The organism is Aeromonas sp. V90_14, from assembly GCF_029967615.1.
Taxonomy (GTDB): domain Bacteria; phylum Pseudomonadota; class Gammaproteobacteria; order Enterobacterales; family Aeromonadaceae; genus Aeromonas; species Aeromonas hydrophila.
The window spans coordinates 403701-519043 of the sequence record NZ_JASCAS010000001.1; the positions used below are offsets into that span (position 1 = coordinate 403701).

Sequence of the window (115343 nt, forward strand, 5' to 3'; positions counted from 1 at the left end):
TATCGCCCCCGACGACGGCCTGAAGGGCACCATCAAGGAGCTGCACGAGACGCTGGCCAACATTGGCTATGCCCTGATTGCCCTGCACGCGGCGGCAGCCATCTACCACCACCATGTGCTCAAGGACAACACCCTGACCAATATGCTGCCCGAACGGCGCAGTTGATCCCTTGCCAGCAAAGAGGGGCGTACTCGCCCCTCTTTTGATCAGGCCTGTTTGGCCACAACCTCGGCAGCATCGACAGCCTTGTTTTTACCTTCAGGCTGCAGTTGCTTGACGTTGCCCTTGCTCTCGCCCTTCTGCTCCTCCTGAGATTGGGACTGGCCGACAAACTGGCCTCCTTTGCGGATGGAGAGGCTCCCGCCCTTGAACAACCCCTTCATCTTGCCGTTTTCGAGGATCTCTACCTCGCTCGAGGCACAAGTGCCATCCAGAGTGCCATTGATGATCACGTGAGCCGCGCTGACATCCCCTTCAATCCGGCCACCTTCCATGATGCGTACCGTCCCGCCGTTCAGCAGCAGCGTCCCGACGAACTGGCCATACACATCCAGATTGCCCTCCACCTGCAACTCGCCCTTGAAACGGGCCCCCTTGGCGATCACCGTGGTCGTGCTCCCCACCCCGACCACCTCAGACTCATTGCGCTTTCGTCCAAACATCTTGGTTTTCTCCACCATCAACAACAGCACCATCAGTAGCAACGGCACTATGGGTAATTTGTAATATGCAGATCCCGCCACATAGAGCAGCAACGCCAGGCCCCAGCAGAACCAGATGAGATACAGCGCGTCACTGCGTGGCCGCATCGCGATGCGAGCCAGGATCCTTTCAGGCATCAATGTCATTGACCATTCCCTCTTGCGGGCAGATGGATGCAAGACCGGGGTCAACCCCTCACTCTCGTTTCCCGCGATACGCGGGCATGGACCTAGCTCAAGCGACCAGATTGCCGAAACACTGAAACAAAAAGCCCCGCCAGAAGGCGGGGCCGCGATTCATCCGCAAACCGAAGCAGGATTCAGGGCAACACCACCCGGCTTTCGCCGCCGCCGAGGGCCTCCACCCGCACCTGCACGCCGATCCGCTCCACCAGGGTCTGCACGTGGGAGATGACCCCGATCTGGCGGCCGGCCGCCTGCAGGGAGTCCAGGCTTGAGAGCGCCAGATCCAGGCTGTCGGGATCGAGGGTGCCGAAGCCCTCATCGATGAACAGCGATTCGACCTGGGTCTGACGCGACGACAGGCTGGAGAGGGCCAGCGCCAGCGCCAGCGACACCAAGAAGCTTTCGCCACCGGAGAGAGAGTCCACCGAGCGCACCTCATCCCCCATGTCGAGATCCACCACCTGCAGCGCCAGATCGGTGCCGGGCACCCGCTCCAGTCGATAGCGGGGGGAGAGCTCGGCGAGCTGGGCGTTGGCCTCCAGCAGCAGCCGCTCCAGCGTGAGGCTCTGGGCGAAGGTGCGCAGCTTGGCGCCGCTGGCCGAGCCGATGAGATCACAGAGCCGCTGCCAGTGATCCGCCACCGCCTGCTGGGCGGCCAGTTCCTCCTGCAAAGAGCCCGCCTTGAGGGCCGCCGCCTCGGCCTGAGCCAGCGTGCTCTTGCACTGGAACAGCTGCTCGTCGAGGGCGCGGCAGTGCGCCTCCAGCGCCGTCAGCCGGCTGGCGAGCTCCTGTGGCGCCAACGCGGCCAGCTCGGGGTGATGCTCGCGGTAACGATCCCGCTTGCTCTCCTCCAGCGCCAGCGCCCGCTGCCGCTCGGTCAAACGGGTACGCGCCTCGGCGCGGGCATCCTCCAGTGCCTGCAAGGCGGTACGGCGCGCCTTGAGCTCATCCGGGCTCATGGCCAGCAGGCGGCGCAGGTCATATTCGGCGATGCCGAGGCTGCTGGCGTGGGCAGCCCAGCGCCCCAGCACCTCCCGCCGCCGCCGACTGCTCACCTGCTTCTCCTGCTCCAGATGGCTGAGACGGGTCTTGAGCTCGGTCTGGCGCTCGTGCAAGACGCGGGCTGTCCCCTGCATCGTCTCCAGCTCGCTCACCAGTTGCTGCAGCCGCTGCTGCCAGCGGCTTTCGACCAGGGCAATCTCCTCGCCCCCCAGACAGGTAGCACGACTGGTGACCAGCCCCTGCCGTTGCTGTTCATGCTCCTTGTAGTCGCGCTCGAGCTTGTGCAGCAGCTCACGCTGGGTCTGCAGGCGCGCCTCCTGGGCGCTCAGGGCCGGGGTGAGGCTGGCAATCTCGCCAGCCAGCCGCTCCCACTCGCTCTGGCCGTGCAGCCAGGCCTCGCAGGCCCGCTGCCACTCGCGCCACTGCTGGCTGCCGAGCCACTGGCGCCAGGGCTGGCCTCCCATCTGCTCGTCGAGCCGGCTACCTCCCTGCTCAAGGCGCTGGCGCAGGGTCGTTTCCTGCTCGCCCATCGCCTTCACCTCCCCTTCCAGGGCGATGCGCTGGCGGTCGGCCTCCTGCCACTGCTGCTCGAACTGCTGGTGCTGGCTGGCCAGCTGGCTCAGCTGCTGGCGCACGGCCTGCAACTGCTGCTGGCCGAGCTGGGCCTCGCGCAGTTGCTGCTGGCTGCGGGCCAGCCCCTGCTCCAGGCTCTGGCCGCGGCCAAGCAGGGTACTCATCAGTTCGTTCCACTCGATCGGGCTCTGACGCAGCGGCAACGGATGGCCCAGCAGCTCGGCACCGCCGAGCTGCTGCCAGCGCTGGGTCAGCTGCTCGGCGCGCGTCTCCAGCTCAGGTAGATGCTGTTGGCGCACCGCCAGCTGACGGGCCAGCTCCTGGCGCTCGCTCTCGCACTGAATGTATTGGTGATTGAGCCGCTCCCACTCGAGCTCCAGGCTGCGGACGCGCTCCGCCAGCTGCCCCAGAATGCCCGCCACCTGTGGCTGGCTCTGGTGATAGGGGTGCTCCTCGGCGCCGCAGAGCGGGCAAGGTTCACCGTCGCGCAGGATGTGGCGATGCTGCTCGAAACTGGCGATGGCACGGGACTGCTCCAGCGCGTGGCGCGCCTCGTCCCGTTGCAGGGCGAGCCGCTCGCGGGCCGGCGTCAGCTCGTCGCCGAGGATGGCCAGCTTGCCGAGCGCCTGCTCCAGCTGGGCGATCTCCTGCTGCAGGCGACCATGCTGCTCGCCGTGATTGCGGCCATAGTCCGCCAGCTCCAGCAGCTGGCGCAGCTGGCCCAGCTGCTCGGTCTGCCCTTGCCACTGCTCCTGCGCCTTGGCCAGACGCCCCTCCCACTGCTGCTCCTGCAGCTCGTGCTGTTGCTGCTGCAGCCGCTCCTGCTCGCGCTGCCAGTAGTCGCGCTCCTGCTGCCCCTGCTCCAGCTGGTGTTGCAACTGCCTGAGGGCACGCAGCTTGTGTTCGCGCAGGGTGAGCAGTTGCTGCAGCCTGTCGGCATCCTCGGCCCAATCCTGCATGGCGGTGAGCAGGGGCTGCCACTGGCGGGCCACCGGCGCCAGCTCCTTGTGCTCCTCAAGCCAGGCGCCCCACTGCAGGTGCTGGGCCTTGAGCTGTTCCACCTGCTGGCGCTGCTGGCGCCAGCCCTGTTCCAGGGTGAGCTGCACCTCCCGCTCCTGCGCCCCCTCCTGCTGGATCTTCTGCAGTTGCTGCTGCTTTTCCCGAATGCGGGTGTCGAGCTCCTGCGCCCGTTTGAGCTCGGGCTGCAAGGCGCCCCACTCGCGCTCGGCGGCGATCTTCTCCGCCAGCAGTTGCTGTTCGGTGAGGGCGCTCTGCTGGGTCTGCTCCTCCAGCCTGCCAAGTTCGGGGCCAAGCTCGGCCAGCGCCTTCTCCTGCTGCTGCACCTCCAGGGTGAGGCGAGCCAGCTCGTCGTGATCGGCGCGGGCCACCTGGGCCTGCTCGGCGCGGGCGAACTCCTCCCGCTCGGGGGCGGCCGCAGCGTGGGCCGCCTCGGCCGCGGCAAGGGCCGCCTCTCCCTCCTGACAGGCCTGCAACTGGGCGGCGATGCGGCCATTGAGATCGCGCAAATCCTGCATCAGCTGCTGTTGCTGCTGCTCGTGCTTGAGGCTGGTGGCGAGGCTGACCTGCTGGCTCACCCACTGCTCGCGGGTCGCCTCGTCCATCAGTGCCACGTCGCCGAGCCGCTGGCGGATGGCGGCGAGCTTCTGCTGCTCCTCCCGCGCCCGTTCATGGGTCTGAATCGAGATGGCGGAGTAGAGCTCGGTGCCAGTCATCCGTTCGAGCAGGGCCGAACGCTCGTCGGCGCTCGATTTGAGGAAGGCGGCAAACTCCCCCTGCGGCAGGATGACGGCGCGGCGAAACTGCTCCCAGGAGAGCCCCACCAGCTCGTCGATGCGATCCTGCAGCTCCCGCTTGCTGCCACTGAACACCTGGCCCGACGCCACGTCGGTCAGGCTGCGCTCCTGGGCCTGAAAGCGCCCCTCGGCGCGGTTGCGGGCCCGGCGCACCGCCCAGCGGGCCAGCCAGATGCGGCCGTCACAGCCGCGAAACTGCACCTCGGCAAAACCGCTGGCGTGGCCGCGGCTGAGGATGCCGCGCACGTCGTTGGCCTTGAGCTTCTCCTCGTCATCCATGCGGCCCACTTCGGCCACGTTCTTGCGGTTGGCGATAAAGCGCGGCATCTCGTCGTAGAGCGCCAGACAGATGGCATCGAGCAGGGTGCTCTTGCCGGCGCCGGTATTGCCGGTGATGGCAAACAGGCCGGCGGCCCCCAGAGCGCCACCGGCAAAATCGATGGTGAATTGACCGGTCAGGCTGGCGAGGTTCTCACCACTCAAAGAGAGGATCTTCATACGCCACACGCCTCCATCCATACCGACCCGATATCGCGCGTGCTCTTGCCCCCATCAGTCCGGGTATTGCCGGTGATGGCAAACAGACCGGCGGCCCCCAGGGCGCCACCGGCAAAATCGATGGTAAAGGGGCCGGTCAGGCTGGCCAGATTCTCCCCTGACAGCGACAAGATTTTCATGCGTTGCACTCCTTCATCCGTGCCGCTTGCTGCGCTGACAGGTTGGCTCTGACCAGATTCTCATCGGATGGGGTCAAGATTTTCATTGGCTGGACTCCTTCACCTGCTCCAGGATCTCTTCAAACGACGCCACCAGCTCGGCCTCCGGCTCCCCGTCAAACTGACGCTGATAGCAGAGGCGAAACACCTCGGTGGGGGAGAGCTCATCCAACCGGCGCTGGCCGGCACCATCCGCCAGCCCCTGGCCCGAGCCCTGATAACTGGTCGTGATGCGGGCAAGGCGCACCGGCTTGTCGCCGATGGCGGCCAGCACGCGCTCGCGGATGCGGGCCTCGGGTTTGGGCAACAGCAGCCGCACTTCGAGGAAGGGCTGCGCCTGCTGCGGGCAAGCGGGCAGGTCCAACGCCTCGATGGCCTTGAGCGCCTCGTCGAGACCGCTCTGGGGCAGCCGGATCATCTCCACCGCGCGGGGCACCGGGATCCGCTCAAGCCGGGCCAGCTTGCCCCCCTCAAACGTCACCTCCAGCACCTGATGGTTGTAGTTCGCCTCGGCCAGTGAGAGCGGCAGCGGCGAGCCGCTGTAGTGCACCCCCTCGGCCGGGCTCTGAGCCAGGTGCAAATGACCCAGCGCCGTGTAGTCGGCGGCGGCAAACAGCTCGGCGGGCAGGGCATGCTGATTGCCGCCGAGCACCCGCCGCTCGGAGAGCTCGGAGAGCTGGCCCGCCGCCAGATAGGCGTGGCCCATGGCGATGAGGGCCTGATCCGGATGGCAGCGCGCACGCCCCTCGCTCAGCACCGCCTCATAGACCTGACGTACCCCTTCGATCAGTCTGTCCTGCCCCTCGCTGAGCCCCTCCGGGCGCAGATCGCTGCTGCGCAGAAACGGCACGGCGGCGCACCAGGCGGCCACTTCGCCGTCCTTGCCTCGCAGCGGCACCAGCAGACGCTCGGTCTCGAGCCGCCCCTCGTCGTCCCGGCTGATGCTGCCCACCAGATGCAGGTCGAAGGCGCGCAGCAGCTCGTGGGGGGCATCCAGCTTGGAGGGAGAGTCGTGGTTGCCGCCGATCAGCACCATCTCCAGTGCCGGGTGCTCGGCGCGCAGCCGCGCCAGAAAACGGTAGAGCTGCTGCCAGGCGCTGGCGGGAGGGTTGGCGGTATCGAACAGGTCGCCCGCCACCAGCAGGGCGTCGATGTCGCGGCGCTTGATGATGTCGGCCAGCCAGTCGAGAAAGGCATCGTGTTCAAAACGGCGATCGTGGCCATGGAGTTGATGGCCAAGATGCCAGTCGGCGGTATGCAGGATCTTCATGAAAAACGGCTCGTATGGAGGAGGTGTCAGCGGCACCCGATGCAGACAAGATGAGGATACGCCTCCCCTTTTTCAAGCCATACTCGGCGCGGCCGGCAGATTCAGGCGGGCTCGCAGCACATCTGGTACTGGGGATGACCGGTGAGGGGATCGGCCACCTCCCCCTCGATCACGAAACCGTGGCGACGATAGAAGCGCACCGCCAGATCGTTTTCCACGAACACCCGCGCATGCAGCCGGGCCCCCTTGGATTTGGCCTCCTGCAGCAGGGCATGGCCCACTCCCCGCCCCTGGCGGTCGGGGCGCACGAACAGGGCCGCCAGGTAGTCATCCACCAGCGCCATGAAACCGAGCAGCTCGCCGCGCTCCTCGAACACCCAGATGCGGGCGTGATCAAGATAGCGGGTGCGCAGATCTTCCTGGGCCTGCCACCAGCAGGAAGCATCGACAAAGTCGTGGGCCTGCAGGGAGGCCAACAACCAGATTTCGACGATCTCGTCCATGTCGTCGGACCGACTCGCCCTCAGCATATTGGTATCCTTGTTAACAACCTGAACATCCGCAGTCTAGGGGAGTTTGATGACGGCTTTGGGGACGAATATGACTCCCTGTGAAGTCGATCGCCCTTTATTTAACAAGAATGATTGGCTGATCACAAAGCGCCTCTCTAGTACAATGCCCGCCGGACAATCTATGAGACCGAGGACGCCATGTGGTTTAAAAACCTGCAGATTTATCGCTTTACCCGCCCCTTCGAGCTGACCGTCGAGCAGCTGGAAACCCAGCTGGAAGCCTGTGCCTTCACCCCGTGCGGCAGCCAGGACATCTCCCGGTTCGGGTGGGTCAAGCCCCTTGGCAAATTCGGCTCCACCCTGACCCACTCCGCCGCCGGCCACATCCTCATCTGTGCCCGCAAGGAAGAGAAGATGCTGCCCGGCACCGTGGTCAAGGAGATGCTGGCGGAGAAGGTAGAAGCGATCGAGTTCGAGCAGGGCCGTGCCCTCAAGAAGAAAGAGAAGGAAGCGCTCAAGGAGGAGATCCTCCACACCTTGCTGCCACGCGCCTTCAGCCGCACCAGCCAGACCTTCGCCTGGATCAATCCGGCCGACAACCTGATGGTGGTGGACGCGGGCTCTGCCAAGAAGGCGGATGACCTGCTGGCCCTGCTGCGCAAATCCATCGGCACCCTGCCGGTGGTGCCGGTGGCCCTCAAGAACCCGCCCGAGATCACCATGACCGAGTGGCTGAACGAGGGCAACCTGCCCGCCAGCTTCACGCTGGAGGACGAGGCCGAGCTGCGCAGCGCCATGGAGCACGGCGGCATCATCCGCTGCAAGCAGCAGGATCTGATGACGGACGAGATCAAGAACCACCTGGCCAACGACAAGCTGGTCACCAAGCTGGCCCTCAACTGGGGCGAAACCCTGAGTTTCGTGCTGGGGGACGATCTCTCCATCAAGCGCCTGAAATTCAGCGAAGAGCTGCGCGAGCAGAACGATGACGTCACCAGCGAAGATCCGGCCGCCCGTCTGGATGCCGACTTCGCCCTGGTCACCGCCGAGCTGGCCCAGTTCATCCCTGCCCTGTTTGCCGCCCTGGGCGGTGAAGAGCAGTCCATCTAAGCGAATTGGCTCAGCCTGATTGCAAAAAACCGCCTCCGGGCGGTTTTTTTATGGACGGGCGCCTGGCGTGACTTGTTGATATATGAGTAACTTGTTGATCTGATTCAACAACTTGAGTCATTAGCGCCAATCGTGACATAGTCGCCCCTCATGCTCATAAAACAGACAAGGAGAGTGTCATGTTGCGCAAACCACTGGGGCTGGCCATCGCCCTCGCACTGCTGGCCGGCTGCGCCGCTCAGCAGAGCCTGCAAGCGCCCCCCGCCCACACCCTGATCGCACCGGAGGCCGCCAGCGGCTGGCAGGACAAACAAGGCTGGCAAGGCCGCGACTTCATGGTGGCCGCCGCCAACCCGCTGGCGGTGGAGGCGGGCTACCAGATGATCCAGGCCGGTGGCAGCGCGGTGGACGCCGCCATCGCGGTGCAGCTGGTGTTGACCCTGGTGGAGCCGCAATCTTCCGGCATCGGCGGCGGCTCCCTGCTGCTGGTGTGGGATGGTCAGAAAGTCGCGGCAGTGGATGGCCGCGAGACGGCCCCCGCCGCCGCCACCGATCAGCTGTTCATGAAGGATGGCAAGCCGATGGCCTTCTACGACGGCGTGGTGGGCGGCCGCTCGGTGGGTGCCCCCGGCACGGTGCGGGCACTGGCACTGGCCCACCAGCGTTACGGCAAGCTGCCCTGGGCTGCGCTGTTCGAGCCCGCCATCACCCTCGCGGAGCAGGGATTCGTGATAAGCCCGCGGCTGGCCGCGCTGCTGGCCAAGGACCCCTACCTTGCCAAGGACCCGGACGCGCGGGCCTACTTCTATCAGGCCGACGGCAGGCCCAAAGCGGCGGGCAGCCGACTGACCAACCCGGCCCTGGCCAAGGTACTGCGTACCCTGGCAAGCGAGGGACCGGACGCCTTCTATCGCGGCCCGCTGGCCGAGGCCATGGTGGCCAAGGTGCACGCCCACCCGACCAACCCCGGGGTGCTGAGCGCGGTCGATCTCGCCAGCTACCGCGCCAGGCTGCGCGACGGCCTCTGCTTTGACTATCGCCAGAGCCGGGTGTGCGGCTTCCCGGCCCCTTCGTCCGGCACCATCGCACTCGGCCAGATCTTCGGCATGCTGGAGAGCCGCGACATGGCGGCCCTCAAACCGGTGCCAGGGGAGCAGGGCCAGCCGGCCGCTTCCGCCGAGGCGATCCACCTCTACAGCGAGGCGGCGCGGCTCGCCTTTGCGGATCGCAACCAGTACGTGGCGGACAGCGATTATGTGGCGGTCCCCGTCAGCGGCCTGCTCGACAAGCACTATCTGGCCCGCCGCGGCGCCCTCATCGGCGAGCGCTCCATGGGCCTGGCCAAAGCGGGCACCCCACCGCTGGCGCCGGCTCGCGGCCTGGATGCCACCCCTGAGCTCCCCTCCACCAGCCACGTCTCCATCGTCGACAAGGCGGGGATGGCGGTCTCCATGACCAGCTCCATCGAAGACGGCTTCGGCTCGCGGCTGATGGTCAACGGCTACCTGCTCAACAACCAGCTCACCGACTTCTCCTTCACCTCGCTGGACGCCGCCGGGCTGCCGGTGGCCAACCGGGTGGAGCCGGGCAAGCGGCCGCGCTCCTCCATGTCCCCCCTGCTGGTGTTTGACAAGGACAGCGGCGAGCTGGAGATGAGCCTGGGCTCGCCGGGGGGCTCCGCTATCATCAACTACGTGGGCAAGACGTTGCTGGGCACCCAGGATTGGGGGCTCAACCTGCAGCAGGCGATCAATCTGCCCAACTTCGGCAGTCGCAACGGCCCCACCGAGCTGGAAGCGGGTCGCACCCCGGCTGCGGTGATCGAGGCGCTCAAGGCGAAGGGACACGAGGTGGTGCTGAGCGAGCAGACCTCGGGCCTGCAAGGCGTGCAGCGCAACGTAAGCGGCTGGCTTGGCGCCGCCGATCCGCGCCGGGAGGGGATCGCCAAGGGCCAGTGAGCGCGGCTACATCTGCACTCAGACCCCGCACAGCGAAGCGGCCGACCGGCCGCTTTTTTGTGTTCCTCCCTCCTCCAGCTGCGACCAGAAAAACCATCACCGATTGATTACTGTTGCCAGCCTGACCGCCAGAGAAGCGCGCTTTCACCTCAAAACAGCCACTTATACAGTTTTAATCGCAAATTAAGTCTTAAATGTGGATAAATATTGTTTTTCTACCAAAAACGTATTATTTTTCAACAGAAACGGCAACTGTTGTCCCCCAGACACACCCTCTGTGCATGCGGCCAGCATCTGTCTCTTTCGCCCCCTGCTCATTGACAGCTGCCCTCTTCGCCCGCGCGGTGATCTGGTAGCCCCCTGACTGCCATTAGCGAGGTGACGACATGGACCACTCCCTTCCCCTGATTACCACTCTGGTCGGCGGCTTCGTGCTGGCCTACATCCTCGGCATGTTTGCCCAGCGCCTCAAGATCTCCCCCATGGTGGGTTATCTGGCGGCTGGCGTCATCTCGGGCCCCTTCACCCCGGGTTATGTGGCCGACATGAAGCTGGTGCCCGAGCTGGCGGAGCTGGGGGTGATCCTGCTGATGTTCGGGGTGGGGCTGCACTTCTCCTTCCGCGATCTGATGTCGGTGAAACGGATCGCCATCCCTGGCGCCATTGCCCAGATCGCGGTCGCCACCCTGCTCGGCATGGGGCTCTCCTCCCTGCTGGGCTGGGATCCGGTCGCCGGCCTGATGTTCGGCCTCGCCCTCTCCACCGCCAGTACCGTGGTGCTGCTGCGGGCGCTGGAGAGCCGCCAGAATCTGGAAACCCTGCAGGGACGCATCGCCATCGGCTGGCTCATCGTCGAGGATCTGGTGATGGTGCTGGCGCTGGTGATGCTGCCGATCATCGCCGACATTCAGTTCGGCGAGCAGACCCTGAGCTGGCAGAGCATAGCGCTGGATCTGGGCTGGACCCTCGGCAAGGTGAGCCTGTTCGTGGCGCTGATGATGGTGGTGGGCAGCCGCTTCATTCCCTGGCTGCTGGCCCACACCGCCAGCACCGGCTCGCGCGAGCTGTTCACCCTGGCGGTGCTGACCTGCTCGCTCGGCATCGCCTTTGGCGCGGTCAAGCTGTTTGGCGTCTCCTTCGCCCTCGGCGCCTTCTTCACCGGCATCGTCATGAACCGCTCCGAGCTGAGCCACCGCGCCGCCAACAACACCCTGCCGCTGCAGGACGCCTTCGCCGTGCTGTTCTTCGTCTCGGTGGGCATGCTGTTCAACCCGGCGGTGCTGCTGACCGAGCCGCTGGCGGTGCTGGCCACCCTGTTCATCATCATGTTCGGCAAATCGGCGGCGGCCTACGCCATCGTGCGACTGTTCCGCTACAGCCGGCGCACCGCCCTCACCATCTCCGCCAGTCTGGCCCAGATCGGCGAGTTCTCCTTCATCCTCATCGGGCTGGCCATCGTGCTCAAGCTGGTGCCGGAAGGGGCCCGTGACCTGATCTTGGTGGGGGCCAGCCTCTCCATCATGCTCAACCCGCTGGTGTTCAACGCCGTCGAGCGCTACCTGGAGAAACACCCGGACGCCGACAACGCCAAGGTGCTGGCCGAGTGCAAGTGCCCGGCGGTGGAGATGAAGGCCCACACCATACTGGTGGGCTATGGCCGGGTCGGCCGCCTGCTGGTGAACGGCCTGCAGCAGGCCGGGCGCGAGCTGGTGGTGATCGAGCAGGATCCGCACCGGCTGGAGAGCCTGCGCCAGGCCGACATTCCCCACGTCAACGGCAACGTGGCCGATGACGAGGTGCTGTGCCGCGCCGCCATCACCGACGCCAGCTGGCTGCTGGTGGCCATCCCCAACAGCTTCGAGGCCGGCGAGGCCATCGCCCAGGCCAAGCTCATCAACCCGGCGATCAGGGTGATCGCCCGCGCTCACAGCGACGACGAGGTGAGCTTCCTCACCAAGCAGGGGGCGGACAAGGTGATCATGGGCGAGCGGGAGATAGCCCTCGGCATGCTGGCCCAGGCCACCGCATAAACCGCCATCCAGTGAACCAGAGGGGCCTTGGCCCCTCTTTTTTATGCCTCTTTGTCCACCTGCTCTTCTGGGTACCCAGGCCCCTCCCCACCCATGCCCACCAGCGTCTCGCGCCGACATGGCACAATTTGACTCCCTTTGTCAGCCCCCCAGGTCAGGGCTGCGCGCCGCCTCTGCGGCGGGCACGCTGCGCAGCTTCCCCTCGCCAGCACAAAGCACCAGCGGTTACCCCCAGCGGGGCGCAGTAGACAGCAGATCCTGCAGCGGCCCCCACCGGACGGGGGTAGGGTCGCGCCAGATGGGCAAATTCGCCGTTTTCTCCCTTTGGCTAGACTGGGCCAGTCGTCTTATGACACCCACTTGGCACACATGCCTGCAACTCACTCTGGAAGGATCCGCTATGAAACCCTTGTTGACCGCCCTCTTGCTTCCCCTGCTACCCCTCGCCGTACAGGCCGCCGAACCCGTCTGGATCACGGTCGGTGCCGACAGCGGCGTCGAACTCAAGCAGGTCAAGGCCAAGCTGGCCCCCCTGTTCAGCGCCAGCGGCGCCCCGGTCCAGCTGGCCCAGGTCGAGGCGAGCGAGCTCGGCACCCTCTCCCACCTGATGCACGAAGGGCACCAGCGCTGCGGCGGCTATGTGGTGCACAGCACCCTGGCCGACGCCCTGCAGAGCATGGCCCAGCCCATCAGCCAGAACCTGTTCAGCGCCCCGCCGCTGACCCAGGGGGCCAGTGTCAACCGGCTGCTGCCCTATCTGGATCAGGGCAACATAGTCGGCACCATCAGCCAGCTCGCCAGCTGGCGCAACCGCTACTACACCACCACCACAGGGGTGCAGTCGGCGGACTGGGTGGCCGGCCAGTGGCAGACCCTGAGCGCCACCCTGCCCTGGGCCAGCGTCAGCCGGGTCAAGCACAGCGGCTATCCGCAACAATCCGTGGTGCTGACCCTCAAGGGCAGCCGCTACCCGGACGAAGTGGTGGTGCTCGGCGGTCACCTCGACTCCACCGCGGGCTCGGCCCCCAACAGCCGTACCCTGGCCCCCGGCGCCGATGACGATGCCTCCGGCATCGCTACCCTGACCGAGGTGCTGCGGGTCATCGCCGAGCAGGGCCGCCAGCCGGAGCGCACCCTGCAGTTCATCGGCTATGCGGCGGAAGAGGTGGGGCTGCGCGGCTCCAAGGACATCGCCACCCGCTACAAGGCGGCCAATACCAAGGTGCTGGCGGCGCTGCAGCTGGACATGACCAACTACCAGGGGTCGGCGGAAGATATCGTCTTCATGACCGACTACACCGACAAGGGGCTGACCGGCTATCTGGCCCAGCTGCTCGACGCCTATCTGCCCCAGATCCGCTACGGCTATGACAGCTGCGGTTACGGCTGCTCGGATCACGCCTCCTGGCATAATCAGGGCTACCCGGCCGCCATGCCGTTCGAGTCGCGCTTCAACGACTACAACCCCAACATCCACACCGCCCAGGACACCTTGCAAAACTCTGACCCCTCGGCTGCCCACGCCCTCAAGTTCGCCCAGCTGGCCACCAGCTTCGCCATCGAGATGGGCAAGATAAACTGAGCCGCCAAGGCGAGGTGACGCACCTAAAACAAGAGGGAGGCCAGGCCTCCCTCTTTCGTCTCTGCGTCTGCCACTCAGGACTGTCGATGTATCCCGTCAAGCGGGGTACTGGGGTGCGGCAAGCCTTGCTGTGCGCGGGCCGTGGCGGCCTGGGCCTGGTGCATTTCAAGGCGCTCGAACGCGCGCAGCACGCCATCGCGGGGAGCGGGATCCACCGGCCAGCAGCTGGCGGGCAGCGCCTGCACGCCCAGCAGGGCAACGGACAACAGCAACAGATAAGGGGCCATCTTGCAGCACTCTTTGCGGCACTACGGTGGCAGCAGAGTGTCTATTCTTGTCGAGGACCGATGACGGCTTGATGACGGGATGGGATCGTCATTTTACAACATCTGACGAGGCGGGCCGGCGCCGAGATACATATGGCGACATTTATGCCAAATCTGCGCGGACCAGTTAATTTATGCCCTAAAAAGTAGCCAAGAGGAAAACGTTATCCCTGAAAAGAAAACGTTATCTGGTCAAAACGTTGTTTCTGGATCATAAAAAGTATCCAAAAACTGGTGTATATTGCACGGCGGAAACTCCTTAACCATGAAGACTGACATGAAAAAGACCAAAATCGTCTGCACCATCGGTCCCAAGACCGAATCCAAAGAAATGCTGGCCAAGATGCTGGACGCCGGCATGAACGTCATGCGCCTGAACTTCTCCCACGGCGACTACGCCGAGCACGGTGGTCGCATCAGCAACCTGCGCGCTGTCATGGCCGAAACCGGCAAGCACGCAGCCATTCTGCTGGACACCAAGGGTCCGGAAATCCGTACCATCAAGCTGGAAGGCGGCAACGACGTTGCCCTGGTCGCTGGCCAGACCTTCACCTTCACCACCGACCAGACCGTGGTTGGCAACAAAGACAAAGTAGCCGTGACCTATGCCGGTTTCGCCAACGACCTGCGCGTCGGCAACCGCATCCTGGTTGACGATGGCCTGATCGGTCTGGACGTCATCGAGCTCACCGAGCGCGAAGTCATCTGTAAAGTACTGAACAACGGCGATCTGGGCGAGAACAAGGGCATCAACCTGCCGGGCGTCTCCATCAAGCTGCCGGCCCTGGCCGAGAAAGACAAGCGCGACCTGATCTTCGGTTGCGAGCAAGGCGTTGATTTCGTTGCCGCCTCCTTCATTCGCAAGAAAGAAGACGTGCTGGAAATCCGTGAGCACCTGAAAGCCCACGGTGGCGAGAACATCCAGATCATCTCCAAGATCGAAAACCAGGAAGGCCTGGACAACTTCGACGAGATCCTGGCTGTTTCCGACGGCATCATGGTTGCTCGTGGCGACATGGGTGTCGAAATCCCGGTTGAAGAAGTTATCTTCGCCCAGAAGATGATCATCGAGAAGTGCAACAAAGCCCGCAAAGTGGTCATCACCGCCACCCAGATGCTGGACTCCATGATCAAGAACCCGCGTCCGACCCGCGCCGAAGCCGGCGACGTGGCCAACGCCATCCTGGACGGTACCGACGCAGTGATGCTGTCCGGTGAGTCCGCCAAGGGCAAATACCCGCTGGAAGCCGTGACCATCATGGCCACTATCTGCGAGCGTACCGATGCCGTGATGCCGTCCAACCTGTCTGCTGCCAACGACAGCAACAAGCTGCGCATCACCGAAGCAGTCTGCAAAGGCGCGGTAGAGACCTCCGAGAAGCTGGACGCCCCGCTGATCGTGGTTGCCACCGAAGGCGGCAAGTCTGCCAAGGCCATCCGCAAGTACTTCCCGAAAGCCTGGATCCTGGCCATCACCACCAACAAGAAGACCGCTGCCCAGCTGGTACTGACCAAGGGTGTGGTTGCTCACGTGGTTGACAGCATCGCCTCCACCGACGATTTCTATCGCATCGGTAAAGAAGCGGCGCTGGCCAGCGGCATGGGTCTGAAGGGTGACGTGGTTGTCATGGTCTCCGGTGCCCTGGTACCGAGCGGCACCACCAACACCGCTTCTGTTCACGTTCTTTAATCGGAACTGAACAAGCTGAAAACGGCGCCTGCGGGCGCCGTTTTTTTTATCTGCCCCCCTGCTGCCCATTCCTGCCCGGTGTTAGAATCCACGCGGATTTAATCCAAGTGGGAAATCTCCCAAATATCGCGTAATAACCCGGAAGTTTTATGCTCTCAACACGTTTCAAAAGAGCCTCGGCGACCCTGTTGCCGCTGCTCTGCTTACTCGTCAGCCTCTGCGCCCCGCAAGCCATGGCGCAGGATGTGCCCTCACGTGCCAGTGTGCAGCGGGCGCTCGATGCCCTTGGCAAGTCTGATACCCTCACCGTCAGCCAGCAGGCCGACCAGAAATTCCTGACCGACACCCTCACCCTGCTCGACAGCATCGAGAAGGAGAAGAGCAAGGCCAAGAGCCAGAGCGAGCGTATCCGCTCCCTGCCGGCCGAGCTCAGGGACATCAGCGCCAAGCTCGATGCCCTGACCCAGAACAAGAGTGCCGAGCAGATCAAGAGTGAATACGCCAGCATGAGCCTGAGCGAGCTGGAGAGTCGCCAGCCCGACGTCATGGCCAACATGCAGGATGCCCAGGAAGCCCTCGGCACCATCGGCAGCCAGATCACCAGCCTGCAAACCCTGCCGGAGCGGGCCCAGGCCCTGATGAGCCGCGCCTATCAGCGCAGCCAGGAGATCCGTACCCGCCTCAATGCCGGTGACGGGGTGAGCGGTGCCGAGAAAATGAAGCTGGGCGCCGAGCTGGCCCTCCAGGAGCTGCAACTGGCCAACCTGCAACAGCAGCTGGACAACCGCACCAGCATGCAGGATCTGGCGGTCAAGCAGCGCGATTACCAGAGCGCCCGCCTCGCGAGCGAAGAGCAGAAACTGCAACTACTGCAAGAGCAGAGCAGTGCCAAGCGCCTCGGTGACACCGAAAAGACCGCCGAACAGACCGGCGAGCTGGTCGCCGCGGATGACAATCCGCTGGTACAAAAAGAGCAGGAGCTCAACCATCAGCTCAGCCAGCAACTGGTCAGCGCCACCACCAACCTCAACTCGCTGGTACAGAAGAACCTGCAGGCCAAGAGCTGGCTGGAGCGCGGCACCCAGACCGAGCGCAACCTCAACGAACAGGTGCAGATGCTCAAGGGCAACCTGCTGCTGTCACGCATTCTCTACCAGCTCTATCAACAGCTGGAGTCGTCGCCCTCCACGCTGGTGAAGAACCTGGAAGAGCAGATCGCCGACCTGCACCTGGCCCAGTTCGAGCTGAGCCAGCAGCGCGACCAGCTGTTCCAGAAGACCCAGTATCTGGACAACCTGATCGCCAACAGCAGCGAGCCGGTGAGCGAGGAGGACAGAGCCAGCCTCTCCAAGCTGCTCGACACCCGCATCAGCCTGCTCGACCAGCTCAACCGCCAGCTGGATGCCCAGCTGACCAACGCCATCAGCCTGCAGCTGACCCAGCAGCAGCTGGCGCGGATCTACTCCTCCATCGAATTTACCCTGCAGCAGCACATCTTCTGGGTGAGCAGCAACAAGCCCATCGACGGCAAGTGGTTCATCAGCTGGCCGGCCCAGGCCTACAAGCAGGCCTCCGACTGGGTGCTGAAACCGGACTGGAGCGGCTGGGGTGAAACCTTGTTGCCGATCACCCTGCTGGCCCTGCCGCTGCTGCTGGTGGGCGGTCTGCTGATCTGGAAGCGCCCGGCGCTGGTGGAGCGGCAGAAGAAGATCACCAAGGATCTGGGGCGTTTTCGCCAGGACAGCCAGTGGCACACCCCGCGCGCCCTGCTGTTTACCGTGCTGCAGCGCCTGCCGGGCAGCCTGTTCATCCTGGCTGCCGGCCTGCTGCTGACTGACTGCGGTCTGCTCAGCTCCAAGCTCATTTTCCAGATCACCCTCAATCTGGCACTCGGTTACCTGGTGTTCAGCGTCTATCTGACGGTGATGCGGCCGGGCGGCATTGCCGAGACCCATTTCCGCATTGCCAGAGCCGAGCTGCAGGCCAAGCGCACCAGCATGCGCTACCTGTGGGTGCCCTTGCTGCCGCTCATCATGTTGTCGACCAAGGCGGTGGTAGAACCATCGTCGCTGGGCAACGACGTGGTGGGGCAGGCGCTGACCCTGGCCCTGCTGGGGCTGGCCGCCTACCTGGTGTTCCCCATCTCCCGCGCCCGCATCAAGGGCGAGGCGAGCATGCAGCAGTCCATCACCGCCATCGCCCTGGCGCTGGCACCGGTAGCGCTGATGGTGCTGGTCGGGCTGGGCTACTACTACACCGCCCTCAAGCTGACCGGCCGGCTGATCGAATCCTTCTACCTCATCATCATCTGGAGCCTGGTCTACCGCACTGCCCTGCGCGGCCTCGAGCTGGCGGCCCGTCGTCTGGCCTATCGCCGTGCGGTGGCCAAGCGCGAGCACAAGTCCTCGGAAGATGCGGAAGGGGGTGAATCCATCGAAGAGCAGCCCATGGATCTGGAGGATGTCAGCCAGCAGTCCCTGCGCCTGACCCGCACCGTGCTGCTGCTGGTGTTCGGCGTGGCCTTCTACTGGCTCTGGTCCGATCTGGTGGCGGTCTTCTCCTACCTCGACAGCATGGTGCTGTGGCACAAGAGCGTGGGCTCCGGCGCCAATGCGGTGCTCTACCCCGTCAGCCTGAGCGATGTGCTGACCGCCATCTTCATGCTGGGGGCGGCCTGGTCGCTGGCCCGCAACCTGCCGGGTCTGCTGGAGGTGCTGGTGCTCTCCAAGCTGCGCCTGGCCCAGGGCACGGCCTACGCCATCACCACCATGCTCAACTACGTGCTGATCGGGGTCGGTACCCTCACCGCCCTCTCCCTGATGGGCATGCAGTGGGACAAGCTGCAGTGGCTCGCCGCCGGTCTGACGGTCGGTATCGGTTTCGGTCTGCAGGAGGTGGTCGGCAACTTCGTCTCCGGCATCATCATCCTGTTCGAGCGTCCGGTGCGGATCGGTGACACCGTCACCATCGGTACCTTCTCCGGCACCGTCTCCAAGATCCGCATCCGCGCCACCACCATCACCGACTTCGATCGCAAGGAGGTGATCATCCCCAACAAGGTGCTGATGACCGAGCGGCTGATCAACTGGTCGCTGAGCGACACCGTCACCCGGGTCATCGTGCGGGTGGGGGTGGCCTACGGTTCGGATCTGGAGCTGACCCGTACCCTGCTGAAACAGGCGGCGGACGACAACAGCCGCGTCTTGAAAGACCCGGCCCCCATCGTCTACTTCCTCACCTTCGGCCCCAGCACCCTGGATCACGAGCTGCGCTTCTTCGTGAGCGAGCTCGGCGATCGCAACCCGGCGGTGGACGAGCTGAACCGCAAGATCGACGCCCTGTTCAAGGCCAACGGCATCGAGATCGCGTTCAACCAGATGGACGTCTACATCAAGAACATGAAGGGCGAAGAGCAGAAGGTGGAGTCCGACTCCGCCCAGCCTCCCGCACTGCCGGGTGCCCAGCCCGGCTAAGGCAGCACGCCATGCCACTCGAAGGCCCCGCAAGGGGCCTTTTTTATGGTCGGCGGCCGGCCGCCCACGCTGGTTTTGTGACGTGCCGGCCAGAATGGGACGCCGTTTGCCGCTAGCCTGAAGCGCTTACCTCCCCCAGTGAGGGGGTCTGCCAATCCGGGCCGGCCGCGATACACTGAGGGGCCAACCCCCACATTTGCCAAGGTGCGCCAATGAGTTCCCAACCCTCTCTGCTCTCTTTTCTCGGCTCTCCCCTGCTCGGGGTGGCCGCCACCTATGTCGACCCCGCCAGCAAGGAGACCGGCGTCTACATCTGCGGGGTCGAGATCCAGGCCGGCGACGAGCTGCTGCTGAACTTTCCCAAGGGGCACCAGCTGGCGGTGGGAGAAAAAATCACCCTGCATCTGGACAACCGCACCGGGGTCGACGAGTACGATGCCTCCTTGAGCGTCTACCGCGTCTCCTACAAGGGGGTGATAACACGCACCGCCCCGGACAAGGTGCAGGTCACCCCGCTGCAGTTCGAGCTCTGGTACGGCAACCGGGTGGTCTATGGCTTCGCCCGGCCGGACTATCAGCATCCGGCCGATGAACGCTCCGCTCGCGAGCTGCCGGTCACCCCGCTCACCGGCCTGCCGGTGCCTGACCTGCGCGAAGTGGAGAACAAGATCGGGGTACTGGTGACCCGGGCCCAGTCCCAGCCACACACCACTGTGCTGGCGTTTCTCTCCTCCGATGAGGACGACATCTTCTTCATCACCTTCCCCGAGACCTTCAAGTCGCAGCTGCTCAAGCGCGACGGCCGCTGCCACTTCGCCATCGACTCGCGGGCGGTGTTCACCTACACCCGCGCCATCGAGTGGAACTACACCATCATCGCCGCCGATGCCTACCAGATCCCGCAGGATCATCCGCTGTTCGAGCCCATCCGCGCCGCCTTCGTGCAGAAGAATCCGTGGGAAGTGGGCTTCTTCAGCCACCCGCAGGTGGAGCTCTACCACCTCAAGGCCCGTCAGGTGGTCTGCCCGGGGCGGGCAAAAGAGTAGGCCAGAACGGGCCCGAAAGAGGATAAGATGACCGCCGTTGCCCATGACAAGGAGTAGAGAGCAGATGCAGCAGGTCGTTTATGTGGCGAGCCCCGCCAGCCAGCAGATCCACGTGTTCGCCCTGGCCGGGAGCGGAGAGCTCGCGCCATTGCAGGTGGTCGACACCCCGGGCCAGGTCCAGCCGCTGGTGATCAGCCCGGACAGGCACTGGCTCCATGCCGCCGTGCGGCCCGATTTTGCGCTCATCAGCTACCGGATTGACGTGGATGGCCGGCTCAGCGAGCCGAGCTCGGCGCCGCTGGCGGGCAGCGCCTCCCACACCGCCATCTCGGCCGACGGCCGCTTCCTGCTGGCGGCCTCCTATGCCTTCAATCATGTCACCGTCTCCGCCATCGGAAGCGCCGGTCGGGCAGAGTCGCCCCACCAGCAGCTCGACGGCTTGCAGGCCGCCCACTCGGTCACCCTGCTGGCCGCCGATGGCCAGGGCGAGCAGGAGGTGCTGGTCGCCTGCCTCAAGGAGGACCGTATCCGCCGCTTTGTGCTCTGCCGGGAGGGTCGGCTGCGCCCCCATCCACGGGGGGATCTGCAGACTGCCAGCGGCGCCGGCCCGCGCCATCTGGCGCTGCATCCAAGCAATGGCGACCTCTATTGCCTGAACGAGCTCGACTGCACCATCAACCGCTACCGGCGCAGCGCCGACGGCGACATCACACTGTGCCAGAGCCTGGAGATGCTGCCCGCCGGTTATCAGGGGGAGTACTGGGGCGCGGATCTGCACGTGACGCCGGATGGGCGCTTTCTCTACAGCAGCGAGCGGGCCAGCAGCCTGCTGACCCAGTTCGCCATTGCGCCGGATGGCGAACTCGGGGTGGTCGGCCACTTCCCCACCGAAACCATGCCGCGCGGCTTTGCCATCGACGGGCAGGGCCGCTGGCTGCTGGCGGCAGGGCAGGCCTCCCACCAGCTGGCGCTGCACCGCATCGATCCGGCCAGCGGCGCCCTGACCCTGCAGGCACGTCAGCCAGTGGGCGAAGGGGCCATGTGGGTGCGGGTATTGACGCTGGCACCCTGAGCTCTCAGCACTTAGCCCAAGCCTGGCGCACCGACAAAACAGAGAGGCCACCCTGGGGTGGCCTCATTTTCATCATCTCAATGCAAGTCAACGCAGGGATTTAATCCTTGGCGCTCTCCATGGCACCCTCTTCGGAGTGCTGGGGCAGGATGAGGTTGAGCAGGATGGCGGCCACCGAGGCCAGACCCACGCCAGCCAGGGCGAAGTCACCGATCTTCATCTCCAACGCACCGACACCCACGGTCAGGGTCACGGCCACGATGGCGATGTTGCGCGACAGCCCCAGATCCACCTTGGACTCCACCAGGGTCTTGAGACCGATGGCGGCGATGGATCCGAACAGCAGCAGCATGATGCCGCCCATCACCGGCATCGGGATGGAGGTGAGCAGGGCGTTGAACTTGCCGAAGAAGGCCAGAATGATGGCGAACACCGCGGCCCAGGTCATGGTAACCGGGTTGAAGTTGCGAGTGATCATCACGGCGCCGGTCACTTCGGCATAGGTGGTGACGGGGGGGCCACCGATGAACCCGGCGAAGCAGACGCCGATGCCGTCACCGGCCAGGGTACGGTGCAGACCCGGGTTCTTGGTGTAATCCTTGCCCGTCACGCCACCGATGGCCAGCACGCCGCCGATGTGTTCGATACAGGGGGCGATGGCCACCGGCAGCATGAACAGCGCCGCAGCCCAGTTGATCTCGGGGGTCACGAAGTGGGGCAGCGCCAACCAGGGGGCGTTCACCATGCCATCGAAGCTCACCTGACCCATCAGCACGGCGGCCACATAACCGGCGATGACGCCGGAGAGGATGGGGATGAGCTTGATCCAGCCCTTGCAGAACACCGCCGCAATCAGGGTCACCGCCAGCGAGATGCCGGCCAGGGTCAGCGCAACCGAGGCTGGCACGACCTGCTCACCGCCGGCGCGGCCCATCGCCATGTTGCAGGCCACCTGGGCGACCGACAGACCGATCACCATGATCACCGGACCAATCACCACCGGCGGCAGCAGCTTGTGCACGAAGCCCATCCCACGCACGCGAATGAGCGCGGCCAGGATGAAGTACATGAAACCGGCGGCAAACAGACCGAACATGGTGGAGGGCAGGCCCCAGGTCTGGGTGGCGTAAATGATGGGGGCGATGAAGGCAAAGCTGGAACCGAGGAAAATCGGGACCTGGCGGCGGGTGCAGAGCTGGAACAGCAGGGTGCCCACACCGGCGCCAAGCAGGGCCATGGAGGGGTTCAGTCCGGTGAGCAGGGGCACCAGAACCATGGCACCGAAGGCGACAAACAGGATTTGCAGCCCGGCGACACTTTGCTTGACTAAGGAAAACATGGATGTCCTTAATTTTTTGATAACTGACGGGGATATTTGACACTTTTCAGTTATCACAAGACTTTTTCAAGGCACTGAATGAGCCATTCGGCGTCATTTGTTGCCTCTTACTGCTTGGGGAGGGCATGAAACTGGCTTTTTAGGCGGGATTCGTTGCTACAAGCATCGAGGAAGCGATTTTACGCACTTTTATGGCCGACGCCAATCGTTTTTCTGCCTGGTTTATTGATCGCCAGTTCAACAGGGTTATGTTTTATACGCCGAGTGAGGGAAAAGCAGGGGATTGAACTTGCAATGATGCGGATTCACTGTTTGACGGCCGAGCTTGGCTACCAGGGCAAAAGATCTGCAAAAAAGAGAGGGGGGCAATGTCCCCCCTCTACTATCAATGAGTCAATAACACCGGTAAGTAGTCTATACCCGGCGATAGGGCAGATAGACCGGCTCCCACATGTGGTTGAGGATGTGCTGCTGCAGATCCTGACCGATCAGCGGGTGGGAAGGATCCCGCCGCACTATGTCTTTCAGCACCGCCGTCGCCACGTGCACCGAGATGTTGCGCAGCTCGCGAATGCGCGGATAGACGGCCCCCTTGGCCAGGTCCACCTCGCTCACGCACTCCGCCAGCGCAAAGGCGGCGGTGGTGAAGATGTCCGGCGTGATCTCGCGGATCTGGCTGACGATGGCCGCCAGACCCACCCCCGGGAAGATGAAGACGTTGTTGCCCTGACCGACCCGGAACTCCTGCCCCTCGTAGTGCACATCCTTGAACGGGCTGCCGGTGGCGACGATGGCCTTGCCCTTGCTCCAGCGATAGATGTCGTCCGGCAACGCCTCGCAGTTGGCGGTCGGGTTGGAGAGCGGGAACACCATGGGGCGCGCGCAGTGTTTTTGCATCAGCTGCACGTGCTCCTCCTTGAAGGCGCCGCCCGAGCCGCTGGTGCCGAGCAGCACAGTGATCGGCACGTGACGCAGCACGTCGGTCAGGTTGGCCTTGCCGGGCACCTCGGTGTCCCAGCCGGCCAGCAGCAGGCCAGGCTTGGCGTAGCGGCGCTTGTACTCGTCGAGCCCCTCGCGGTTGTCACACACCAGCCCCTGGGTATCCAGGATGTAGATGCGATCGCGGGCCGCCTGCGGATCCAGCCCTTCGCGGATCATGCCCGCGCAGATCTGATCCGCCACCCCGACCCCGCCGGCACCGGCGCCATAGACCAGGTAGTTCTGCTGGCCCAGGGTCTCGCCCTTGACCTTGACCGCCCCTATGATGCCCGCCAGCACCACGGCACCTGTGCCCTGGATGTCGTCGTTGAAGGACGGCAGCGACTGCTGATAGCGGGAGAGATTGTTGAAGGCGTTGGACTTGCTGAAATCCTCCCACTGCAGCACTGCGTTCGGGAAGTGGCGCTTGACCCCGGCCACGAACTTGTCGATGAAGTCGTCGTACTCCTTGCCGCGAATGCGCTTGTGGGGCTGACCCAGGTACATGGGATCATCCAGCAGCGCCTGATTGTCGGTGCCCACATCGAGCGCGATGGGCAGGCAGCAGGCGGGGTGAATGCCGGCAGCCAGGGTATAGAGGGAGAGCTTGCCAATGGGAATGCCCATGCCACCCACCCCCTGGTCACCGATCCCCAGGATCCCCTGGCTGTCGGTCACGACGATGATGCGCACCGATTTGGCATCCAGCTGACGGGCCAGGGAGCCCATGTCATCGACGTTCTTCGGGGTGATGTAGAGGCCGCGCGCCTTCTGGTAGCGGTGGCTGAACTCCTGACACGCCTTGCCCACGGTCGGGGTATAGATGATGGGGGTCATCTCCTCCACGTGGCGCGCCAGCAGGGCGTAGAACAGGGTCTCGTTGCGATCCTGCAATGCCCGCAGGTTCTGATACTTCTCGATGTCGCTGCAGGCGCTCAGAAAGCCCTGATAGACCCGATCCAGCTGGGCTTCGAAGGTTTGCACCTGGGGAGGCAACAGGCCGTCGAGCTCGAAGTCGGCGCGCTCCTGTTCGGTAAAGGCGGTGCCCTTGTTGAGATTGCGATCGTTGAGCAGATCGGTGCCAGTCAGTGCAACGGGGCGAAAATCTTGTCCCTGTGCATCTTTCCACAGCAGATATTGTCCGGTAGCCATAGTCATTCTCTTTGATTTACGTGAAATTGCCGTTCGGCAGGAGAGCAAGACTCATAATGAAATCAATCATATGACGTTTGCCTGTTTAGTTTTGTGAGCTTGGGCATACCCTGCGGCCAAAATCCGCACCGAGGTGGATGATGGTCTCATACCGGCCACGCGCCACAGAGAGTGGCCAACTATGCTCAACAGCAGGCCACCGGCAGGGAGAGGTTCCCGGGGACAGGAGAGAGCAAACAGATGAGTGAAATCCTGATCGTCGATGACATGGCATCCAACCGCTACATCTTGCGCAGTCTGCTGGAAGAGGCGGGTTACCGGGTGCGGGAGGCCACCGACGGCCTGCAGGCGGTGGATGCCGCCACCGAGTTCCCCCCCGATCTGGTGCTGATGGACATCAACATGCCGGTGATGGACGGTTACGAGGCGTGCCGCCGCATCAAGCTGCTGCCGGGCCAGTGGTGCCTGCCGGTGCTCTTCATCAGTACCAACAGCGGGATCGGGGCGCTCGAACAAGCCTTTCAGGCCGGCGGCTGCGACTATGTCTCCAAGCCGTTCCACCAGCTCGAGGTGCTGGCCCGGGTGCAAAACCAGCTGCGACTCAAGGAGCTGGGACGCCAACAGGCCAAGGTGCAGCTCTACCAGAGCCTGTTTCAGCTCACCGCCGGCATCGCCCACGAGATCAACACCCCCATCGGCATCGGCATCACCGCCTCCAGCCTCATTCACGGCGCCGGCGATCTGCTGGCCAGCGCGGTGCAAAACGGCATGCTGGGGCAGCGCCTGCTCCAGCAGCAGCTCACCGACATCAAGGAGGGCACCGAGCTGGTGGAGTCCAGCCTACGTCGGGTCGCCCTGCTGGTGACCCGCTTCAAGGAGCTGACCCGGGATCAGACCGAGCTGCCCGCCACCCCCTTTGCCGTACAGAAGAGCCTGCGCAAGCTGCTGCAGGCCTTCACCCCCGAGTTTCTCATCGCCAGGGTCAACGCCGAGCTGGGCGGCGAGGAGGTCACCCTGACCGCCCCCGAGTCGCTGTTTCTCGACCTGGTGCAGGAGCTCATCAAGAACAGCATGGAGCACGCCTTCAAGGGGCCGGGGGAGCACCGCCTCTCCCTGCAGGTGGAGCGGGCCGGCAGCGAGCTGCTGCTGATCTACCGGGACAACGGCCCCGGCATGGCGGCCGAGCAGCTGACCCACCTGTTCGAGCCCTTCTTCACCACCCTGCGCGGCGACCCCCGCCACTGCGGGCTGAGCGCCTGTCGCATCCACAACCTGGTGGAGAACAACCTGCACGGTCAGCTCGCCGTCACCAGCCCGCCCGGCGAGGGGCTCTGCTACCGCATCCGGCTGCCGCTGCAGCCGCCGCTCTGAGCGGCAGACACAACAAAGGGGCGCCGCAGCGCCCCTTCTCTTTCATCCTGATGTCGCGGTCAGCGCCCGCCTGACTTGCCCGTGTCAGGCTTGTCGAGCTGGTGCTTCACCTCTTCATACCAGAGGTCGTGGTGCTCCTTGGCCCAGGTCTCGTCCACCTCGCCGCTGATCATCCCCTCCAGCGCCCCTTCCAGCTGGAACAGGCCCATGTAGATATGGAAGATGAAGCCACAGATGAGGATCAAGGCCCCGACGATGTGGATGAAACTGGCCCACTCCATCTGGCGGCGCAGCTGGCCGAAGATGGGAAAGTCCAGAAACAGCCCGGTCGCCACCACGATGCCGCCAAACCAGATCAGCAGCCAGAAGATCGCCTTCTCGCCGCCGTTGGAGAAGCCCGCCGAGGGGTGACTCCCCTTGTGGGGCCCCAGCATGCCGCCCGCCTTCATGAACCACTGCACATCCACCATGTTGACGATGTTGTGGCGAAACCACTTGATGAGCACTCCCATCAGGCAGAGGAAGAAGAGCGGCCCCACGTAGTTGTGGAACACCTTGGCGAACCAGATCCAGTTCTCCCACACCCCGATGCTCACCACCAGCTTGATGAAGTGCTTGCCGTAGATGATGGCCAGCCCGGACCCGGACAGGGTCAGGAACATGCCCGCCGTGGTCCAGTGCAGCGCCCGATCGAGCCGGCTCCAGCGCTTGAGCTTGCGCCCGGTGCGCGGCTTGGAGAGCTTGGTCGGCCCCACCGCCCAGTACATCAGGCCGCACATGGCCAAGGAGCCGAAGATGGCGATGGCACCGAGCGGCGACACCCACTTGGTCTTCACCTCGAACCAGAGCTGGCCCGGCACCGAGATGAGCACCCCGTGCTCCGGCGAGCGGGAGGTGGTCACCCCCTCCTGCCCGTCCTTCACCGCCCGCCAGTAGTCGGCGCCGGCAAAGCCGACCGCCTCTTTCTCGGCGTCGGCGAAGCTGGCGGTACTCACCAGCAGCAGGGCGGCAAACAGGGCCATTAGCCAGGTTTTCATGCCGCCCCTCCCTTGCCCGCCTTGCTGGCGTCATGGAACAGCTCTTCACCGCTGCCCCAGCCCGCTTCCTTGGCGCCGCGATAGGCGACCCGCTCGCGGAAGATGTCGGAGATGACCTGCGCATCCCCCGCCAGCAGCGCCTTGGTGGAGCAGAGCTCGGCACACATGGGCAGCTTGCCCTCGGCGATGCGGTTGGCTCCGTACTTCTGGCGCTCCGCCTCGCTGTGATCCTCTTCCGGGCCGCCGGCACAGAAGGTGCACTTGTCCATCTTGCCCCGATCGCCGAAGGCGGCGGTCTTCGGGAACTGGGGCGCCCCGAACGGGCAGGCAAACAGGCAGTAACCGCAACCGATGCAGAGATCCTTGTTGTGCAGCACTATGCCGTCGTCGGTGTGATAGAAGCAGTCGGCCGGGCAGACCGCCATGCAGGGGGCGTCGGTGCAGTGCATGCAGGCGACCGAGATGGAGGTCTCCCCCGGCAGACCGTCGTTGAGGGTCACCACCCGGCGGCGCTGGATGCCCCACTCGAGGGCATCGTCGTTCTCGTTCTTGCACGCCGTCACACAGCCGTTGCACTCGATGCAGCGCTTGGTGTCACACATGAATTTCATTCTGGCCATGAGATCAGGCTCCTACTTGGCGAAAACGGCACAGGGTGACCTTGGTCTCCTGCATCTGGGTAACCGGGTCATAGCCATAGGTGGTGACTATGTTGACCGACTCCCCCAGCACATAGGGGTCTGACCCTTCCGGATATTTGGCGCGCAGATCCTGGCCCTCGAAGTGGCCGCCGAAGTGGAACGGCATAAAGGCGAGCCCAGGTTTGACCCGCGGGGTCACCAGCGCCTTCACCTTGACCCGGCCCCCTTCCGGCCCCTCCACCCACACATCCTGACCGTCGCGCACGCCGACGTCGTTGGCATCCGCCGGGTTCATCTCGACGAACATCTCCTGCTGCAGCTCGGCCAGCCAGGGGTTGGAACGGGTCTCGTCACCGCCTCCCTCGTACTCCACCAGACGGCCGGAGGTGAGGATGATCGGGAACTCCTTGCTGACATCCTTCTCCTGCACCGAGGCGTACTGGGTCGGCAGGCGCCACAGGCTCTTGGCGTCCGGCCAGGTGGCGTAGTCGGCCAAGAGATCACGGCGCGGGGTGTAGAGCGGCTCGCGGTGCTTGGGCACCTGATCCGGGAAGGTCCACACCACGCAGCGCGCCTTGGCGTTGCCGTAGGGCACGAAGCCGTGTTTGATGGCCACCCGCTGGATGCCGCCGGAGAGATCGGTCTTCCAGTTCTTGCCCTCGGCCTCTTTCTTCTCGGCTTCGGTCAGCTCATCCCACCAGCCGAGCTGTTTCAGCAGGTCGGCAGTGATCTCGGGATAGCCGTCTTCCACTTCGCTTCCCTTCGGCCAGGAGTCTTCGGCCAGCAGCGAGACGCCCTGATACTCGATGCCGAAGCGGGCGCGGAAACCGCCGCCCCCTTCGGAGACCGGAATGCTGGTGTCGTAGAGGATATGGCTGCCGGGGTGCTTCATCTCCGGAGTGCCCCAGCAGGGCCAGGGCAGACCGTACACTTCGCCGCTGACCGGGCCGCCCTCGGCCTTGAGGTTGGTCTTGTGGAAGGTGTGCCAGTTCTGCTGGTGCGCCTTGAGCCGCTCCGGGCTCTGGCCGGTGTAGCCCACGCTCCACATGCCGCGGTTGTACTCGCGGGTGATGTCTTCCAAGAGCGGCTCGTTGTTCTCCACCTTGATGTGCTTGAACAGCTCATCGGCAAAGCCGAGCTTCTTGCTCAGCAGATACATGATCTCGTGGTCGACCTTGGATTCGAACAGGGGTTCTATCACCTTGTCGCGCCACTGCATGGAGCGGTTGGTAGCGGTGACGGAACCATAGGTTTCGAACTGGGTGGTGGCCGGCAGCAGGTAGACGCCGTCAGTACGATCGTTCATGACGGCAGCGACTGTGGGATACGGGTCGACAATCACCATCATGTCGAGCTTTTGCATCGCCTTCTTCATCTCGGGGCCGCGGGTCTGGGAGTTGACCGCATGGCCCCAGTAGAACATGGCGCGGATGTTGGAGCCCTGCTCGATGAGATCGGCGTTCTCCAGCACCCCGTCCACCCAGCGGGAGACCGGGATGCCGTTGTTGTTCATCGGCAGCTTGCCGTTGTAGGCCTTGTTGTCAAAACGCGCCTTGATCCACTCGTAATCGACATCCCACACCCGGGCCCAGTGCTTCCAGGAGCCCTCTTCCAGCCCGTAGTAACCGGGCAGAGAGTCTGAGGTGACGCCAAAGTCGGTGGCACCCTGCACGTTGTCGTGACCACGGAAGATGTTGGTGCCCGCCCCGCTCTTGCCCACGTTGCCGAGGGCCAGTTCGAGGATGCAGTAGGCGCGGGTGTTGTTGTTACCTGTGGTGTGCTGGGTGCCGCCCATGCACCAGACCACGCAGCCGGGGCGGTTGTCGGCCAGCAGCTTGGCAGCGCCATGGACCTGCTGCTCGTTGAGGCCGGTCACCCGCTCCACTTCCGCCGGCGTCCAGCGCGCCACCTCTTTTTGCACCTCGTCCATGCCATAGACGCGGGTGCGGATGAACTCTTTGTCTTCCCAGCTGTTCTTGAAGATGTGCCAGAGCATGCCCCAGATAAAGGCGACGTCGGTGCCCGGACGCAGGGAGAGGTACATGTCCGCCTTGGCGGCGGTGCGGGTGCGGCGCGGGTCGACCACCAGGATCTTGCAGCCGTTGCGCTCTTTCGCCAGCAGGATGTGCTGCATGGCGACCGGGTGGGCCTCCGCCGGGTTGGAGCCGATGAACATGATCGACTTGCTGTTGTGCATGTCGTTCAGGCTGTTGGTCATGGCGCCGTAGCCCCAGGTGTTGGCGACCCCGGCGACCGTGGTGGAGTGGCAGATGCGCGCTTGGTGATCCACGTTGTTGGTGCCCCACAGGGACGCCATCTTGCGAAACAGGTAGGCCTGCTCGTTGGAGTGCTTGGCGGAGCCGAGCCAGTAGACGCTGTCGGGGCCGGACTCCTTGCGAAGGCGCAGCACTTCATTGCCCACCTCTTCGATGGCCTGTACCCAGCTCAGGCGCTGCCACTTGCCGCCCACCAGCTTCATCGGGTACTTGAGGCGACGCTCGCCGTGGCCGTGCTCGCGCAGGGCAGCTCCCTTGGCGCAGTGACCGCCGAGGTTGAAGGGGTGATCGAAGGCCGGCTCCTGACCGGTCCAGACGCCGTTTTGCACCTCGGCATAGACGCCGCAGCCCACCGAGCAGTGGGAGCAGATGGTGCGCTTCACCTCGACCGGCACGTCGGCCGCCACGCTCTTGGCCTCGGCCCGCTGCATCATGGCCGGCGCCAGCCAGCCGGCCGCCACGGCGCCACCGGCCACCAGACCTGAGTTGACCATAAAGGCGCGACGGGTCAGCCCTTGACCGCGAGCGGCCCCATTGCTTTGCAAGCTGCCCTGCTCGCCCGCCTGGGGCTGCTCGGCACGTTTCGTCAGTTTCATGAGTTCTCCTTCACTGAGTCGGCTCAGTCGGTGCCGCGCAGGGTGCGATAAAAGTCGTGAACGTGGGGGGTCTCCCGATAGCCCTTGTCGGGCTCGGTGTCGTGGGTCAGCACCTCTTTGCCCACCACCCGGCCAGTGGCACCGGCCAGCACGCCTATGGTGGCAACCACCCCCACCCCCTTGATCAGATTGCGGCGGGACGGGTCTTTCAGCTGTTCATCGCTCATCTTTCTGTGACCTCTGTTGTTATGGTCGGCTGCGGTGAGCCGGTTTTGCTATGAGTGGGTGGCGCAGCGTCATGGCTGCGTCCCCACCGGGCTGCCAAAGGGCAGGCGCAGTTCTTGTTCCAGTTTGAAAAAGTCTTCGGCAAGCGCACCGACCGCCCGATAGAAGCTGCCCCCTTTCGCCTGTTGCTGATCGCGGCAGCAGGCGAGTACCCAGGGGGCAAGGTGGCGTTCATAGAAGCGGTTGCGATCCGGGTGCTGCTCGGCAATCAACACCGCCATCACCTCGCAGAGGGCGGCCAGGTGATCTTCCGGCTCGCACACCCCGCTCTGGCGCTCGAAACCGAGCGACTGGAGATCGGCGCGCAGCACCGCCAGTGGCAGCTCCATCAGGGAGCCGGTGAGATACCAGGAGGCAAACGGCACTATCTCCCCGCGCCCCAGTCCGATAAAGAGATCCTGATACTCCTCGGCAAGCTCATGCTCGTGGTGGCTGCTGGCCGCCAGCTGCACCAGCCCCAGCCCTCTGGCAAAGGGGCCCGGCATGGCCTGCAGGCCTTGCAGCCAGGCGAGCTGCTCGCCACGGGGAGCGGCGCGCCAGAGGCTTGCCAGCAGGGCGTACATGTCGGCGCTATTGCGATCCAGGTCGGTCATTGCCGGCGCCTCCGGGTAGTCATTGCGTTGTTCAGTCATCAGAGCCCCCTCACACCTTGAGCTGGGAGACGGGATCCGCCGCCAGCGCCGCAAACACATCCTTGACCCGACAGTCCTCGCACATCAGCAGCCGCTGGGCGGCCTCGTTCTGGAAGTGGGAGTGACCGGCCAGTTTTTGCTGGATGCGGCGGATAAGGGAGGCCGGCGCGAACGGCTTGGCGCAGCGAATGCAGCAGGCCGCCTCTTCGGCTTTGAGGCTCTGCACGGCGCGGCGTGCCTCGGGCACGGGTTGCAGGCGGGGCGTGAGCACGATGGCCTGCTCGGGGCACGCCTTTTCGCACATGCCGCACTGGATGCAATCCTGCTCGATAAAGTTGAGGCCGGGCGCATGGCCCACCGCATGCAGGGCGCGGCTCGGGCAGACCGCCACGCAGCCCATGCAGAGGGTGCAGTCAGCGTCTTTGAGCTCCACGCTGCCGTAAGGGGCGCCATGGGGCACAACCAGCGGCTCGCGGCCGCCATTGTTGGCCTGCCAGAGCGCATCGAAGGCGACAAACAGGTTTTCCCGTTTGTCTCCTTTGAGCGGCTTGTCCAGCAGGGCAAGGGCCGGCTGGCCGGAAATCGGCTTATCTAGTTCGGCATCCGGGTTAAACAGGGCGATGCGATCGGCAGAGAGACCGGCACCCGCCAAGAGCACAGCGGCGCTCGCCAGCTCCCGCTCGACCAATGCCCGCACGCTTTCGGGGGCATCGTCACCCAGCGCAATGCGTACCGCGCTGGCGCCATAGGAGAGTGCGGCGAACCAGCTCTCGATGCCTAAACTCGCGCTCTCCTCCACCCAGACCGGCAGCCAGTTGGCGGGCAAGCGGGTGAGTTCCGTTTCCACCCATTCGCGCTCGTTTTCACCGGCGATCAGCAGCTGGGGTGCGTCGCCGCCCGCCTCCCGATAATGCTTGAGCAATCGCAGCAGGTAGTCGCCGCTGGTGTTGGCGTCGGGCTGGTGATAGGCAATCGCCCCGGTCGGACAGGCAGAGGCGCAGCTGCCAAAGCCCTGACAGAGATGGGGATCGATCTGGATGCGACCATTGATGGGCTTGAGCGCATCGGTCGGGCAGACATCGAGACAGCGGCTGCAACCGGGCACGCCGCGGGCGGTAAAGGCGCAGGCCTCGGGGTCGAGGCGAAAATAGCGCGGCTTGTCGAAGATGCCGGTCAGCGCACAGAGCTCGGCAAGCCGTTCGGCCAGCCCTTGGTCATCAAAGAGATGCAGATAACCGACCGGCGGACGCTCCAGCGCAAAGAGCGGGGCGCGGCCCAGATCGGCCACCAGATCAAAGCGCGGTTCGTTCCCCACCGTCGCTTGTTGTGGAAAACAGAGCGCCGCCAGAGAGATACGCTCACCCTGCCCGTTAAGGCCGGTGAGCTGGAACTGGCCGAGATACCCGGTCAGGCTCGGCTCGCGCAGCGTCAGAGCATCCAGGGCGGCGGTAGCCTCGAAGATGGCCTCGAGATCCGCCGCCTCGGCGTCATGCACCGACTCGGTCACCAGCAGGGTCGGCATCACGCTTTGGGGCAGCAGACTGGCGGCGCGGCGAATGCGGTCTTCCGGGCCGACCAGCAGCAGGCGCCCCTGACTCTGGTAGGAGACGGTGGCCGGGATCAGGTTGTCGGTCTTGACCGTATGCTGCAGGGCATGGGCGCGGGCACGTTCGTTGCACGCGGCCACGCCATCGGCGGTCAGAGTTGTGACGGATGTTGTTATGGGTTGTTCGATGCTCACATGCACTCCTGTGCGCGCCACCTCGTGGGATGGCGTGCTTGTTGGTCAGCTGGGAGAGCAAGAGCCGAGCCAACTCCCCCAGGAAAAAAGTGACTGGCAGGGAGTCAGGATCCCAAATGCTCCATTCCCCCATCCTTGGTTGGGACATTTTGTCCATCATGGTCAACCAAAATGTCCCGATCGTCGGTGTGGGTTTGAGAATGGTTATCAGCCAACCCTTGCGGTTCGCTGGTTATGGCCGTGGCGGCCACCGTCGCCGGTTCGGATGCGGCTGCGGTTAAGTGAGGCGCTTCGTCATCCGGTGCCGTCGCCTGCTCCACCAGCCAGTTGCGCAGCCCGGCGCTCAGGGCTGTGGGCAGCAATTCGGGCTGGCTGAAATCCTGGGTGTAGTCGTCGAGCCCATCCGGCTTGTGAGTGCGAAACATGGCCCGCAACGCCTCCTTGTCGGGGAGTTTGGCCTTGCCCGGCTGAGCCGTTGTTAGCGGTGTTTTGCCACTCTCTGCCCCCTCAACAGCAAGGGGTTCACATCTCCCCTTGTCAGTGCTGACTACGGGGCTATCCAGCGCAGTATCTGGAGTTTCAGCTTCGCCACAGCCATCGATAGGGGTCGCAAGCGCCTCAGGGGTGGCCTCTTCTCGTGGCTGCAATGGCTGATGCTTGCGCGCCTCACTCTTGCGAGACGACCAGCGCTTGAGGAACTCACTCATGGGCGCTGTTTCCGGCCTTGTTTACGGCACAGGTTCCGGCGTCGCTGCCACGCTCGCGGCCATCGGGGCCGGTGGCCTTGACGGCGCCACAGCTGGCTTGATCCTGACTATCGACCCCCAGCTGATCCTGCGCCCGTCCCTTGCCCTTCTTGCCCTTGCGACGGGCCTCCAGCAGCTCGCCGTGGCGGCCGATAAAGGCCTCCACCCAGGCTTGCAGCGCTTCGGGCAGCGGGCAGGAGAGTACCTGCCGCTCGCCATCCATATAGGCGGCGGCCACGGTCTGGCTCAGGGTCAGGCCATCGGCCACAAAGCCATTGTCCACGCGGCTTCCGGTGACAAAGAGGCGGGGCGAGCCGGAGCTCAGATTGAAGCGATAATCCCCCCGCTCATCGCGAAACAGGGTAAGAGGCAGCGCACCGGCCGCCTCAGGCTCGGCGGGATGGAGCGCCGCAATCTCGAAACGGCGGCTCTGCCAGCGGCCAACCTGGCTGTCGATGGCGCTTAACTCCAGCTGCAGCCAGCGCTGCGGGGAGAGAATATTGGTTGTGTCTTGCACTTGTCGCGGCTCCCATCAGAAGGTCTCTGCCGGGCTGCCCTCCCCCGTGAACCACCCAGTTCGGGGCGGATCACGGCAGGAAATTCAGGGTGGCCACGGCCATCAATGGGATAAGACATAGCAAGAGTGGGGCCAAGGCAGGGTTGGTGGTTGATGGGGCATTGTGCGAGATGTAGGTTGACGCTGAGCGCAGCGAAGCCCAACATGTAAAGAAAACCAATTTCCCCACATCCCAATCCAGCTTGATGTTGGCAATAACCGAGTGACCATATAATTGCCTACATCAACAACATCATGCGGTAAAAATTAGGCTTTGCTTCGTTCCACCCATGTAATTAAATTCAATTGCCACGTACTTTTGGCCCAAAAAACTCCTCTATGAGCCTTACAGACATAGATATTTTCAAGCTAAACTCATCATCATCTGAAATATAATATACTGTCTTATCATTTTTCATTCTTCGCTCAAGATTATTGTCTACTGTAGCTCCAGGTCCCGCATAAGCGCCCTTCATCCAAAAATGTAACCAAATTGCACCTCGCATATCCCCGATTCGCTGGTGAATCTCATCAAAAACCTTATGGGCCCCATCGTGCCAAATAACTTTTGCTTCAAGACGAATCGTTTGTAATTCAGCCCATCTATCATATAAATGAGCCATTCTTTCATTATAAATTCTTTGTTCTTCTTCAAGTCTACGGCCAGCTTCGACTTCCTCCTTGCTGAGATAAAGCATAGGATTTCTAACAGACTGAAGTGCCTGTTGAACTTCGTAGGTTTTCAATATAGCTTTTTTAGCCAACTCATACTCACTTGTCCCCCTAAGTTGCAGTCTCCAAGTAAATAGCCCTAAAACTCCGATTACAATGGCGCCCACTGTACCGACAATAGAGAATACATCTTTAGTTATTGACCAATCAATATCTGTAACTGTCAAACAATAATTCAATTCACCCTCCTAGTTTAGGATTTAAAAAATTCATTATTATAGTTATAAACTATCTTGATTTTGTCGAGATAAGTTGTTCTATCTCATTAATCATAATGAATTAATTCGCTAGGTTTACGCAATTATATCAACCATTATTGCCCTCACCGAAATCTGGAACAAAACTTGCTGTACCCCTCCCCTTAGATCCCGGCAACCGGTCGTGAGGGGCCCATGACACCGACCTTTATCAAAAGCAATGCCGCAGCCCAGCTCACCATGGCCGTCGAGGTGATGGATGAGCAGGGCACGCTGCAAACCCGACAAATCGCCTGTGAGCGGCCACTGACGGTCTACCTCAACTGGAAGGAGATCGTAACCCTGATGACGCTGGGGGCCCGCCCCGAGGCGCTAGTGCTGGGTTACCTTAAAAATCAGGGCTTTATCGAGGATATTGCGGCCATTGAGTCAGTCATCGTCGACTGGAAGAGCGAGGCCGCCGCCGTGGTGAGCCGCCAGCAGGCCGCCGATCTCGACAAATCCTTGGAGAAGAAGACGGTCACCTCCGGCTGCGGTCAGGGCACCATGTATGGCAGCGTGATGAAAAAGCTCGAAGGGGTGGTCTTGGCCGCGCCCGAGCTTAAACAGAGCACCCTCTACGCCCTGCTCAAGGCGCTGTCGGCCCATAACGAAACCTACAAGATGGCGGGTGCCGTGCATGGCTGCGCCATCTGCCGCGGCGCGGAGATCCTCTCCTTTGTCGAGGATGTGGGGCGCCACAATGCGGTGGATACCCTGGCGGGCGAGCTCTGGATGCGCGGCGAGGCTGGCCACGACAAGATCTTCTACACCACCGGGCGGCTCACCTCGGAGATGGTGATCAAGGTGGCGCAGATGGGCATTCCGGTGCTGCTGTCGCGCTCCGGCGTCACCCAGATGGGGCTGGATCTGGCCCGCCAGCTCGGCATCACCATGATTGCCCGCGCCAAAGGGCGCCACTTCGAGGTATTCAGCGGCCACGACCATCTCGTGCTGGACGAGAAGCCGCCGGTGCTGGCGCCTGGTTCGGCCGGTCGCGGGATGCGGGATTAAGCCATGAACGAGTTGATGAGTGCCAAGCAGATCGCCCTGTATCTCGACCACGCCAGCCAGAGGGCCAAACGCAAGCCATGAACGAGTTTATGAACGTGAAGCAGGTGGCCGAATACCTCGATCTCAACGAGAAGAAGGTCTACCAGCTCGCCAACGAGGCGCGCATCCCCGCCACCAAGGCGACCGGCAAGTGGCTGTTTCCCCGCTCCCTGCTCGATCGCTGGCTGCTCGGCAGCTGCCACGAGGGGGTGATGAACGACCGGCTGCTGCTGGCGGGCTCGGACGATGTGCTGCTGCACTACGCCAGCAGTCGTTTGGCCCAGCAGCTAGGCACCCAGGCACTGGTGGGTTACACCCCGTGCGGCACCCGGCAGGGGCTGGCGATGCTGGCGCGCGGCCACGTGGACTTGTGCGCCATCCACTGGGGCCAGGCCGAGGAGGCCCACCTGCGCCACCCGGCGCTGGTACAGCAGTATCAGGGCCACCGGCAATGGGTGATCGTTCATGGATTTCGGCGGGTGCAGGGGCTGGTGCTGCGCCGGGGCTTGCAACCGAAAGAGGCGAGACAGGCGCTCGACTGGCGCTGGGCCATGCGCCAGGAGGGGGCCGGCAGCCAGCGCGCCCTGCAGGAGTGGCTGCAAACGCAAGGGGAGTCGCTGGCCCGGCTGGAACGCACTATCGAGGTCAACAGCGAGCGGGAGCTGGCCGCCGCCATCAGCCGCGGCGATGCCGATGTGGGGCCCGGCGCCCAGAGCACCGCCACCGAGTTCGGCCTCGACTTCATGCCGCTCTCTCAGGAGTGCTTCGATCTGGTGATGCCGCAGGGGGTCTTCTTTCGTACCCTGCTGCAGCAGCTGATCGGCTGGCTGCAATCCCCCGAGGGGCGCGAGCTGGCGGCCCGCCTCGGTGGCTATGACCTGACCCAGAGCGGCAAGCTGGTGTGGAGCCCGCAGTAAGTATCCCCTCACCTACCTGTAAAAAGCCCGCCAATATTGGCGGGCTTTTTTGTGCCTGAAGTGGTTAAGACAGCTTGTCGTCACCGGCCTCACGCCCCTCCTCATTGAGGGCAATGCACGCCCTTCAAATCAATTGGATTGGCAGGCTTTTTTGTGGCTGGCGTGGTTAAGACGGGTGGTCGCCACCGGCCTCACGCCCCTCGGCGTTGAGGGCGATGCGCCACCCCTCCAGCCGGGCGCGCTCGCCGCCGCTGGCCAGCCGGGCGTGGCTGCGCAGGCGGATGGTAAAGCAGCTGCCCTGCCCCGGGGTGGAGTCTACCAACAGCTCCCCGCCCCAGCGGCTGATGATGCGGTGGCTCAGGGCCAGTCCCAGCCCGGTACCGGTGGCGCGGGTGGTGAAGAAGGGGTCGAAGATCTTGTCGATGATGGCCGCCTCGATGCCGCTGCCGTTGTCGATGACCCGCACCTCGGCCCCTTGCAGAGCCCCGGCGTCATCCAGCCAGTCGCGGCTCTCGACCCGGATCTCCCCCTGCTCCCCCAGCGCATGGCTGGCGTTGACCAGCAAGTTGATCAGCACCTGCAGCAGCTGCTGGCGATCCGCCTCGATGGGCTGCTGGGCCCTGAGATCGGCCACCAGGTTCACCTGTTGCTGGCGCAGGGCGGAGCGCACCAGGGTCAGGCTCTCCTCGATGATGGGGGTGAGGTGCTGCCACACCGGCGCCGTCTCGTAGTCGCCGGGACGGGAATATTGCAGCAGGCTGCGGGTGATGGCGCGAATGCGCTCGATCTGGGCCAGCACCAGCGCCAGCTCCTCGCTCACCGGCGCGGCCGCCTCCCCCAGCTCCAGCTTCATCAGCTCCACGTTGCCGAGGATCACCGCCAGCGGGTTATTGATCTCGTGGGCCACCCCGGCGCAGAGCTCGCCGAGGGCCGCCAGCTTCTCGCTGATGAGCAACTGCTGGCGGGCCTGGGTCAGCATGTGGATGTGGTGCTCGAGCTCGGCGGTCTTCTGCTCAAGGCTCCGGGTGCGCTCGGCCACCTTCTGCTCCAGCTCATCGGCGCTGCGGGCCAACTGCTGCTGGTGAGCCGCCTGCTGGTCCAGCATGGCGTCGAACTGGCGACCGAGCTGGGCCAGCTCGTGATCGGGATCGAGGGCCAGCACGCCGATGCGGGCCGGCTGACCCGCCTGCACCTGGCGCACCACCTTGTGCATCCGCTCGATGGGGGTGAACAAGTCCCGCGCGCCGCGATAGACCAGCAGGCCGGAGAGCAGCAGCAGCAACACCACGCCGGAGCCCAGCTCCAGCAGGTTGGTGAGGTAGGTACGGATGATGGGCCACTCGAGAAAACCGACGTAGAGCATGCCGATGCGCTCGCCATTGGCGCCGAGCAGCGGCTCGTAGCCCGACACATACCAGGCGTCGTGCACGAAGGCGCGATCAATCCAGGGCTCACCGCGTCCCAGCACCTGCTCGCGCACCGGCGCCGAGACCCGGGTGCCCACCGCCCGCCCCAGCTGGCGACTGCTGCTGACGGGCACGTTAGTGCTCACCCGCAGATCGCCGAGAAACAGGGTGACGGTGCCGATGCTGCCGGCCGGCAGGGTGTTCTTGGCAAACACCTGCCCCTTGAGCTCGTCCACCAGCCGGGTGCTGCCGTTGATGAGCTCGCCCCCCTCCAGCACACCCCAGAGGCTGCCGTTCCGCCCCATCACCGGGGTCAGCGAGAGGCTGACCAGGCCACGGGTCTCCTGCCCGGCCACCGGATCATACTCCCGCTCCAGCACGGCGCGGCTGGCCAGTGCCGGCGAGAGCGCCAGCAGTTGCTCCCGCGACCAGACCACGAAGTGGCTGATGCTGCGCCCGGCGGCGAGGGCCGCGCGATCCTGCGCTGGCAGCAGATCCAGCTCGCTGCCGCTGCGCAGGCGCAAAAAATCGAGGCCGTAGTTGGCGGCAAGCGGCATCACCCATTGGCGCAAACGGGCGGGGGATTCACGCAGCTGCAACTGGAAGGCCCAGGCATCGCGCAGGTGCTCGAGGTGTTCGGCCTGACGCTGCTGCTGCACGCTCACCGCGTGGTGGGCAACGCCAAGGTCGCTGCGCACCGTGGTGAGCAGGTTCTGCCAGCTGTAGGTGAGGGTCCAGTAGAGGGTGAGCCCGATCATGCCGGCCAGGGTCAGCATGATGGGCACCGAGGTGAGCAGCAGCAGACGCCAGCGTACCTTGGTTCTGAGCAACCCCGGGATCTGCGCCAGCCTCATGACTCACTCCGGCGGCAAGGGGCGAGCCGGCTCATTCGATGGCCCACTCCTTGAACTTGCGCTCCAGGGTCTTGCGCGCCACCCCGAGCACCCGGGAGGCGGCCGACTTGTTGCCATCATGGCTCGCCACCACCTGCAGGATGTGGGCTTTCTCCACCTCGGCCAGCGCCCACTCCAGCGGATAGCCCTCCTCGCCCCGCACCGACTCGGCCGGCTTGGCGCTCTGCCAGTATTCGGCGGGCGGCTTGCCCAGCAGCAGGCAGCGCTCGATCAGGTTGCGCAGCTCGCGCACATTGCCGGGCCAGGGGTAGGCCTGCATGGCCACCACGTCCTCGTGGGTCCAGTGCAGGGCGCCCATCCCCATCTCGGCGGTGAGCTGGCGGGTGAAGTGGTGCACCAAGGCGGGGATGTCGTCGATGCGCTCGCGCAGGGGGGCCACCGGCAGCGCCACCACGTTGAGGCGATAGAAGAGGTCTTCACGAAAACGGCCCGCCTCCACCTCCACCTTCAGGTTGCGGTTGGTGGCGGCGACGATGCGCACGTCCACCGAAAGCTCCCGCTCGGCCCCCACCGGGCGGATGGCTTTCTGCTCCAGCGCCCGCAGCAGGGAGGCCTGCATGGCGAGCGGCATCTCGCCGATCTCGTCCAGAAACAGCGTCCCCTGATGAGCGACCCGGAACAGGCCGTCGCGCCCCTTGCGGGCGCCGGTAAAGGCCCCCTGCACGTGGCCGAACAGCTCGCTTTCCAGCAGCTCGGGGGCGATGGAGGCGCAGTTGAGCGGCACGAAGGCCCCCATCCGGCCGGAGAGCTGGTGCAGGGCGCGGGCCACCAGCTCCTTGCCGGTACCGGACTCCCCCTCCACCAGCACGGCGGCGTTGGAGGGGGCGACCCGGGCGATCAGCGTCTTGAGCTCGCGGGTCTTGGCGCTGTCGCCGATCAGGGTGGGCGGGAACAGCTTGCTCACCTCCCGGCGCAGCAGCAGGTTCTCCCGCTCCATCTGGCGGCGCTCGATGACCCGGTCCACCGCCTGCACCATCTGATCCAGGTTGAAAGGCTTGAGAATGAAGTCGCTGGCGCCGAGCCGCAGCGCCTTGAGGGCGGTCTCCATGTCGCCGAAACCGGTCATGAAGATGATGTCGCTGCGCCGGGTAGCGGGGTCGATGGCCTCGTGCCACTCGATGCCGGAGCGCCCCGGCAGGCGGATGTCGGCGATGATGAGATCAAAATGCAGGCGGCAGCGCAGGGCTTCGGCCTCTTCCACGCTGGCGGCCGTCTCTATCTGGGCGAAGCGGCGGGCCAGCGCCTTGGCGAGGAAGCTGCGCATGCCGGGTTCGTCGTCGACGATGAGCAAGGAGAGGGCGGACCAGCGGCTGGCGGGTGCAGTCATGAAAAAAGTACCTCAGATTCGACAAGGTTCCGGGATTGTCCCACCGACCTTATAAACTGTGGGACATTTTGTCGCTAACCGGCCCCAAGTGCCAACTCCGTTTATTAAAAGCGACGGTGCCATCACGCAATTAATGCGCTTAACCGACTGTTTTCACATTAAAAACTGGGCCGAACAAGGCACGCGGCCAGCTTGGCACCCTGCTTGCTTAGTCCTGCCCTCTCTCCATCACCGGGTACCCTGACATCATGATCACAGCCACAGTGCGCAAACGCCTCGCCCTTGCCCTCTCCTCCGCCCTGCTGCTCAGCCTGCCGCTCTGGAGCGCTGCCAGCCATGCCGAGACCAAGGCGCCCATCCGCCTCGCCACCACCACCAGCACCGAACAGTCCGGCCTGCTGGGCTGGCTGCTGCCCCAGTTCACCAAGGAGACCGGCTACCCGGTGCAGGTGATGGCGGCCGGTACCGGCCAGAGCCTGAAAATGGGCGAGAACGGCGACGCGGATCTGGTGATGACCCACGCCCCCTCTGCCGAGAAGGCCTTCGTCGAGGCGGGCTTTGGCATCGAGCCTGAGCACCTGATGTACAACGACTTCGTCATCGTCGGCCCGGCGAAAGATCCGGCCGGTCTTGGCAAGCTGCACGATGCCGCCAAGGCGCTGCAAACCATCAAGGACAAGGGGCAGACCTTTATCTCCCGCGGGGACGAGTCCGGCACCCACATCAAGGAGAAGACCCTGTGGCAGGCGGCCGACGTCAAGCCTGAGTTCGCCGGCTACAAGTCCATCGGCCAGGGCATGGGGCCGACCCTGACCATGGCTTCGGAGCTGGGTGCCTACACCCTGACCGACCGCGGCACCTGGCTCGCCTACCAGAGCAAGCTGGATCTCGCCGTGCTGCTGGAGGGGGACAAGCGGTTGTTCAACCCCTACCAGGTGATCCTGGTCAACCTCAAGCGCTACCCGGATCTCAACACCGAAGGGGCCCGCACCCTGAAGAACTGGCTGGTCTCCCAGCATGGCCAGCAGCTTATCGGTGACTTCAAGGTGGCCGGCCAGGCGCTGTTCGTGGCCGACGCCAAGCCGCAGTGATGCCACGGCCGACCCTGCTCGACCTGCCCCTGGCGCCCCTCGCCACCTTGAGTGACGGAGGCGCCCGGTGCCAACCCTGATCGAAACCACACTGGCGGCCCTGGCGCTGCTGTTCAGTGGCGACGCCGAGCTGTGGCAAGTGGTGGGGGTCTCCTTCTCGGTGTCGGGCCTCGCGCTCGGGCTGGTGCTGCTGCCGGCCCTGCTGCTCGGCTTCGCGCTGGCCTACCTGCCGATCCCGGCGCGCTGGCTCTGGCTCTCCTGCATCAATACCCTGCAGTCGGTGCCGACCGTGGTGATCGGTCTCTTGCTCTACATGCTGCTGTCGCGAGCCGGCCCCTTCGGCGACTGGAAGATGCTGTTCACCCAGCAGGCCATGGTGGTGGGGCAGATGCTGATCGCCTTTCCGGTGATCGCCACCATGGCTCACGCCGCGTTCGTGCAGAGCGATCGGCGCGCCTGGGAGACCGCCCGCACCCTGGGACTCTCCTGGCCGAGGGCGCTGCTCGGGCTGATGCGCGAGTGCCGCTTCGGCCTGTTGGCGGCGGTGATCGGCGCCTTCAGCCGCATCGTCACCGAGGTGGGCTGCTCCATGATGGTGGGGGGCAACATTTTGCACTTCACCCGCAACATTCCCACCGCCATCGCGCTGGAGACCCAGAAAGGGGCCTTCACCCAGGGGGTGGCGCTCGGCATCGTGCTGTTGGCCCTGGCCCTGCTGCTCAACCTGTTGCTGACCGCGTGCCGTGGTCACAGCTACCTGAAGAACTGACCATGGCGCAGCGCACGATTATCCATAACCAAATGCTGCGGACCCCACCGCTGTCGCGGTCACGGTTATGTGAAGAAGTGACCATGCCCCCACCGTCTATCCACCGGAGTACGCCATGGCCCTGACCGCCCACCAGCTGATGATGCGCTTTGGCGAGCGCGACCTGTTCCAGATTGAGCAGCTCTCCATCGCGGCCGGCGACGCCATCTGGCTGCGCGGCGCGAATGGGGTGGGCAAAACCACCTTGCTCAAGATCCTGGCCGGCCTGCTCACCCCGACCCGGGGCCACACCAACCTCCCCTCTGGCTGGCGCGGCAAGCTCGGTCAGTGGCTCAAGCGCGATCCGGGGCCGGGCCGGGTCACCTACCTGCACCAGACCCCCTACCTGTTTGATCGCAGCGTGCACGACAACGTCGCCTGGGCCCTCGGCCACCGCGCCGCCGACGAGGTGCGGGTGTTCGAGGCGCTGCGCCGGGTCGAGCTGGAGGGGCTGGCACGGGAGCACATCAGCATTTTGTCTGGCGGCGAGCGCCAGCGGCTGGCCATGGCCCGCGCCTGGGCGCTGCAGCCCGCCTTTTTGCTGATGGACGAGCCCACCGCCAATCTGGATGCACATTCGGTTGCCCTGATGGCCGCCATGGCGCAAGATCTGCGGGAACAGGGCAGCGGCCTGGTCATCATCAGCCACCAGAGCAACGATCTGACCGACCTGTGCGAGCGGCAATGGACCCTCGCCCGGGGCCGGCTGCACGAACCCACTCCTTTGAAAATCATCGAGCGACATGACCTCAAACAGCGAACCTCGTACTGACCGCTTTCCCGTCTCCGCCGTGGTGCTGGCCGGCGGCCGCGCCACCCGCATGGGGGGCGCCGACAAGGGCTGGGTCGAGTTGGCGGGCCGCCCGCTCATCGACCACGTGCTTGACCGGCTAAGGCCCCAGGTGGACGAGATCCTGATCAACGCCAACCGCAGCCAGGCCCGCTACCAGGCGCTGGCCCCGGTCATCGGCGACGACAACCCCGACTATCTCGGCCCACTGGCCGGCATGCAGGCAGGCCTTGCCGCCGCCCGCCACGACTGGGTGCTGTTCGTGCCCTGCGACGGCCCCGCCCTGCCCCGCGATCTGATGGCGCGCTTTCGCGCCGCCCTGACCCCGGCGACCGAGCTGGTGGTGGCCCATGATGGTGACTGGCTGCAACCCGTGGTGGCCCTGCTGCACAAGTCCCTGCTCCCCTCCCTGTCCGCCGCGCTGGCCGAGGGAGAGCGCAAAATCGATATCTGGTTTGCCCACCACCAGATGGCGGTGGTGAGCTTTGCCGACCAGCCGGATGCCTTCATCAATCTCAACAGCCCGGACGAGCTGGCCGCCTACGAGACGCGCCTGCCAGACTCCGCGACCGGACAAGGAGCCACCTCATGACCCCGGCCCCCACCCTGCCCCTGCTCGGCTTTGCCGCCTGGAGCGGCACCGGCAAGACCACCTTGCTCGAGCAGCTCATCCCCCTGCTGGTGAGCCGCGGCCTGCGCCTCGGGGTGCTCAAGCACGCCCACCACGACTTTGATATCGACCAGCCGGGCAAAGACAGCCACCGCCTGCGCCAGGCCGGCGCCAGCCAGATGATGGTGGCCTCCCGCCGCCGTCACGCCCGCATCATCGAGACCGATCTGGGTGAGGCCGATTTTCGCGAGCTGCTGGCCAGCTTCGATCAGCGCAGCCTCGACCTGCTGCTGGTGGAAGGGTTCAAGCATGAGCACTTCCCGAAAATCGAGCTGCACCGCGCCGCCATCGGCAAGCCGCTGCTGTTCCCGATGGATCGCGACATCATAGCCCTGGCCAGCGATCAGCCCACAGAGACCACCCTGCCCCGGCTCGACATCAACGATCTGGACGCCATCGCCAACTTCGTCTGCGCCTACCTGGTGCAGAGTCGGCAGCAAGAGCAGGCGCCGGGGGCAGGTTTCCTGTCGGTCGAGGGGGCGCGCCAGGCCATTCTTGACGTACTCGCCCCCTCGACCCGCAGCATCGACCTGCCGCTCGCCCGCTGCCACGGCGCCGTGCTGGTGGGGGATCTCGTCAGCCCCATCAATGTGCCGCCCCACACCAACTCGGCGATGGACGGCATTGGCCTGCGCAGCGACGATCTCGCCGCCGGCCGCTGGCAGCTGGTGGGGGAAGTGCTGGCGGGCCAGCCGCGCAGCGAGCCGGTACTGGCCGGACAGGCGGTGCAGATCATGACCGGCGCCCCGCTGCCCCCCGGCGTCGATACCGTGGTGATGCGCGAAGAGACTGAGCTTGAGGGTGAATGGGTCAGCGTCAGCGCCCCCGTCAAGGCGGGGCAGAACGTGCGTCAGGCCGGCGAAGATCTGGCGCTGGGCGCGGTCGCCATCGCGGCCGGCACCCGCCTCGGCGCCCCTCAGCTCGGGCTGGCGGCTTCTCTGGGGCAGGCAACTCTGACGGTGCGCGCACCGCTCAAGGTGGCGCTGTTCAGTACCGGCGACGAGGTGCAGGCACCGGGCGAGACGCTCGCCCCCGGCCACATCTTCGACAGCAACCGCTTCACCCTGATGGCGCTCATCGCCGGGGCCGGCTGCGAGGTGATGGACCTTGGCATCATCCCCGATGATCCCGCCATCCTGCGCCAGCAGCTGGCACAGGCCGCGGCCGACGCCGACCTGGTGCTGAGCTCGGGCGGGGTGTCGGTGGGCAATGCCGACTTCATCAAGCAGGTGCTCGCCGAGCTTGGCCAGATCGCCTTCTGGCGCATCCAGATGCGGCCGGGCCGTCCGCTCGCCTTCGGCAAGCTGGGGCAGACCCCCTTCTTCGGCCTGCCCGGCAACCCGGTGGCGGCCATGATCTGCTTCCTGCAATTCGTCGAGCCCGCCATCGCCCGCCTGCAGGGCCGGGTGTGGCAGCCGCTGCGCCTGTCGGCGCTGGCCGAGCAGCAGATGAAGAGCCGGCCGGGACGCACCGAGTTCCTGCGCGGCATCTTCCATCAGGATGCCAGTGGCGTGCTGCGGGTTCGCACCACCGGGCCGCAGGGCTCCGGCATCCTCAGCTCCATGAGCGATGCCAACTGCCTGATTGAAATCGTCCCCGCCCAGCCAGCCATCGCGGTCGGCGAGCGGGTCTGGATCCACCCACTCCAGGGACGAGTGGCCTGATACCGGTGTCCACCCCGCCGGGCGTGGCGGGGTGGCTGCCCCCATGAAATCCGAGGCTTGTCCCTTGCGCCTGAATGCCCCCCTCTCCCGACTCGATCTGTTGATCTACGGTCACTACCGCATCGTCCACGGCCTGCGCATCGCGCTCGCCTTCATGCTCACCTTTCTGCTGACCCGCGAGCTCAAGCTGCCGGAAAGCACCTGGCCCCTCATCACCCTGGTGGTGGTGATGGGCCCCATCTCGTTCTGGGGCAATGTGCTGTCGCGCGCCCTGCAGCGGGTGGTCGGCACCATCTTCGGCGCCAGCTGCGGGGTAGTGGCGCTCTATCTCGAGCTCTACTCCCTGCCGCTGATGCTGCTGTGGTGCGGCTGCATCATGTTTCTGTGCGGCTATCTGGCGCTCGGCAAGCGCCCCTACGTGGGGCTGCTCATCGGCATCACCCTCGGCGTCACCATGGGGGCCATGCCCGGCGACATCGAAACCGCCCTGTGGCGCAGTGCCGACGTGATCCTGGGTTCCCTGCTGGCGCTGCTGTTTTGCAGCATCTATCCCCAGCGCGCCTACAGCCACTGGCGGCTGCAGATGCACGACACCCTGCAGCAGGCTCAGCGGCTCTACCACACCCACCTCTCCCCCAACGTGCTGGAGCGGCCACGCCTCGCCCACAGCCACGCCAGACTGCTCTCCAAGATGGTGAGCCTGCGCCCCCTGCTGACCCCGGCGGTCAAGGAGACCCGCCTTGGCAGCGCCCTGTTCGAAGCGATCCAGACCACCATGCGCAACACCCTCTGCACCCTGGAGATGCTGGCCAACACCTACTGGCGCGATCGCCAGAGCCACTTTCTGATGCAGAGCACCCCGGAGCTGCGCGCCTGTCAGCAGGCGACCGAGGCGCTGATGAGCGAGCTGGCGCTGATGCTCAAAAGCGGCGAGCTGCAGGGCTCGGAGCTGGCCATCAGCCGTTTGCAGGAGGCGGCCGGAAGAGTGCGGATCGACGCCGGCGGCGAGGCCGCCATCAGCGGCTATCTGTGGCTCAATCTGCAGCTCACCGAACAGCTCATCCACCTGCACCGGCTGCTGGGCCTGGTGATGCACCCGCCCCGCAGTCAGAGCCACCCATAGCAAAACGCCCCGCAAAGCGGGGCGTTGTCGTTAAAAGGCCAATGACTTGAGGCCCAATATGGCGCCAACATTAACTGGCGTTTGCCAGCGGCTGCTCGAGCGGGAGGTAGAGGGAAAAATCCTGGATCCCCGCCTGCAGGGCAGCAAAGCAGTCCGGATCAATCGCTGACCCCAACGTCTCGGCCATCATTTCCAGCGCCTGGGGCACCGGGATGGCACCGCGATAGGGCCGTTTGGCAGTGATGGCATCAAAAATGTCGGCCGTGGTGATGATGCGGGTCTCCAAGGCTATCTCGTCCCCTTTCAATCCTTTGGGGTAACCCTTGCCATCGAGGCGCTCATGGTGGGCCCCCGCCACTTGCGCCAGCTCCTCGAACGCCCCGATGCGACTCAGGATCTCCTCGGTATAGGCGGCATGCATCTGCACGGCGGCCCACTCCTGCGGATCCAGCTTGCCCGGCTTGTCGAGAATGGCGTTGCTCACCCCCAGCTTGCCCACGTCATGGAGCAGGGCGCCGCGCTTGAGCCAGCGTCGTCGCTGCTCGGACAGGCCCATCTGGGTGGCGAGGATGTCGGTATAGAGAGCCACCCGGCCACTATGACCGGCGGTGTAGGGACTTTTGGAGTCCACCACCTGGCCGAACGCCGCCGCGATCTCGTCCAGATAATCTTCATCCAGAGCGACTTCACCCTGCCCGGCCGGGTGAACAAACACCCACTCAGCCAACCTGGGATCCGCCAGTCCTTGCCAGAAGTCGTCATCCGCCAACGCCTCAAACTCGCTAACCAATTGAGGATCAAACCAGCTGCCACTGCGCTCACGCAGCTCTTTGAGGGCTGCATCTGGGCCAGCTGCGGCGTGAAACACATCCACCACCTGGCAGAGCAGGGCAATGCGGGAGAAGAGCGGAATCGCGTCACCGGCCAGTTGCAACGGTCGACCTTTGCCGTTCCAGTGCTCGTCCAGAGAGAGGATGCCGGCGGCGACCTCTTCACTGAACCGCAGCTGGCGAGCAATGTCCGCCCCCCGATGACAACGGGTCTGGATCAGTTCATTGGCTATCTGATCGCCGTTGCGAAAGATGTGAAACAGGCTGCGAAAACGCCCCAGCAGGTCCGCCTGCAGGCCGGTGTGGCCCAGCACGAAGTTGACCACCTCGGAGAGGGAGCCATCCACCAGCTTGAAGTCGCGTTTGAAGTGAAGATCGTCGGTGAGATAGAGCTCGCAGATACGGGCCGCATTGCTGCTGCACCCCAGATCCTTGAGCAGCAGCATGTAATAGAGATCATGGCGCTGCCGGGCATCCAGCGCCAACCGCTCGGCCAGCCGGGAACCTATCCAGCAACAGCGAATGCAGTGCCCTCTTGGTTGTCCCTCGGTCATGTCGAGTGCATGACTGAGGGAACCAATCAACTCTGCCAACCGCAATCCATTCACCGTCATAGCCTGCTCCCTTGGACATCATGGCGATCTTGCCTGCTGACTAGATATACCTTATCCAGAGAGGAATAGATCTGGATTCAGATGAATTTACGCCTCAGCGCTGCCAGTCCGGGCTTTTTCCTCCAGCTGGGCCGGCGTCAGGGTCGACACCAGCCGGCCGTCGAAGTAGATGTCCAGCAACTCGCCGCGCTTCTCGCCACGCATCAGGCTGCTGCGCCCGTCCAGATAGTGCACCTCCATCTGGGCGGTGCGCTCATCCGGGTAGCTCACCTCCACCTGGCGCACACCTTGCGGCAGCATGGCCAGCGGTACCTTGTTGAGGGACGGATCCAGGTGCTGGTTGACCTTGATCAGGGCATCCAGCTTCTGATCCACCAGCGCCGGCGACTTGCCGGTGATGGGGTTCTTGCCAGACCAGAATTCGATGGTGTTGAACACGAACAGATCGGCGGTGGCCGCCAGGCCGTAGACCGGCGAGAGCAGGACGAAGACCCCGGCCCGGCCGTAACGGTTGTCCACCACGCTGAGGTTGCCCTTGGTCACCATGGAGGAGAGCCCCATCTGCCCCATGCAGCCGCTCAACCCCACGCTTGCCACCATGCCCGCCAGCAGCGCCAGTGCCCTGCCTTTTCTTCTCGTTGCCATCGTCTTTGCTTGCTCCAGAAATAATGAGGCGGCAAGCCTAAACAGGCCGCCGCCGGCGGGCAATTCACAAGCAGGGAGCGATACAGCGGGGGTTCAGACTGGGATATCGACTGCTCACCATTCATACAGCCTGTCGAAATAACGGCCAGGATGACAGCCTGCCTCTGGCGAGACAGGCCCCCTGACCGGCATCAGATGGAGAGGCTGGAGACGGTCGCCGAGACGTTGTTGGCCTCCTCCCGGATCTCCGCCATCACCTCGTTGACCTTGTCGATCTGCTGCTTGCCGAGCTCGGCGCTGCCGGCCACCCTGGCCATGTCGTCGGTCACCCTGGCGGTCAGCTCGCGGTTCTTCTGCACCACCTTGGCAATCTCGTCGGTGGAGAGGGACGTGCGTGCCGCCAGCTGGCGCACCTCGTCGGCCACGACCGCAAAACCACGCCCCTGATCCCCGGCCCGGGCCGCCTCGATGGCCGCATTGAGGGCCAGCAGATTGGTCTGATCGGCAATGCTGCTGATGGTGGAGACGATGGCCTCGATGTTTTTGGACTGCTCGTTGAGTTGGTTGATGAGCAGGATGGTCTTGTCCACCTGCTCGCTGATGAGCGACGAGGTGTCCACCACCGAGCGCAGCAGATCCGCCCCCTGCTCGGCACTGCGCAGGGTCTCCTGCGCCGTGGCATGGGCCACCTGAGCGGCATCGCGCACTGCGTGGCTCTTGGTGACCCGCTCGGTGATGTCGCTGGCAAACTTGATGACCCGGCTCACCTTGCCGCTTTCGTCGCGGATCGGGTTGTAGGTGGCCTCCAGCCAGATCGCCTCGCCGTGGCTGTTGCGCCGCAAGAAGAGTCCGGACTTGAACTGGCCCTGTGCCAGCTCCTCCCAGAAGCGGGGGTGCTCTTCATAGAAGGCGTCATCGCAGAACATGCGGTGATTGCGTCCCTTTATCTCGGCCAGGGTGTAGCCGACACAGCTCAGGAAGTTGGGATTGGCCGAGATGATGTCGCCATTGGGGGTGAACTCGATCATCGCCAGCGAACGTTCCAGTGCCTTGGTGATCGCTTCCTGACGCAGCAATTGCTGATGCTTGGCGGTGACGTCGCTGGCGATCTTGATCACCTGAGTCACCCGCCCCTGCGACTTGACCGGGAAGTAGCTCGCCTCCAGCCAGACCACCTCGCCCCGCTTGTTGAGGCGCGAGAAGATGCCGGACTTGACCCGGCCCTGCTTGAGCTGGGCCCAGAACTGCTGGTAATCGGCAGAGCGAGCCAACTCCGGGCTGCAAAACATTCGGTGATGCTGCCCCTGCAACTCCATCGCGCTGTAACCCATCAGGTTCAAGAATGGCTGGTTGGCCTCCAGGATCTCGCCATCCGGGGTGAACATGATGGTCGCGATTCCTTCCTTGACCGCCTCCACGAAGCCCTGGGATTCGGCCAGCTGTGCCTGGCAGGCCTGCAACTGCGCCTTCAGCTTGTTGTTGAACATGGATGTCATACCTCTGTACTGACAAGGTGGATACGGGCACAAGACTCGGCGCTAGGGTGAACTGGCACAAGCCTGTTGAGGCTGATCTTAGTAGAGCACCGTGGTGCGATCAGAATTCGGCCGATATTTTGCCACAGCCGACGAGGGGCTCGCAGTGCAGCCTGCGCCTGATACGTGCAAGGTCCGGCGAGGGATCACCCGGGCTGCCACTCCAGATAAGCGGGATTGGCCACAAAACCGATCCGCTCATAGAGCGGGCGCCCCTCGTCGCTGGCATGCAGCCAGACCCGGCCCAGTTGCTGCGCTCTGGCATAATCCGCCATCTGATCCAGCAGGGCGCCCGCCAACCCCTGCCGGCGGTGGGCCGGCAGGGTATACATGTTGAGCAGATAGCCCTCCTTCCCCGCCAGGTTGCCGGGATAGGGCGGGCGCACGAAGAGGGCCAGGGTCGCACTCGCCACCACCTCGCCATCCACTTCCGCCACCCAGGAGCGGGCGCTCTCCTCGGCCTGCGCCGTGCTGAAGTAGCGGCTGGTTGCCTGCCAGAGATCGAGGTCAGCCAGCGGTTCGCTCAGCTCCCCCACCTCGCAAAACAGTGCCATGCGCAGGGTCACCAGCGCGGGAATGTCTGCCTGCGTTGCCTGACGGATGATCATCGGCGCTTCTCCTTGTGATGCTCGTTGAGGTGAACAGGCCCCCCGCGGGCGCCTGAGCAAGGCGCCAGTGTGGAGACTTCACGCCCGCCTGGCAAGGCGCCACTGGTCCCAGGCCAGCGGCCCCGCGCCCCAGACGACCAGGGTCAGCAGCATCCAGCCCCACAGTTGGTGATCGTAAAAACCGCCGGCCCAGAGGGTGGGATAGGAGATCACCGCCACCATGTTGAAGGCAAACAACAGGGCGGCGACCGGCCGGGTAAAGAGCCCGACCAGCAGCAACACCGGCAGCAGCAGTTCGGTGGCCGTGCCAAGCCAGGCCGCCCACTGCCAGGGCAGCAGGGGTACCTGATACTCGAATTCGAACAGATAGAGGGTGCTGTCCCAGGCGCTCAGCTTGAGCCAGCCGGAACGAAAGAAGGCCGCCGCCACCCAGCACCTGGCCAGCAGCAACAGGGCGCCGCTCAGCCACCAGGGAACAGCGGGGCCCACCGGTTGCATCAGTGTCCACTTGTGATTTGTCATCGAATTTACTCCAGCGTTGAAGTCACATCGACCAGCAGGCCCAGGGTGACGAGGCGGGTCAGAGACTCTGCAGCCTGCGAGTCCCGTGCCAGAAGGGCCGACAGGGCAATGCCCCGGCGGCAGCCATCCAGCAGGCGCCACTCTCCTTCGCTCAGGCTCAGCGGCAAGACCCGGCAATCGGGCTGTTTCTGTAGGGCAAGCCAGGCGGGAGCGGCCAGATCCTGCACTGTCTCGCCCTCGTGCAGGGCCATCTGCCAGAGGGTATCAACCGGGCACGGGCTGTCGAACAGAGACAGATCGCAGGCCGGGATCAGCACCAGCGTCTGCCAGGCAGCTGGCGGCAGGGCGGCCACCCGCTCGGCCGGCCAGCGGCGCTTCTCGGGGGCCAGCAAACTGGTGCGCTCCAGTGCCCACTCGAAGCGGGCCAGCTCCCCCAGCCAGGGTAGTTCGGCGGTGGTCGGCAGCCGGGCAAGCCAGTCGCCAAAGCCGGCGCCGTAGTGCATCACGCTCCCTTCGCAGAGCGGCTCTGCCAGCACGAAGCCGCGCGCCGCGGCGTCGAAAAACGCCTCCCCCACCACGGCTTTGACGGCCGGGTAGCTGCCCGCCAGCACCTCGCCAAGGCTCAGGATGAAGTGGTTGCGATAGACCTGCAGCACGGCATCCGCCGTAAAGAGACGGGAGTGGATGTGGGGCAGGATGGCCTCGCTCTGGCCAAGCAACCCCTCGGCAAACTGCTGCTGCCGGCGAGCCAGCTCAGACATGGGCGGCCTCCGGCACAAGATAGGTGGCCATGGCGGCGTCCAGCATGGCGCTCGCGCGTTCGGCCTCTGCCAACAACACGGGGAGCGGCGGGATCTCGAGATCCCACTCGATCAGGGTGGGAATGGCACGCTGGCGGCAGATCTCGGCATAAAGGGCCCACACCGGCTCGCTCACCGGCGCGCTGTGGGTATCGATATAGAGGTGCCCCTGCGGCAGGGACTGATCGGTAAAACCGGCCAAGTGAATTTCGCCCACCGTAGCGATGTCGATGGCAGCCAGATAGTCGCGGCATGCAAAGCCGTGGTTGAAGGCACTGACATAGAGGTTGTTGAGGTCGAGCAGGATGGCGCAGTCGCTGCGCCGCTGCAGCTCCGCCAGAAACTCCCACTCCGGCATCTCCCCCGCCAGTTGCAGGTATGAAGAGGGGTTCTCGATCAGCAGACGGCAGCCGAGCGCCTGCTGCACCTGCATGATCTTGTCGCTCATGTTGAGCAGGCTCTCCCGGGTATAGGGGACCGGCAGCAGATCGTTGAAGTGGCGCCCCCCAATACTGCCCCAGCTGAGGTGTTCCGAGATGCGCACCGGTTTGATGGCGCGGGCCAGCGCCGAGAGGCTGGCCAGATGTTCAAGATCGAGCCCATCAGCCGAGCCCAGCGACATGCCGACACCGTGCAGGCTGACGGGATAGTGCCGGGCCAGCTCGCTCAGCACCTGAAAACCCCGGCTGTGACGTTCAAAGTAATTTTCGCTGTGCACCTCCAGCCAGCCAACCGCCGGCAGGGTGCGCAATATCTCGTCGTAATGGGGCGTGCGCAATCCAATACCAATCAAGGGGTTCATCGCAAAGCCTCGCTGCAAACCAGCCAAAAGAAGGCCACGGTGCCCCTGAGGCAACACCGTGGCACCCAGCCTTACTTGGGTTGCAGCGAGCCGCCCGCCAGCTTCTCGCACAGCCCCTTGGGCACCACCACGAAGGCGTCACCCTGGGCATCCATCTTGGCGGTACCGGCACAGGAGCTGGTCTTGGTCGCGCAGTCGTTCTTGCTCGCCTTCACCACCCCGTAGCACTTCTCCTTTTCATCAGCCGCCATGGCCGGGGCGGCGACGAACTGGGCGCCGAGGGCCAGCAGACCGGTCATGGCGGAGGCGATGGCAGTGCTCTTTTTAATGTTCATTCTCTGTTCCTTCTGATTGTGTGTGGTGTGCCCGATCGGTCACGACCGGATGCCCTCCATAGAACCGGAGCGCCGGCGAATTGATTTCAAAAAAAATGCAAAATCGGCACATCTATAAAAAACACAATTGGCAACAGACTGTTTTTAAAGGGTTATTCCATTCCCCTTTCAAATGAACTTTCACCATGCAGATGTGCACTGCGCCACCCTGTTTCCGCCAATCCCCGGGATGCAGGCAATAAAAAACCCCGCCAGAGGGCGGGGTCTGATTGGCACGATACAACCGCGCGGGCATCGGCGGCCGATACTTAATGACAAAAAAGACAGCCGCAGCTGTCTTTTTCACTTGAAACCTGACTTAGTAGAAGATCCGCTCGCCACGCTCGCTCATCTTGAGCCATACCGGCTTGGTGCTGGTCTTGTTCCAGATCCGGTGCAGATAGCTGTAGAAACGGGCCCGATCGCTGCGAAACAGCATCACGGGGAAAGCCAGCATACCCACCAGCAGCACATAGATGCGACGAAGAATTATCTGAGTCAGGGAATAGGGATGAAACATGATAGAACTCCTTGCTGGTAAGACCACTGAGCAAAGATTACTCCACAATTTGTAGGATTACTACACCAAGATTCCCACTTTTTTGCAAAAAGATCCCTTAAAAGCCTTAAAGTGAAATTGGGTTACATATATTAACTTACAAGCAACAAAAGCTGGCAAAGCAGCTCCCGTCGACCAGATTTAATGAGTTGGCACTCAAGATGGAGTCGGTACGATGAAACCCGCAGAAATGGCGATCATAGGGATACTGGGCCTGCTGCTCTGGTCGGAATGGCAAGATTGGCAGCTCAACCAGGCCGACAGCATCACGCTGGCCTACAAGGGAGCGCCCACCGTCAGCATGTGGCAATGCGGCCAGTTGAAACAGAAGATGATGGATGTGACCGAACACTCGGCCGAAGTGCAGTTTCAATACCGGGGACAAGACCTGACGCAGGTCAACCGCTATCTGGAACGGGAGTGGCAGCAACAGGGCTGTGAGCAGCTGTTGTTGCAGCAAGGATATTGAGCAGAGTGATCCACACCGGGCTGGTGTGATGAAATGCTTTAAGAAATGAAACGAGGAGAAGATGGAGGCACGTTCCGGAGTCGAACCGGACTAAACGGATTTGCAATCCGCTGCATAACCGCTTTGCTAACGCGCCATGCTGACAAGGCATTGCCTTGAAAGTGATATCCATGATTGGTGCCATGGAAGATTGGAGCGGGAAACGAGACTCGAACTCGCGACCCCGACCTTGGCAAGGTCGTGCTCTACCAACTGAGCTATTCCCGCCTGTACTGCTTGCTGCCAGTTGCCTGACAACGAGGCGCATTATACGTACCCCGAGCGCGGGCACAACCCTTTTTTCGCACTTTGAGCCCTTTCCCGTGCTGTTTGCTCAGGGTTTAGACGGCTTGCCCAAAAAATCCGCACCAGGCTGTGACCCCACAGGCGAATTTGAGATAAAGTCATTGAAATGATTAGCCTTTAGTCAGAGACTTGCTGCGGTTAGTAACCGGATTCTCAATTGAAAATCACCCGATGAAATGGATCTTCAAGCCCCGTGGGCTCAGGCCGCAGCTGATGCTGGCATTTTTCATGCTAGCCATGGTGCCCTTCCTGGTCGTCACCCTGTTTTTCCTCTATAGCCACGGCAAGGATCTCACCACCCAGACTTCCAACCATCTGGTTTCCGTTCGCAACATCAAGAAGAACCAGCTGGAAGACTATTTCGGCAACCTCAAAGAGCAGATCATCAACTTCTCCCAGCAGGATTTTGCCGGCAACAGTATTGGTCGCTTCTATGGCTTCACCGGTGCCTTCGAGAAACTCGGCACCACACCGCAGGAGGCCCGCGCCCGCGCCCAGGCCCGCTATGTGCCGGGCTCCTGGGATCAGCTGCAAAAACCCGACAGCACCAGCGACATCGAACCCTCCATCAGCGCCCTGATCCTGGCTGACGAGATGTACGGCCGGGTGCACCAGCGCTTTCACCGCGGCTACGCCGACATGGTGCGCAAGTCCAACTACAGCGACATCTTTCTCATCGATCTCAACGGCGACGTGGTCTATTCGGTCACCAAACATGCCAACTTCGCCACCAACCTGCTCTCCGGCCCCTACCAGTCGAGCGGCCTTGGCAGCACCTTCGCCAAGATCAAGCGGCGCCTCGACGGTGGCCAGAAGCCGCAGCAGATCTTCGAGTTCACCGATTTTGGCCGCAACGAGCTGACCGGCCAGGTGGTCGCCTACATGGCCGCCCCCGTGATGCAATACGACTATGTGCGCGGCGTGGTGATCTTCGAGCTGCTGCCTGACAAGCTCAACCAGATCATGGCGGAGCGGGAAGGACTGGGCGAGACCGGCGAGACCATCCTCATCGGCCCGGACAAGCGGATGCGCGCCAACGCCTGGCTGGCGCCTGAATTCAGCGTGGAGAATAGCTTCAGCCCCAACTTCCGGCCGCTACAGACCCCGCTGGTGGTCAAGGCGCTCTCCGGCGAGCAGGGGGTCGGGCTGTTTCGCTCCTACCACGATGACGAGGTGCTGGCCGCCTACACCCAGGTGAAGGTGTTCGACACCGAGTGGGCCTTCATCGCCGAGATCTCCACCAGCGAGGCCTATCGCCCCATCCGCCAGCTGGAGACCCTGGTGATCCTGCTGGGGGCAGGCTCATTGCTGCTGCTGATCCTCTTCTCCCGCTGGCTCTCCCACTCCATCACGGCGCCGCTGCGCTCCCTCACTGCCGCCGCCGAGCAGGTGGCCGACGGTGCGCTGGATCACCCCATCGCCATCGAACGTACCGACGACGACATCGACCGGCTCGCCCAGGCGTTTCGCCACATGCAGCGCTCGGTGAAGGACAAGATCGAACTCATCGAGCGCCAGACCCAGGAGCTGCAACAGCAGGTCAAGCTGACCCACAAGCAGAACCTCAGCCTGCAGCAGGCGGACAAGCTCAAGGATGAACTGCTGGCCAACACCTCCCACGAGCTGCGCACCCCCATTCACGGCATCAAGGGGATGGCCGAATCCATGCTCGCCAGCCAGCAGGACTTGACCGAAGGACAGCAAAAACAGCTGGGGCTCATCATCAAGAGCGCCGACGGCCTGGCCCGGCTGGTGGATGATCTGCTCGACTACCACCAGATGCGCTACGGCCAGCTGGAGATCCACCCCCAGCCGGTCTCCTCCAAGGGGGTCATTAGGCTGGTACTGGATCTCTGCCAGCACCTGGTACAGGCCAAGCCGCTGACTCTGGTTGACATCAGCCCGGTGGAGCTGCCACCGGTGCTGGCCGACGAGCAGCGGCTCGAACAGGTGCTCTACAACCTGGTGGGCAATGCCATCAAGTACACGCCGCAGGGCAAGGTGGTGCTGAGCGCCCTGGTGGAAGGCAACTTCCTGCGCATCAAGGTGACCGACACCGGCATCGGCATTGCCAAGGACCACCTGGAACACATCTTCGAGCCGCTGGTGCAGATGAGCCCGGAGGTCAGCAAGCAGGGGGCCGGCCTCGGCCTCTCCATCACCCGCCAGCTGGTGCACCTGATGGGGGGCGAGCTGTTTGTGGAGAGCGAGCCGAGCGTCGGCTCCACCTTCGCCTTCACCCTGCCGCTCGCCAGCGGCAAGGCGGGCAGCCTGACGCTGGACAGCCGCCAGATCGAGCACCAGCTGGTGCGCCAGCAACCGCTGATCCTGCCGGACTGGGAGAGCGATGACCTCCCCCCTCCCCCCGAGGATGCGCCTCTCATTCTGGTGGTGGACGACGAGCCCATCAATTTGCACATACTGCGCCACCTGCTGCAGCCCTGCGGTTATCGCATCCTGCCCAGCAGCGACGGCCACGATGCACTGGCCAAGCTGGCTCAGGAGCCGGTCGACCTCATCCTGCTGGACGTGATGATGCCCACCCTCTCCGGTTTCGACGTCTGCCGCCGGCTGCGCCAGCAGCACCCCAAGGAGAAGCTGCCGGTACTGCTGCTCACCGCCCTCAACCAGCCCAAGGACATCGAGGAGGGCTTCAACGCCGGCGCCAACGACTATCTGGTCAAACCCTTCTGCAAGGAGGAGCTGTTCGCCCGGGTCAGGGCCCTGCTGGAAGCCAGCGCCGGGCGCGCCTCTCTGGTGGAGAACCGCTTGCTCAAGCAGGAGATAGAGCACCGTCTGCTGCTGCAGGAGCAGCTGCATCAGGATCAGGAGCGGCTGCTGGGTCTGCTCGGCGAAGGGGCCGACCCCATGGTGTTCATCGATGGTCAGGGCACAGTGCTGTTCGCCTCGCGGGCGCTGGCCCGCCTGCTGGGCCAGGAGCCGGAAGCCATGGAGGGGCAACCGCTGGACGACTGGCTGGCCAGCCCGCTCACCAGCCAGTGGCCCGATCTGCACGATCGGGGGGAACAGCAGCTGACATTTCTGGTGGTCGGCCAGAAAGACGAACTCAATGCCCGCGCCCTGCCCATCAGCCTGGGGGGCCAGGCCGCCTTCGCCCTCACCCTCAGCACCGAACTGCGCCAGGACGAGAACCGGGTGATGGCGCTGGAGAACGCCCTCAAGAGCCTGTCACGCCAGGCCATCATCGAGGATGGCCAGCTGCTGGGCGAGCTGAGCCGGCTGGGCGGGGAGTTCCGCTCGCTCGCCGACGACCTCATCCGCCAGCAGGATGACGAGCCCCTGCGCCGCGCCCTGGTGGACACCATGCGGCTCACCCTGGATGCCTGGCAGCAGAGCACCGGCAAGGGCAAGATAGTGCTGGCGGAGAAGAGCAAGCTGTGGCGGGTCTACATGGACCGCTCCAGCCCGCAGACCCGCACCCTCGACAAGTACCTGAGCCTGGATACCCTGCCCAAGGCGCCGCGCTGGAAAACGGTGGTCGCCACCGCCGAGTATGTGCTGAGCCACGGCCCGCTCAACGAGGCTCAGCGCCAGCAGCTGCACCACAGCGCCCAGACCCTGCGTCAGCTCGCCAACCGCAAACCCTGATATCCACCGCCCAATCTGCGCCCTGGCTCACACTTGCCGGGGCGGTTTTTTTTTGTGCAGAATTAAGCCTTCGCCATACGTCAAAACGAGAGCCGATCCAATTCACACAATTGTCATGGAAGATCGATTGACAGGGACTTATTACGCCAAAGCAATTAACATAACCTGATGATTTAAATCGAGTTAAAAGCGGTTTTGACGAAATTGACGTGAAGGCGTCGATTTTTACGATATCGACGATCTGAACAGTTGTTGTTTTCCTGTTAACTCTGCTTTGCTAGGGACGTTGGATGACACAACTACAAGGGTGCAAAACCTGGCCAACATTGAGGGCCGACCTCCCCAGCATGCGAAGTCGGTGCTCAAATCCAAACAAGGAATATAAATAAGAAAGGAAATAATATGCTTGCCAAAGTATCCAAAATCTCTACTGCTGTAATGCTGGGCACCATGATGCTTGCCGGCGCTGCCGGCAACGCCATGGCGGCCGACAACAAGACGGTGCTGACTCTGGTCGCACAACAGGAGACCGCGTGGGTCAAGAACTTCAACCCCTTCCTGCAAGCGGGTCTGTTGCACACCACTCGTCACTTCATCTATGAACCGCTGGTGATCTTCAACGATATGCAGGGTGGCAAACCCGTCTATCGTCTGGCCACCCACTACGAGTTCAGCAAGGACCTCAAGTCCGTCACCTTCGATCTGCGTGACGGCGTGAAGTGGTCGGACGGTCAGCCCTTTACCGCCGATGACATCCTGTTCTCCTTCAATCTGGTCAAGGCCAACAAGGCGCTGGACGAGCGCTCAATCTGGACCCAGATCAAGAGCGTCGAGAAGCTGGCCCCCAACAAGGTCAAGTTCGAGCTGACCGACGTCAACACCAACGTGGTGAACGATCTGGTACTGGTACCCATCGTGCCCGAGCACCAGTGGAAATCGGTGAAAGACCCGGTCGCCTTCACCAACGACAAGCCGGTCGGCACCGGTCCCTTCACCGAAGTGGACAACTTCTCCGCCCAGCTCTACACCCAGTGCCGCAACCCGCACTATTGGGACAACGCCAACCTCTCCATCGACTGCCTGCGCATGCCGCAGATGGCCACCAACGACCAGGTACTGGCCGCTGTGATGAAGGGTGACGTGGACTGGTTCGGCTCCTTCGTGCCGGACATCGAGCGCCTCTACGTCGGCAACGATCCGAAGAACAACAAGTACTGGTTCCCGGCCTCCGGCACGGTGGCGTTCAACGTCAACTTCCAGGCCAAGAAACCGGGCAACCACGAAGCCTTCAACGACATCAACTTCCGTCGCGCCTTCTCCATGGCGATGGATCGCCAGTCCATGGTGGATATCGCGGGCTATGGCTACCCCACCGTCAACGAGTACCCGTCAGGGCTCGGCAAAGCCTTTGACTCCTGGAACAACCCGGAAGTGGACAAGAAGTACGGCAAGTACAACAAGTTCGATCTGGAAGGCGCCAAGGCCCTGCTGAAACAGGCCGGCTACAAGGATTGTGACGGCGACAAATTCCTCGACACCCCCACCTGCCAGAAGATCGAGTTCAAGGTGCTGGTACCGAACGGCTGGACCGACTGGGTCAACACCGCCCAGATCGGCGTGGAAGGGCTGCAGGCACTGGGCCTGAACGCCAAGACCGCTACCCCGGAAGCCACCGTCTGGACTGAAAACCTGATCACCGGTGACTTCGACGTCGCCCTGCAGGGTTACTTTGCCGGTGCCAACCCGCACAAGTACTTCGAGACGGCTTTCCACTCCCGCAACATGGGTGAGCGCGGCAACCGCTTTGCGGCGCCCCGCTACAAGGATCCGGCGCTGGACAAGCTGATCGACGACTTTACCCAGACCGCCGATGCCGCCAAGCAGAAGGAGATCATGTTCGAGATCCAGGACAGGGTCGGTGCCAACCAGACCATCATCCCGGTGTTCAACAACCCGACCTGGTACGAATACAGCACCAAGCGTTTCCACGGCTGGTTCAGTGCCGACAACCCGGTCGCCAAGCCGCAGGTTCACCCGGACACCCCGGAGCGTCTGCTGCACGTGTTGTCACTCAAGCCGAACAGCTAATCAATCCCGGCCCCCTGCGGGGGGCCCTCTTCCCCGCCCATCCCCCTTTTTTCCCGGCTCTGCCGGGGTTGGGGTAACTATGCCCGGCGCGGGGCGGACCAGCAGTAAAAGGTATCATCATGGGATTCATACTGAGACGCTTTTCCTTCTATCTGGTCGCCTTTCTGGTGGCCGCCACCATCAACTTCCTGCTACCCAGAGCCATGCCGGGGGATCCCGTCTCCGTCATGTTTGCCCGGGCCGGCGCCATGATGGAACCCGCCGCCCTGGAAGCCCTCAAGGCCACCTTCGGGTTCGTGGACGGCCCCATCGGCACCCAATTTCTCACCTATGTGAAGAGTGTCTTCACCTGGGATCTCGGCACCTCGGTGCGCTACTACCCCCAACCGGTCGCCGACGTGCTCGGCCGCGCCATCGGCTGGACCCTGTTCCTGGTGGGCACCTCCACCATCCTGAGCTTCTCCATCGGTTCCATCGTCGGCATCTTCGCCGCCTGGCACCGGGGCGGACGCATGGACAGCTTCCTCTCCCCGCTCACCCTGGTGATGCAGGCCATTCCGCCGGTGGTCATCTCGCTGCTGGCGCTCTTCCTGTTCGGGGTGAGTCTGGAATGGCTGCCGATTGGCTACGCCTACAGCCCGGAGATCAAGCCTGACTGGGGCTGGGAGCACATCAAGAGCATCCTGACCCACGCCATCATGCCGGTAGGCACCCTGGCCATGGTGCAGGTGGGGGGCTTTCTCATCACCATGCGCAACAACATGATCAACCTGCTGGGCGAGGACTACATCACCATGGCCAAGGCCAAGGGGCTCTCCAGCAACCGGGTGATCTTCAACTACGGCGCCCGCAACGCCATCTTGCCAAGCGTCACCGCCCTCTCCATGGCGCTGGGCTTCGTCATCGGCGGATCTCTCATCACCGAGGTGATCTTCAACTACCCGGGACTGGGTCTGACCCTCTATCAGGGCATTCTGGCCCGCGACTACCCGCTCATTCAGGGGCAGCTGCTCATCATGACCATCACCATGCTCAGCTTCAACTTCCTGGCCGACGTGCTCTACGTCTTCCTGGATCCCCGTCTGCGTACCGGAGGCAAATAAGATGCGCATGCCGACTATTCTGAAAATCCTGCTGGGCAACAAGAAGGCCGCCTGCGGCCTCTTCATCGTGGTCAGCTTCGTGCTGATGGCGTTGTTCGCCCCGCTGCTGGCCAGCTACGAGCCGACCAAGCGGGTCTCCCGCCCGCACCAGCCGCCCAGTACCGAGTACGTGATGGGCACCACCCGCATGGGTCACGACATCTGGGCCCAGTTCACCAACGGCGCCCGCATCTCCCTGATGGTGGGCTTCGGTGCCGGCATTCTGGTGTGCGCCCTCGCCATCACGGTCGGCATCACCGCCGGCTACTTCGGTGGCGTCATAGACGAGTGCCTCACCTTCCTGATGAACGTGGTGCTGGTGATCCCCAACCTCCCCTTGCTGCTGGTGCTGGCAAGTTTCATCGGGGAGGCGTCGCCGACGGTGATCGCGCTCATCATAGGCTTTACCTCCTGGGCCTATGGCGCGCGCGTCATCCGGGCCCAGACCCTGGCGCTGCGGGAGAAAGAGTTCGTCATCGCCGCCGAGGTGCTGGGCGAGCCGGCCTGGCGCATCATCCTGGTGGAAATTCTGCCTAACCTCATCTCCATCATCGGAGTGAGCTTCATCGGCTCCATCATCTACGCCATCGTCACCGAGGCAACCCTGGAGTTCCTCGGCCTGGGCGACCCCACCGTAGTGAGCTGGGGCATCATGCTCTACAACGCCCAGACCTCCAGCGCCATCCTGGTCGGCGCCTGGTGGGAGATCCTGGCCCCCTGCTTCGCCATCGCAACGCTGGGTGCCGGCCTGGCCCTGCTCAACTTCGCCATCGATGAAATCGCCAACCCGCAGTTGCGCTCCCACAAGGGGCTCAATCGCTGGAAGAAACTCGCCGCCCCCGTCACCACGCCGGTGCCGGCCGTACAGGAGAAGACAGCATGAGATCGCAACAACCCCTGCTGTCGGTACGCAACCTCTGCGTCGACTACATCACCGAGAGCGGCGACGTGCGCGCCGTCAACTCGGTCAGCTTCGACATCGCCCCCGGTGAAGTGTTCGGCCTAGCCGGCGAGTCGGGCTGCGGCAAGTCCACCGTCGCCTTCTCGGTGGCGCGGCTGCACAAGCCGCCCGCCTACATCAGCGGCGGCGAGATCCTGTTCAAGGGGGAGAACATCCTCCATTACGGTGACGAGCGGCTGCGATCCTACCGCTGGCAGCAGGTGTCGGTGGTGTTCCAGTCCGCCATGAATGCGCTCAACCCGGTGCTGCGCATGGAGGAGCAGTTCTGCGACGTACTGCTGGCCCACAACCCTGGGTTGACTCGCTACGAGGCGATCAAGCGTGCCCAGGAGCTGCTCGCCATCGTCGACATCCACCCGAGCCGGCTCAAGGACTACCCGCACCAGTTCTCCGGCGGCATGCGCCAGCGGCTGGTCATCGCCATCGCCATGGCGCTCAACCCCGAGCTGCTCATCATGGATGAGCCGACCACGGCGCTCGACGTGGTGGTGCAGCGGGAGATCCTGCAGAAGGTCTATGCGCTGAAAGAGAAGTTCAACTTCTCCATCCTGTTCATCACCCACGACCTGTCGCTCATGGTGGAGTTCTGCGATCGCATCGGCATCATGTATGCCGGTGAACTGGTGGAGGTGGCGCCGGCCAAGGCGATCCTGACCGCGCCGCTGCACCCCTATACCAAGGGGCTCGGCAACTCCTTCCCGCCTCTGCACGGGCCCAAGACGGTGCTGGAAGGGATCCCGGGCACCCCGCTCAACCTGCTGGAGGTGCCGGTGGGCTGCCGCTTTCAGGCCCGCTGTGCCAGGGTGCACGAGCGCTGCCGCCAGCAGTACACCAAACTGGCCGAGATCCGCCCCGGCCAACAAACCGCCTGCCACCTCTATGAGGCGCAGGATGAGCAACAAGATCCCCTGATCTATCTGGACAAGGCCGCTGGCTGTTAAGGATGTCTGTCATGCAAATCGCCCAAACCGACGCCCCCATCATCGAAGTCCAGCACCTCTACAAGGACTTCCCCGTCAACTCCAACGCCATCAAGAGCGGCAAGATGCGGGCCCTCTCGGACATCACCTTCAACCTGCACCGGGGCCGCGCCCTGGCGGTGGTGGGAGAGTCCGGCTCCGGCAAGAGCACCATCGCCAAGATCATCGCCAAGATGTACAAGCTCTCTGGCGGCCGCATCCTCTATCGCGGCCGCGACCTCGAGGAGTTCAACAAGGGCACTGCCCTGCTCGACTACCGCCAGAGCGTGCAGATGGTGTGGCAAGACCCATTCGGTTCGCTGAACCCGACCCACACCATCTACCACCACATCGCCCGCCCCCTGCTGCTGCACAGCAAGGTGATCGACAAGAAAGACCTGCCCGACATGGTCTATGGCCTGCTGGAGAAGGTGGGGCTCACCCCCGCCAAGGCCACCGCGGCCAAGTACCCGCACCAGCTCTCCGGCGGCCAGCGCCAGCGGGTCAACATCGCCCGCAACCTGGCGGTGGAGGCCGAAGTGGTGCTGGCCGACGAGCCCACCTCCATGCTCGACGTCTCCATTCGCATCGGCATCCTCAACCTGATGGAGCAGATGAAGGATGAGCTCGGGGTCTCCATGCTCTACATCACCCACGACATCGCCACCGCCCGCTACGTGGCCGAAGATCTGGCGGTGATGTACGTGGGGCACATGGTGGAGTGGGGTGAGGTGGACGAGATCCTGCACCACCCCCAGCACCCCTACACCCAGTTGCTCATCTCGGCGGTGCCGGACCCCGAGAAGAGCATCCACGCCGAGCTGGAGGGGGGCCGTAAGGGGGAGATCCCGCTCTGGACGCCGGAGTCCTGCGGCTGCCCCTTTGCCGGGCGCTGCAATCAGGCGATGCCCCGCTGCAAGGAGACCCTGCCCCCCGTCAGCAAGCTCGCCGACAACCACTTCGTGCGCTGCTACCTCTACCAATGACAGACCGGCCGGACACGGCGTCCGGCCACGCCTCGCCACGGGGCCGTCAGGGCCCCGCAATGTGCCTCGCCACGCCAGGTGAGCCACAGGAGTAAGACGTTGATGGAACTCTTGATCAATCAGGTGGGTTACCAGTGCGACGGGGAGAAGATCGCCCTGTTGCAGAGCGACACCGACCTCGATATCCGCGGCCACCTCAGGCTGCTGCGCCAGGATGACGAACGCATCCTGCTGGAAGTCCCGCTGCAGCCGGCCGGCCAGGTCGAGGGCTGGCAGGGGCGCCACTACTGGCGCGCCGACTTCTCCCCCTGCAAAGAGCCCGGCCACTACCGGCTGGAGGCCCTCATCCAGACGGGCGCCAAGGAGCGTATCGTGCGCACCGCCCCCTTTGCCATCGGCCAGGATTTGCTGGCGAGCCGCTGCCTCTCCGACGTCATTCACTACTTCAAGGGGCAGCGCGCCAGCGGCGCCTTCGATCGGGCCGACCGCAGCGCCCGCCTGTTTGGCAGCGAGCAGTACAAAGACGTGCACGGCGGCTGGTATGACGCCAGCGGGGATGTGAGCAAGTACCTGAGCCACCTCTCCTACGCCAACTACCTCAACCCCCAGCAGACCCCCATGGTGGTCTGGTCCCTGCTCAAGTGCCGCGAGCTCTTGGCCCCGCGCCAGGACATCGACGGGATGAACCTCTGCAAGCGGCTCAACGACGAGGCACTGCACGGCGCGGATTTCCTCTGCCGGATGCAGGATGAGTCGGGCTTCTTCTACATGACCCTGTTCGACAAGTGGAGCAAGGATCCCGCCCAGCGCGAGCTGTGCGCCTACGCCACCCAGCAGGGGCTCAAGTCCACCAGCTGGCAGGCCGGTTTTCGCCAAGGGGGCGGCATGGCCATCGCGGCGCTCGCCCGCGCCGCCCGCGAGAGTGTCAGCGGCGACGTTGATGCCAGCCGTTACGCCGAGGCGGCCCGTCGCGGCTACCTGCACCTGCGTGAACACAACCTCGTCTATCTGGACGACGGGGTCGAGAACATCATCGACGACTACTGCGCCCTGCTGGCCGCCATCGAACTGACCCGCACCTTGGGCCCCGAATGGCTGGCAGAGGCCAGAGTGCGGGCCGACAGGCTGTGCGCCCGCCAGCGCCCTCACCCGGAGCTAGGCCACTACTGGTCGGCCAACGAGGATGGCTTGCGCCCCTACTACCATGCCGCCGAGGCGGGCCTGCCGGTGCTGGCGCTGCTGGAGTATCTCGCCATCGAGCCGGATCCAACACGCCAGGGGACGGCCCAGCGCGTCATCGAACAGGCGCTGGCCGCCGAGCTGGCGCTGTGCGCCCGCCCTGGCAACCCGTTCGCCCTCGCCCGCCAGTATGTGAAGGGGGTCGATGAGGCGCCCCGGGTGAGCTTCTTTATGCCCCATCACAACGAGTCGGGCTACTGGTGGCAGGGGGAGAACGCTCGCCTCGCGTCGCTCGCCGCCATGGCGTTTGCCGCCGCAGCCCAGCTGCCGCGCCAACGCAAGCCGCTGCTCAGCTTCGGCCAGCACCAGCTCGACTGGATCCTGGGGCAGAATCCGTTCAACGCCTGCATGCTGGCAGGCCATGGCAGCAACAATCCCGCCTACACCGCCGGTTATCCCAACGCGCTGGGGGGGATCTGCAACGGCATCACCGCCGGTTTCGATGACGAGGCGGAGATCGCATTCATTCCAGAGGCGTACAAGGAGCGGCTGGATCAGAACTGGCGCTGGGGCGAGCAGTGGATACCCCACGCAGCCTGGTTTGCTCTGGCCATCACTTGGCAGAATGCGCAGGGAAATGGAGGTCGACATGATTGAGTACTGGGTCGGGGTCGATGGCGGCGGCACTCACACCCGCGCCCGCATTCGGGATCGGGCCGGCAAGCTGCTCGGCGAGGGGCGCGCCGCCGGCTCCAATCTGGAGCTCGGCATCGCGCTCGCCCACGGCAACGTGCTGGCCGCCATCGAACAGGCCCGTATCGAGGCCGGCCTGACTGAGGATGCCCAGCAACGGATGGGGGTCGGGCTGGCGCTCGCCTCCGCCGAGCTGGCCGACTGCTATCACGCCATGCTGACCATGCCCTTCCCGTTTGCGAGCGTGCGGCTCACCTCCGACGCCTTCGGTGCCTGCCTGGGCGCCTTTGGCGGCGAAGAAGGTGCCATCCTCATCGCCGGCACCGGCTCGGCCGGGCTCCTCTATCGCCACGGCCAGCTGCACACCTGCTCCGGCCGCGGTTTTCCCATCTCGGATCTGGGCAGCGGCGCCTGGCTGGGGCTGCGCGCCATCCAGCAGGCGCTGCTCTGCCACGACGGCATCCTGCCCCCCAGCACGCTCGCCATTCGCTTGCTCGACCACTTCAAGCGGGATCAGGCCGAGGTAGTGCGCTGGGCCGCCCGCGCCATTCCCGCCGACTACGGCCGCTTCGCCCCCTGGGTGTTCGATGCCGCCAGCGACGGTGACGAGCTCGCCTGCCAGCTGCTGGATGAGACCTGCCAGCAGCTGGCTACCCTGCTGGAGGGGATGCGCCAGCTGGGTGCCGACCGGATAGCCCTGCTCGGCGGCATCGGCATGCGCCTCGCCCCCCGTCTGGCACACCTGCCGCTGGTCAGTCCCGCTGCCGACGCGCTGGAGGGGGCCATCCTGTTTGCCCGATCGGAGGCTTATCCATGTCTGCATCCCTGAACCTGTCCCCATCCACCCCACCCCAAAGTGCGGGCCTGACCCCGGTCTGCCCGCTGCGGGGGGTGCCCATGTCAGCCCTGCGGCTCCCGGCCGGGGTTGACCAATACCACAAGGACGCTGTCTGGCTGTTCGTCCCCTTCACTCCATCAGAGGAATTTTCATGTCTGCACCCCTGATCCACACCCAGGTCGACCGACGCGACGGTGACGACGTCTGGTTTCGTTTCAGCCTGAGCCAACTGCCGGATGCCCCCTGGAAACTCCACTTCTGCCTGGCCCGCCACATCGACCCCGGCTCGGTAGAGGGGGGGGAGCTGGAGCGCCAGAGCGGCAGCTACAAGGTCTTGATCCCGCAAACGGGGGCCAGCGAGCTGTGCTTCTGCTGTCGCAACACCCCCATCAAGCGCCTCTCCGACATGCCGCGCGGCTTCTTCCTGAGCCTGCCCCAGGCCAGCGGCGGCCCCCAGCTGATGCCGGTGGAACTGACCGGCGAGGAGCTGGGCCTGCCACAATCCGCCGCTGCGGCGCCGGATCTGCCCGAGGTGGAACCCCTCGCCGGCATCGTGCCCCTGCCGGATCGGCTGTTGCTGCTGGAGGGCAACTTCCGGCTGGCGGAGCGCGCCCACGTCAGCGGCCCGAGCCCCCTGCTCGGCCCGCTGCTGGCCCACTTCAACGAACTGACCGGGCTCGCGCTGGCGCAGGATCACGACGCCGAGATCCGGCTGGTTGAAAGCGGGCTGGGCCCGGAGGCCTACCGGCTGACCATCACCCCGGAGGAGATAGTGATTGCCGCCGGCGGCGAGGCGGGCTGGCGCCACGGCCTCGTCAGCCTGGCCCAGTGGTATCTGCAGCACGGCGAGAGCCTGCCCTGCATCGAGCTCAGCGATGCACCGCGCTTCGGTTTTCGCGGCATCTTTCTCGACTGTGCCCGCCACTTTCACTCCCTCGCCACCCTCAAGCGCCTGCTCAAGCTGATGAGTCTCTACAAGTTCAACCGCTTCCACTGGCACCTCACCGATGACGAGGGGTGGCGACTCGAGATCAAGGCCTTCCCCCAGCTGACCGAGCTGGCCGCTTGGCGCGGTCACGCCCTGCCGGTGGGGCCCCAGCTGAGCGGCGGTCCCGAGCCCTACGGCGGTTACTACACCCAGAGCGAGGTGCGCGAGCTGGTGGCCTACGGCGCCGGGCTAGGCATCACCATCATTCCGGAAATTGACATCCCGGGTCACTGCCACGCCGCCATCAAGGCACTGCCCGAGCTGCTGGTGGAGGCAGCCGACCGCTCCCGCTACCTGTCGGTGCAACATTTTGACGACAACGTGCTCAACCCGGCGCTGCCCGGTACCTACCGCTTCCTGGAAGCCGTGATGGACGAGGTGTGCGAACTGTTCCCTGGGCCGCTGGTGCACATGGGGGGGGACGAGGTGCCCGCCGGGGTCTGGACCGACAGCCCCGCCTGCCAGCAGCTGATGAAGCAGCAGGGGTATCAGGATTGCCGCGAGCTGCAGGGCCACCTGCTGCGCCACTGCCAACAATACCTGGCCGGCAAGGGCAAGCGGATGCTGGGTTGGGAGGAGATTTTGCACGGCGACAAGGTGAGCCGGGACGCCACCATCTTCGCCTGGACCAGCTTCCAGGCTGGACTCGATGCGGCAACGGCGGGCTATCCGGTGGTGATGGCACCGGCCCAGCACCTCTATCTGGATCTGGCCTGGAGCCAGGACATCCATGAACCCGGCCTCTACTGGGCGGGCACCCTCAATCTGGCGCAGGTCTACGCATGTGACCCGGCCCCAGCCGATTTCCATGCCAACGATAACATCCTGGGGGTGTTGAGCCCCTTATGGTCGGAGCTGATCACCTCTCGCGATCGCCTCGACTATATGTTGTTCCCGCGCATGCTGGCGACCGCCGAGGTGGCCTGGAGCGACCCCGCCCGCAAGGCGTGGGAGCACTTCGCCGCCCGTCTGCCGGGCCAGCTGCAGATCCTCGACCAGCTTCAGGTGCGTTACCGGGTACCACAGAGGTAGTGTTATCTTTTTTCCTTGGCGGCCCTATGGCCGCCTTTTTTTTACGATTCGCCAACAAAACATCAACTTGCCCCTACCATTCATCCGCCATTGTTGGCAAAATTCAGCCCCCTATGAAGCCGGTCTGCCGCCTGCTGGCGCGAGCCTGCAGCCACCTCCAGATCTGCCACAATAACAACGACAAAGTTATCAACAAGAACATCGGAGCGTATTCCTATGGCCCGCAGAGACGTCCATACCCTGGACAGCGAAGTGGAGTTTCCTGCCGACGAACAACTGGTTTCCACCACGGATCTGCGCGGGGTGATCACCTACGCCAACCCCGCCTTCTGCCGCATCGCCGGCTACCCCGTCGAGGAGCTGGTCGGCCACAATCACAACCTGGTACGCCACCCCGACATGCCCAAGGCCGCCTTCGCCGATCTCTGGGCCCGCCTCAAGGAGGGCAAACCCTGGCGCGGCATGGTGAAGAACCGCTGCAAGGATGGCCGCTACTACTGGGTCGATGCCTATGTGACCCCCATCTACGAGGGCAACCGGATCAGCGGCTACCAGTCGGTGCGCTGCAAGCCGGATCCCCAGCTCAAGCGCATCGCCAGCCAGACCTACCAGGCCCTGCTCAAGGCGGAGCGCGGCACCAGCAGCCGCCTCCCCTCCCTCGCCCGTGCCCGCCTGCCGCTGCTCACCTTGTTGCTGCTCGGCCTGCTGGGCTGGGCCGCCAGCAGCCAGGGCCCGACGACAGCCCTGCTGATGTTGCTGCCCTTGCTGCTCATCGGCGGCGCCTACTGGCGCGAGCTCTTCGCCCTGCCGCTCTATCTACAGCAGCTCGGTCGCGAATATGACAGCCTGACCCGGCTGGTCTACTCCGGTGACGGCCCCGGCGCCATCGCCGACTTTCACATCAAGATGCTGCAGGCCCGCATCCGCACCGTGCTGGGGCGGGTCAACGATGCGACCAATCCGTTGCAGACCCTGGCCACCAACCTGAAACAGGCCTCCCATCAGGCCTGCCTCGACATCAACGAGCAGGATGCCCAGACCCAGCAGATGGCCGCCGCCATGACCCAGATGGCCAGCACGGCCCACGAGATTGCCCGCAACATCCAGGACTCCAACGGTCAGGTCAGCGAGGCCCGCAGCCGCTGCCAGCACACGGACAAACAGCTGGCCCAGACCGAGCAGCGCATTGAGCAGCTCGCCAGACAGGCGGAGCAGGCCTTCAACTCGGCGGTGGAGCTGGCCAGCGAGTCGGAGCGGATCGGCAGCGTGATGGGAGAGATCCAGGGCATCGCCGACCAGACCAACCTGCTGGCGCTGAACGCCGCCATCGAGGCGGCCCGGGCCGGCGAGCAGGGACGCGGCTTTGCGGTGGTGGCCGACGAGGTGCGAACCCTGTCGACCCGCACCCACAAGGCGACCGAGCAGATCCAGGGCAGCATCCAGCAGATCCAGCACACCCTGGGCCGCTGGAAGGGGATGATGCAGGAGAACCTGCAGCAGACCCGCGAATGCGCCGAGATGACCCGCCAGGGCTCCAGCAGCCTGCATACCGTGCTGCAGGAGATCGAGCTGGTCACCGAGTTCTCCACCCAGATCGCCGCCGCCGCCGAGCAGCAGCAGACGGTGGTGGAAGACATCAGCCGCAGCATCAACCAGATCTCCGAGTACTCCCACGCCAACAGCCAGAAGATGCAGGAGGTCGACGACTCCAGTCAGGAGCTGCTGGAGCGGGCCAAGCAGCTCAAGGGGCTCAGCCAGACCTTCGGCTGACCCATTTGCCAGCCACCCGACAGAAGCGCCACAATGGCGCTTCTGTCGTTATTGACGAGTGATCCGGATGAGAATGGAATCGACCCCTGCCCCGCTGAACAAGGTTGCCCGCATCGAGGCAATCCTCGCCCTGATCCCGGCCGGTCGCGTGGTGAGTTACGGCCAGGTGGCGGATCTGGCGGGGCTGCCCGGTCGGGCCAGGCTGGTGGGCAAGGTGCTGCGGGAGACCGACAAGGTGCTGCCCTGGCACCGGGTGCTGGGCGCGGCGGGCACCATTTCACTGCCCAAGGGGTCGGCAGGCTTCAATAAACAGGCGGGATTGCTGCAGGAAGAGGGGGTGCCCGTGATTGGCGGGCGGGTCAGGATGCGGGAGTGGCAGTGGCAGCCCGACCTCGCCGAGCTGCTGTTTCTCCTGCCCTTTTGACGATGGCGGCCCGCCTCACCGGGTGATGGGGGCCAGGATCTCGTCGCTGCGCACCTGCACCGGGATGGTTTCGTACTCCCGCTGCAGCAGCACCAGCAGACTCTGCTTGTCTACTTCCAGCACATAGGCGGTTCCTTCCCGGGTCAGACAGGTCATTCCCGGCCGGATCTCGTTAATCTCCATCACAACCTCCGTGTCCAGCGCTGCCATCCTTGCAGCGGTTTCAGTATACCGCCATCCGAAAACAAAAAGGCCCCTGCGAGGGGCCTCTTTCATCAGAGTGTGAACTGCGCGCAATCACGCCTTCTTCGACTTGGCCAGGCTCTCCTGCCACTTGCCGTTGTCGTAGTGCGCCGTCCAGCCGGTCGCCTTGCCGTTGACCTCGGTCATCACGTACTGCTCCTTGGTCTTGCGACTGAAGCGCACGATGGCGGCATTACCGTCAGGATCTGACGCCGGAGCATCGGCCAGATACTGGTGCTTGGGCGACAGACGCTCCTTGAAGCGCTTGAGCTCTTCCACCAGCGGCGCACGGGTCTCGCGGGATTTCGGGAAGTTGCTGGCGGCCAGGAACAGGCCGGCCGCCCCGTCACGCAGCACGAAGTGGGCGTCGGACTGGGTGCACTTGAGCTCCGGCAGCGGGACCGGGTCTTCCTTCGGCGGCGCGATATCACCGTTTTTCAGGATCTTGCGGGTGTTCTTGCAGGTGTCGTTGGTGCAACCCATGTACTTGCCGAAGCGGCCGTTCTTGAGCTGCATCTCGGAGCCGCAGCGGTCACACTCGATGCTCGGCCCTTCGTAGCCCTTGAGCTTGAACTGGCCTTTTTCGATTTCGTAGCCATCGCAATCCGGGTTGCGACCACAGACGTGCAGCTTGCGGCTGTCGTCGATGATGTAGGCATCCATCGCGGTGCCACACACGCCACAGCGATGCTTGGCACGCAGCGCCTCGGTCTCGGCCTCTTCACCGTCGGTGGCGGAGACGAACTCGTCGGCGGAGACCAGGTTGATGGTCTTCTTGCAGCGCTCTTTGGGCGGCAGTGCGTAGCCGGAACAGCCGAGGAACACCCCGGTGGTGGCGGTACGGATGCCCATCTTGCGGCCACAATCCGGGCAGTCGATGTCGGTCAGCACCATCTGGTTGGCACGCATGCCTCCCTCTTCCGGCGCCTTGTCCGCTTTCTCCAGCTCCTGGGTGAACTCGGCGTAGAAGGCGTCCAGCACCTTCTTCCACTCCAGGCTCCCTTCGGCAATGCCATCGAGCTTGTCTTCCATCTTGGCGGTGAACTCGTAGTTCATCAGCTCGACGAAGTTCTCGACCAGCCGGTCGGTGACAATCTCCCCCATCTTCTCGGCGAAGAAACGGCGGCTCTCGACCCGCACATAACCACGGTCGACGATGGTGGAGATGATGGAGGCGTAGGTAGACGGACGGCCGATGCCGCGCTTCTCCAGCTCGCGAACCAGCGCCGCTTCGGTGAAGCGGGCGGGCGGCTTGGTGAAGTGCTGGCGCGGATCCAGCTTGACGAGTTTGAGGATCTCGCCGACGGTCACCGCCGGCAACTGGCTGTCTTCGCCCTTGCGGCCCATCGGCGGCAGCGCCTTGGTCCAACCGGCGAAGCGCAGGGTACGACCGCGCGCCTTGAGTTCAAACTCACCCGCCTTGACGGTCAGGGTGGAGGAGTCGTACTGGGCCGGCGTCATCTGACAGGCGACAAACTGACGCCAGATGAGGTCATAAAGCCGCATGGCGTCCGGCTCCATCCCTTCCAGCATCTCGGCGGTCACCAGCACGCTGGAGGGGCGGATCGCCTCGTGGGCCTCCTGGGCATTGGCCTTGGCACCGTACAGGTTCGGCTCGCTCGGCAGGTAGGCGGCGCCATACTGCTCGCCGATGTATTCCCGCACCGCCTCGACCGCCTCTTTGCTGAGGTTGGTGGAGTCGGTACGCATATAGGTGATGTAACCCGCTTCATAGAGACGCTGGGCCATCATCATGGTCTTCTTGACCCCGAAGCTCAGCCTGGTAGAGGCTGCCTGCTGCAGGGTAGAAGTGATGAAGGGGGCGGACGGCTTGGAGCCGGTCGGCTTGTCTTCCCGGTTCACCACCTTGTAGTCGACCCCTTCCAGGGCGGCCACGGCGGCGAAGGTCTCGGCCTGGGTCACCGGCTTGAAGTCGGCACCGTTGCGGCTGACCACTTCCATCCGCAGATCGCTCTTGTCGGCGGTCAGCAGATCGGCGTTGAGATCCCAGAACTCGACCGGCACGAACGCCTTGATTTCGCGCTCTTTATCGACGATGAGGCGCACCGCGACGGACTGTACCCGGCCGGCGGAGAGGCCGCGGGCCAGCTTCTTCCAGAGCAGCGGGGAGACCATGTAACCCACCACCCGGTCGAGGAAACGACGGGCCTGCTGGGCGTTGACGCGGTGAATGTTCAGCTCGGATGGCTGGGCAAACGCCTCCTGGATGGCGGTCTTGGTGATCTCGTTGAACACCACGCGCTTGTAGCGGCTGTCGTCGCCGCCGATGATTTCGCGCAGGTGCCAGGCGATCGCTTCTCCCTCTCTATCCAAGTCGGTTGCGAGATAGATGGTGTCGGCCTTCTCGGCCAGACTCTGCAACTCGCTGACCACTTTTTCCTTGCCGGGCAAAATCTGGTAGTTGGCCTGCCAGCCTGCGGTCGGATTGATCCCCATCCGTGAGAACAGGGCATTGCGATCCTTGGCAGCCTTCTCTGCTTCGCTCAGCTTGATGCCGCGAATGACAGGTTTTTTGGGCTCGTTGCTGGCGCTGCCGCTGGTGGGCAGATCGCGCACGTGACCGACGCTGGATTTCACCACGTAGTCCTTGCCCAAATATTTGTTGATGGTCTTGGCCTTGGCCGGAGACTCCACTATGACCAGTGATTTGCCCATGCTGTAACTATTATCCTCATTGCACCCGACGGGGTTGGTGTGCGGTTTTGTGGGGCTGTATAAGAGATTTGACGGGAAAAAGCAATCTTGTGAGCAAATTTGCCCGGCAGCCCGAACCACTTTGTTTCTTTATTTATTAATGCGAAGCCGAGCCGCGGGAAGCAACCGCTTTTTTATTTTTATGCTATATCCACCCTCTTTTTATATTTGAAACGACATAACCAACCGCTCTTGTAACATAACAAACCAGTTTCGTTATCAGCTTGTTACAAAAGACAAAATCTCCTTATAATGGCTGCATCCCGCAGCATTGTGCGCGGAAGGAACCGCTACCCATATAAAAATCGAAAGGATGTACTCAATGAAGCACTTCGAGGTCAACTTCGACGGCCTGGTCGGCCCGACTCACAACTATGCCGGCTTGTCCTATGGCAACGTCGCCTCCCAGAACAATGCCAAGGAGGCGTCCAATCCGAAGGAGGCGGCCAAGCAGGGTCTGCGCAAGATGAAGGCACTGACCGAGCTCGGCATGACCCAGGGAGTGCTGGCCCCGCAGGAGCGACCGGATCTCGCCACCCTGCGCCGCCTCGGCTTCACCGGCAACGATGCCAGCGTGCTGGCCCAGGCCGCCAAGCAGGCGCCCGCCGTGCTGGCCGCCTGCTATTCGGCCTCCAGCATGTGGACCGCCAACGCTGCCACCGTCTCCCCGAGTGCCGATACCCAGGATGGCCGCATCCACTTCACCCCCGCCAACCTGACCAACAAGTTTCACCGCTCCCTCGAACCCGAGGTAACCGGCCGCATCCTGCGCGCCGTGTTCAACAACGACCGCCACTTCTATCACCATCAGCACCTGCCGGAGAACGACCACTTCGGTGACGAGGGGGCCGCCAACCACACCCGGCTGTGCCGCGCCTATGGCGAGTCCGGGGTCGAGCTGTTCGTCTATGGCCGCAGCGCCTTCGACGTCTCCCAGCCCGCCCCCAAACGCTACCCGGCCCGCCAGACCCTGGAGGCCAGCCAGGCCATCGCCCGCCTGCACGGCCTGGGGGATGAGAGCGCCGTCTTCATCCAGCAGAACCCGGATGTCATCGATCAGGGGGTGTTCCACAACGACGTGATCGCGGTGGGCAACCAGAACGTGCTGTTCTTCCACCAGCAGGCGTTTCTCCATACCGAGACGGTACTGGACGAGATCCGCGGCAAGTTTGGCGACGGCGAGCTGCACTTCATCGAGGTGCCGACTGCCGAAGTGTCGGTACAGGATGCGGTAAAGTCCTATCTGTTCAACACCCAGATCCTCACCCTGCCTTCCGGCGAGATGGCGATCATCGCCCCCACCGAATGTCGCGACAACCCGGCGGTGTCCGCCTACCTGGCCAAGCTGGTGACCTTGGGTACCCCGATCAAGGGGGTGCACTACATGGACGTGAAGCAGAGCATGCGCAACGGCGGCGGCCCCGCCTGCCTGCGGCTGCGGGTGGCCATGAACGACACCGAGCTGGCCGCCGTCAACCCGGCCTGCCTCATCACCGACAGCCAGTTTGCCCGCCTCGATGGCTGGGTCGATCGCCACTACCGCGACAGCCTGGCGCTGGACGACCTGCGGGATCCGGCGCTGGTCATGGAGTCCCGCACCGCGCTGGACGAGCTGACCCAGATCCTCAAACTCGGCTCCGTCTACCCGTTCCAGCGCTGAGACGCGCCATCGGCCTGCAGCGCCGACCCCATGAAAAAGCCGGGCAAGTGCCCGGCTTTTTTTATTGGGTTTTACGTTGCCGTGGCTCAGCGCCAGGGGCCCTGCTGCCACAGCCGACCAAGACCGGACTCCAGCGCCACGGCGGCCTGCTGACCGAGCTTCTGGGTCAGACTCTTTGGCTTGCTGTAGCGAATGCCGACCACCTTGTGCTGGCTGGCCTGAGCCAGCAGATAGTCATCGCTGGTGCAGAGGCTGTCCACCAGTCCGAGCTGCTTGGCCTGGCTCGCCAGCCAGTGCTCGCCGGTGGTGACGCTGTCGATGTCGAGGTTGGGTCTGTGCTCGGCCACGAATGCCTTGAAGCGCTCGTGGATGGCGCCCAGCTCCTCGCGAAACTTCTCGCGCCCCTGATCGTCGTTCTCGCCGAACATGGTGATGGTGCGCTTGTACTGACCGGCGGTGTGCATCTCGAACTCGATGTCGTGCTTTTTGAGCAGCTTGTTGAAGTTCGGCAACTGGGCGATCACCCCGATGGAGCCGACGATGGCGAACGGCGCCGCCAGGATCTGATCCGCCACGCACGCCATCATGTAGCCGCCGCTCGCCGCCACCTTGTCGATGGCCACGGTCAGCTTGATGTCACGATCCCGCAGCCGCTGCAGCTGGGAGGCCGCCAGGCCATAGCCGTGTACCACGCCGCCGCCGGATTCGAGCCGCAGCAGTACTTCGTCGCCTGGCTGGGCCACCCCTATCACGGCGCTCACCTCTTCACGCAGGGAGGCCACCTCCTTGGCATCCATGCTGCCGTGAAAATCGATGACGAACAGCCGGCTGCGCGCATCTTCGCTCTTGGCCCGAGCCTTGTGCTCGGCCTTGCGCGCCTTCTCCAGCTGCTTGCGCTCCGCCTTGCCGGCCAGCGCGGCCTGCAACTGGTGACGTCCCTGCTCCAGCTCGCTGGAGAGATCGGTCACCACCAGCTCCCCCTTGCGGGATTTGGGCTGACGGCTGCTCACCACCATCAGGATGACGGCGCCGATGGCGAGCAGTAGGGTGAGGGTCTTGGCCAGGAACAGGCCGTATTCGGTCAAAAATGCCACTTGATGCTCCACTGGTGTGCCCCGGGGGGACGATTTTTTCACATTCTAGGGAGTTTGCCCGGTGTGCGCAAAAACTCTGCGTCAACCCGTCAAAAATGCCAATCGACAATCACAACCCCTCTGATTTATTCACATTTTTGCCATCTCATACTGGTCAAACGCCGTGCGGGATCAGTACACTTGCCCCTCTATTTGCCGCGCGCATCTGCCACGAATTGTTAACAGGAGTTGTCATGTTCAACTATCAGGCCCCCGGGGATCTGCTCAAGGACAAGGTCATTCTGGTCACGGGTGCCGGTGACGGCATCGGCCGCGAAGCGGCGCTCACCTATGCGGCCCACGGCGCCACCGTGATCCTGCTCGGCCGCACCAGCGCCAAGCTGGAGGCGGTCTACGACCAGATCGAGGCCGCCGGCCACCCGCTGCCCGCCATCGTGCCGGTGGATCTGAAGGGGGCGACCAAGAGCCACTACCTTGGCATGGCCGAGACCTTCGCCCAGCAGTTCGGCCGCCTCGACGGCGTGCTGTTCAACGCCGGCCTGCTCGGCACCCTGTCACCGTTCGAACACATCCAGGAGCAGGAGTGGGACGAGGTGATGCAGGTCAACGTCAAATCCGAATTCCTGCTGACCCAGGCACTGCTGCCGCTCATCCGCCAGACCGCCAAGGAGCAGGGCGATGCCTCCATTGTCTACACCTCCTCCAGTGTGGGCCGCAAGGGCCGCGCCTACTGGGGCACCTATGCCATCTCCAAGTTCGCCATCGAAGGGATGATGGAAGTGCTGGCGGACGAGCTGGAAAATACCGGTGTGCGGGTCAACACCCTCAACCCGGGCGGCACCCGCACCAAGATGCGGGCCAGCGCCTTCCCGGCCGAAGATCCGATGAACCTCAAGACTCCGGCCGACCTGATGCCGCTCTATCTCTATCTGATGGGCGCGGACAGCCGGGGCAAAACCGGCCAGACCTTTGTGGCCCAGCCCAAATAAATCAACAAAATAACCGCAACCCTGCGCCGCATGGGGTTACATTCAATAGGGTGCCGTCGGCACCCTGTTGCAACATCCGCTCCCTTATCAGGTTGAGATATGTTTCGTCCCAAGAGCACGTTTGAGCAATGGCGGATCTTTCAGGCCGTGGTGGACTGTGGCGGCTACGCCCAGGCCGCCGAAGCGCTGAACAAGAGCCAATCCTCTCTCAATCATGCGGTAGCCAAGCTGCAGCAGAGTCTGGGTGTGGCTCTGCTGGAGGTGAGAGGGCGCAAGGCGGTATTGACGCCGGCGGGAGAGATCTTCCTCAAGCGGGCACGTCAGCTCAGCCAGCAGGTGGAAGAGCTGGAGAACCTGGCCAATAACCTGGAGCGGCAGTGGGAGCCGCAGATCAACCTCTATGTGTCGGTGTTGCAGCCGCGTGAGCGACTCTACCGGGCGCTGGCCCACTTCTATCCCCGCAGCCGGGGCTGCCGGGTCAATCTGCACGAGCGCATTCACTGCCACTTCAATGCCCTGCAGGTGGGGGATCTGATGCTCTCCGAACACCTGCCTCACGATCGCACCGGCCTGCCGCTGGACGAGGTGTGCCTGCTGCCGCTCTGCTCGGCCGAGCACCCGCTCGCCACCCAGGGCGGTGCCATCGCCGCCGAGGAGCTGGCCAGCCACAACCAGATCAGCCTGCATCCCCCCATTCACCGCTCGGTGGACTGGAACGACGCGGACGACACCGGCTGGAAGGCGACCCACTATCACGAGGTGGTCGCCATGCTCAAGCTCGGCCTCGGCTACGCCTGGCTGCCGCGCCACCTGGTGCAGGAAGAGCTGACAAGCGGCGCTCTGGTACCGCTGGATCTGGCGAGCGGCAACGAGCGCCACCTCTATACCTATCTGCTGACCCCGTCGGCCGACACGCTGGGTCCGGCCACCGAGCTGCTGCTGCGCTGCCTGCGCAACGAATACCAGAACGACAACGACCGCTAGAGCGCCTCCCCGCCGCCACAGACATTGAGGCGGGCCAACCCGCTCGCCCCCTCACCCTTTCAGCTTCAGACGTTCGGCACCCGCCAGCAGGCGGCCAGCGCCAGCAGCGCCAGCCCCATGGCCACCATGAAGACCCCGTGGAAACTCCAGATCTCCGCCACAGTCCCCGCTATCGCCCCCGCCATGATGGAGCCGGTGCGGATGCTGTTGGCGAACAGGGTGGTCGCCACCCCGGCGCGACCCGGCATCAGATCCTGGAAGTAGGACATGCCGATGCCGGCGACGATGCCGATGAAGATGGCGTTGAGCAGTTGCAGTGCTATGAGCGCATGCTGGCTCGACAGGGTCACCAGCCCCACGTAGAAGCCGACCCCGGCCAGCACCGCCAGCAGCATCATGGGGCGCTTGCCAAAGCGCTGGGTGTAGTGACCCGCCAGCAGCATGAAGGGGATCTCGAGGGCCGCCGCCGTGCCCATCAGCACCCCGGCCAGCTTCTCCTCCAACCCCAGCTCGCGGGTGATGTAGAGCGGCATGTTGATGAGGTACATGCTGTTGCAGGTCCACATCAGGGTGGAGGCGATAAAGAGCGCCCGCACCGACGGATCCCGCCAGCTGCTGACCCGCTCCACCTCGCTGTCCATCACCGGCAGCGGCAGCGAGGGCAGCCAGCGCCACACGACGAAGGCGCAGAGCAGATAGGCCACTGCGGAGGCGAGGTACATCACCTCGAAGCCGTAGCCGATGGCCAGCGCGAAGGCGATGGGGGGCCCAATCACCCAGGCCAGCGAGAACTGGGCCCGCAGCACCGAGCTGAACATGTCGGCCCGCTTGTTGCGGCTGTCGGCGTATTCACGCGCCAGCGCGAACAGCTGGGGGCTGGCGGTAGCGGCCAGGCTCGCCAGCAACACCCCCAGGCTCACCAGCAACCAGTACTGCCGGTTCCAGGCAAACAGCAGGGAGAGCACCACGCCGGCGAAGCAGCAGCGCAGGATCAGCCGCTTGCGATCCCCCTTGTTGTCGGAGCGATGGCCGAGCCACTGGCTGATGAGGATGCCGATCACCGCGTTGACGGTATAGAAGAGCCCCACCAGGAAGGGGCGCACCTGCACCTCCTCGGCCAGGAACAGGCTCAAGGTGGGCACCTGCAGTGCCACCGCCACCCCGGTCATGAAGGTCACGGCCAGAAAAGAGAGAGAGACGGGATCCGTCCTGTTGCGAGCGGCGGTCAGCAAGCGCATAGAATTACCACTGATTGGAGGGAGGAAAACTGGCCAAAATTCGGCAAGTGCATGAAATGGCGTCGCTTATTTTATGTCATTATCAAGAGCCACCTCAAGGCTTGCGACCCCGTCCCCGACCCCGTACAGTGAAAGCCCACTGGCCAGCATAAGGATTTCACATGTTTGATTTTGACCGGGAAATAGATCGCAGCGGCACCATGAGCCTGAAATGGGACAAGTACAAGGGACAGGACGTGCTGCCCATGTGGGTTGCCGACACCGACTTCGTCTCCCCCCCAGCCGTCATCGAGGCCCTCACCCAGCGTGTCGCCCACGGCATCTTCGGCTACTCGCGCCCCTCTCCCCGGCTGATCGAACTCATCATCGCGCGGCTGGCCAGCCGCTATGGCTGGACCATCCAGCCCGAGTGGATCGTCTTCCTGCCCGGCGTGGTGCCTGGTCTCAACCTCGCCTGCAAGGCCTGGAGCCAGCACGGCCGTGGCATCATCACTCCCAAGCCGGTCTACTACCCCTTCCTGCAAGCGCCGGGCTTCAACGACCGGCCGCTGCTCACCGTGCCCATGGTGGAAGAGGCCGGTCGCTGGGTACTGGATATCGAGGAGCTGGAGCGCCAGGCACCGGCGGCGGATCTGCTGCTGCTGTGCAACCCGCACAACCCGGGCGGCACCGTGTTCACCCGCGAGGAGCTGCTGGCCATCGACGCCATCGCCGAGCGCCACAATCTGGTGATCTGCTCCGATGAAATTCACTGCGACCTGCTGCTGGACAAGAACGCCCGCCACATCCCCTACGGCGCCATCAGCCCGGCGGCGGCCGAGCGCTCGGCGGTGATGATGGCCCCGAGCAAGACCTTCAACATCGCCGGGCTCTGCTGCTCCTTTGCGGTGGTGCCCAATGCCCGTCTGCGCCTCAAGCTGCAGCAGGCGATGCGCGGCATCAGTGCCGACGTCAATCTGCTGGGCTTCGTGGCGGCAGAGGCGGCCTATGAAGGGGGCGAACAGTGGCTCAGCGAACAGCTCGACTACCTGGCCGCCAACCTGGCCCTGATCGAGCAGGCGGTCGCCCGCTGGCCCGGCATCAAGCTGGCGCGCCACCAGGCCACCTACCTCGCCTGGATCGACATGAGCGCGCTCGGGCTGGACGACCCCATCGCCTTCTTCGAGCAGGCCGGGGTGGGGCTCTCCCCCGGTGCCCAGTTTGGTGACGGCCAGTTCGTGCGGCTCAACTTCGGCTGTACCCGGGCCCGCCTCGTCGAGGCGCTGGCCCGCATGGAAAAGTCCATTCTGGCGCGCTGATCACGCGCTTTCTCTCCCCATGGCCTCACCCTATGGGCAGTGGCGGGGCCGGCAGCAGCCGGCCCCGCAATATATTGAAGTCAGCCAGATCCGTATCCGATCGCAATAGGGTATATTTTGGCGACATGCCGCCACGGCCCCGCAACCCGGGATGTCGATGGCGCCGAATACGGCACAGTGCCACCGCCAGCAGCTGGCGCGGCCGAATGCCAACCGGGATGGGCCAGCCCCATCCCTTTTATCAGCCATTGATCCGGTTCACTATGCCCCAACCAGCCTTGCACCCTCTGCCGACTCTGCTTCGCTGCACCCTGCCCTGGCTGGCAGCGGCCCTGGCGCTGCCCCTGCAGGCAGCCACCCCTGCCTATCTCACCATCGGCACTGGGCCGCTCAACGGCGTCTACTACCCGACCGGTGGCGCCATTTGCCGGCTGCTCAATGAAGAGACGGCCAGCCATGGCCTGCACTGCTCGGTGCAGAGCACCTCCGGCTCCCTTGCCAACCTGAAGGCGCTGCATCAAGGGAAAGTGCAGCTGGCGCTGGTGCAGTCCGATGTGGTGCACCACGCCGCCCATAGCACCGGCCCCTTCATGGGTCAGGCACCGGACGAGCAGCTGCGCAGCCTCTATCGGCTTCATCAGGAGTCGCTGACCCTGCTCGCCAGCGCCAACAGCAGCATCAACACCCTGGCCGACATCGAGGGAAAACGGGTCGATCTGGGCAATCCGGGCTCCGGCGAGCACATCACCAGCCAGGCCCTGCTCGATGCCATGGGCTGGCAGGCCAAGAGCTTTGCCCCCGTCATCCCCGCCGCGGCCAACAACCGGCTGGAGGGGCTCTGTGACGGCACCCTGGACGCGGCCTTCGTGGTGGCGGGCCACCCCAACCAGGCCATCGGCGATCTCACCGGCCGCTGCAAGGCGCGCCTCATCCCCATCGAAGGGGAGCAGGTCGACGCGCTGCTCAAACAGCATCCCTACTATCAGCGCAGCCGCATCGGCGCCAACCTCTACCCGGGCCAGCCCAGTAGCGTCAACACCTTCGCCGTCACCGCCGAGCTGGTGGCGCTGGCCAGCCTGCCAGAGGGCGAGGTGCGCACCGTGCGCGACGTGTTGAGCGGGCGACTCAAGCAGTTTACCCGCCTCCATCCGGCCCTCACCGCCCTCACCCTGGAGGGGATGCAGGCGGAGGCGGAAGTACCGCGCCACGCCGGCATGGCGGATGCCCCGCCCGCCCCCGCCCTGCTGCCCGAAGCCCTGAGCCCGGCTCCGGCCACCTCGGAGGCCCTGGCAACCTCAGCGGCGCAGCCCACCGAAGTGGAGCGCCCCGCTGGTGAAAACACGGCACAACCTGCCGGTGAAACGGGCGCCCCCTCCCCGGAAGGTACGCCCGCTACCTCGTCCGGGCAGACCCCTGGCGCCCTGCTGCCGACCCCCTCGGCAGCCACAACTACCGAGCCGGGCGCGAGTAGCGTGCTCGAAGGGGCCGCCGTGGAGCAGGGCGGCAAGCTGACGGGCACGGCCGCGCCAAGCCCCTCTGCCGTGATGAGCGGGGAACAACCCGCCTCACCGGCGCCCGCCGAACCGGCATCGACAGCACCGGCACCGGCCGCACCGAGCGCCGCCTCACCGACCGGGGACGGCGTGCCAGCCAAGTAAGGCCGCCCAACAGCCACAACGAAAGAGGCCACCCAAGGGTGGCCTCTTTTTGTTTCGATATTGGGTGGACTCAAGCCCTGGCGTCCGGCAACGGCTGCGGGCGCTGGATCTCCTGCTCCACCCAGTGCAGCAGTTGCTTGATGGCCCGCGACAGCACCTGGTTCTGGCGCACCACGTACCCTAAGCTGGTGCCGGGAAAGTCGGTGAGCCGGGTCACCGGGGCGGTCAGCTTGAGCCGCGGGTGAATGGAAAAGTCCGGCACTATGGCCACCCCGAAGCCCGCTTCGGCCCAGTCGAGCTGGGCGTCCACGCTGCCCACCTCCATGATGCGGCAGCTGGGCAGACCGAGCAGTGGCAAAGAGGGATCGATGAGCGCCCGGGTGCGGGTGTCGTGGCCCAGCAGGATCAGGGTCGGCTCGTCGAGGGGATCGCTCTCCCCCGCCTTCGCCCGCGCCTGCCAGCGGGCGAGACCGTGGCCCAGCGCGCACCAGGTCACCTGCTGCAACTCGGTGTAGAACAGCGGCTCGCTGCGCTTTTGCGCCATCACGAAGCCCAGATCCGCCTTGCCCGCCTTGACCAGCTCAGCTGCCTGATCCGAAGTGGTGTTGAATAGGGTGAGATCGATGCCGGGAAACTCCTGCTTGAAACGCTGAAAGGGCTGAATGAGCAGCAGGCGCGAGATGATGTCGCTGGCGGCGATGGCGAGCGTCCCCTGACTCAGCTGGTTGAGGGCGTTGAGATCGGACTGGCAGAGCTGCAGCTCGGCGATGGCGCGCTCGGCGCTTTGCAGCAGCCGCTCGCCGGCCTGGGTCAGCCGAAACGGGCTGCGCTCGATGAGTTTGACCCGGGTGGCCTGCTCCAGGTTCTTGAGGTGCAGGCTCACATTGGGCTGGGTCATGTGCAGTTCGGTGGCGGTCTGGCCGAAGTGCTGCAGCCGGGCCAGGGTGACGAAGGTGTGCAGCCAGTGAATATCCAGCATGGGGATCCTCTTGTGCCGCCACGGCCGCACGGGCCCCTGACGGGGATGCCGGCACGGCAGCGGGGCGGTTTGCCGATAAATTCGCCGCAATTATATGACTCTCTTATCGGAATTATAAAGATAATTAATTTTTCTAATCCTCCTGAGCCTCCTAGGATGATCGCCTAACGTCTTAGGAGAAAGAGTCATGTCGTCTATCGTAGTCGTAGGTGCCAACTGGGGTGATGAAGGCAAAGGCCGCATCGTGGATTATCTGGCAGGCCAAGCAGGCGCCAGCATTCGCTTCCAGGGCGGCAACAACGCCGGCCATACCGTCGTCAACGACCTTGGCACCTTCAAGCTGCACCAGGTTCCGAGCGGTGTGTTCAACCCGGATTGCCTGGTCGTGCTCGGCCCTGGCATGGTGATCAGCCCCGAGAAACTGACCGTCGAGCTGGACGAAGTGAAAGCCTCCGGCGTCACTCCCAAGCTGGCCATCTCTGATCGCGCTACCCTCTGCCTGCCGCTGCACGCCATGGAAGATACCCTGGAAGAGCAGCGTCTGGGCGACGGCGCCTACGGTTCCACCCGTCAGGGCATCGCTCCCGCCTATGGCGATCGCGTCATGAAGAAAGCGATCCTGGTGGGCTGGCTGAAGCAGCCGGAAGTACTGGTCGAGCGCATTCAATTCTTCCTCGACTGGAAACTGCCGCAACTTAAAGCGCTCTATCCGACCTTCGAATTCAACCAGACCGCCCAGGAAATGGCTGACTGGCTGCTGGAAGTGTCCGCTCCCTGGATCGACTCCGTCTGCAACGTCAGCATGCCGCTCAAAGCGCTGCAGGCCGAAGGCAAGACCCTGCTGTTCGAAGCCCAGCTGGGCGCCGGCCGTGACCTGATCTACGGCGAATACCCCTGGGTGACCTCCTCCCACGTTTCCGGCGCCTATGCCGGCATCGGTGGCGGCCTGCCGGGTCTGCGTCCCGAGCGCATCATCGCTGTCGCCAAGGCGTTCAGCACCTCCGTCGGTACCGGCACCCTGCTGACCGCCATGGAGAACCAGGACGAGTTCCGCAAGATCGCCAACGAGTTCGGCGCCACCACCGGTCGTCCCCGTGACGTCGGCTACTTCGACGCCGTTGCCACCAAGAACGGTGTCGAGCTGCAGGCTGCCAACGAAGTGGCGCTGACCAAGCTGGACTGCCTGACCGGTCTGCCGGATCTGAAGATCTGCGTCGCCTACGAAGGTGCCCACACCGAGAACCCGATCTGGCCGCAAACTGCCGGTCTGAAGCCGGTTTACGAAGTGATGGAAAGCTGGAGCGAAGACATCACCGGCTGCCGTACCTTCGCCGAGCTGCCCAAAGCGGCTCAGCAGTACGTACTGCGCATCGAAGAGCTGCTGGGCGTACCGGTGCCGATGGTCTCCGTCGGCCCGGGCCGTGACGAGATGATCCTGCGCTAAGTCGCGTAATCAGCTGTCAGCACAGTAAAAAACCGGCATCCATGATGCCGGTTTTTTTATGCCCGGACGTGCCAGCACTCTTTCGCAGCGCTCACCATCAATCAACACAACGACTCATGTCATGGCAGCAAGCAGGCCATATTGAGCGGTTTGGTCACTCACCTTCTCCCCCTCTTCGCTAGACTGATCCCATCATCCACCGAGGAGCCTCACCATGAAGATTGCCAAGCGTACCACCCTGCTCTCCCTGCTGTGCGTGGCGGCCCTGCCCGCCAGTGCCATGACCCTAAAGAGCAGCGACATCCACGAAGGCCAGCTGATGGACAAGGCCTTCAGCTTCAACGGCTTTGGCTGCAGCGGCGACAACCGCTCGCCCCAGCTGAGCTGGCAGGATCTGCCGGCCGGCACCAAGAGCGTCGCCATCACCGCCTATGACCCCGACGCCCCCACCGGCAGCGGCTGGTGGCACTGGCTGGTGGTAAACCTGCCGGCCAGTCAGAGCGAGCTGCCGAGCAACGCCTCCGGCAAGCTCAAGCAGGGGCTGGAGCTTAAGACCGACTTCGGCAGCCAGGGTTACGGCGGCCCCTGCCCGCCCGCCGGCCACGGCATGCACCGCTACCAGTTCACCGCCTGGGCCCTGCCCCAGCCCCTGGAGGTGAAGGCAGACACCCCGCCCGCCATGGTAGGCTACATGCTCAACAGCATGGCCCTTGGCAAGGCCACCCTGACCGCCACCTTCGTCACCCCCTAGGAGCCAGCCGGATGAGCGCGCCGCTGCTGCAACTGCACCATTATCTCGGCATCCGCCAGCAGCCGCTGCACCGGGTGCTCATCTACGCTCCCACCATCATCTGGGTGGAGCAGGGTCACAAGCAGTTGTGGTGGCAGGAGAAGCGCCTGGCGTTCGATCAGGCGAGCTGGCTGCTGATCCCGGCCGGTCACCAGCTCACCTTCGTCAACCAGCCGGAGCAGGGCAAGTTTCGCTCCCGCGCGCTGACCCTGCTGACCCCGCCCCCCGTCGAATGGCTCAGCGCCGCCCAGGCCGGCCCGCTCAGGGAGCCGCGCCTGACGGTCAGTCCGGCGCTGGCCTTCTGTTTCGAGCTGGTCTGCTCCATGGCGGATCGGCGGCTCAATGAGGCCACCCAGGCCCAGCTGCTACAGGGTTTTTATGCCGAGCTGCAGGCCGCCGGCGGGCTCGACCTGCTGTTTCCTGCCCATACCATGACCCTCGGCGAGCGGCTGGCCCGCTACCTCGGGGTGGAGCCGGGCGCCGACCACACCCTGGAGGGGGTCGCACCGCACTTCGCCATGAGCCGCGCCTCCATGGCGCGCAAGCTGGCCGCCGAGGGGCGCAGCTTTCGCCAGCTGCTGACCCAGGTGCGCATGAGCCACGCCCTCACCCTGTTGCAGCAGGGGCTGGCGCCACTGGAGACGGCCCTCGCCTGTGGCTACGACTCCCCCAGCCGCTTTGCCGCCCGCTTCAAGCAGGAGTTCGGCCTGACCCCCTATCAATACCTGCGCACCTGCCCCTCCTCTCTCTCGCTGGCTGCCGCCAAACAAGTAAATAGTTACTAAAACATCAAGCTATGTAACCTCGTGTAACCGGGTGATCCGGCTCACACCAGCCCCTCCGGCACTGTGACGCAGCGCCAATAATCCCCTCAAAATCGCCCTATAATGGCTCTCGCAAACGCTTTCACTAAAACAAGCACTAAAAAACACCTTCCTTAACCTACAAAAACTGTCATTGGAGCGAGAGATGTTTCGTAAAAGTTTACTATCCGTCACCCTGAGCGTCGCCCTGTTCGGCCTCACTGCCTGCAACGGCAATGACTCCAGCAGCCCAGCCGCCCCCAGCGCCACCCTGGCGAACCAGTATCAGAACGTGATCGACCGCAGCGGCACCCCGCTCCAGTTCCGTGACTTTGACAGCTACTCCAACCTCAAATACAACCCGCTGCTCGATCTCGGCGCCTGGCACGGCTTCCTGCTGCCCGCCAGCGACAGCGAATGGGGCGGCTTTACCGGCCCCATGGTCATCGCCGAGGAGTACAGCCTGTTCTTCGCAAGCGAATTGGACAAGCTGACCCTGAGCGACGAGAGCGGCCGCGCCTTCCCGCTCACCAGCGCCAGCAAGCAGGCGCTGTACGCCATCCCGGGGGCGCTGGTGCAGAGCTTCGAATTCGAACCCTTCACCCTGGAGCTGGAGCTGCGCTATGGCGATGCCCGCACTGCGCTGGTTCGCACCCGCCTCATCAACCACACTGACGCCCCCCTCACCCTCAAGCTCAACTGGCAGGGGGAGCTGCTCAACCAGTGGGATGCCAACAAGACGGTCGCCGAGCAGTACCCCGCCTGGACCCGCACCATCAGCCAGACCGAGCGCGGCGTGGCATTCCAGTTCGGCAAACTGCGCAGCACCTGGAACATCATGCAAAGCGGCAGCGCCAGCTACCGCATCGATCGCACCCTGCCTAGCCGTACCACCCTCGACGAGCAGGGGCTCGGCTACGTGAGCGAGGCCAGCCTCACCCTGGCCGCCAAGGGCCAGCAGGATATCTACACCCTGCAGAGCTATGTCCACAGCCGTACTGACGCCGACCGTTTCGAGCAGAGCCGCCAGGCGCTGCTGGCCGACCCCGCCAGCCATTTCGACGACTCCATCCGCCGCTGGGAGGATTACCTGGCGCGCGGCCTCTCCAATCAGGGGATCCCCGAATCGGAGCGGCGCATCGCGGTCAAGGCGATGGAGACCCTCAACGGCAACTGGCGCTCGCCGGCCGGTGCCATCCTGCACGACGGGGTGACCCCCTCCAACACCGCTCGCTGGTTCGACGGGGTCTGGGCCTGGGACAGCTGGAAGCACGCCTACGCCATGGCCAACTTCAACCCCGAGGTAGCCAAGAACAACGTGCGCGCCATGTATGACTACCAGATCCAGGCCGATGACCCGGTTCGGCCACAGGATGCCGGCATGGTGATCGACGCCGTCTTCTACAACAAGCTCGCCGATCGGGGTGGCGACGGCGGCAACTGGAACGAGCGCGACACCAAGCCGCCCCTCTCCGCCTGGGCCATCTGGGAGATCTACAGCGCCACCAAGGACAAGGCCTTCATCGCCGAGATGTATCCGAAGATCCAGGCCTATCACGACTGGTGGTATCGGGCGCGGGACAACAACCGCAACGGCATCATCGAATATGGCGCCACCCGCCACGTCGAGCACAACGACGAGTTCGGCAACATCACCTTCAAGGTGCAGTACCCGACGGGGGCTCCGGTCGGGCTGGATCTGTCGAGCTGTACCGATGAGGGAGATGGCTGGTATGGCTGCGCCGGCATGGCGCTCTATCAGCAGGTATTGAGCGTTGGCGGCTACGCCGACATGGATATCGGCGCCCAGCACGGGGCCGGCTGGGAGTCCGGCATGGACAACGCCGCCCGCTTCGGCTTTATCGAGCCGGATCAGCTCAAGCGCTATGCCGACAAGACCTATGGCGGCGACCTGGCCAAGGCGCGCCAGGACTGGAACGTCTTCTTCTTCGAGAACCATCAGGACGACGGCAGCCTCATCGGCTTCTCCATCGATCAGGAGTCGGTGGAGCTCAACGCCTTCCTCGCCAAGGAGAAGCGTATCCTGGCCGACATGGCCGAGCTGCTTGGCAAGCCGGACGAGGCGAGCCGCTATCGCGAAGGGGCGACCCAGCTGGCCGGCTATATCAACAGCTGCCTGTTCGATGAAGCCTCCGGCTTCTATTACGACCGCCAGATAGCCCAGGGGGATCTGCCGGACGCCAACGGCTGCGTCGGCAAGCTGTTGACCGCCCGCGGCCGTGGCCCGGAAGGGTGGAGCCCGCTCTGGGCCGAGGTGGCAGACAAGGAGAAGGCGGCGCGGGTACGCGAGGTGATGCTCAGTGCCCAGGAGTTCAACACCAGGGTGCCGCTCGGCACGGCGGCGCTGACCAACCCGGCCTACGACCCCGACATCTACTGGCGCGGCCGGGTCTGGCTGGATCAGTTCTACTTCGGGGTGAAGGGGCTGGAGAACTACGGCTATCGCAGCGATGCCCAACAGCTCGTCAACAAACTGTTTGCCAACGCCGAGGGGCTGGCGGGCAGCGGCCCCATCCGCGAGAACTACAACCCGGAGACCGGCGCCATGCAGGGGGCCAGCAACTTCAGCTGGAGCTCGGCCCACCTCTACATGCTCTATCGCAACTTTCTGAAAACCGAGGGCTGATCCCCTCTTCGCAGCAATGAGCCAACAAAAAGGCCTCCGCAAGGGAGGCCTTTCTTATGGCAGCGCCAAAGGTGGCGACTTACTTGACGGTCACCCGGGCAAACTTGCGCTTGCCGACCTGGTAGACGGCGGTACCGGCACCGATGAGTGCCTTGCCATCGTCCAGCTTCTCGCCGTCAACCTTGACCGCGCCCTGCTTGATCATCCGCAGCGCTTCGGAGGTGGTGGCCACCAGATCGGCATCTTTGAGCAGGTTGGCAATCGCCAGCCCTTCGCCTTCCAGTGCCAGCTCGACTTCCGGCATTTCGTCCGGAATGGCGTTCTTGGAGAAGCGCTGGGTGAAATCTTCATGGGCCGCTTCGGCCGCCGCTTCGTCGTGATAGCGGGCGATGATCTCTTTGGCCAGCCAGATCTTCACGTCGCGCGGGTTGAGAGTGCCGGCGGCGATGCCCGCCTTGAACTCTTCAATTTCAGCCAGCGGACGGAAGGAGAGCAGCTCGTAGTAGTTCCACATCAGATCGTCGGTGATGGACATGATCTTGCCGAACATCTCGCCCGGGGCATCGTGCACGCCGATGTAGTTGGCAGCGGACTTGGACATCTTCTTGACGCCGTCGAGACCCACCAGCAGCGGCATCATCAGCACGCACTGGGTCGCCATGCCGGCATCTTTTTGCAGCTCGCGACCCATCAGCAGGTTGAACTTCTGGTCGGTACCGCCCAGCTCGACGTCCGCCTTCAGCGCGACCGAGTCATAGCCTTGCAGCAGCGGATAGAGGAATTCGTGAATGGCGATGGACTGGCCGTTGCTGTAGCGCTTCTTGAAGTCGTCGCGCTCCATCATGCGGGCCACGGTCTGCTTGGCCGCCAGCTTGATCATGCCGGTCGCACCCAGCTCGCTCAGCCAGGTCGAGTTGTACTCGATGCGGGTCTTGGCGGGATCGAGGATCTTGAATGCCTGCTCGGCATAGGTGAGGGCGTTGTGCTTGATGGCCTCTTCGGAGAGCGGCGGACGGGTGGCGTTCTTGCCGGAGGGGTCACCCACCATGGCAGTGAAGTCACCGATCAGCAGGATCACTTCATGGCCCAGATCCTGGAAGGTCTTCAGCTTGTTGAGGATCACGGTATGACCCAGATGAATGTCGGGAGCCGTCGGGTCCATCCCCAACTTGATGCGCAGCGGGCGCCCTTCCTTCAACTTGGCGACCAGTTCTTCTTCCACCAGAATTTCTTCCGCTCCGCGCTTGATCTCGGCTAGCGCCACCTCGAGCTGGGACATTTTTTGACTCTCCAATCACGATTCCACAGGGCCAGACATATTACTGGAATGGCGGGCCAATTGGAAAGGCGGTAAACTCCGACATTCTTCCCGGCTCAACTTCGTCTGCTTCTCATGGTCATTTGGCACGCCTTCAACTCTCTCCCTCACTGGCACCGCAAGATGGTGCTGATCCTGAGCATCATGGTGATGATGCTGGCGGCCTGGCCCAGCGAACAGGCGGTCGCCACCCGGGTCGATGACAACGGCAACGAGCTGGCCATCGAGCAGCAGGTCGACGAGGAGGCGCTGCTGACCGAAGCCAAGCCCGTCGCCCCGCCCAAGCCGAGCTACATCACCAAGCAGGTGAAGGTACGCAGCGGCGACAACATGGGGGTCATCTTCCAGCGCCTCGGCCTCAGCACCACGGATCTGCACCTCATCGACCAGCTCGAGGGCACGGATACCCTGCGCCTGCTCAAGCCGGGCCAGGAGCTCACCTTCAAGCTCACCAAGGGCGGCGAGCTGCATAGCCTCTACTACCCCCACAGCCTGGAGCAGGCGCTGAAAGTGAGCCGCAAGGCCGACAGCTTCGTGGCCAGACCGGTCAAGCTCGAACTCGACACCCGCGAACAGGTGGCCAAGGGCGAGATCCGCTCCAGCTTCTGGGGTGCCGCCGTCGACGCCGGCATGACCGAGGATCAGATCATGGACTTGGCCGCCATCTTCGGCTGGGACATCGACTTCGCCCAGGACTTGCAGCCGGGCGACAGCTTCCGGGTGGTCTACGAAGAGAAGTACCAGGATGACGAGCGGGTTGCCTCCGGCGACATCCTGGCCGCCGAGTTCGTCAACCAGGGTGCCACCTATCGCGCCGTGCTGAACGAGGATGGCAACTACTACACCCCGGATGGCAAGGCGATGCGCAAGAGCTTCCTGCGCGCACCGGTCAACTTCAAATACATCAGCTCCAACTTCAATCCGCGCCGGCTGCACCCGGTCACCGGCAAGGTGCGCCCCCACAACGGCATCGACTACGTGGCGCCGGTGGGCACCCCCATCATGGCGGCGGGCTCAGGCAGCGTGGTGGCCGCCGGCTACAACCAGTTCAACGGCAACTACGTCTTTATCAAGCACGCTGGCAACTACGTGACCAAGTACCTGCACCTCTCCAAGCGCACCGTCAACAAGGGGCAGCGAGTCAAGCAGGGCCAGACCATCGGCCTGCTCGGCGGCACCGGCCGGGTCACCGGCCCACACCTGCACTATGAGTTCGTGGTGGGCGGCGTGCACAAGAACCCGCGCACCCTCAACCTGCCCCAGGCGGAGTCTCTCAGCGGACGGGCGCTGGCCAGCTTCAAGGCCCAGGCCATGCCCCAGCTGGCCAAGCTGGACAGCCCGGAGCTGCAGCTGGCCCAGAACAAGCGGGCCAACGGCGGCAGCTGAGCCACCATGCCAGAGACCCACAAGGAGCAGTCATGAGCGAGCGTTATATCGGCTTGATGTCGGGCACCAGAATACGGCATGGGATCGAGGCCGCTCCCTCTCTCACGTGCGTTTTCTCTCACGTGCGTTTTCCCGCTCTGCAAGTAAGGAAGCCCCATGACTGAACGCTATATAGGCCTGATGTCCGGTACCAGAATACGGCATGGGATCGAGGCCGCTCCCTCTCTCACGTGCGTTTTCTCTCACGTGCGTTTTCCCGCTCTGCAAGTAAGGAAGCCCCATGACTGAACGCTATATAGGCCTGATGTCCGGTACCAGAATACGGCATGGGATCGAGGCCGCTCCCTCTCTCACGTACGTTTTCCCGCGCTGCAAGTAAGGAAGCCCCATGACTGAACGCTATATAGGCTTGATGTCCGGTACCAGCATGGATGGTATCGACGCCGTGCTGGTGACGATGGATAGGGAAGCGCTTCGAGTAGAGGCGGCGCTGTGCCACCCCTGGCCAGCGGAGACCGCCCACGAGCTGCATGCGCTCTGCACCCCGAGCGACAACGAGATCGACCGCATGGGGGTCGCCGACAACCTGGTCGCCCGCGAGTTTGCCGCCGCCACCCACGCCCTGCTGGCCAAGGCGGGGCTGACTCCCAAAGATATTCGCGCCCTCGGCAGCCACGGCCAGACCATCCGCCACCGCCCCCAGCTCGGCTTTACCCTGCAGATCGGCAACGCGGCCCTGCTGGCGGCGCTGACCGGCATCGATGTGGTGGCCGATTTTCGCACCATGGACATGGCCCTCGGCGGTCAGGGGGCGCCACTGGTGCCCGCCTTCCATCAGGCCTTCTTTGCCCGCCCCGGCGCCCTGCGGGTGGTATTGAACCTCGGCGGCATCGCCAATATCTCGGTGCTGCCGGGCCAGGCAGACGGCGTCTATGGCTTTGATACCGGCCCGGCCAACACCCTGCTCGACGGCTGGTATCGCCGCCATCACCCCCAGGGGACCGGCTACGATGCCGGCGGCCAGTGGGCGGCCAGCGGCCAGCTTATCCCTGCACTGCTGGAGCAACTGCTGGCTCACCCCTACTTTGCCGCCCCCCACCCCAAGAGCACCGGGCGCGAGATGTTCACCCTCGACTGGCTCGATGGCGAGCTGGCCGGCCACGCCCATGCCCCGGCGGATGTGCAGCGCACCCTGCAGGCGCTTACCTGCCACAGCATCGCCCGCCAGCTGCCCACACTGGCGGATGCGCAGAGCCGGCCCGAGCTCTATGTCTGCGGCGGCGGCGCCCATAACGCTCCGCTGCTGGCGGAGCTGGCCAGCCTGCTGCCCGGCTGGCGCATCGCCAACACGGCCGAGCTGGGGATCGCTCCCGACTGGATGGAAGGCGCGGCCTTTGCCTGGCTGGCGCAGCGCTTTATCCACCGCCAACCCGGCAATCTGCCGGCCGTCACCGGTGCCAGCCGCCCCGCCGTGCTGGGTGCCCTCTATCCCGCCTGAGCCAGGCCTGAAACCAAGCCTGGTCCAGACCCAATAAAGCAGGGCCGTCACGCGACGGCCCTGCTGTTTTATTTCTTGCCTGATTTCCTGCCTGTTCTGCGCTGCCAGCCCCTCTTGCGAGGGACGTGACACTATTGGTGGCTCACCGCCTCCAGCAGGGTAGTGGCGGCCAGCTTGCCGAGCGGATTGCCGGCCAGCGGGCTGTCACCGGTCAGCAGATTGCGATCCCGGCACACCTCCCCCGAGATGCCGCTGTTGACGATTTCAAACCCCATCCCCTTGAGCCGCTCACCAAACTTCCAGGTGAGCCGGCCCGGCATGTAGCCAATCGCCGGCGTCTGCTCATCCAGCGCATCGGGGAAGGCGCAGATCCGGTAGCCGGCAAAGGTGTGCGGATTGGCTACCGCCAGCAAGGCCGCCGGCCCGTGGCAGAGGGTGATGATGAAACGCTCGTGGGCCATCGCCCACTCCAGCAGCGCCTTGACCTCGGCGCTCTCGGGCAACCCCATCAGGGCGCCGTGCCCGCCGGGAATGAACACGCCGAGGTAGTCCGAATCGGGGGCCTGCACCTGGGCCAGCAGATCCGCCAGTTTGGCGGGCTGGCGGAACTGCCCCTGGTATTTGCCATAGAGCCCCACCACCGCCTCATCCTCCGTCGGCATGGCCCACCACTCGAACTTGACCGGATTGCCCGACAGGGTGGCCACCTCAAAGGCAAAGCCCGCCTTGTCGAGGTGATACATGGGCAGCAGGGTTTCCACCGGGTGGTTGCCGGTAGAGAACAGGGTGCCGTTGTCGGTAGGCAGATAGCGCTCATCGGCCCCGATCAGCAGGATCTTCCAGCGACCGCCCAGATAGGGGGCGGGATAATCGGCCCCCGCCAGATCCGACTTGCGCGAAGTGAACTGGCTCAATGAATAGGGGGAAGGGAAAAAAGCATTCTGCTCCGCCGGATCCGGGGTCGGTTGCTTGTCGTCAATCAGCTTCTCGGTCATGGGACTCTCTCCATCATGGGTTGACTCGCTCACACAGTATTGGCTGCCAGGGGCCGGGTAAATGAGCAGCGCCCTTCCCTCAGACAGGGCACTGACGCACGGCGCCCACGCAGCCAGGCCCTGTTCGCAACGCTGAAAATATATGGCATATGCAGGGTTCCATCCTGCCCGCCTGGTTGCCGTATCCGGTAGTGAACAGCGCCCCTCATTTCCATCCGCTCTTGCCACCTCAGCTTATTGCCATGCAGATGGGCTGAATGTTATTTCAATGGCTCTCTTGCGGCTCACTTCAGGCATATTTTTGGCCTTATGAAAAGCCCTTCACCAGGCCGAAAAATAAATAGCTATGCAAAACCGGGATAATATCCTGCAAGTTGGTCAGAATCATTAACCTGGGATTTACAGCTGGTAACCTGAATCGACGCTAATAAAGGTGCCATCAGCCGTCTGCATGGCAAAAAGTGGGAGCCCCATCACCTTTACTGGCCATTCTGGTCATGCATTGAATAGCAAAGTGAATATATTTCACTCTGTTGAGCCACCTCATAGAAACCGGATCCCGGTTTGCATCCGCTGGCGAACGCCCCCTAGAATCCTCCCGTCTGAATCATCAAGCCGATTTATTTCTCCCTTATCCGTTTGCACGCGCCGGCGGCACCGGCACAAGGCTTTACACAGTGATGACCATGGTCCCCTGCCCCCGTCGCCCTGCGGCGGGAACGGGCAACTGTTGCCGCCATCATGGGTATCGCCCTGCGTGGCACATTGGCCAGGGAAGAGCAACGCGGCCTGACCCTACATCAAAAACGAAAAAGGAGTATCGCCATGAGTGGTACCATCATCAAGTCAGCCAGAAATACCGCCAATGCACCGCAGGATCTGAGCCCCAGCACCCAGAGCGTGGCGTTCTCCCACTACAACAATATCTCCGCCCAGCTGCCGGTCGACCCGAAAACGGGCGCGCTGGTCGCAGGGGATATCAAGGCGCAGGCCAGACAGTGCCTCACCAATATCAAGGCCATCGTCGAGAGCATCGATCATGTGATGGATGACGTGGTCAAAATCACGGTATTTCTCAAAGAGATTGCCGATCTCGACGCGGTCAACGCCGTCTATGGCGAGTTCTTCCCCCACCTGCTGCCGACCCGCACCGTGCTGGCGGTGGCCGGTCTGCCGCTCGGCGCCGCCGTGCAGATGGACGCGCTCATCTCCAACGGTGAAGGCACCTTCCCGCAGGCTCCCTGCCCCTTGCTGAAGCTCTCCCGCAACAGCGACAAGGCGCCGCAGGATCCGCTCTCGACCCATACCGTCGCCTTCTCCCACTACAACAATATCGGTGCCCAGCTGCCGGTCGATGCCGCGTCGGGCCAGCTGGTCGCCGGGGGCATCCAGCAGCAGGCTGGCCAGTGCCTGCGCAACATCAAGCACGTGCTGGAGAGCATCGATGTGCCGTTTGACGATATCGTCAAGGTCACCGTCTATCTGACCAGCCTGGCCGATCTGGACGCCGTCAACGAGGTCTACACCACCTTCTTCCCGGACTCCGCCATTGCCCGTGCCGTCGCCTACCTGCCGGCGCGCAGCGTGATCGTGGCCTCCGCCCTGCCGCTCGGCGCCCGGGTGCAGATGGATGCGGTCATCTCCCACGGTGACGGCACCCCGCCACAACTGGTGGAAGACAGACACAATCTGGTGATCAGCGCCCGCAATACCGACAAGGCACCGCGCAGCCCGCTGCACACCCAGACCGTCGCCTTCTCCCACTACAACCACATCGCCGGCCAGCTGCCGGTTGATCTGGCCACCGGCAAGATCCTGACCGGTTGTGTCAAGGAGCAGACCGCCCAGTGCCTCGGCCATATCAAGACCATCGTCGAGAGCATCGGCCACGTGATGGACGATATCGTCAAGGTCAATATCCAGGTGAAGAACATCGCGGATCTGGCAGATGTGGATGCCATTTACACCAAATACTTCCAGGCCTACCTGCCGGCCCGCACCGTGATTGGCGTGAGCGAGCTGCCCGCCGGCTCCCTGGTGCAGATTGATGCGGTGATGTCCAATGCGGAAAGCACCCCGCCGCAGATGTAAGACATGCCCTGAATAATAAAAAGAGACCGGCTATATGCCGGTCTCTTGTTTGGTAACGGGAAGGATATTATTTTTATGGCATCGACGCAGATACGCGAACGTTCGATGACGCTTCGCTAATCGAACCTACGGGCCAATAACAGGCTATCGAATATGGTGCTTTAGTTCAGCTTCCCACTGTTTGAACAATGTAAAGTCACCCTCGGCTCGACTCTTGGCAGCCGTGAACCATTGCACTCCTACCTCATCAGAATGCCTGAACTCCAACCGAAACTCATACTTGGTACTTATCACCAGTGCCAGACATGCACCAATCAAAAATGCAATAGCAGGAAGAATCCACGTAATAACCTGACCTTGTGCATCCGTTGGCACGAATATGAAAAGTAAACTGGAAGCAATGGCCCCCAACATAATCATATTGAGTATTTTGTCTTTCCAGGAAAGGACCCGAACCTGTACGTTCGATATTCTTCCCAGATCGTAGCTGTCCTTATTGACTTGTAGTTTCTGTGCTGACTGATTGATGACAATGGAACAAGACATGGGAAACTCCATTTCAGATATACGTCACATGACATTTTTATAATCAAGAACTCTTCATGAAAAACTGACCGCCATCCCGACAACCCTGCTGCATGACACCAAGCAGCCAGCAACCATCAAATAGCCCGAACGTTGCCAACCAGGCTTGTTCAATGAACGCTACCGAATATTGGTTTATGCCTTGTAATGACGGGGGTAAGCCGCCCGACATGGTATCGTATGACGCCAAACTTGAAAGCAAATTCAAAAGAAAAAGCGAGATTGATCAAGTAATCGATCTGAATACCTCCCGTATCGGCTCACACGCTATTTCGTCATACCCAAGCAGCCATAAAAAACGCCCCCCATCTTGCGATGGAGGGCGTTTTACCGTTCCGGCTATTGAGTCAGCTTGACCCAATATTCAGCGATTACAGGGGCTGTTACAGGGACTCTGCGGTCGCAACCACGTTTTCCACGGTAAAGCCGAATTCCTTGAACAGCAGCTCGGCAGGTGCAGACTCACCGAAGGTGGTCATACCGATGATCTTGCCGCCGAAGCCCACGTACTTGTACCAGTAGTCGGCGATGCCGGCTTCGATGGCCACACGCTTGGTGACGGAGGCCGGCAGGACGGACTCTTTGTACTCGGCAGACTGGGCGTCGAACACGTCGGTGGCCGGCATGGAGACCACGCGCACGGCACGGCCCTTGGCAGTCAGCTGCTCATAGGCGGCAACGGCCAGTTCCACTTCGGAACCGGTGGCGATCAGGATCAGCTCAGGCTTGCCAGCGCAATCCTTCAGCACGTAACCACCCTTGGCGGTATCGGCCAGTTGCTGGGCGCTGCGGTCCATCTGGGCCAGGTTCTGACGAGAGAAGATCAGCGCAGTCGGGCCGTCGGTACGCTCGATGGCGTGCTTCCAGGCGATGGCGGATTCAACCTGGTCACACGGGCGCCAGGTGCTCATGTTCGGGGTCAGACGCAGGGAAGCGATCTGCTCGACCGGCTGGTGAGTCGGGCCATCTTCACCCAGACCGATGGAGTCGTGGGTGTAAACGAAGATGGCGCGCTGCTTCATCAGGGCGGCCATGCGCAGGGCGTTGCGGGCGTATTCCATGAACATCAGGAAGGTGGCGCCGTAGGGGATGAAACCACCGTGCAGGGCGATACCGTTCATGATGGCGGACATGCCGAACTCGCGTACACCGTAGTGGATGTAGTTGCCGGAGGCATCGTCGTTGGTCAGGGACTTGGAACCGGACCACATGGTCAGGTTGGACGGCGCCAGGTCGGCAGAGCCACCCATGAACTCCGGCAGCAGCTTGCCGAAGGCTTCCAGCGAGTTCTGGGACGCTTTGCGGGTCGCGATCTTGGCCGGGTTGGCTTGCAGGGTTTCGATGATCTTGGCGGATTCAGCGGCCCAGTTGGCCGGCAGCTCGCCAGCGGTACGGCGCTTGAATTCGGCTGCCAGGGTCGGGTGAGCGGCTTCATAGGCGGCAAACTTGGCAGCCCAGTCGGCTTCCAGTTTGGCGCCCTTCTCCTGACCGTTCCACTCGGCAGCGATGTCGGACGGGATCACGAACGGCGCGTGGTCCCACTTCAGGAAGGCACGGGCGGCGGCGATCTCGTCGTTGCCCAGCGGTGAGCCGTGGCAATCGTGGGAACCGGACTTGTTCGGGGAACCGTAACCGATGATGGTGCGGCAGCAAATCAGGGTCGGCTTGCCGGTCTCGGCCTTGGCGGCTTCGATGGCAGCGTTGATCGCTTCCGGGCTGTGGCCGTCAACGGCGGCAATCACGTGCCAGCCGTAGGCTTCGAAGCGCTTGACGGTGTCGTCGGTGAACCAGCCTTCCACGTGACCGTCGATGGAGATGCCGTTGTCATCCCAGAACGCGATCAGTTTGCCCAGTTGCAGGGTACCGGCCAGGGAGCAGGCTTCGTGGGAGATACCTTCCATCAGGCAGCCGTCGCCCATGAAGGCGTAGGTGTAGTGGTCAACGATGTCGTGACCCGGCTGATTGAACTGCTCGGCCATGGCCTTCTCGGCGATCGCCATGCCGACGGCATTGGTGATGCCCTGACCCAGCGGACCGGTAGTGGTTTCAACGCCCGGCGCGTAACCGTACTCCGGGTGACCCGGGGTGCGAGAGTGCAGCTGGCGGAAGTTTTTCAGATCGTCGATGGAGAGGTCATAACCGGAGAGGTGCAGCAGGGAGTACAGCAGCATGGAGCCGTGGCCGTTGGAGAGAATGAAACGGTCGCGGTCGGCCCACTTGGGGTTGTTCGGGTTATGTTTGAGGTGGCTGCGCCACAACACTTCGGCGATATCCGCCATTCCCATGGGGGCGCCCGGGTGACCGGAGTTGGCTTTTTGAACGGCATCCATACTCAATGCACGAATGGCATTGGCAAGCTCTTTACGAGAAGGCATCTGTATCTCCTGCGATTGCTTCATTTGATGGCCAAGATTAAGGCGCGTTATTGTCCCAGCAGGGGGCGCGGCGTGCAAATATTATCTGGGCGAATAAAGTGGCTTTGGGAGCTCAATCGCTTTTCTTGACAGGGCAAACGATTGAGCCGTAACCGCTTTACACCCCAAATGGGGTAAAGCGCGGATCTTGTTCGGCCAGGGGGCGGTAAAACCAAAATAGTGCTGGCAATCGAGGGGGGCGCTAACTAAAATAGACGTCCAGATGTAGATACCTCTACAATCATCCTATCATCACCCGGTTATTGCTGCGGCGATAACCCCAGACAAGCTGAGAATCCCATCATGGCAAAGCTGTTTACTTCCGAGTCGGTCTCCGAAGGCCATCCCGACAAGATTGCGGACCAGATCTCCGATGCGGTGCTGGACGCCATCCTCAAGCAAGACACCAAGGCCCGTGTCGCCTGCGAGACCCTGGTCAAGACCGGCATGGTCATGGTGGCCGGTGAAGTAACCACCACCGCCTGGGTAGACATCGAGCAGATCGTGCGCGACACCGTGCGCGACATCGGCTACACCCACTCCGACATGGGCTTCGATGCCGACTCCTGCGCCGTGCTGAACGCCATCGGCAAGCAGTCCCCGGACATCAACCAGGGCGTTGACCGCAGCGATCCGCTGGAACAGGGCGCGGGCGACCAGGGCCTGATGTTCGGCTACGCCACCAACGAAACCGACGTGCTGATGCCGGCCCCCATCACCTACTCTCACCTGCTGGTGAAGCGTCAGGCTGAAGTGCGCAAGAACGGCACCCTGCCGTGGCTGCGTCCGGATGCCAAGAGCCAGCTGACCTTCGCCTACGACGACGCCGGCAAGATCATCGGTGTGGACGCCGTGGTGCTCTCTACCCAGCACGCCGAATCCATCAGCCACAAGGATCTGGTGGAAGCGGTGCGCGAAGAGATCATCAAGCCGGTACTGCCGGCCGAGTGGGTCAACAAGGACACCAAATACTTCATCAACCCGACCGGCCGTTTCGTCATCGGCGGCCCGATGGGTGACTGCGGTCTGACCGGTCGCAAGATCATCGTCGACACCTACGGCGGCATGGCCCGTCACGGTGGTGGCGCCTTCTCCGGCAAGGATCCGTCCAAGGTTGACCGCTCCGCTGCCTACGCCGCCCGCTACGTGGCCAAGAACATCGTCGCCGCCGGTCTGGCCGATCGCTGTGAAATCCAGATCTCCTACGCCATCGGCGTGGCCGAACCGACCTCCATCAGCGTCGAAACCTTCGGCACTGCCAAGGTTGCCGAGGATCTGCTGGTCAAGCTGGTACGCGAGCACTTCGAGCTGCGTCCGTACGGCCTGATCCAGATGCTGGATCTGAAGCGCCCGATCTACCAGGCCACTGCCGCCTACGGTCACTTCGGTCGCAACGAGTTCCCGTGGGAGCAGACCGACAAGGCCGAACAGCTGCGTTCCGCCGCCGGTCTGTAAGCGTCACGCTTGTGGTATAAAGGGGAGCCGGGCTCCCCTTTTGCTTGTCCGCCATTTGCCGAGAACCCGATGTCCGTCACCGCCACCCGCCTCGATCCCGCCCTGCACGATCAGTTGCTCGCCCGTGTCGACGCCTGTTTTGTGCAGGCCGAAGCGCGCCTTGGCCGCCCCTTTCCCCGCCCGCAAGTTCATTGCAACATGCGCGGTCGGGCGGCGGGATCGGCGCGGCTGCAAACCTGGGAGCTGCGCTTCAACCCGGCCCTCTACCAGGCCAACCAGCAGGCGTTTCTGGCCGAGGTGGTGCCCCACGAGGTGGCTCACCTGCTGGTTTATGCCCTGTGGGGCGAAGGGCGTGGCAGATCGCGGGTGCTGCCCCACGGCCGCCAGTGGCAATCGGTGATGCGGGAGGTGTTCGGCCTTGAGCCCAGAACCACCCACAGCTTCGATCTGGCGGTCCTGGCGCAGCCGACCATCCCCTATCGCTGCCTCTGCCAGCAGCATCAGCTGTCGGTGCGCCGCCACAACAAGGTGGTGCGCGGCGAGGCCCGCTACCACTGCCGCCGCTGCAAGCAGCCGCTGGAGCGGGTTGGCTCGTCGCAGTAAGCCAGCCGGTGTCGCGTCCCTGTGCTAGGGTGCCTCTCTGCTTTTTCCGCCAACCATCTCATTGCCAAGGATCACCATGTTTCGTCCCCTGCTCTCTCTCGCCCTGACCCTGCTGGTCAGTCTGCCCCTGCATGCCCAGACTTTTCGCGCCGCCAAACAGGATCTGAACCGCCTCTATCAGGATCACCCGGTCACCTTCTATTGCGGCTGCAAGATTGACTATCAGGGCAAGAAAATGAGCCCGGATCTGGCCAGCTGCGGCTATGAGCCGCGCAAGCAGCCCAAGCGCGCCGCCCGCATCGAGTGGGAACACGTGGTGCCGGCCTGGGAGTTCGGCCACCAGCTGCAGTGCTGGCAGCAGGGCGGTCGCAAGAATTGCGGCAAGAGCGACGAGTTCAACCAGATGGAGGGGGACATGCACAACCTCTTCCCCGCCATCGGCGAGGTGAACGGCGATCGCGCCAACTTCCGCTTCTCCGACTGGAACGGCACCCCGGATCAGTACGGCCAGTGCCGGATGCTGGTGGACTTCAAAAATCGCCAGGTGCAGCCGCCCAAGGGGCTGGTACGGGGCCAGATCGCCCGCGCCTACCTCTACATGAGCCAGCAGTATGGGCTGCGTCTGGCGGCGCAACAGCGTAAACTGTTCGAAGCCTGGGACAGGCAGTACCCGGCCGACGGCTGGGAGTGCGAGCGCAACCGCCGCATCGGCAAGCTGCAGGGCAATACCAACCCCTTTATTGAAAAGCAGTGCCGATAACCCCATCTATGGGCACAAGGGATTTAAACCCCCTCTTCTTGAACCAGAGACTGACACTGAGCCATGCGCATTCCACGTATCTATGAACCGGCCGCCCTGCAGGTGGGCCAGACCCTTGCCCTGTCGGAAGACGGTGCCAACCACATCGGCCGGGTGCTGCGCATGCAGCCGGGTCAGCAGCTCGAGCTGTTCAATGGCGACGGCAATCAATATCCCGCCACCATCGCCAACATCGGCAAGAAGTCGGTGGAAGTGACCATCGACAGTTGCGACACCCGCTCGGTAGAGTCCCCGCTGGCCATCCACCTCGGTCAGGTGATCAGCCGCGGCGACAAGATGGACTTCACCATCCAGAAATCGGTGGAGCTGGGCGTCACCTGCATCACCCCGCTCTTCTCCGAGCGCTGCGGCGTCAAGCTGCCGGCCGATCGGCTGGAGAAAAAACGCGAGCAGTGGCAGAAGGTGGTGATCAGCGCCTGCGAGCAGTGCGGCCGCAATACCGTGCCCGAAGTGCGCATGCCGATGGAGCTCGACGCCTGGCTGGCGGAAGAAACCAAAGAGCTCAAGCTCAACCTGCACCCGCGCGCTCCGTACAGCATCAACACCCTGCCCGTTCCCGAGCACGGCGTGCGCCTGCTGATCGGCCCGGAAGGGGGCTTGTCGAGCGACGAGATCGCCCGTACCGTGCAGGAAGATTTCAAAGAGATGCTGCTGGGGCCGCGGGTGCTGCGCACCGAAACCGCCGCCCTGACGGCGATTACTGCGCTGCAGTGCCGCTTCGGCGATCTGGCCTAACTCCCGGAGCCTGCCAAGGCGGGCTCCTCTACAGAAGGAACAGCGGATGACCATTAAACTCGGCATCGTGATGGACCCCATCTCGGCCATCAACATCAAGAAGGACTCCAGCTTCGCCATGCTCGAAGAGGCGCAAAAGCGCGGCTACGAGCTGTTCTATCTGGAGATGAAAGACCTCTACATGGAGGCCGGTCGCGCCTTCGGAACCATGCGTCCGCTCACCGTCAAATATGACTATGCCGACTGGTACACGCTGGGCGAGGTGGTGGATCAGCCGCTCTCCAGCCTGGACGTGATCCTGATGCGCAAGGATCCCCCGTTCGACACCGAGTTCATCTACGCCACCTACATGCTGGAGCGGGCCGAGGATGAAGGCTGCATCATCGTCAACAAGCCGCAGAGCCTGCGCGACGCCAACGAGAAGCTCTACACCGCCTGGTTTGCCGAGCACACCCCGACCACGCTCGTCACTCGTAGAGCTGACAAGTTGCGTGCCTTCCACGCCAAGCACAAGGACGTCATCCTCAAGCCGCTGGACGGCATGGGCGGCGCCTCCATCTTCCGCATGAAGGAGGATGATGCCAACGTCGGCGTCATCATCGAGACCCTCACCGAGCACGGCAGCCAGTACTGCATGGCGCAGACCTATCTGCCCGCCATCAAGGATGGCGACAAGCGGGTGCTGGTGGTGGACGGTGAGCCGGTGCCCTACTGTCTGGCCCGCATCCCGGCCCAAGGGGAGACTCGTGGCAACCTGGCGGCCGGCGGTCGTGGCGAGGCGCGTCCCCTGAGCGAAGCGGACTGGGCCATCGCCCGCGCGGTGGGCCCGACGCTGAAAGAGAAGGGGCTCATCTTCGTCGGCCTCGACATCATCGGCGATCGGCTGACCGAGATTAACGTCACCAGCCCGACCTGCATCCGCGAGATTGAAGCGGCCTTCGACGTGCACATCACCGGCATGCTGATGGATGCCATCGAGCGCCGGCTGGCCAAGGCTTAAGCTGCCCCAGCCACGACTACAGGCGATAAACAACAGAGGCGGCCCCGGGGCCGCCTCTTTTCTATCCTGTTTTTGTTCTTTTCTACCTCTGCCCCGTCAACAGCGGAACTGCCCCACCTTCACCTTGAGTTCGCTCGATAGCTGTTCCAGCTCGTGGCAGCTCTGGTTCAACTGGGAGGCGGCCTGTGTCGACTCGCTGGCGATGTGGGCGATATTGACCACGTTGCGGCTGATATCCTCGGCCACCTTGCTCTGCTCCTCCGCCGCCGTGGCGATGTGGGTATTCATCTCGTTGATCACGTTGACCGAACTGACTATCTCGCCAAGCGCCTGACCGCAGGCCAGCACGGTGCGGTTGGACTGCTCCACCTGATCCAGTCCCAGCTCCATGCTGGACGCCGCCTGAGTGGCCCCCAGCTGCAACTTGACGATGGTCTTGCCAATCTCCTCGGTGGAGCGCTGGGTTCGCTGGGCCAGGGTGCGCACCTCGTCGGCCACCACCGCAAAACCCCGTCCCTGATCACCGGCCCGCGCCGCCTCGATGGCGGCGTTGAGCGCCAGCAGGTTGGTCTGCTCGGCGATGCCGCGAATGGCATCCATCACGCTGCTGATATTGCGGCTGTCATCGGCCAGCTGGGTGATCATGGCAGCGGTGTTCTGGATCTGGGACGACAGCCCCGACATGCACTGGATGGCGTCCGCCACTATCTGGTGACCGTGCCGAGCACTCCCGTCGGCATGGCGCGCCGCATCGGCAGCGTTGTTGGAGCTGTTGGCCACTTCCGCCACGGTCGCGCTCATCTGGTTCATGGCCGTCGCGGTCTGATCGGTCTCGGCCTGCTGCTGGGCGAAGCGCTGGCGGCTCTCGACGCCGATATGGGCCAGCTGGGCCGACTCCCTGGCGAGCTGCTCCGCCATGCCGTTGATCTGGGTGATGAGTTCGCGAAAATGGCAGATCACGTCGTTGAGGGAGTGAGCCAGTCCGCCCATCTCGTCCTTGCGCAGCACAGGTGCCAGCTTGCTCAGATCGAGATCCCTCTGCATGCCGCGCAAGATCCCGCCCATGGCGGCCAGGGGCTGGCTGACGCTGCGCCCGGCCCACACCCCGAAGAACAGGATGCAGGCGCCGCCGACCACCAGCAGCAAGATAAACAACCGGTTGAGCTGCACCCTGAGCCCGTTGAGCTCGGTCATGTTCTTCTCGGCTTCCTTCAGCTGATACTCCACCAGGGCGCTGATCCCGTCGCTGACCGGGTCGATCACCCGATAGAGCGGCATGATATGGGCGGCCAGCTGACCCTGATTGCTCCCCTGCATGTCGGCCAGGATCTGCATCACCGCCTCAATCTCCCGGTCTGCCGCCGCAAACAGCCCCTGCATCTGGTCGGCTTCCCGCTGCTCGGCATGGCTCATCGGCTGGCTGCGGTAGCCCTGCCAGATGCGCTTGATCTCCTGCTGGGCGGCATTCATGTCCGCGCGCGATCTGGCGGGGTCAAAACCCCTCACATTGGCCTTGTTGGCCGCATCGATCACCTTGACCGCGTAGAGATCGGCGATCTGCTTGAGCTCCTTGAGCTGCACCACCTCCCCCTGATACATGCTGTTCATGCCAGCCATCAGCTGGGACATCGCCTGGACAGCCCCGATCACCAGCAGCACCAGTGCCAGCAGGGGTACCACACAGCCCAGGATCAACTTCTGTCTGATCGAAATACCTTCCATGGTGTTATCTCCATCCTGGCTGCGGCGGGGAACCGGCCCGCAAGCGGTAAAAAGCGGTTTTGCCCGCCTCGGCGAACTGCCATAATTGACCCAAATACCTTTGCAATATTTGGCCCATATGCAAACACTGCAAAATCACTTCCTGCTCGCCATGCCGAGCCTCTCCGATCCCTATTTCGAGCGTTCGCTGGTCTACCTGTGCGAACACAGCGAAGAGGGTGCCATGGGGCTGGTGGTCAACATCCCGGTGGACATGTCGCTGGATGCCATGCTGACCCAGCTCAAACTGGCGCCGCCCCCCAGCCCCGAGCTCAAGCAGCCGGTGTTGCAGGGAGGGCCGGTGCACGCCGACCGCGGTTTCGTGCTGCACAGCTTCCGACCGGGCTTCAACTCCACCCTGCAGGTGGGGGATGAGCTCATGGTCACCACTTCCAAGGATATATTGGAAACCCTGGGCACCGAGGAGGCCCCCGCCCACTGGCTGGTGGCGCTCGGGTATGCCGGCTGGAGCGCCGGCCAGCTGGAACAGGAGCTGGTCGACGGTGCCTGGCTGGTGATACCGCCCAATCCGGATCTGGTGTTCAAGACCCCGATCCATCAGCGCTGGCAGCAGGCCGCCGCCAGCATAGGGGTCAACCCCATCCATCTATCCAGCGACATCGGCCACAGCTGATGCCGTTTGCCACGCATTTTGCGAGGCATTTTGAGGAATCAATGCAATGTCATCACGCAGTATCATGGGCTTTGACTACGGCACCAAAAGCATAGGGGTGGCCATCGGTCAGGAGCTTACCGGCACAGCCCAGCCCCTGCGCGCCATCAAGGCCAACGACGGCATCCCCAACTGGGACGACATCGACAAGCTGCTCAAGGAGTGGCAACCGGATCTGCTGGTGGTCGGCCTGCCGCTCAACATGGACGGCACCGAGCAGGAGATCACGGTGCGGGCCCGCAAATTCGGCAACCGGCTGCACGGCCGCTTCGGCAAGCAGGTGGAGTTCAAGGACGAGCGGCTCACCACCACGGATGCGCGGGCGCGTCTGTTCGAGCGGGGAGGTTATCGGGCACTGGAGAAAGGCAGCGTGGACGGGGTCTCCGCCCAGCTGATTCTGGAAGCCTGGATGGAAGAGCAGTACGGTTGACAGACGGGGGAGAGGCAGGCCAATCCTGCCCCTCCCCATGCCTGCATCAGGCCTTGGCCTGTTGCGAGAGCAGATCCTCCCCTTCTTCACCCTGGCCGGCATGCATCATGCGGTTGAGCCAGGGCACCATCAGCGCCATCACCACCGCCACCAGCAGGGTCACCAGCCCAATTTTGCCAAACACGTCCGTGTAGATGGGCAGAGTCTGCAGCGGATCGGTCACCCCTTGCGGCACGGCGGTAAAGGTCGCCACATAGCCCCCCAGCAGAGAGGCCATCGCCTGGGTCAGGAACCACATCCCGAGGATGAAGCCCATCAGCCGCTGCGGCACCAATGCCGCCACCATGGCCAGCCCCAGGGCGCTGATCATCAGTTCTCCCAGACTCTGGAACAGATAAATGAGCACCATGAACCAGGGCGAGGTGAGCCCCTGAGCATCGGCAAACCAGATGCCGGAGGCTGCCGCGGTGAGAAAACCGAGGGAGCAGAACAGCATGCCCAGGGTGAACTTGAGGGGCATGGTGAGATCGCGCCCCTTGCTGCCCAGCCGGGTATAGATCATCGCCAGCACCGGGCTGCCTACCACCACCCAGAAGGGGTTGAGCGCCTGGAAGCTGATGGGGTTGACGCTCATCCCCAGCATCTCGTGATGCATGTTGTTGATGGCAAAGAAGTTGAGCGAGGTCGGCATCTGGGCGTAGAGCACGTAGAACACCACGGCTTCCAACATCAGCACGAAGGCCACATACATCTTGTTGCGAGCCACCGCATCGAGCTTGAAGGCCTCGCGAAAGAAGAAGATCACCACGGCCAGGGTCACCGTCATCAGCACCATGTTGGCGATCACCACGTGGTGCATCAGCCAGGCGCAGAAGAAGACCAGCGCCACCGACCCCAGCAAGACCAGCAGCAGCTTGCCGTAATCGAGCGGCAGATGGTCGGGCTCGGAGCCGATGTCTCTGACCATGTGACGACAGGCGAAGAAGGTCAGCAGCGCGATGACCAGGCCCACCCCGCACAGGTTGTAGGTCACCGTATAGCCGTAGTGATCGGCAATGACCGGCGCCAGCGACAGCGAGATGAGCGAGCCGATGTTGATCGACATGTAGAACAGGGTGAAGGCCCCATCCAGCCGGGGATCGCCGCGCTCATAGCACTTGGCGAGCAGGCTGGCGGGGTTGGCCTTGAACAGGCAGTTGCCGACCGCGATGGTGCCCAGTGCATAGAAGATGAGGTCGGGATTGTAGATGGACATGCCGGTCATGAAATAGCCGATGACCAGCACGATGGCCCCCAGCACCATGGTGCGTTTGGTGCCCAGCACGTGGTCGCCCACATAGCCACCCACCGAGATGAGGCCATATACCAGCGCCGAGAAGGCACCGAAGGTGATGAACGACTGCTCCTGTGAAAATCCCAGCTGCTGGACGAAGAACACCGCCAGGATCCCCTGGACGCCGTAATAACCGAAGCGCTCCCAGAGTTCGACGAAGAAGATCATGAAAAAGGGTTTGGGCTGTTGCAACAACCCGGTCGGGGCCGATGGACGCATGCTAACCTACCTGTCTTGGTGTTTTTTATTGGTGTGATATGGGGCCGCCGCACGGATAAGTGTGCACGGGCACCTCTGTCTGTGGTGATCACCACTGTGCTCGCAGCGGTGGATGGTCAGCTGGCAGGGCTGGGAATAAGCCGGATGGCTCCTGACACGATAAGGTGGGGGATCGGGCGACTTCATGCCCGGCACAATATTCCGCAGGCGTTTGGCAACGGGCTGGCAGCTGTTTGCCCCCGTCATCGCACACCGGACACTCTCGCGACAATTGTAAAAGCCGAAAAATCGACAGATGGCATGATAAGACACTGCTATTAACGCAAACCAATAGCCGATCACACTTCACTTGTTGCAATAGGTGAAGTTTTCTAATGAAACCACATTAGTTTTATTGGTGCAAACGGATCTGTTTTTCCCGCGACCAACCCCTGTGCATAAAAAAACGCCGGACTGGCCGGCGTTTTTCAACATGGTGTTGGCGACCCGTGGGCCGTCCGCCAAGTGCGGCGGATCAGGGGGCCAGCTGGCTCAAAATGGCATGGGCCGCGCTGACTCTGGCCTCGTTGGGGTAGTTGCGGTTGGCCAGCATGACGATGCCGATCCCTTTGGCGGGCACGAAGGCCACATAGGCACCAAAGCCGTTGGTCGAGCCGGTCTTGTTGTAGAGTCGCGCCACCCCCGTCTCTTGGGACGCGGCAACAGGTTTGACCGGGTTGGCATTGTAAATCACCGCCGAGGAGTTGCCCGCCAGCAGCGTCTGCTCGCTGACGGGATAGGCGTAACTCTCCCAGCCCAGCCCCTGGGTCATCTCGCCGACCGAGTAGCGCCCTTGGTGGGTCAGGGAGATGGCCTGCTGCAACGCCTTGTCATCAACCCCGCTGATATTGGCCTTCACGAAGGCGAGCAGATCCGCCGAGCTGGTCTTGATGCCGTAGGCCTCGTCGGCCAGCATGCCGGGATTGACCCTGATGGGCTTGTCCTCTTTCGAATAGCCATAGGCATAACTCGCCATGGCCTGCTTCGGCACATCGAGATAGGTGTGATGCAAGCCGAGCCCGGGCAGCAGGGTCTGCGCCATCAACTGGGCAAACGGCTGCTGCAGGCTGCTCGCCGCCAGATAGCCGAACAAGCCGATGCTGGGGTTGGAGTACTGACGATGGCTGCCCGGCTGATAGGCCGGCGTCCACTGGCGATAGTAAGCCTGCATCTGTTCGACCGATTCCACCTCGTCGGGGAATTGCAGCGGCAGCCCGCCGGCACTGTAGGTGGCGAGCTCCGCCATGGTGATGCCATCGAAGGCAGAGCCCTTGAGCCAGGGTGCGTGCCGGCTCACCTTGTCCTCCAGCCCAATGCCCCCCTTGACCACGGCGTAGGCGCCGAGGGTGGCGGTATAGGTCTTGCTGACCGAACCAATCTCGAACAGGGTCTGCTCGTTGACCTTCTTCCCGGCCGCCATATCGGCCAGCCCATAGTTGAAGTAGTGGGCCTGCCCCCCCTTCAGCACGGCGACCGCCATGCCCGGGATCCTGTGCTGCTTGAGCATGGGGCGGATGGCATCATCCACCACAGCGTTCAGCGGATCGACGGGGGCCGCCAGGGAAAGCGGGGCAAGCAGCAGGGTGCCGAGGGCCAGCAGTGGCAGGGATCTGGTCTGTTTCATGGCAAAAATCTCAGTATGTTCAGGAGCTGTCAGCCTAACCGGCCTGCGTGTGCCGAGCATGAGCTTGGGTGAAGTCTGTGTGAAGTCACCCACCAAATCATCCAGATTCAATGAGTTATCCATGACTTGCCCTCCTTGCCATGCGGCTGGCGTATAAGCTGTAGGGGCGGCATCACACAGGGAGGCGCACGTGCAGACACAACCACAGATAACCCGGCTGCTGACGGCACTGGAGCAGGTGATCCTCGGCAAGCCGTTGCAGCTCAAGATAGCGCTGGTGACCCTGCTGGCCCGCGGCCACCTGCTGATCGAGGATCTGCCCGGCATGGGCAAGACCACCCTGGCCCACGCCTTGGCGCAGGTACTGGGGCTCGACTGCCGGCGGGTGCAGTTCACTGCCGATCTGCTGCCGGCCGATCTGCTGGGGCTGCAGATCTTTGATCCCCACCAGCAGCAGTTTCGCTTTCACCCGGGCCCCGTCTTCGCCCAGGTACTGTTGGCGGACGAGATCAACCGCGCCAGCCCCAAGGTGCAGAGCGCCCTGCTGGAGGCCATGGCCGAGGGCAAGGTGAGCATAGAGGGAGAGAGCCACCCGCTGCCCTCCCCCTTCTTCGTCATCGCTACCCAGAACCCGGCGGATCAGGCGGGCACCTACCCCCTGCCGGAATCCCAGCTCGATCGCTTCGCGGTGCGCCTCTCCCTCGGTTTTCCCACCCCGGAAGCGGAGCGTCGACTGCTGCGCGGGGCCAGCCAGAGCGCCCCCCTCGAGCGGCAGCTGAGCGCCGCCGAGCTGGCCGCCCTGCAGACCGAGGCGGCGCAGATCCACCTCTCCGATGCCAGCCTCGACTATCTGCTGGCGCTGGTGCAGCAGAGCCGCTTCGACGCCGACCTGCCGCAACCGCTCTCGCCCCGCGCCGCCCAGACCCTGCTGGCGGTGAGCCGGGCCTGGGCGCTGGTGGCGGGCCACCGCTTCGTCAGCGTGGAGGATGTGCAGGCGGTCTTCCCCTATGTGGCCGAGCACAGGCTCAGGGGGAGCTTCGGGGTGCAGCGCGGCGAAGCCTGCCCGCTGAGCCAGCGCCTGCTGGCCCGGGTCGATCCGGATCACCCCTGATGAACTGGCGCCAGCGCAAGGCCAGGTGGCAGCAAGGCTGGCTGGCCCGGCGCATCCCGCCGGCCCGCCAGATCACCCTGCAGGGGCGCTGCCTGTTCATCCTGCCCACCCGGCTCGGCCTCTGGTATCTGCTGGTGATGCTGGCCATCTATCTGCTCGGCACCAACTACCAGAACAACCTGGTGTTGCTGGTGGCCTACGGCCTCGGCAGCCTGTTCATGGTGGCCATGTGGCTCACCCACCGCAACTTGCTGGGGTTGTCTCTGCTGGGGGGGCCCGCCGTGCTGGGAGAGGCGGGCAGCCCCCTGCCCATGCCCATCACGGTGCGCAGCGAACGGCCGCTGCAGGCACTGCAATTTTCCCTCAATGAAGGGCGGCTCTGGCTGGCGCAGGTGGATGCGGTGCCCCAACCCCTGCTCCTGCCGGTGCTGGGCCCCCGGCGCGGACGTCTGCCGCTGGAGAGGCTGCGGGTGGAGAGCCGCTACCCCCTCGGCCTGTTTCGCTGCTGGACACTGCTGGACCTGCAGCTGGAGGGCTGGCTCGCCCCGGCCCCCGAGTATGGCCCCCTGCACGGGGAGGCAACGGCCGATGCGGCGGGCAATCGGGGGCAGCCCACCCCGGCCTCGATGGGGGACTTCGACATGCTGCGGGCCCACCAGAGCGGGGAGCCGCTCAGCCGGGTCGCCTGGAAGCAGCTCGCCCAGGGACGCGGCCTGCTGGTGAAGCAGTTCTGCGAGCCGGGGCAGGATAATACCCACCTCAGCCTGCAGCGGGTCGGCGGCCGGGATATGGAGCAGCGGCTGGCGGTGCTCGCCTGGTGGTGTGACGACTATGCCAAGCGGGGCATTCCCTTCAGCCTGACGCTGGCGGGCCAGACGCTCGGGCCGGACAGCGGCGCCGCCTTTTTGCAGCGCTGCCGGCTGGCGCTGGCCCGCGTCGATACCGTGAAGTCGCCGCAGGAGACCGACCTCGATGCTGCTCGATAACCGGCGTCTGCTGCCGCTGCTCGCCCTGCTGCAACTACTGCTGATCCCGGCTCTCTGGCCCCAGCTGCAACTCTGGGTGGTGGCCGTTTCACTGCTCACCCTGGGCGTGCGGGCCATGATGCTGTGGCGGGGCTGGCGTCCGCCGCCCGCCGCCGCGCTGGCACTGCTGGCCATGCTGGGTGTGGCGCTGCTTGGCTGGCAGTGGCGCCAGCTCGGCACCCTGCCGGCCCTCATCAACCTGCTCTGGCTCGGCTACGGCCTCAAGCTCATCGAGGTGCGGCGAGAGCGGGATGTGGAGCAGGTGCTGCTGCTCGCCTTCTTTCTCGTCGCGCTGGCGCTGGTGCAGCGGCAAAGCATGGGGTGGGCCCTGGCGATGACGGGGGCGCTCTGGCTGGCGGTCACCACCCTGCTGGCGGCGGTGCAGCCCCTCGGCCAGCGACTGTGGCGCCGGGCCGGGCTCATCCTGCTGCTGGCCATCCCCCTGCTGCTCACCCTGTTTCTGCTGCTGCCAAGGCTGGCGCCTCTTTGGCAGATGCCGAGCAGCAGCCGCGCCCTCTCCGGCCTCTCGGAGGAGGTGGCCCCCGGCGACATCAGCGAGCTGGTCAACTCCTCCGAGCTCGCCTTTCGCATCACCTTCGCCGCCGCACCACCCCAACCCCAGGAGCGCTATTTTCCCGTGATGCGCCAGGAGCTGTTCGATGGCCGGCGCTGGTTGCTCAGCGAGCAGGTGCGCCGCTGGCAGCAATCCCAATCCGGGCAGATGCTGCCGGCGGCCAACCCGGCAACCCCGTTGCCGGCCGGCAGCTATCAGGTGATCGCCGAGCCCCAGCGCCTGCGTTGGACCCTGGCCCAGGCCAACCCCGAGGTGTTGAGCGGCCCGGTCACCTTGAGCCCCCTCGCCACCCTCTATCGCCAGGATCGGGGGGATGGCCGCGTCAGCTACCGGGTCAGCACGGCCGCCATGGCGCCACCTGCCGATGACGCTGCCCGTCGCCTCAACCTGCAGTTGCCCGCCGGTGGCAACCCCAAGGCCCGGGCCCACGCCCTGGCGCTCAAGGCCCGCCATCCGGCGCCGGAGGCGCTGGCTGCCGCCCTGCTGGGCGAGTTTCGCCAGGGCGACTTCTACTACACCCTGCAGCCGCCGCGGCTGGGACAAGACGGGGTGGATGACTTTCTGTTCGAGAGCCGGCGCGGCTTTTGTGGTCACTACGCCACGGCCACCGCCTTCGTGCTGCGGGCGGCCGGCATCCCGGCCCGGCTGGTGACCGGCTACCTCGGCGGCGAGTGGAATCCGAGGGGCAACTACCTGGAGGTGCATCAGTTTGATGCCCACGCCTGGGTGGAGTATCTGGATGAACAGAACCGCTGGCAGCGGCTCGATCCCACCGCAGCAGTGGCCCCCCAGCGTATCGAGGGAGGAATGCCGGCGGCCCTTGGCGGCGAGTTCGCCGCCGCCGACCCCCTATCTTTGCAGCGCTATCGCAACTGGGCCCTGCTCAACCAGTTGCGCTGGTGGGGGGCTAATCTCGACTACCAATGGACCCGCTGGGTGCTCAACTATGATGCCGCCAGCCTGTGGCAGCAGCTGGGACAACGCTGGCCGGTGCTGGCCGGCCATACCCACTGGCTGATCCTGGCCACCCTGCTGGGGGTGGCCAGCCTGGTAGGCGGCCTGCTGATCTGGAGCGGCCCGGCTCCGCTGCCCCTGCGGCTATGGCAGCCCCTGTGCCGGCGCGCCGCCCGCCATGGCTGGCAGCCCTTGGCGGGGGAGAGTCTGGCCAGCTGGTGCGAGCGCCTCGCCGGCCTCAGA

92 protein-coding genes and 2 tRNA genes (2 of these 94 cut by a window edge) are annotated in these 115343 nt (G+C 63.7%); 52 read left to right on the forward strand and 42 right to left on the reverse strand.

The window, feature by feature from the left end:
• Positions 1 to 166 carry the 3' end of a cytochrome b gene (locus QLG02_RS01740; RefSeq protein WP_029299539.1) on the forward strand. The gene continues 383 nt to the left of window position 1, outside the view, so only the last 166 of its 549 coding nucleotides appear in the window; its start codon lies beyond the left edge, outside the window; it ends in the stop codon at positions 164 to 166.
• Between the two features lie 41 nt (positions 167 to 207).
• Here QLG02_RS01740 and QLG02_RS01745 read toward each other — a convergent pair whose 3' ends face one another.
• The 5 genes from QLG02_RS01745 to QLG02_RS01765 all read right to left on the reverse strand — a co-directional run bounded on the left by QLG02_RS01745 (position 208) and on the right by QLG02_RS01765 (position 6793).
• Positions 208 to 849: a polymer-forming cytoskeletal protein gene (locus QLG02_RS01745; RefSeq protein ID WP_203091267.1), complete on the reverse strand. Its 642-nt coding sequence runs from the start codon at positions 847 to 849 to the stop codon at positions 208 to 210.
• Positions 850 to 1022: 173 nt separating this feature from the next.
• Positions 1023 to 4775 carry an AAA family ATPase gene (locus QLG02_RS01750; protein ID WP_282464350.1) on the reverse strand — a complete coding sequence of 1251 codons (3753 nt, stop codon included), beginning with the start codon at positions 4773 to 4775 and terminating at the stop codon, positions 1023 to 1025.
• Complete coding sequence (locus tag QLG02_RS01755; RefSeq protein ID WP_282464351.1) at positions 4772 to 4954, reverse strand: exonuclease SbcC; 183 nt, start codon at positions 4952 to 4954, stop codon at positions 4772 to 4774. The genes QLG02_RS01750 and QLG02_RS01755 overlap by 4 nt, the downstream gene beginning before the upstream one ends.
• Positions 4955 to 5036: 82 nt before the next feature.
• Positions 5037 to 6263 (reverse strand): exonuclease SbcCD subunit D C-terminal domain-containing protein, encoded by a 1227-nt coding sequence (locus tag QLG02_RS01760; protein WP_282464352.1) that lies wholly within the window; start codon positions 6261 to 6263, stop codon positions 5037 to 5039.
• Between the two features lie 101 nt (positions 6264 to 6364).
• The gene (locus QLG02_RS01765; protein ID WP_011706840.1) at positions 6365 to 6793 is read right to left on the reverse strand and encodes a GNAT family N-acetyltransferase; all 429 of its coding nucleotides are present in this window, start codon (positions 6791 to 6793) and stop codon (positions 6365 to 6367) included.
• A gap of 180 nt (positions 6794 to 6973) precedes the next feature.
• Between QLG02_RS01765 and rdgC the strand changes: the two genes are divergently transcribed.
• From rdgC to QLG02_RS01785, 4 genes are all read left to right on the forward strand, one after another.
• On the forward strand, positions 6974 to 7885 hold the full coding sequence (gene rdgC, locus QLG02_RS01770; RefSeq protein ID WP_011706841.1) for a recombination-associated protein RdgC: 912 nt from the start codon (positions 6974 to 6976) through the stop codon (positions 7883 to 7885).
• 179 nt (positions 7886 to 8064) lie between these two features.
• Positions 8065 to 9843 carry a gamma-glutamyltransferase gene (ggt, locus tag QLG02_RS01775; RefSeq protein ID WP_282464353.1) on the forward strand — a complete coding sequence of 593 codons (1779 nt, stop codon included), beginning with the start codon at positions 8065 to 8067 and terminating at the stop codon, positions 9841 to 9843.
• A 386-nt stretch (positions 9844 to 10229) separates the two neighbouring features.
• The gene (ybaL, locus tag QLG02_RS01780; RefSeq protein ID WP_024944173.1) at positions 10230 to 11873 is read left to right on the forward strand and encodes a YbaL family putative K(+) efflux transporter; all 1644 of its coding nucleotides are present in this window, start codon (positions 10230 to 10232) and stop codon (positions 11871 to 11873) included.
• Between the two features lie 400 nt (positions 11874 to 12273).
• Positions 12274 to 13455 carry a M28 family metallopeptidase gene (locus QLG02_RS01785; RefSeq protein WP_024944172.1) on the forward strand — a complete coding sequence of 394 codons (1182 nt, stop codon included), beginning with the start codon at positions 12274 to 12276 and terminating at the stop codon, positions 13453 to 13455.
• Between the two features lie 74 nt (positions 13456 to 13529).
• On the opposite strand, the gene QLG02_RS01790 is transcribed toward QLG02_RS01785, so the two are convergent.
• On the reverse strand, positions 13530 to 13742 hold the full coding sequence (locus QLG02_RS01790; RefSeq protein ID WP_282464354.1) for a hypothetical protein: 213 nt from the start codon (positions 13740 to 13742) through the stop codon (positions 13530 to 13532).
• Positions 13743 to 14058: 316 nt separating this feature from the next.
• Between QLG02_RS01790 and pykF the strand changes: the two genes are divergently transcribed.
• From pykF to QLG02_RS01810, 4 genes are all read left to right on the forward strand, one after another.
• Positions 14059 to 15471, forward strand: coding sequence for a pyruvate kinase PykF (gene pykF, locus QLG02_RS01795; protein WP_282464355.1), 1413 nt, complete (start codon positions 14059 to 14061; stop codon positions 15469 to 15471).
• Positions 15472 to 15620: 149 nt separating this feature from the next.
• Positions 15621 to 18944, forward strand: a complete 3324-nt coding sequence (gene mscK, locus QLG02_RS01800) for a mechanosensitive channel MscK (RefSeq protein ID WP_282464356.1) — start codon at positions 15621 to 15623, stop codon at positions 18942 to 18944.
• A 212-nt stretch (positions 18945 to 19156) separates the two neighbouring features.
• Entirely contained in the window at positions 19157 to 19990 is an 834-nt protein-coding gene (locus QLG02_RS01805; RefSeq protein WP_269383048.1) for a hypothetical protein, read from the forward strand.
• Positions 19991 to 20054: 64 nt separating this feature from the next.
• Complete coding sequence (locus QLG02_RS01810; protein WP_282464357.1) at positions 20055 to 21062, forward strand: beta-propeller fold lactonase family protein; 1008 nt, start codon at positions 20055 to 20057, stop codon at positions 21060 to 21062.
• A 100-nt stretch (positions 21063 to 21162) separates the two neighbouring features.
• Here the strand turns inward: QLG02_RS01810 and QLG02_RS01815 are convergent, their stop codons facing one another.
• Together QLG02_RS01815 and QLG02_RS01820 are read right to left on the reverse strand one after the other, a co-directional pair.
• Entirely contained in the window at positions 21163 to 22401 is a 1239-nt protein-coding gene (locus QLG02_RS01815) for a uracil-xanthine permease family protein (protein WP_016351527.1), read from the reverse strand.
• Positions 22402 to 22815: 414 nt separating this feature from the next.
• Positions 22816 to 24531, reverse strand: coding sequence for an NAD-dependent malic enzyme (locus QLG02_RS01820; protein ID WP_011706852.1), 1716 nt, complete (start codon positions 24529 to 24531; stop codon positions 22816 to 22818).
• 240 nt (positions 24532 to 24771) lie between these two features.
• Here QLG02_RS01820 and QLG02_RS01825 point away from each other — a divergent pair, with 240 nt between their 5' ends.
• Positions 24772 to 25902, forward strand: a complete 1131-nt coding sequence (locus tag QLG02_RS01825) for a hybrid sensor histidine kinase/response regulator (RefSeq protein ID WP_282464358.1) — start codon at positions 24772 to 24774, stop codon at positions 25900 to 25902.
• 59 nt (positions 25903 to 25961) lie between these two features.
• Here the strand turns inward: QLG02_RS01825 and QLG02_RS01830 are convergent, their stop codons facing one another.
• From QLG02_RS01830 to QLG02_RS01870, 9 genes are all read right to left on the reverse strand, one after another.
• Positions 25962 to 26939 (reverse strand): formate dehydrogenase subunit gamma, encoded by a 978-nt coding sequence (locus tag QLG02_RS01830; protein ID WP_282464359.1) that lies wholly within the window; start codon positions 26937 to 26939, stop codon positions 25962 to 25964.
• Positions 26936 to 27559: a formate dehydrogenase FDH3 subunit beta gene (fdh3B, locus tag QLG02_RS01835; RefSeq protein ID WP_042865547.1), complete on the reverse strand. Its 624-nt coding sequence runs from the start codon at positions 27557 to 27559 to the stop codon at positions 26936 to 26938. Before fdh3B ends, QLG02_RS01830 begins: the two co-directional genes overlap by 4 nt.
• Positions 27560 to 27563: 4 nt before the next feature.
• On the reverse strand, positions 27564 to 30452 hold the full coding sequence (locus tag QLG02_RS01840) for a formate dehydrogenase subunit alpha (RefSeq protein WP_282464360.1): 2889 nt from the start codon (positions 30450 to 30452) through the stop codon (positions 27564 to 27566).
• Between the two features lie 23 nt (positions 30453 to 30475).
• Positions 30476 to 30679, reverse strand: a complete 204-nt coding sequence (locus QLG02_RS01845) for a transcriptional initiation protein Tat (RefSeq protein WP_005303194.1) — start codon at positions 30677 to 30679, stop codon at positions 30476 to 30478.
• Positions 30680 to 30748: 69 nt separating this feature from the next.
• Positions 30749 to 31369 carry a molecular chaperone TorD family protein gene (locus tag QLG02_RS01850; protein WP_282464361.1) on the reverse strand — a complete coding sequence of 207 codons (621 nt, stop codon included), beginning with the start codon at positions 31367 to 31369 and terminating at the stop codon, positions 30749 to 30751.
• A 10-nt stretch (positions 31370 to 31379) separates the two neighbouring features.
• Positions 31380 to 33110, reverse strand: coding sequence for a 4Fe-4S dicluster domain-containing protein (locus QLG02_RS01855; RefSeq protein WP_282464362.1), 1731 nt, complete (start codon positions 33108 to 33110; stop codon positions 31380 to 31382).
• Positions 33111 to 33214: 104 nt separating this feature from the next.
• The gene (locus QLG02_RS01860) at positions 33215 to 33817 is read right to left on the reverse strand and encodes a DUF3306 domain-containing protein (RefSeq protein ID WP_282464363.1); all 603 of its coding nucleotides are present in this window, start codon (positions 33815 to 33817) and stop codon (positions 33215 to 33217) included.
• Positions 33810 to 34373, reverse strand: coding sequence for a DUF3305 domain-containing protein (locus QLG02_RS01865; RefSeq protein ID WP_282464364.1), 564 nt, complete (start codon positions 34371 to 34373; stop codon positions 33810 to 33812). The genes QLG02_RS01860 and QLG02_RS01865 overlap by 8 nt, the downstream gene beginning before the upstream one ends.
• Positions 34374 to 34714: 341 nt before the next feature.
• Positions 34715 to 35311: a hypothetical protein gene (locus QLG02_RS01870; RefSeq protein ID WP_282464365.1), complete on the reverse strand. Its 597-nt coding sequence runs from the start codon at positions 35309 to 35311 to the stop codon at positions 34715 to 34717.
• A gap of 225 nt (positions 35312 to 35536) precedes the next feature.
• Here QLG02_RS01870 and QLG02_RS01875 point away from each other — a divergent pair, with 225 nt between their 5' ends.
• Positions 35537 to 36394 (forward strand): formate dehydrogenase accessory sulfurtransferase FdhD, encoded by an 858-nt coding sequence (locus QLG02_RS01875; RefSeq protein WP_282464366.1) that lies wholly within the window; start codon positions 35537 to 35539, stop codon positions 36392 to 36394.
• Positions 36395 to 36483: 89 nt separating this feature from the next.
• Positions 36484 to 37350 (forward strand): helix-turn-helix transcriptional regulator, encoded by an 867-nt coding sequence (locus QLG02_RS01880; protein ID WP_162498660.1) that lies wholly within the window; start codon positions 36484 to 36486, stop codon positions 37348 to 37350.
• 166 nt (positions 37351 to 37516) lie between these two features.
• Here QLG02_RS01880 and QLG02_RS01885 read toward each other — a convergent pair whose 3' ends face one another.
• Positions 37517 to 39610: a cache domain-containing protein gene (locus tag QLG02_RS01885; RefSeq protein WP_282464367.1), complete on the reverse strand. Its 2094-nt coding sequence runs from the start codon at positions 39608 to 39610 to the stop codon at positions 37517 to 37519.
• A gap of 31 nt (positions 39611 to 39641) precedes the next feature.
• On the reverse strand, positions 39642 to 40997 hold the full coding sequence (locus tag QLG02_RS01890; protein ID WP_101150175.1) for a sigma-54 dependent transcriptional regulator: 1356 nt from the start codon (positions 40995 to 40997) through the stop codon (positions 39642 to 39644).
• Positions 40998 to 41245: 248 nt separating this feature from the next.
• On the opposite strand from QLG02_RS01890, the gene QLG02_RS01895 reads away from it, so the two are divergent.
• From QLG02_RS01895 to QLG02_RS01920, 6 genes are all read left to right on the forward strand, one after another.
• On the forward strand, positions 41246 to 42088 hold the full coding sequence (locus QLG02_RS01895; protein ID WP_282464368.1) for a substrate-binding domain-containing protein: 843 nt from the start codon (positions 41246 to 41248) through the stop codon (positions 42086 to 42088).
• A 67-nt stretch (positions 42089 to 42155) separates the two neighbouring features.
• A complete protein-coding gene (locus tag QLG02_RS01900) occupies positions 42156 to 42857 on the forward strand; it encodes an ABC transporter permease (protein WP_016351543.1) in 702 nt (233 codons plus the stop codon).
• 115 nt (positions 42858 to 42972) lie between these two features.
• On the forward strand, positions 42973 to 43668 hold the full coding sequence (locus QLG02_RS01905) for an energy-coupling factor ABC transporter ATP-binding protein (RefSeq protein ID WP_045527711.1): 696 nt from the start codon (positions 42973 to 42975) through the stop codon (positions 43666 to 43668).
• The gene (gene mobA, locus QLG02_RS01910) at positions 43640 to 44278 is read left to right on the forward strand and encodes a molybdenum cofactor guanylyltransferase MobA (RefSeq protein ID WP_282464369.1); all 639 of its coding nucleotides are present in this window, start codon (positions 43640 to 43642) and stop codon (positions 44276 to 44278) included. The genes QLG02_RS01905 and mobA overlap by 29 nt, the downstream gene beginning before the upstream one ends.
• A complete protein-coding gene (locus QLG02_RS01915; RefSeq protein ID WP_282464370.1) occupies positions 44275 to 46020 on the forward strand; it encodes a bifunctional molybdopterin-guanine dinucleotide biosynthesis adaptor protein MobB/molybdopterin molybdotransferase MoeA in 1746 nt (581 codons plus the stop codon). Before mobA ends, QLG02_RS01915 begins: the two co-directional genes overlap by 4 nt.
• Before the next feature lie 64 nt (positions 46021 to 46084).
• The gene (locus tag QLG02_RS01920) at positions 46085 to 47143 is read left to right on the forward strand and encodes an FUSC family protein (RefSeq protein WP_282464410.1); all 1059 of its coding nucleotides are present in this window, start codon (positions 46085 to 46087) and stop codon (positions 47141 to 47143) included.
• 70 nt (positions 47144 to 47213) lie between these two features.
• Here the strand turns inward: QLG02_RS01920 and QLG02_RS01925 are convergent, their stop codons facing one another.
• From QLG02_RS01925 to QLG02_RS01965, 9 genes are all read right to left on the reverse strand, one after another.
• The gene (locus tag QLG02_RS01925; protein WP_282464371.1) at positions 47214 to 48587 is read right to left on the reverse strand and encodes an HD domain-containing protein; all 1374 of its coding nucleotides are present in this window, start codon (positions 48585 to 48587) and stop codon (positions 47214 to 47216) included.
• 87 nt (positions 48588 to 48674) lie between these two features.
• On the reverse strand, positions 48675 to 49295 hold the full coding sequence (locus QLG02_RS01930) for a DUF3332 domain-containing protein (RefSeq protein ID WP_282464372.1): 621 nt from the start codon (positions 49293 to 49295) through the stop codon (positions 48675 to 48677).
• A 128-nt stretch (positions 49296 to 49423) separates the two neighbouring features.
• Entirely contained in the window at positions 49424 to 50719 is a 1296-nt protein-coding gene (locus QLG02_RS01935; RefSeq protein ID WP_282464373.1) for a PAS domain-containing methyl-accepting chemotaxis protein, read from the reverse strand.
• Positions 50720 to 50913: 194 nt separating this feature from the next.
• Complete coding sequence (locus tag QLG02_RS01940) at positions 50914 to 51375, reverse strand: GNAT family N-acetyltransferase (RefSeq protein WP_135319233.1); 462 nt, start codon at positions 51373 to 51375, stop codon at positions 50914 to 50916.
• A 78-nt stretch (positions 51376 to 51453) separates the two neighbouring features.
• A complete protein-coding gene (locus QLG02_RS01945; protein WP_042065681.1) occupies positions 51454 to 51897 on the reverse strand; it encodes a DoxX family protein in 444 nt (147 codons plus the stop codon).
• 5 nt (positions 51898 to 51902) lie between these two features.
• A complete protein-coding gene (locus QLG02_RS01950) occupies positions 51903 to 52658 on the reverse strand; it encodes a DNA-binding domain-containing protein (RefSeq protein ID WP_282464374.1) in 756 nt (251 codons plus the stop codon).
• Complete coding sequence (locus QLG02_RS01955) at positions 52651 to 53499, reverse strand: DUF692 domain-containing protein (RefSeq protein ID WP_282464375.1); 849 nt, start codon at positions 53497 to 53499, stop codon at positions 52651 to 52653. Before QLG02_RS01955 ends, QLG02_RS01950 begins: the two co-directional genes overlap by 8 nt.
• A 71-nt stretch (positions 53500 to 53570) precedes the next feature.
• Complete coding sequence (locus tag QLG02_RS01960; protein ID WP_101150165.1) at positions 53571 to 53834, reverse strand: DUF2282 domain-containing protein; 264 nt, start codon at positions 53832 to 53834, stop codon at positions 53571 to 53573.
• A gap of 358 nt (positions 53835 to 54192) precedes the next feature.
• A complete protein-coding gene (locus tag QLG02_RS01965) occupies positions 54193 to 54393 on the reverse strand; it encodes a YbfA family protein (RefSeq protein ID WP_011706879.1) in 201 nt (66 codons plus the stop codon).
• Between the two features lie 214 nt (positions 54394 to 54607).
• Here QLG02_RS01965 and QLG02_RS01970 point away from each other — a divergent pair, with 214 nt between their 5' ends.
• Positions 54608 to 54901 carry a hypothetical protein gene (locus QLG02_RS01970; protein ID WP_011706880.1) on the forward strand — a complete coding sequence of 98 codons (294 nt, stop codon included), beginning with the start codon at positions 54608 to 54610 and terminating at the stop codon, positions 54899 to 54901.
• A gap of 62 nt (positions 54902 to 54963) precedes the next feature.
• On the opposite strand, the gene QLG02_RS01975 is transcribed toward QLG02_RS01970, so the two are convergent.
• Positions 54964 to 55037, reverse strand: a tRNA-Cys gene (locus tag QLG02_RS01975).
• Between the two features lie 55 nt (positions 55038 to 55092).
• Positions 55093 to 55168 (reverse strand) — tRNA-Gly (locus QLG02_RS01980).
• A 249-nt stretch (positions 55169 to 55417) separates the two neighbouring features.
• Between QLG02_RS01980 and QLG02_RS01985 the strand changes: the two genes are divergently transcribed.
• The 11 genes from QLG02_RS01985 to QLG02_RS02035 all read left to right on the forward strand — a co-directional run bounded on the left by QLG02_RS01985 (position 55418) and on the right by QLG02_RS02035 (position 71915).
• Positions 55418 to 58855, forward strand: coding sequence for an ATP-binding protein (locus QLG02_RS01985; RefSeq protein ID WP_282464376.1), 3438 nt, complete (start codon positions 55418 to 55420; stop codon positions 58853 to 58855).
• A gap of 402 nt (positions 58856 to 59257) precedes the next feature.
• Positions 59258 to 60943: an ABC transporter substrate-binding protein gene (locus QLG02_RS01990; protein ID WP_011706882.1), complete on the forward strand. Its 1686-nt coding sequence runs from the start codon at positions 59258 to 59260 to the stop codon at positions 60941 to 60943.
• Between the two features lie 119 nt (positions 60944 to 61062).
• Positions 61063 to 62046 carry an ABC transporter permease gene (locus QLG02_RS01995; protein WP_011706883.1) on the forward strand — a complete coding sequence of 328 codons (984 nt, stop codon included), beginning with the start codon at positions 61063 to 61065 and terminating at the stop codon, positions 62044 to 62046.
• A gap of 1 nt (position 62047) precedes the next feature.
• Complete coding sequence (locus QLG02_RS02000) at positions 62048 to 62968, forward strand: ABC transporter permease (RefSeq protein WP_016351557.1); 921 nt, start codon at positions 62048 to 62050, stop codon at positions 62966 to 62968.
• Positions 62965 to 63987 (forward strand): ABC transporter ATP-binding protein, encoded by a 1023-nt coding sequence (locus tag QLG02_RS02005; protein ID WP_226032127.1) that lies wholly within the window; start codon positions 62965 to 62967, stop codon positions 63985 to 63987. Before QLG02_RS02000 ends, QLG02_RS02005 begins: the two co-directional genes overlap by 4 nt.
• Positions 63988 to 63998: 11 nt before the next feature.
• On the forward strand, positions 63999 to 64991 hold the full coding sequence (locus QLG02_RS02010; protein WP_016351558.1) for an ABC transporter ATP-binding protein: 993 nt from the start codon (positions 63999 to 64001) through the stop codon (positions 64989 to 64991).
• A gap of 102 nt (positions 64992 to 65093) precedes the next feature.
• A complete protein-coding gene (locus tag QLG02_RS02015; RefSeq protein WP_282464377.1) occupies positions 65094 to 66827 on the forward strand; it encodes a glycoside hydrolase family 9 protein in 1734 nt (577 codons plus the stop codon).
• A complete protein-coding gene (locus QLG02_RS02020) occupies positions 66820 to 67692 on the forward strand; it encodes a BadF/BadG/BcrA/BcrD ATPase family protein (protein WP_282464378.1) in 873 nt (290 codons plus the stop codon). Before QLG02_RS02015 ends, QLG02_RS02020 begins: the two co-directional genes overlap by 8 nt.
• Before the next feature lie 160 nt (positions 67693 to 67852).
• Complete coding sequence (locus tag QLG02_RS02025) at positions 67853 to 69721, forward strand: beta-N-acetylhexosaminidase (RefSeq protein ID WP_282464379.1); 1869 nt, start codon at positions 67853 to 67855, stop codon at positions 69719 to 69721.
• 216 nt (positions 69722 to 69937) lie between these two features.
• Entirely contained in the window at positions 69938 to 71491 is a 1554-nt protein-coding gene (locus tag QLG02_RS02030; protein ID WP_282464380.1) for a PAS domain-containing methyl-accepting chemotaxis protein, read from the forward strand.
• A 67-nt stretch (positions 71492 to 71558) separates the two neighbouring features.
• On the forward strand, positions 71559 to 71915 hold the full coding sequence (locus QLG02_RS02035) for an MGMT family protein (RefSeq protein ID WP_282464381.1): 357 nt from the start codon (positions 71559 to 71561) through the stop codon (positions 71913 to 71915).
• A 15-nt stretch (positions 71916 to 71930) separates the two neighbouring features.
• Here the strand turns inward: QLG02_RS02035 and QLG02_RS02040 are convergent, their stop codons facing one another.
• Together QLG02_RS02040 and topA are read right to left on the reverse strand one after the other, a co-directional pair.
• On the reverse strand, positions 71931 to 72098 hold the full coding sequence (locus QLG02_RS02040; protein ID WP_005303277.1) for a hypothetical protein: 168 nt from the start codon (positions 72096 to 72098) through the stop codon (positions 71931 to 71933).
• 114 nt (positions 72099 to 72212) lie between these two features.
• Entirely contained in the window at positions 72213 to 74834 is a 2622-nt protein-coding gene (gene topA / locus QLG02_RS02045) for a type I DNA topoisomerase (RefSeq protein ID WP_202009321.1), read from the reverse strand.
• A 361-nt stretch (positions 74835 to 75195) separates the two neighbouring features.
• Between topA and astB the strand changes: the two genes are divergently transcribed.
• The gene (gene astB, locus QLG02_RS02050; protein ID WP_282464382.1) at positions 75196 to 76533 is read left to right on the forward strand and encodes an N-succinylarginine dihydrolase; all 1338 of its coding nucleotides are present in this window, start codon (positions 75196 to 75198) and stop codon (positions 76531 to 76533) included.
• 86 nt (positions 76534 to 76619) lie between these two features.
• Here astB and sohB read toward each other — a convergent pair whose 3' ends face one another.
• Positions 76620 to 77627 carry a protease SohB gene (sohB, locus tag QLG02_RS02055; protein ID WP_042065667.1) on the reverse strand — a complete coding sequence of 336 codons (1008 nt, stop codon included), beginning with the start codon at positions 77625 to 77627 and terminating at the stop codon, positions 76620 to 76622.
• 233 nt (positions 77628 to 77860) lie between these two features.
• Here sohB and QLG02_RS02060 point away from each other — a divergent pair, with 233 nt between their 5' ends.
• Together QLG02_RS02060 and QLG02_RS02065 are read left to right on the forward strand one after the other, a co-directional pair.
• Positions 77861 to 78616: a YciK family oxidoreductase gene (locus QLG02_RS02060; protein WP_282464383.1), complete on the forward strand. Its 756-nt coding sequence runs from the start codon at positions 77861 to 77863 to the stop codon at positions 78614 to 78616.
• 99 nt (positions 78617 to 78715) lie between these two features.
• The gene (locus QLG02_RS02065) at positions 78716 to 79600 is read left to right on the forward strand and encodes a LysR family transcriptional regulator (RefSeq protein WP_282464384.1); all 885 of its coding nucleotides are present in this window, start codon (positions 78716 to 78718) and stop codon (positions 79598 to 79600) included.
• Between the two features lie 65 nt (positions 79601 to 79665).
• Here QLG02_RS02065 and QLG02_RS02070 read toward each other — a convergent pair whose 3' ends face one another.
• The gene (locus QLG02_RS02070) at positions 79666 to 80838 is read right to left on the reverse strand and encodes an MFS transporter (RefSeq protein WP_005303290.1); all 1173 of its coding nucleotides are present in this window, start codon (positions 80836 to 80838) and stop codon (positions 79666 to 79668) included.
• Between the two features lie 161 nt (positions 80839 to 80999).
• On the opposite strand from QLG02_RS02070, the gene QLG02_RS02075 reads away from it, so the two are divergent.
• Together QLG02_RS02075 and QLG02_RS02080 are read left to right on the forward strand one after the other, a co-directional pair.
• Positions 81000 to 82136: a PatB family C-S lyase gene (locus QLG02_RS02075; RefSeq protein ID WP_282464385.1), complete on the forward strand. Its 1137-nt coding sequence runs from the start codon at positions 81000 to 81002 to the stop codon at positions 82134 to 82136.
• Between the two features lie 263 nt (positions 82137 to 82399).
• Positions 82400 to 83794: a TAXI family TRAP transporter solute-binding subunit gene (locus tag QLG02_RS02080; protein WP_282464386.1), complete on the forward strand. Its 1395-nt coding sequence runs from the start codon at positions 82400 to 82402 to the stop codon at positions 83792 to 83794.
• Positions 83795 to 83864: 70 nt separating this feature from the next.
• Here QLG02_RS02080 and QLG02_RS02085 read toward each other — a convergent pair whose 3' ends face one another.
• On the reverse strand, positions 83865 to 84773 hold the full coding sequence (locus QLG02_RS02085) for a LysR family transcriptional regulator (protein ID WP_011706900.1): 909 nt from the start codon (positions 84771 to 84773) through the stop codon (positions 83865 to 83867).
• 187 nt (positions 84774 to 84960) lie between these two features.
• Here QLG02_RS02085 and QLG02_RS02090 point away from each other — a divergent pair, with 187 nt between their 5' ends.
• The 4 genes from QLG02_RS02090 to ygjK all read left to right on the forward strand — a co-directional run bounded on the left by QLG02_RS02090 (position 84961) and on the right by ygjK (position 90457).
• The gene (locus QLG02_RS02090) at positions 84961 to 86217 is read left to right on the forward strand and encodes an adenylosuccinate synthetase (RefSeq protein WP_029304166.1); all 1257 of its coding nucleotides are present in this window, start codon (positions 84961 to 84963) and stop codon (positions 86215 to 86217) included.
• Between the two features lie 214 nt (positions 86218 to 86431).
• Positions 86432 to 86968: a YbhB/YbcL family Raf kinase inhibitor-like protein gene (locus QLG02_RS02095; protein ID WP_024944127.1), complete on the forward strand. Its 537-nt coding sequence runs from the start codon at positions 86432 to 86434 to the stop codon at positions 86966 to 86968.
• Positions 86969 to 86979: 11 nt separating this feature from the next.
• On the forward strand, positions 86980 to 87792 hold the full coding sequence (locus QLG02_RS02100) for a helix-turn-helix transcriptional regulator (protein ID WP_282464387.1): 813 nt from the start codon (positions 86980 to 86982) through the stop codon (positions 87790 to 87792).
• Positions 87793 to 87976: 184 nt separating this feature from the next.
• Entirely contained in the window at positions 87977 to 90457 is a 2481-nt protein-coding gene (gene ygjK, locus QLG02_RS02105) for an alpha-glucosidase (protein WP_282464388.1), read from the forward strand.
• Positions 90458 to 90536: 79 nt separating this feature from the next.
• On the opposite strand, the gene tyrS is transcribed toward ygjK, so the two are convergent.
• Complete coding sequence (tyrS, locus tag QLG02_RS02110) at positions 90537 to 91736, reverse strand: tyrosine--tRNA ligase (protein ID WP_005303305.1); 1200 nt, start codon at positions 91734 to 91736, stop codon at positions 90537 to 90539.
• Between the two features lie 114 nt (positions 91737 to 91850).
• Here tyrS and QLG02_RS02115 point away from each other — a divergent pair, with 114 nt between their 5' ends.
• The gene (locus QLG02_RS02115; RefSeq protein WP_282464389.1) at positions 91851 to 93161 is read left to right on the forward strand and encodes a peptidoglycan DD-metalloendopeptidase family protein; all 1311 of its coding nucleotides are present in this window, start codon (positions 91851 to 91853) and stop codon (positions 93159 to 93161) included.
• Between the two features lie 388 nt (positions 93162 to 93549).
• Positions 93550 to 94659, forward strand: a complete 1110-nt coding sequence (locus tag QLG02_RS02120) for an anhydro-N-acetylmuramic acid kinase (RefSeq protein ID WP_282464390.1) — start codon at positions 93550 to 93552, stop codon at positions 94657 to 94659.
• Between the two features lie 131 nt (positions 94660 to 94790).
• Here the strand turns inward: QLG02_RS02120 and hchA are convergent, their stop codons facing one another.
• A complete protein-coding gene (gene hchA, locus QLG02_RS02125) occupies positions 94791 to 95654 on the reverse strand; it encodes a glyoxalase III HchA (protein WP_282464391.1) in 864 nt (287 codons plus the stop codon).
• An 825-nt stretch (positions 95655 to 96479) separates the two neighbouring features.
• Between hchA and QLG02_RS02130 the strand changes: the two genes are divergently transcribed.
• Positions 96480 to 97745 carry a RidA family protein gene (locus QLG02_RS02130; protein ID WP_282464392.1) on the forward strand — a complete coding sequence of 422 codons (1266 nt, stop codon included), beginning with the start codon at positions 96480 to 96482 and terminating at the stop codon, positions 97743 to 97745.
• A gap of 144 nt (positions 97746 to 97889) precedes the next feature.
• Here QLG02_RS02130 and QLG02_RS02135 read toward each other — a convergent pair whose 3' ends face one another.
• Together QLG02_RS02135 and tkt are read right to left on the reverse strand one after the other, a co-directional pair.
• Positions 97890 to 98291 carry a hypothetical protein gene (locus tag QLG02_RS02135; RefSeq protein ID WP_024945982.1) on the reverse strand — a complete coding sequence of 134 codons (402 nt, stop codon included), beginning with the start codon at positions 98289 to 98291 and terminating at the stop codon, positions 97890 to 97892.
• A 422-nt stretch (positions 98292 to 98713) separates the two neighbouring features.
• Positions 98714 to 100705 (reverse strand): transketolase, encoded by a 1992-nt coding sequence (gene tkt / locus QLG02_RS02140; protein WP_016351585.1) that lies wholly within the window; start codon positions 100703 to 100705, stop codon positions 98714 to 98716.
• 342 nt (positions 100706 to 101047) lie between these two features.
• Between tkt and metK the strand changes: the two genes are divergently transcribed.
• The 5 genes from metK to gshB all read left to right on the forward strand — a co-directional run bounded on the left by metK (position 101048) and on the right by gshB (position 105357).
• On the forward strand, positions 101048 to 102199 hold the full coding sequence (gene metK / locus QLG02_RS02145) for a methionine adenosyltransferase (RefSeq protein WP_043160024.1): 1152 nt from the start codon (positions 101048 to 101050) through the stop codon (positions 102197 to 102199).
• Positions 102200 to 102268: 69 nt separating this feature from the next.
• A complete protein-coding gene (locus QLG02_RS02150) occupies positions 102269 to 102802 on the forward strand; it encodes a SprT family zinc-dependent metalloprotease (protein ID WP_060390008.1) in 534 nt (177 codons plus the stop codon).
• A 76-nt stretch (positions 102803 to 102878) separates the two neighbouring features.
• Entirely contained in the window at positions 102879 to 103562 is a 684-nt protein-coding gene (locus QLG02_RS02155) for an endonuclease (protein ID WP_016351587.1), read from the forward strand.
• Between the two features lie 63 nt (positions 103563 to 103625).
• Positions 103626 to 104357 carry a 16S rRNA (uracil(1498)-N(3))-methyltransferase gene (gene rsmE / locus QLG02_RS02160; protein WP_282464393.1) on the forward strand — a complete coding sequence of 244 codons (732 nt, stop codon included), beginning with the start codon at positions 103626 to 103628 and terminating at the stop codon, positions 104355 to 104357.
• 46 nt (positions 104358 to 104403) lie between these two features.
• Entirely contained in the window at positions 104404 to 105357 is a 954-nt protein-coding gene (gene gshB / locus QLG02_RS02165; RefSeq protein WP_282464394.1) for a glutathione synthase, read from the forward strand.
• 96 nt (positions 105358 to 105453) lie between these two features.
• Here gshB and QLG02_RS02170 read toward each other — a convergent pair whose 3' ends face one another.
• On the reverse strand, positions 105454 to 107079 hold the full coding sequence (locus tag QLG02_RS02170) for a methyl-accepting chemotaxis protein (RefSeq protein ID WP_282464395.1): 1626 nt from the start codon (positions 107077 to 107079) through the stop codon (positions 105454 to 105456).
• A gap of 118 nt (positions 107080 to 107197) precedes the next feature.
• On the opposite strand from QLG02_RS02170, the gene QLG02_RS02175 reads away from it, so the two are divergent.
• The gene (locus tag QLG02_RS02175; protein ID WP_016351591.1) at positions 107198 to 107752 is read left to right on the forward strand and encodes a YqgE/AlgH family protein; all 555 of its coding nucleotides are present in this window, start codon (positions 107198 to 107200) and stop codon (positions 107750 to 107752) included.
• Between the two features lie 46 nt (positions 107753 to 107798).
• Positions 107799 to 108221: a Holliday junction resolvase RuvX gene (ruvX, locus tag QLG02_RS02180; protein WP_011706917.1), complete on the forward strand. Its 423-nt coding sequence runs from the start codon at positions 107799 to 107801 to the stop codon at positions 108219 to 108221.
• Between the two features lie 46 nt (positions 108222 to 108267).
• Here the strand turns inward: ruvX and dtpB are convergent, their stop codons facing one another.
• Positions 108268 to 109773 (reverse strand): dipeptide/tripeptide permease DtpB, encoded by a 1506-nt coding sequence (dtpB, locus tag QLG02_RS02185; RefSeq protein WP_011706918.1) that lies wholly within the window; start codon positions 109771 to 109773, stop codon positions 108268 to 108270.
• A 514-nt stretch (positions 109774 to 110287) separates the two neighbouring features.
• Positions 110288 to 111436 carry an FOX/MOX family class C beta-lactamase gene (ampC, locus tag QLG02_RS02190; RefSeq protein ID WP_282464396.1) on the reverse strand — a complete coding sequence of 383 codons (1149 nt, stop codon included), beginning with the start codon at positions 111434 to 111436 and terminating at the stop codon, positions 110288 to 110290.
• A gap of 190 nt (positions 111437 to 111626) precedes the next feature.
• Here ampC and QLG02_RS02195 point away from each other — a divergent pair, with 190 nt between their 5' ends.
• The 3 genes in view from QLG02_RS02195 to QLG02_RS02205 are tightly spaced (each overlapping or abutting the next) and all read left to right on the forward strand, a layout consistent with a single transcriptional unit that may run on beyond the window.
• Positions 111627 to 112547, forward strand: a complete 921-nt coding sequence (locus QLG02_RS02195; protein WP_282464397.1) for a MoxR family ATPase — start codon at positions 111627 to 111629, stop codon at positions 112545 to 112547.
• Positions 112547 to 113533 (forward strand): DUF58 domain-containing protein, encoded by a 987-nt coding sequence (locus QLG02_RS02200; protein WP_282464398.1) that lies wholly within the window; start codon positions 112547 to 112549, stop codon positions 113531 to 113533. The genes QLG02_RS02195 and QLG02_RS02200 overlap by 1 nt, the downstream gene beginning before the upstream one ends.
• Positions 113520 to 115343, forward strand: partial view of a DUF3488 and transglutaminase-like domain-containing protein gene (locus tag QLG02_RS02205; RefSeq protein WP_282464399.1) — the 5' portion only. The gene runs 150 nt beyond the window's last position; the window shows 1824 of its 1974 coding nt (coding positions 1–1824); it begins with the start codon at positions 113520 to 113522; the stop codon falls past the right edge of the window. Before QLG02_RS02200 ends, QLG02_RS02205 begins: the two co-directional genes overlap by 14 nt.

Bases quoted from the DNA above. Each gene is read 5' to 3' on its own strand.
- gshB (WP_282464394.1), top strand. From the start codon at position 104,404: ATGACCATTAAACTCGGCATCGTGATGGACCCCATCTCGGCCATCAAC.
- QLG02_RS01755 (WP_282464351.1), bottom strand. From the start codon at position 4,954: ATGAAAATCTTGTCGCTGTCAGGGGAGAATCTGGCCAGCCTGACCGGC.
- mobA (WP_282464369.1), top strand. From the start codon at position 43,640: ATGACCTCAAACAGCGAACCTCGTACTGACCGCTTTCCCGTCTCCGCC.
- QLG02_RS02130 (WP_282464392.1), top strand. From the start codon at position 96,480: ATGAGTGGTACCATCATCAAGTCAGCCAGAAATACCGCCAATGCACCG.
- QLG02_RS02155 (WP_016351587.1), top strand. From the start codon at position 102,879: ATGTTTCGTCCCCTGCTCTCTCTCGCCCTGACCCTGCTGGTCAGTCTG.
- QLG02_RS02150 (WP_060390008.1), top strand. From the start codon at position 102,269: ATGTCCGTCACCGCCACCCGCCTCGATCCCGCCCTGCACGATCAGTTG.
- QLG02_RS01915 (WP_282464370.1), top strand. From the start codon at position 44,275: ATGACCCCGGCCCCCACCCTGCCCCTGCTCGGCTTTGCCGCCTGGAGC.
- QLG02_RS01970 (WP_011706880.1), top strand. From the start codon at position 54,608: ATGAAACCCGCAGAAATGGCGATCATAGGGATACTGGGCCTGCTGCTC.
- QLG02_RS02080 (WP_282464386.1), top strand. From the start codon at position 82,400: ATGCCCCAACCAGCCTTGCACCCTCTGCCGACTCTGCTTCGCTGCACC.
- QLG02_RS01820 (WP_011706852.1), bottom strand. From the start codon at position 24,531: ATGGCTACCGGACAATATCTGCTGTGGAAAGATGCACAGGGACAAGAT.
- QLG02_RS01760 (WP_282464352.1), bottom strand. From the start codon at position 6,263: ATGAAGATCCTGCATACCGCCGACTGGCATCTTGGCCATCAACTCCAT.
- rdgC (WP_011706841.1), top strand. From the start codon at position 6,974: ATGTGGTTTAAAAACCTGCAGATTTATCGCTTTACCCGCCCCTTCGAG.
- QLG02_RS01825 (WP_282464358.1), top strand. From the start codon at position 24,772: ATGAGTGAAATCCTGATCGTCGATGACATGGCATCCAACCGCTACATC.
- QLG02_RS02020 (WP_282464378.1), top strand. From the start codon at position 66,820: ATGATTGAGTACTGGGTCGGGGTCGATGGCGGCGGCACTCACACCCGC.
- tyrS (WP_005303305.1), bottom strand. From the start codon at position 91,736: ATGTCCCAGCTCGAGGTGGCGCTAGCCGAGATCAAGCGCGGAGCGGAA.
- tkt (WP_016351585.1), bottom strand. From the start codon at position 100,705: ATGCCTTCTCGTAAAGAGCTTGCCAATGCCATTCGTGCATTGAGTATG.
- QLG02_RS02200 (WP_282464398.1), top strand. From the start codon at position 112,547: ATGAACTGGCGCCAGCGCAAGGCCAGGTGGCAGCAAGGCTGGCTGGCC.
- rsmE (WP_282464393.1), top strand. From the start codon at position 103,626: ATGCGCATTCCACGTATCTATGAACCGGCCGCCCTGCAGGTGGGCCAG.
- QLG02_RS02040 (WP_005303277.1), bottom strand. From the start codon at position 72,098: ATGGAGATTAACGAGATCCGGCCGGGAATGACCTGTCTGACCCGGGAA.
- QLG02_RS02005 (WP_226032127.1), top strand. From the start codon at position 62,965: ATGAGATCGCAACAACCCCTGCTGTCGGTACGCAACCTCTGCGTCGAC.
- QLG02_RS01995 (WP_011706883.1), top strand. From the start codon at position 61,063: ATGGGATTCATACTGAGACGCTTTTCCTTCTATCTGGTCGCCTTTCTG.
- ggt (WP_282464353.1), top strand. From the start codon at position 8,065: ATGTTGCGCAAACCACTGGGGCTGGCCATCGCCCTCGCACTGCTGGCC.
- QLG02_RS01990 (WP_011706882.1), top strand. From the start codon at position 59,258: ATGCTTGCCAAAGTATCCAAAATCTCTACTGCTGTAATGCTGGGCACC.
- QLG02_RS02075 (WP_282464385.1), top strand. From the start codon at position 81,000: ATGTTTGATTTTGACCGGGAAATAGATCGCAGCGGCACCATGAGCCTG.
- QLG02_RS02025 (WP_282464379.1), top strand. From the start codon at position 67,853: ATGTCTGCACCCCTGATCCACACCCAGGTCGACCGACGCGACGGTGAC.
- metK (WP_043160024.1), top strand. From the start codon at position 101,048: ATGGCAAAGCTGTTTACTTCCGAGTCGGTCTCCGAAGGCCATCCCGAC.
- astB (WP_282464382.1), top strand. From the start codon at position 75,196: ATGAAGCACTTCGAGGTCAACTTCGACGGCCTGGTCGGCCCGACTCAC.
- QLG02_RS02120 (WP_282464390.1), top strand. From the start codon at position 93,550: ATGACTGAACGCTATATAGGCTTGATGTCCGGTACCAGCATGGATGGT.
- QLG02_RS02100 (WP_282464387.1), top strand. From the start codon at position 86,980: ATGAGCGCGCCGCTGCTGCAACTGCACCATTATCTCGGCATCCGCCAG.
- QLG02_RS01750 (WP_282464350.1), bottom strand. From the start codon at position 4,775: ATGAAGATCCTCTCTTTGAGTGGTGAGAACCTCGCCAGCCTGACCGGT.
- QLG02_RS02095 (WP_024944127.1), top strand. From the start codon at position 86,432: ATGAAGATTGCCAAGCGTACCACCCTGCTCTCCCTGCTGTGCGTGGCG.
- QLG02_RS01985 (WP_282464376.1), top strand. From the start codon at position 55,418: ATGAAATGGATCTTCAAGCCCCGTGGGCTCAGGCCGCAGCTGATGCTG.
- QLG02_RS01810 (WP_282464357.1), top strand. From the start codon at position 20,055: ATGCAGCAGGTCGTTTATGTGGCGAGCCCCGCCAGCCAGCAGATCCAC.
- ruvX (WP_011706917.1), top strand. From the start codon at position 107,799: ATGTCATCACGCAGTATCATGGGCTTTGACTACGGCACCAAAAGCATA.
- QLG02_RS01940 (WP_135319233.1), bottom strand. From the start codon at position 51,375: ATGATCATCCGTCAGGCAACGCAGGCAGACATTCCCGCGCTGGTGACC.
- pykF (WP_282464355.1), top strand. From the start codon at position 14,059: ATGAAAAAGACCAAAATCGTCTGCACCATCGGTCCCAAGACCGAATCC.
- hchA (WP_282464391.1), bottom strand. From the start codon at position 95,654: ATGACCGAGAAGCTGATTGACGACAAGCAACCGACCCCGGATCCGGCG.
- QLG02_RS01905 (WP_045527711.1), top strand. From the start codon at position 42,973: ATGGCCCTGACCGCCCACCAGCTGATGATGCGCTTTGGCGAGCGCGAC.
- QLG02_RS01845 (WP_005303194.1), bottom strand. From the start codon at position 30,679: ATGAGCGATGAACAGCTGAAAGACCCGTCCCGCCGCAATCTGATCAAG.
- QLG02_RS01885 (WP_282464367.1), bottom strand. From the start codon at position 39,610: ATGAGGCTGGCGCAGATCCCGGGGTTGCTCAGAACCAAGGTACGCTGG.
- ampC (WP_282464396.1), bottom strand. From the start codon at position 111,436: ATGAAACAGACCAGATCCCTGCCACTGCTGGCCCTCGGCACCCTGCTG.
- QLG02_RS01840 (WP_282464360.1), bottom strand. From the start codon at position 30,452: ATGAAACTGACGAAACGTGCCGAGCAGCCCCAGGCGGGCGAGCAGGGC.
- QLG02_RS01830 (WP_282464359.1), bottom strand. From the start codon at position 26,939: ATGAAAACCTGGCTAATGGCCCTGTTTGCCGCCCTGCTGCTGGTGAGT.
- QLG02_RS01850 (WP_282464361.1), bottom strand. From the start codon at position 31,369: ATGACTGAACAACGCAATGACTACCCGGAGGCGCCGGCAATGACCGAC.
- QLG02_RS01960 (WP_101150165.1), bottom strand. From the start codon at position 53,834: ATGAACATTAAAAAGAGCACTGCCATCGCCTCCGCCATGACCGGTCTG.
- QLG02_RS02170 (WP_282464395.1), bottom strand. From the start codon at position 107,079: ATGGAAGGTATTTCGATCAGACAGAAGTTGATCCTGGGCTGTGTGGTA.
- QLG02_RS02090 (WP_029304166.1), top strand. From the start codon at position 84,961: ATGTCGTCTATCGTAGTCGTAGGTGCCAACTGGGGTGATGAAGGCAAA.
- QLG02_RS01875 (WP_282464366.1), top strand. From the start codon at position 35,537: ATGACACCGACCTTTATCAAAAGCAATGCCGCAGCCCAGCTCACCATG.
- QLG02_RS02035 (WP_282464381.1), top strand. From the start codon at position 71,559: ATGAGAATGGAATCGACCCCTGCCCCGCTGAACAAGGTTGCCCGCATC.
- QLG02_RS01945 (WP_042065681.1), bottom strand. From the start codon at position 51,897: ATGACAAATCACAAGTGGACACTGATGCAACCGGTGGGCCCCGCTGTT.
- QLG02_RS01745 (WP_203091267.1), bottom strand. From the start codon at position 849: ATGACATTGATGCCTGAAAGGATCCTGGCTCGCATCGCGATGCGGCCA.
- QLG02_RS01935 (WP_282464373.1), bottom strand. From the start codon at position 50,719: ATGTTCAACAACAAGCTGAAGGCGCAGTTGCAGGCCTGCCAGGCACAG.
- QLG02_RS02175 (WP_016351591.1), top strand. From the start codon at position 107,198: ATGCAAACACTGCAAAATCACTTCCTGCTCGCCATGCCGAGCCTCTCC.
- QLG02_RS01880 (WP_162498660.1), top strand. From the start codon at position 36,484: ATGAACGTGAAGCAGGTGGCCGAATACCTCGATCTCAACGAGAAGAAG.
- dtpB (WP_011706918.1), bottom strand. From the start codon at position 109,773: ATGCGTCCATCGGCCCCGACCGGGTTGTTGCAACAGCCCAAACCCTTT.
- QLG02_RS02030 (WP_282464380.1), top strand. From the start codon at position 69,938: ATGGCCCGCAGAGACGTCCATACCCTGGACAGCGAAGTGGAGTTTCCT.
- QLG02_RS01965 (WP_011706879.1), bottom strand. From the start codon at position 54,393: ATGTTTCATCCCTATTCCCTGACTCAGATAATTCTTCGTCGCATCTAT.
- QLG02_RS02000 (WP_016351557.1), top strand. From the start codon at position 62,048: ATGCGCATGCCGACTATTCTGAAAATCCTGCTGGGCAACAAGAAGGCC.
- ygjK (WP_282464388.1), top strand. From the start codon at position 87,977: ATGTTTCGTAAAAGTTTACTATCCGTCACCCTGAGCGTCGCCCTGTTC.
- QLG02_RS02070 (WP_005303290.1), bottom strand. From the start codon at position 80,838: ATGCGCTTGCTGACCGCCGCTCGCAACAGGACGGATCCCGTCTCTCTC.
- QLG02_RS01950 (WP_282464374.1), bottom strand. From the start codon at position 52,658: ATGTCTGAGCTGGCTCGCCGGCAGCAGCAGTTTGCCGAGGGGTTGCTT.
- QLG02_RS01890 (WP_101150175.1), bottom strand. From the start codon at position 40,997: ATGACTGCACCCGCCAGCCGCTGGTCCGCCCTCTCCTTGCTCATCGTC.
- QLG02_RS02015 (WP_282464377.1), top strand. From the start codon at position 65,094: ATGGAACTCTTGATCAATCAGGTGGGTTACCAGTGCGACGGGGAGAAG.
- QLG02_RS02115 (WP_282464389.1), top strand. From the start codon at position 91,851: ATGGTCATTTGGCACGCCTTCAACTCTCTCCCTCACTGGCACCGCAAG.
- QLG02_RS01815 (WP_016351527.1), bottom strand. From the start codon at position 22,401: ATGTTTTCCTTAGTCAAGCAAAGTGTCGCCGGGCTGCAAATCCTGTTT.
- mscK (WP_282464356.1), top strand. From the start codon at position 15,621: ATGCTCTCAACACGTTTCAAAAGAGCCTCGGCGACCCTGTTGCCGCTG.
- ybaL (WP_024944173.1), top strand. From the start codon at position 10,230: ATGGACCACTCCCTTCCCCTGATTACCACTCTGGTCGGCGGCTTCGTG.
- QLG02_RS02085 (WP_011706900.1), bottom strand. From the start codon at position 84,773: ATGCTGGATATTCACTGGCTGCACACCTTCGTCACCCTGGCCCGGCTG.
- QLG02_RS01955 (WP_282464375.1), bottom strand. From the start codon at position 53,499: ATGAACCCCTTGATTGGTATTGGATTGCGCACGCCCCATTACGACGAG.
- QLG02_RS02135 (WP_024945982.1), bottom strand. From the start codon at position 98,291: ATGTCTTGTTCCATTGTCATCAATCAGTCAGCACAGAAACTACAAGTC.
- QLG02_RS01765 (WP_011706840.1), bottom strand. From the start codon at position 6,793: ATGCTGAGGGCGAGTCGGTCCGACGACATGGACGAGATCGTCGAAATC.
- QLG02_RS01925 (WP_282464371.1), bottom strand. From the start codon at position 48,587: ATGACGGTGAATGGATTGCGGTTGGCAGAGTTGATTGGTTCCCTCAGT.
- QLG02_RS02010 (WP_016351558.1), top strand. From the start codon at position 63,999: ATGCAAATCGCCCAAACCGACGCCCCCATCATCGAAGTCCAGCACCTC.
- QLG02_RS01785 (WP_024944172.1), top strand. From the start codon at position 12,274: ATGAAACCCTTGTTGACCGCCCTCTTGCTTCCCCTGCTACCCCTCGCC.
- QLG02_RS01860 (WP_282464363.1), bottom strand. From the start codon at position 33,817: ATGAGTGAGTTCCTCAAGCGCTGGTCGTCTCGCAAGAGTGAGGCGCGC.
- QLG02_RS02060 (WP_282464383.1), top strand. From the start codon at position 77,861: ATGTTCAACTATCAGGCCCCCGGGGATCTGCTCAAGGACAAGGTCATT.
- fdh3B (WP_042865547.1), bottom strand. From the start codon at position 27,559: ATGGCCAGAATGAAATTCATGTGTGACACCAAGCGCTGCATCGAGTGC.
- QLG02_RS01805 (WP_269383048.1), top strand. From the start codon at position 19,157: ATGAGTTCCCAACCCTCTCTGCTCTCTTTTCTCGGCTCTCCCCTGCTC.
- topA (WP_202009321.1), bottom strand. From the start codon at position 74,834: ATGGGCAAATCACTGGTCATAGTGGAGTCTCCGGCCAAGGCCAAGACC.
- QLG02_RS01895 (WP_282464368.1), top strand. From the start codon at position 41,246: ATGATCACAGCCACAGTGCGCAAACGCCTCGCCCTTGCCCTCTCCTCC.
- QLG02_RS01790 (WP_282464354.1), bottom strand. From the start codon at position 13,742: ATGGCCCCTTATCTGTTGCTGTTGTCCGTTGCCCTGCTGGGCGTGCAG.
- QLG02_RS02065 (WP_282464384.1), top strand. From the start codon at position 78,716: ATGTTTCGTCCCAAGAGCACGTTTGAGCAATGGCGGATCTTTCAGGCC.